This is a genomic window from Pyxidicoccus sp. M15 (genome assembly GCF_056858435.1).
Genome location: NZ_CM166495.1, coordinates 7334489 through 7449831, shown reverse-complemented (window position 1 = coordinate 7449831; position 115343 = coordinate 7334489). Strand labels below are relative to the sequence as shown.

Here is a 115343-nt window from a genome sequence, read left to right as displayed (position 1 = left end):
TCGCATTGTGCAAATCCACCGGGGAGGAATGCACGCAGTACAGGACGCATTGCGCATACAGGGGGTGCATGCGCAAGGAGAATTGACAATGAGCATCGACGTACGCCTCAACGAGCCATTCTCTCGCGAGCGTCTGGCGGGGTATTCACCCGAGATCCTGGAACGCAAACTGCTGCTGTTGGGGGCTGGGGCACTGGGTTCCGCGCTCGCGCACCAATTCACGATGTGGGGCTTCTCTCAAGCCACAATCGTGGACTTCGACACCTATGAGCGCTCCAACCTCACGCGCACACTCGACTTCCCTCATCGACGGATACGGCAGGGACACGCTTGTTATAAATCGCAGGAAGTCGCCAGGAACTGGCAGCGCCGCCTGCGGAACGCCGGCACTTCATCCGACCGCATCAAAGCCGTTGTTTCCTATGTGCAGGAATTGGCTCCGCGGGAATGGCGCAACGCCGACATCGTTGTTGCCGCGGTCGATCATCCTCGCGCCCGGCACGATGCCGCCATGCTCTCCAGACGCTATGGCAAGCCGCTCGTCATCGGCGGGTTCGACGCTCTCTCCAAGAGCGTCATGGTTCAAAGCTTTCCTGGCACCAGCGACAGTCCCTGCTACGCGTGCTGTCGCGGGAACACACCGGAGTATGCCGCCTCGGACATCTCCTGCACCGCGGAAGGCGCACGAGCGCGTGAAGCAAGAAAGATTCCGGCGACTCCGACTCTGGCTGCGCTGACGGCATCCTTGATGGTCCAGCAGGTTGTCGATTGGCTCTCCAACGACGGCGAGCCCATGGCTGCAACCACCGTACGAATCGACCATGCGGTGCCTTCGGGAATGCCGCTGGGCACTCGCAATGGCATTACTCGAGTACCCGATTGTCCGCATCATGCGACCAACGCCCCTCTCCCGGTTCAACTCGTGGGAACTCGCATTGATGTCGTATTGCAAGAGTTGGAGCGCCAATTTCCAGCCGTCGCCGTCCCGCTGAATGCCCGCTTTCCTGTCTACGTTCCGGATGGAGCGAGCTTGAAGCGCGTCGCGCTGCCTCCATGGAGATGCCCAAGCCAATTCACCCCAGCTCTCTTCCCGGAGGCCCCACCGGACATGAACCCCCTCGCTCTTGATGAAGTCAATCTGACGGTGGTCACCAAACACAATCTAGGTGGATTGCCTCCGGAATATTTTGGCCTGCAACCAGGCGCCATTTTCAATCTGATGCACGCAGAACGCACAACTGTTACGGCAATGTGGTCCCCCACGGAGGCTGGCACGTAGCCATCAGCAATGTCCCGACCATTTGAGGAACCGATGATCATCAATCAGCCAATAATCGTAAAGGTGCGGCATCCGGACAGTGGGGCATTTGTACGCGTGCCCATCAAGGCTCCCGAGCGGGCGACCGTGGCGAAGTTGCTGGAATTTCTTCAGCACTCGAAAGCCATTCCTCCCGAGGACCCTCAGCGACCCTATCTGGTTTCCAGCCAGGGCATGACACTGGCTCCCAACCTGTCCCTGCATGCCCAGAACATCCGGGATGGTTCCGAGATCGTCTTTCAACGTGAAGGGTACGCCGCGTAATCGGAGGTAGCCGTGCACAACGCGAAACAGGAAAGCCGCAGGACCCTGGACTTCTGGACCATGGAGGCTTCGTTTAGCAAGACACGGCACCCTTGTGTGGTTGCATGGCGTGCATTCGCATCGGTCGCATTGGCGGATTGCGGCTCGCCCACACGGAACCCAGCGGAGGCACGTGTGTACGAAGTGGAGTACAGAATCCCCTCTCCGAAGAGTGCCAACGCCTATCACGAACGGTGGGTCGCGAGAATCGATGCCTCGGCCCCTCGGTTCCCCTACGAATCACCGACAGCCCAATTCCTGGGGCGACCCGTTCCCTGGCTCCCGCATGTGGGGCCTTTCGGGCAGGTTTGTCTCGGCACGGTCTGGGAAGCGAACCGGGTCCTGGCTGAGTTGGTGGCGGACCTCCTCAAGATTCTCAACTTCGATGAGTCTCTTGAAAAGCTGCGAAAGGCCGATCGGCATTTCAACGCCGAATCGATTGGCTGGTGGGAGAAGACACACGGAGCGCGTCCCATCAACAGCATCGCCTATCCGGTGATCATCCCGAGCAAGGGCGAGGGCCACCCACCGGACGACATTGACGACCTCTTTGGGCCGATCAGCGGCACGTGAACGATTGGCCGCAGCCTCCGAGCGCACGATGAATGGCTCAAGTCATGATGCTGAAAGCAACCCGGATGATTCCAGCCTGTTCGGGCCAATAGTCCGGCAGAGGGGACGCTCCCGCGATGCGCTCTTGGGGAACTCCGCCTACCTCCATCGGGACCTGGGAAAGCGGAAGGTCTACATCCGGAAGGAAGCCCTTGACCAGATGATGGCGCTTGGCAGGGAATATGGCAGCGATTCCCAGACTTCCGTGGAGATCTCCTTCCTGTGTCTCGGGCGCAAGGCGCAGGACGACGAAGGGGAGTACACCATCATCGAGAAACTGCCCTTCATCGCCAAAGGAGAGCGAGCGACGGTCAAACTGCCAATCGAGGCCAAGGAGCGCGCACGAAGGGGAGCCGCAGCGCTGGATGTCGTTGGCTGGGCCCATACCCACCCTGGATTCGGGGTGTTCTTCTCGGATCCGGATCTCCGCACCTGCGCTGACTTTGGCGATGACGCAGTGAACCTGGTCTATGACCCCATTCGCAGCGAAATGGGGTTCGCGCTATCGACAAAGATGTTGATCTTCGAGCCGGTGTCACGAGTCAGCGGAGAACCCCAGACGCCCCCCTGTGACCCCGTCGATTTCTCATCGCCGGCCACGAGCCTTGTGGAAGGCGCCCTTGCGCAGATGCACGGCCCGCTCTCCGGGCAAAGAGGGTCCGGACCACAGCGCGGACTCGTTGAGGAAGAAGTCCCTCGGAAGGCATCCCTGCTCCCGCTTCTTGTGGCGATGGGGATTGTTGGCTGTATGGGCCTGGTCGGAGTGCTCCTCTGGGAGACCGAGGAACTACGTGGCGACCTTCGGGGGAACGCGGAGTCTCTGCGGGAAGTCAGCGCGCTCATGACCCATGTTGCATATGAAGTAAGTGCCCTCCAGGCTCGGACACCCTCAGCGCCACTCTGTACCGACCTCTGGCAACCCGGCCAACCGCCGGGCACCGACGAGCCCTACAAGGTGACCAGCCCCACCTCGAGCACGCAGTAAGTGACTTCTCCGGACACCACAGCGGCCTCCCACTCCCCACCTCAACAGCATACGGTGCCCAGATGAATTCCTGTGCTTACGTCACGGGGCTGCAATGAGTGCCGGCTCGAGTCGACATGAAAGCAGGGAGCGCACGCAGGCACGGACGAGCACTCACACCGGACGGGTCGCATCCTCGGTAGCAGCCCGTATCGAGCCTGTGACCCGGTTCGACGGTCGTCATCTTCAATCCATCGAACCGGAGCAAGAGTTGGAACTCCATGTCAGGCTTCTACTGACACAGGAGGTTCAATTCGACACGTTTTATCAACCAGGGTTAGGACGACTTCCCACCAGCGTGCACGCGACCTCCGGCGAGCCGCAGCTACGTCAAGAACTCCAAGACGAGCTGAGTCGCGTCAGACGGGAGGCCATACCGGCCATCCAGGCATGGGTGAGCCAGGCGCCTGGGGCCTATATGCGGCGGCTGCCAGAAAATGCCTGCCTGCTTCGTCCCTTGTCGACGTTCGGGTATGAATACCGCTGCACTTCTTGCAGCGGCCAGGGCCACGTCTCATGCGGCTCTTGCCGGGGCACTGGCCGCCATACCTGTTTCGGCTGCTTCGAGAAGAAACGAGTCGATTGCCATGTCTGCTACGGCACCACGAAGCTACAGTGTAGCCATTGTCGCGGTGTCGGTATCCATCAGGAGACTGTTCGGCACGATTACTGGGACTCGAACCGCTACGAGAACGTGGTCGAGTACAGGCTGGAATCCAGGGTCTGCACCACGTGCAGAGGGCAGCGCACGACTCAATGCTTTGAGTGCGGCATGGACGGCATGGTGGACTGCCCGAGGTGCTCAGGTCAGGGCACCCATCCATGTTTCGGCTGTGGCTCCAGCGGCAGGGTGGCATGCGGCGAATGTCAAGCGACGGGCCTGAAGCACGTCCAGGGCCGCCTGAACGTGTTCGTGCACGTGAGGGGGACGCTCGAAATCGATTCGGAAGACCTCGAGCTGCGCCGGCTGGTGTCACATGTCCTGCCGACGCAATTGCTGCCCAGCTATGGCGTCCTGGATGCCGTACGGCACCACGTCAGCCCGGACGGGCTGGTCAGCCGCCATGAACTGCGGCTGAAAGTCATTCGAGCGGCGCTGATGGTCAATGCGCGGCGGTTCGTCTTGTTCGGCTTTGGGGCTCAATCAGAGGTCTTCGACTTCCATGACCTCGCGGGGCACCTTCTCGAAGATGACCTGGCCCTGCTCGAGTCTCATGCCCGCGAAAAACCTCGCTGGAGGCTCCGGAGGCGAGAAACGGGACTTCGGGATGCGATCTCGCGTTTCTTGGAGTCGGAGCTCAATCTCCTGATTGCCGAGCAGGTCAGCCTTTCGAAGCTCGGTCAGGAGGATGCCGCCCCACTGGTTGAGCAGCACTTCAGGGGGCTGGTAGGAACCGACTATGTGAAGCGTGCCAGTCAAGCACTTCGCGTCGCCCTCTCACGCCTCTACGGCGCCGCGCTTGCATTCCCAGCCCTTCTCCACATCGGACTGACCAGCCTTGTCGCTTCAATTCTGCATGTGCTCCCCTGGCCCCATCCTGGCGTGGAATATGCCGCAGCACTGGGTTGCACCGTCGGCGCGGTGGGCTGGCTCGTCCTGGAGCGAATGACCTTGCGGCGAATCCGCCGTGACTTCGGCAAGCCAGGCGCGCAGCGAGTGCTTGCCCAACTCAGGAACGGCGGCCACATTCTTCGCTGGCGCCTTGGCATGGCTGCGGCACTCACCTTGAGTCTGGCAGCCACACTCGCCATCAGGTTCTGGCCCTCGTGAGACTGGGGCGATTGGAACGGGGGCCACCCGGTGTCTCCAGCGGAGACACCGGGCGACCGCCTCACGGGCTCAGTCACAGCCCTGCACGTTGGTTCCGGACGGCGTCTTCGTGCCGCGGGAGGGCGGCGTGCGCGTCGAGCCGTTGCCTCCGCCCACGCAAGCACAGGTGGAGCGACTGCTGCGGGTGGTGCGGCACCGGGGGCTGCGCCTGCTGGAGAAAAGAGGGGCCCTGCCCGCGCAAGGGCCCGAGGACGCGCTGCAGGCATACCAGGCGCAGGCGCACTCCCTGCAGCAGCGGCTGCGCTGAACGGAGGCGGATGTGCGGCTCCCTCCCCGAAAACAGCCTCGGTGCTTTCTTGGAGGGATTCGAGGCGAATCCCTTCAACGCGGCCACCTACTGGAACGTGCGCGCGAAGCAGGAACAGGCCCTCAACTGGTCCCTGGCCCGCTCGACGCACCATGGCCAGCGGGGGATTTTCGTCATCCCGTACGCGTGGCTCCGTGGCACGGGGCAGCCCGAGGCGACGGCTTCGACCTATTTCGACTTGTTCAAGTCTGGCTACAAGGACGCGTATGCCGCGGCCCGGTACCTGGAGGCCATGGCTGCATACGAGGAGCTGCAGCAGGCGGGCCTGGTCTCCGTCCAGCTGGGAAGCACGGATGTGGCCCAGATGCGTGCCAACGATGCCGCGCAGTTCGTGAGCAGCTCGGGCGGCGTGATGAGCTGGGTGGGGTGCAGTGCCTGGTCCGGCCTGTCCTCGCCCCTGTGCAACCCGCTGGCCGTGGATGACCTCTCGAAGCAGCATCCCCATGACGTGGGCTGGGTTCCGGCGACGGCGGTTGCCGCGCGTCTCTTCCCCTCGAATACCGCCGTGCAGCAGTCCTGGTCGTCGATGCGGGACGTGTCCCGGGTGGCGGCAGGCCATTTCCGGACGAACGTCACTCCCGTGGAGAGCGTGAGCCCGGACATCTGGGCGTCAAGCGCCGATTGGGCCGCGAAGACGACGAACCCCGCGGGATTTGCCTCGAAGGTCCCTTCCGTCGGCGGTGACTGGCACCTCTTCGCGGACGGCGTGGGCCGCTGGACACCCCGCCGCTCGGTTGAGCCGGCTGGGTGTCGCGGACTGGCGGAGCTGGGACTCCTGCCCATCCGAGACGCCGAGCCGGCTTGCCCACAGGTGGCGATGCTGTTGTTGCCGGAGTCGCTCAGGCTGTCGCGGAAGACGATGAGGGCCGACTGGGCCCGCGAGTGGAAGGGAACAAGCGCCATCAGGATGACGGCGAAGAGGTGGAGGCCGTTCTTCTTTACCGTGGTGATGGAGCTGGACAGGCCAGCATCGAGCTGAAGCGAGCAGGCGAGCCTGCTCCGGGGCTCAGGGCTCGAAGTACCCGGTGGTCGCCTGCGCGTCGAGGTAGGGCTCCAGCGCCTCGGCCATGTCATCCGGGAGCCGGTCCAGCATCTCCTCGCGGAAGGCGGAGAAGTCGCCGGTGTGGACCGCTTCCCCCAGCGACGTTTCCAGGGCGTACGGGTTCGACAGGAGCTCGTCGAACGTGTTGCCCGCTCCGGCGTAGGTCTGGATGAAGTCGACCGCCGCGTCACCCGTCACGCCGAAGGCGGCGAGCGTGTCGAACATGGAGTTGGGCTGGCTCTGCTCCTCGTAGCTTCCCAGTCCATCGGAGTAGGCGAACAGCGGCGGGCTCTCCTGGGTGAGCAGCTCCCGGATCTGCTGGGGCTCCAGGCCCAGCCCCTGCAGCCGCCTCCCGTAGCCGTTCGCCGTGTTCCGCACCAGCAGCTGCACCTGCGCGTCCGAGAGGCCGAGCGTCTCGTGGAGGATGTCGCGCACCTCGAACAGCGAGAAGTCCTCGAGGTCGGGGGCGAAGTCGCCGTTCAACAGGCCGCCCACCGCGCGGAGTGCCTCGCCGGCGACCGTGGCCACCACGTCCACCGCCGTGCCCGCGACCGGGACGAAGCCGGCGACGTCACCCGCCAGCGACACCACCGAGCCGGCGAGGTTGAACACGTCGCCCGCCGAGACGCCATCTCGCAGCGCCTGGACGTCCTGATACGCCTGGATGGCGTCAGCGGCCAGGCCGAGCACCGGGAGGAACTTCGCGCCGAACTTCGCCACGTCGGTGGCCGCGCCCGTCTTGCCCAGGGTGTTGAGGATTCCGGAGGTCAGCTCGATGCCCGAGGAGGTCGAGGTGAGGGTGTTCTTGATGGCGTCCAGGTACTCGCCGTCGGCGAGCTGGGAGGGCAAATCGTAGAGGCCGAGACCGAAGGCGGTGACCGCCAGCGACCTGCCCAGCGGGGAATTGTTCTCCCAGGAGTCCAGCACGTCCTGCACCTTGTCCTGCGTGAAGGTACCGGCGCGGATGTCCCGGATGTCCTGCAGCATTTGCTGGAAGTCGCCGGGGATGGTCGTGAGCGACTCGGCCGTCTTCAGCCCCTTGACGAGCGCGCTGAACGTCTCCATCGCCGCGTCGAAGCCGCCCTCGCCCGCCTCGGCGATGGCCTCCGCCTGCGCGTTGGGCAGCGCCGGCGCGAGGATTTCATCGGACAGCTTCTGCTCGAACTCGTCGCCGTACTCCTCGCGCAGCTCGTCGGCCAGTCCGGCCTCCTGGTTGACGCGCCCGGCGAACTGGATGGACTCATCCGCGTGGTTCGGCGTCCCGGCCAGGGCTTTGTAGCCGTCGAAGAGGGCCTTCTTCGCGTCGGTGTCTCCCTGCGCCGCGAGCGTCTCCAGCTCGGCGGTGCTGGCGGCGAGCGTCTCGGAGAGGGTGTCTCCCGCCGCGCGCGCCGCGTCGCGAATCTCCGCGTTCTCCTTCCGCGCCCAGAAGGCCTCCTTGAACTCCTCGATTTCATCCGGCGTGAGCGCGGGCCCCAGCTGGCCGAGCTCCTCGTTGAGCCGCGTCTCCACCTTGGTCAGCTCTTCCGCCTTCGCTTCGTAGTTCGTGCGGACCTTGTTGATGGCGGCCGTCGACGTGTTGAGCACCGCGTTGCCCGCTTCGAGGCGGCCGAAGTCGTTGATGAGCTTCTCCGCCACGGCGGAGGAGAGCGTGGCGCCCACGCCGTCCTCGGCCAGCTCGCCGAGCGCGTCATCGAACAGCCTCAGCTGCGCCGAGCCCGCGGGCACTGCCTCGGAGAGCTTCCCGGCGACGGAGGTGGCCACCGCGTTCCGCCCGGTCTTTCCGGCGAGGGCAACCGTGGCGTTGAGGTCGCGGAGCACATCCCGGTTCGTGCCCTGGTCGAGACTGTTGTCCTTCACGCCGTTGGCGAGGTCCGTGGAGATGCGGTCGACGGTGGGCCGCGCCGCGGCGAGCAGCTCGTCGACCTGCTCCGGGCTGACCATGAACTCGGCCTGGGCGCGGAGCTCGGCGGCGGCGGCCTTCGCCCCCCCGGACGTGTAGGCATCCTTGATGGCTCGTGATGCGTCACGAACGCTGTACGAGCCGCCACCGGCATCGGGCTTGGAGGCGACCTGCGTCGCCACGGTGGGCAGGGGAGTGGCCGTCGGCGCCACCGTCCTGGCCCCGGGAAGGAGGGGCGTCGTCCCCACCGTCCGGGGAGGGGGAGGCGGAGCCGTGAGCGCCACGGGAGCCCGGGTCGGCGCCTCGAACGAGCTGGTGCCGGTGTACCCTGTCGGCCTGTTCGCCGGCTGCGGCACGGGCGTCTCTCGCTTCGGGGGCGGGGGAGGGGGAAGAAGGGGGAGGATTCGGCCGCGAAGTCCGTCGATCATGGAAGAGCGCTCCTGTCCCCACTGGTACGACAGCCCCGCTCTGGCGGTTACATCGGGCCATCAAAAAGCTTCCGGGGGTTGAGGCGCCGGGAGCCTTCAGCCGGTACTACGAGGGAATCGCGTCTGGCCGCTTCATCAGCGCGGGAAGAGCACGATGACAATCACGCAAGAACTGTATGCGTTGGGGGATGACAGGACTGCGCGGTTCGCTCGAGGTTTCCTCGAACGCTTCCTGCCGGAGCGGGAGCGGCTACAAGCGGAGTTTCCCGTCCCGGAGAACGAGGATGCGCCCCGGGAAACCTTCCAGACCGAAGACGAGATCCTGGCGTATCTGGAGGCAACTCCCGGTGAGCCCTATGGCTTGTATTGGGGCGACAGGAATCCGGCGTCTTCTCGTCAGGCGATGCTGTTCTACACGCGAGATGGAAAGGTGATTTTCGGGCTCGCGGAGGCCGCGGTAGACGCGGCGGAGCGGCTGCGAGAGCTGTCGCGTTTCGTCGGGGCCCAGTACGCGCTCATGGGCTCCGAAGAGCGCCCGCCCGAAACCGCGCGCGAGTTCGTCGAGCTCTGCCGGCGAAGCAGGTGATGCGTTCCGGAGGTGGGCGGCACAGCCTGTCCTCCAGGCCTGGCACCAGCCTCTCTGCCTCAGCGCGAACCCGCGAGGAGGCGTCCGGCCGCGGCGAGCCGTGCTCCGTTTCCGGCCCTGGCATACGCTCGCGCCAGGTTTTCGATGCTCTACACCGCCCACACCCCCAAGGCGCCGCTCGCGGACTTCGTGGAGTACTTCTGGTCCCTCAGCGACGCGCCGGCCCACGCGCAGGAGCGCATCGTTCCCAGCGCCACGCTCGAGCTGGTCGTCAACCTCCACGAGGACGTGGTTCGCATCTACGACCCGGTCGACCCGACGCGTTGCCGCCGCTTCTCGGGCGCGGTCGTCTCCGGCGCCTACCGCAGCTACTTCGTCATCGACACGCGCGAGCATGCCTCCATGGTCGGCGTTCATTTCCGGCCCGGCGGCGCCCGCGCGGTCCTCGGCCTCCCGCCGGGAGAGCTCGCGGACACGCACCTCGACCTGGAGACGCTCTGGGGAGCTCGCGCCCGCCGGCTCCGCGAGCGGCTGTGCGCGGCGCGCACCCCGGTGGAGCGCTTTCGCATCCTCGAAGAGGTCCTGCTCGCCTCGCTTCGCGCCACGCCGGAACGCCAGCGAGTCATGCACTTCGCCCTCGAGCGCCTCGGACGCGGAGCAAGCAGCGTCGGCGACGTCGCCGAGGAGCTGGCCCTCAGCCGCCGCCGGTTCATCGAGCTCTTCACCGCCGACGTCGGCATCACGCCCAAGCTCTTCGGCCGCGTGCGGCGCTTCCAGCGCGCGCTGGCGATGGCGGAGCGGCCTCGGCTGCCTGACTGGGCCCAGCTCGCACTCGAGTGCGGCTACTTCGACCAGTCGCACATGATTCGCGACTTCGTGCACTTCTCAGGCTTCTCGCCAGCAGTGCTCCTTCGCCACCGGGGAGCGCGCGTGAAGGAGAACCACGTCGTGCCGCCGGACGGAGAAGGGTAAAATTCGTCCAATCGCGCTTCCTGCTCCGCCCCTAGCGTCCGGGCGACGAAAGGAAGCGATGCCATGGGAATGTCTCGAACGTCGTCTTGGAGTTGCGTCGCGCTGTTCGCGGTGGCTGCGCTCGGAGGGTGCGTGAGCGAGGCCGCACCGCCACTCGGCCCCAGCTCCGGGCGGCTCGGGGCCAGTGTGGCCCTGGTGGTGGGGCTGATGAGCGTGGTCATCGGTGGGCCGGCGCTCCGCTCCGCCGGTCGTATCGGCACCGGCAAGGGGCGGGGTGGGGGGATGGTGGCCCTGGTGGTGGGACTGCTCGGCATGGCGCTCGGCGGGCTGCACCTGGTCCGCTCCTCCGGCGCCATCGGCACCGGCAACGGGCGGGGCGGGGCCATCCTGGCCCTGGGGGTGGGGCTGATTGGCATGGTCCTCGGTGGGCTGGCCCTGGCCCGCTCCCGCCGCACCGGCTGACGTTCCCGCTCAGTGGAAGTCCGGCGAGGTGGCCACGCGCAGGCGGCTGGCCAGGTCCTCCGCGTCCATCCGCGCCGGTCCGGACAGCCCAGGCAGGGACGCGTCCACGGCGTCGCGCGCCTCGCGCAGCACGGCACAGGCTTCGTAGGTCTGAAGCTTCTATGGCGTTGTCCTCCCCATGGTGCTGGCCGTCGCGTGCGAGCTGCACGTGCCCGTCCACGCCGGGCCCCACGCCGGGGGCTGGGCATTCGACATGGACATGTCCTACCCGGACGCGGTGAAGCGCAAGCTGATGCGCGTGGCGGAGTTGGTGGAGGCGGGTGGTTTCTGCGCTCGGCCGGAGCTGTTCACCCAGAAGCTGGACGCGCTGAGCCGGGAAATTCCTCGGAAAGCTCTCCTGTGGAAAGTGGACGCTCACCACGGACGGCCTGGACTACCAGCCTGGTGGCCCGGGGTGTGCTGGGGCGAGCAGCCTTCAGGAGAAGCCGCGCCGCGCGTGTCCTCACGGGCGTCGGCATGGCGTGCGGCACGGGTCCACCGGGGCGCCGCTCCCACGCCGGACGCTGCAAGTGGGGGCGTGAACCATGCAGCAAGAGTACTTCGTCTTGCTTCGCGAGCGCTCGCAGCAGCACCCGCTGCTGGCATGGGGCCAGAGCTATCGCGCCTACCTGAAGGCACGGCCCGTCGAGGCATTGGAGCCGGTGAAGCTGAGGATGGGCGAGCCGGTGCCTCCTAGGCCCGTCATGGTGGACCGCCACAGCCTGCCATCGCCGGTAGTGTCCTCTCGGGTGAAGGAGGTGCTCGAAGCAGCGCAGCGTCAGGGCGTGCAGTTGGTCCCCGCCGACGTCCAGGCCGGCGAGTGCTCGACGAGGACGTGCTTCGCGAGATTCCCCTCCAAGAGCGGCTCGCCTTCCGGTTGGAGGAGGCCGTGGTGCACCTCTTCCACCGCGACGTGGTGGACCGGGTGTTGAGCATGACGCCTCCGCCGGAAGGACTTCGCTTCGTCCCCGTGCCGGACTGGAACGACTCGGCCGCATTCCGCTGAGCGGACTACTGCGCCAGAGCGGCGACAAGCTCCTGCACGAGGGCACACACCGCTGGCGTCTCGGCCCGCCTCCCACGCGCTTGTAGGCCTTCCACCGGGGCGTGGCCACCGCGTCTGCCGCGGTGCCCACTAACGGCCCGAAGCCAGCCGTTCTCCCGGTACGCGGCGAGCACCTCGAGCGTGCCCCGCCGCGGAGAGAAGGACACGGCGGGGAGCGCATGGACGAGGGGGCCCCGCGTAGTGGGAAGCAGGCCGAGGGCTTTCAGGGCACGGCGGACGAGGGATGCCATGCCCGGGAGAAGGGGCGGGCACAACCTCACGTTACTTGGTGCCGAGGCGCTGAAGGAGTTCGACGACGGTCGCGTGCGGCAGTGGTTCTGGTTGGTCAGTCGAGTATCCGCTGGGTTGCGGAGCGAATATTGTGCTCGCTGCTTGAGCGAGAATCACGTCTTTAACCTTGGGATCGGTCGCCGCGGCGGTGAAGACAGTGAATGTATTAAGCGCAACAGCCCGGTGGCGATTGATGATGAAGTTGTGGCGGCTCGTTCTGTAATTGCGCGCACAGAGCGACAGCGCATAAAAAGCAATGGAGAGGACGACAAGACGGGGAATGAACGCCGCTACGGTTTGTGGTAGTGATCCGGGATCTGGCAGGGGTGGCGGCACCCACGCAGAGTATGCTGCGACGCCACTAACGCCTAGCGCTGAGATCACTATTGCACCAAGCCACCAACGCGCGTCGATCATGTGGCTCTTTGCTTCTGTATCGAAATGTGCCGCCTGCTTTGTAACAATTGAGTCTATGTTGAATGTTTTCTGTGCTTCGTGCAGTTTCTCGGCATCTGACTTGATGGCAGAGATGGCCTCAAACAACATCCGAGCACGGTGCTCAAGTCCGCTCGCGTTTGTTCCTTGGTTTCGTGCGAATGCGACAATCGAGGCCGATTTCTCGAACAGCCTATCATAGCTACTGGGAATGGCATTCCATGTTTGCTCGCGCCTCGTCCGGTCAAAGTCGCCGGTTTTGTGATATCCTTCAGCGGCCTTGAGTATCTGCACGAGCCCATTTACGTCTTTGAACAAGTCTTTTAGGCGCGGTTCTGGTATGAGGTCGAAGTCACATTCGGAAATTGCTTTCAACAGCTCGAGTGATGCTTCGATGTACCCCCTAATGCCTTCGAAGGTGTAGTCGGTCGGCCGACCAATGCCGACGATGCTGTCCGCGGAGGTCTGTGCCATTGCACCAGCGGCTTCCCTGATCGCCGCTTCGTTGCCTGGTGTTTCAGAGCGCATGGTGGAACAATAGACAATGTTGCACGTCAGGGCGAGGGGCTAGGCATCCACCTCCTGCTCCTCGTCGTCCTCTGCCTCGGCTGATGCTTCCGCACGCTCGGTGGCGCCCTCGTTCTTCCGCTTCTTCACCACGTACTTGAAGATGGGCCACACCATGGCGTCCACGCGGTCGTCGCGCCCGTGGCCACCCTCCTGGCCAGTGAAGCTGGCGAACTGCTCCTCAAGCTTCTCGTGCTTGCCCACCATGTGGACGTAGCCGGCCTCCGCCCACATGGGCTGGCCACCGCGCTCGCGGGCCTCGTGGCGGCCGCGCTCGTCGCCCTCACGCGGAAGATCCAGGCCAAGGCCGGGGAGCCGAAGCTCGCGCAGGTGGCCACGCGTGCCAGCATGCTCGCTGAGGGCGTCGTCCGGGACATTGAGGTGACGCTGAAGCCGAAGCTCAAGGCCGCGTCCGCCGACGGTATCCTCACCGCCGCCGAGCTGAATCAGCTCAAGGACGAGGCCTTGGCGGAGCTGAAGCGCAGCCTGGGTCAGCGCGGCTTGGCCGAGCTGCAGACGATGGTCGGCGCAGGCTTGGCGCGGGCGGCGTTCCGGAGGGCCGCATGGCACAGGAACCCAACCCACGGTTCGACCGACCTCCAGGAGATGGCCGCCATCGTCGCACAGCACCGCGCCGCCCTTCCGGAGAAGGAGCCCCGGAGGCAAAGGAGTACGCGCAGGTCTCGGACGACCAGTTGCTCGACGTCTACGCCCGCATCGCCGCCACGCGGTTCCCGGCGCGCTTCCGGGCCCTGCTGTGGGCCACTGGCGGCGCGCGTGGCTGTGGCCTCGGATCCCGCAGCCGTCTCCGACTCGCCGCCTCAACCCTGACCCAGTCCGGTCTGTCCCCCGGCTGATTGCCCCTTCCGGTTGCTTCGATCCGGGAGCCGTGAGCGGACGGCCCGCATGCTCAGGAACGCAGTGCGTTGTATTATGGCCCGCCCATGCGCGACTCCCAATCCAAGCGGCTGCTCTTCACCCCGGATCTGATGCGTCTAGTGAACCCGAATCGGCCGCACTCTAGTCCCTTGCTCCATCGCCTCGCGCTGATCGACGGGCCCGAGGGCGAAGTCCTCCGTGAGCAGATTGAGCGCGCAGCGGCAGCGGTCCCCGAGGATAAACACCAGCGGGTCTTGGGACCGATACGTGGGAAGAAATCCTCCGACGGCCAAGTCGAGGATGCGCTCGGTACGATCTTGCTAGCCAAAACACTGGCTGACATGGGCTGGGAGGTGGAGCATGAACCGGACGAGGCCGGAGGAACACCTGACCTGCGAATCCGCAAGGGCGGTGCCATTTACCTCGTGGAAGTGCGCCGTGTAGCGGGCCCACTGCAAGACGTATTTAGCACAGGCATCTCGCTCCTTCGTGATGCGCTGAGGGAACTCAAGACGAGAAAGCCCATTAGCATTCGGCACACTCGGATCGATGGCCAATCATCACTTAAGCCTTTCGTGAAGCACCTTAAGGAGCTTCTAGCAGGCCCTAGTCCGGACGGACTCCAAGTGTTCGACCAGAACGGCGTGTGCGTACATTTCGATGTCCACAAGAAGCTAGACATTGAGGTCTCCGCAATCGCCGGCTGGACGGGGGAGCCCATGCTCGGGGCTGGCGACGACGATATTCGCGCGGCCATCCACGAGAAATTGGGAAGGTACAAGGTTCCCCTGATTGTTGCACTCGACCTGAGGAACCTGCCGTGGTCGTTTCACGCCGTTGAAGACGTCGTTTTGGGGCACAATGTTATTAAGGTTCCGATCCGAATGGATGGGGGCGATGTCGATAAGCCAGTGCGGGTAGCACGTGCTGCCGACAGCATCTTCGCAGAACCTGGTAGCAACGGCGAGCGTGCGCGGACGAGGCTTCAGGCTCTACTCCCTTTTCGGCTGCGCTCATTGGATTCGAGACTCTATTCTGTACAAGCTCGGGCCATTGCGAACCCGGCTCTGAATCCTTTCCCACAGCTTCGCGAGTTCGACCCCATTCCACGGTTAGTTGTCACCGAGGAGACTGCGAAGGGCAGAGTGATGAACTACATGCTAGGAGGCGCGAGGGTAACTGATACGGAGGAGTTGGCTAACTGGCACCACGTTCCGTAACGCGGTCAGCGGCAGGACCTCCTCGTACGGCTGCTCTGGAACAACCAAGGTGTCCCGTTTCGGGAGCAAGGTACGTAATTGGTACGTAGTCAGTCGGTCTCCAGTGAACACGGACGAACGCCCGTGTTTAGCAATCACGGGGATATAGCCGCCACCACCGAGGACCAAGAGGCCCTTCAAGGGTTGGGAAACCGCCGCTCTATCCAACTGAGCTGCGGAGGGGGCATGGTTCGGGAGCGCGGGCACGTACAACGTGGGCTCTTCGCCGTCGGGCGCGTCGAACACCTCAAGCCGGGGCGGTTGGGCATCCGGCTGCACCACGCGGAGGCGTCCGGCCTGCCAGCGCACCACGGATGTGGAGGCGGCCTGGCCCTGGGCTGCTCGTGGCACGGGGACCTCCGGGGCGGCGCCGCGAAAGAGCCTGCGCAGGAATGGTGGGGGATTCCCTTCCGGCCCGGGCGGGCGCCATGAAGTAGCGCCACAAGAACAGCCCCGCCGAGCCCATGCCCGGCGGGTGTGGTGGACGTCACAGGCCAGAGAGCCGCGCCAGAGAGCCTATCGCCACCACGACAGGCTCAGTCGTCGTGCGCCGCGTACGCGCAGACGCGCTGGCCGCCTACCAGCTCCCTCAAGCAGGTGCGGAGCCGGGGCTGGAGGAGGAGGGCCCCGCCTTTGCCGCGACGGTGGAGGCGCCGAGGAGGAAGTGCTGCGGGGCCTCGTGCCGGGGCCAACCTCGCATATGCCGTGTGCAAGCCCAGGTGCTCCAGAATTGCCCGCCCCCGGGGCCGAGCGCTCCATGACTCGCGCCCCGTGCGCATGGCCTTCGGGTAGCGCCTCCAGTCGCGAAATCGCGTCGAGCCGGAAGCACCGCAACTCCACGGCGGGGCGCGGGTTGACGGGGCATGCGCTACTCCCCACTCCTGCTCCCTGTCCTCCTCGCCTGCGTCGCCTGCGGCGCCGGAGAATCGAACCCGAAGCCCCCCAGCGACGTCGCGACCGACCTGCCCAAGCGGCAGGACGTCACGGGCACGTCGAACGATGGAGTCATCCACCCCGAAGCAATGGCGGCGGTGTGCACTCCGGGCGCCTCCGTCGCCTGCACCAGCCTGGCGGCCGTGTGGTCCGGCGGCTCCGCCACCTGTCGGGCCTCGGGCAATGGCTACAACGTCACCTCCTGTACTCGCGCCGGCAACCCCACCCGGCGGCTGATGGAGACCGTGCGCCCCGCGCTCCGCGACCCCCGCTGGGCAGAGGCGCGCTGCAACGTGGGCGACGAGTTCGTCTTCCAGGTCACCTTCCCCCCCGTGCCGCCCGATGGAAGCCCTCTCACGCAGTGGGTCCTCCGCCTGGAGGGCGGCGGCTTCTGCGCGTTCGACAGCACCAGCCCCTATGGAGGCTGCTCCAACCGGGACATCGACCTCGTCTCGTCGGTGAACCTGCCCGCCGACCGCGCCCTGCGTGAGAGCGCCCCCGCGCAGCCCGACGACTTCAGCGGTGCCATCGACGTGCTCGGACACTACTGCTCGAGCGACCTGTGGACGGGCACCGCCCTCGACACGCCCGACATCACCTACAAGGGCACGAAGCGGGACTGGCGCTACATGGGCGCCGCCAACGTGGAGGCGATGCTCGCGGTGCTCGTGGAGCGCTATGGCCTCGACGACAGCAAGCCGCTGCGCGTGCTCCTGCGCGGAGGCTCGGCGGGCGGCTTCGGCGCCTTCAACAATACCCACCGCGTCGTCCGGCGGCTCCCCAGGGCGGCGAAGCAGGGGCGGCTGCTCGTCTTCCCCGGCTCCGGCTACGTGCCGCTCAACTGGGATGAGCCCGACTACCCCGTGCTGGGCCTCGGCTCGGGCCTGGAGGCCTTCGGCCAGTTGACGACGATATGGAAGTCCTCGCTCACGCCGTCCTGCGTGGCGGCGCGGACTCCCGGAGACCCCGTGCACCCGCCGCACGAGTGCATCAGCGGCCCCGTGCTCTACGACATCCTCACCGCTCCGGAGTCCGAGGCAGGCTTCGACCTGCCCACCCTCGTCTGGCAGAACCGGCAGGACCAGCTCTACATGTCCAACTCCGGCCTGCCGTACCTGTCGGCGACCAACACCCCGGCCGAGCTCGCCGTGCGCGACAGGTGGGTACAGACCTTCAACCAGGCGATGGGCATCACCGGCAGGAACACGTCGTCGCGCATGACGTGGCTCTATGCGCCGAGCGACCCCCTCGTGCAGCGAGCCAACGGCTCGCTCGAGCCGAACGTGCACGGGGCGCAGCTCTACAGCACCGAGCCCCCGAGCGGCCAGGCCAACTCCCTCAACGCGGTGCTCTCGCGCTTCTGGAACACGATGCTCGGCTCGGGCCCCGGCCGCGGCCGCGCCGCCGGCGAGGTGCACACCTTCGACTGCAACTGGGTGCCCGACCGCGACGCCAGGGGCTGCGAATAGCCTGGCGGTGGTGCGCGCCGCGTGGCACGGCGCGCACGAATAGAAGGCCTGTTGAGGGGGAGGGCAGGGCCGCCCGAGTGATGCTCCCGTCCGCCGGCATCACGGGGATGGCCCCTGACAGCCACGTCCGCTGGAGCGCCGTGCGCACGTGCCAGGACTGGCACGTTCCGCCACCTGTCGTCATGCCTGGCAGACACCCGCGTCCTCCAATCCCATGATTTACGGCCGGGTTTCTCCATCCGCGCGCCCTGGCCCCTCGCTTGCTCATGTGTCTCCCCGATGCCCGCCACGAAACGCCAAGGCGCTCGCGGCATGAACCGGAGCTACACATGAAGAAGCGGCTGCTGGGATGTCTGATGTTGTTGGCGGTGACCGGCTGTGGTGAGGACACGCGCGCCCCGGAGGGCCCGGCGGAGGCGCTCGCCCGGAGCCAGGGCGCTCTCGTGGGAGACATCCGCTCCATCCGGGGCGACACGGTGTGCCCGCCCGATGAGTACCTGATGCCCGTCGCGGAGGCGCGCGCCCACCAGGAGGCCCTCTGCGCGCAGCTCGGCAGCTTCGACCTCATCCGGCTGGCGGGGGGAGGTACGCTGGCGGGGCCTGCCTACGGCTGCACCGTGCAGGACCTCGATCTCCGCACGCCGGGAGCCAGCCTCTGCATGCCGCGGCCCCTGCCGCCGTACTTCAAGTCACAGGGAGACAACGTGTGCCCGGCGAACGCCGCCCTCATGAGCCCGGAGACCGCGGTCGCCAGACGCACCGAGCTGTGTGCCTATCTGGGCAGGTGGGACATCGTCCGGCTGTCGGGAGGCGGCTCGATGGTGGGGTCCGGTGCGGGCTGCATCATCCGGACTCAGGACACGCAGCCCATGGGGTGGTCGCTCTGCGAGCCCACGGGCTTTCCCTTCTCCGTGGTGACCGCGGAGGGGCCGTGCGCGCCCGGGACGGCCGAGCTCACCCCTCAGGAGGCCAGGGCCCGGCAGAGCGAAATCTGCGCCACGCTCGGCAGGTGGGACATCCAGCGGCTCTCGGGGCGGGGAACGATGAAGGGACCGGGGGCAGGCTGCGTCATCAAGGACTGGGAGCCCAACCCCGTCGGAGCGACCCTGTGCAAGACGCTCCAGTGACGTAGCCTTCCGGGCGGGGCCAGCAGCTATGGCTCCGGCGGAAGCAGCGCGTAGGCGACGTCCACCAGGCGCCGCAGCTCCGCATCGCTCATCTTGAGGTGCGTGGCCGCGGCGGGCAGGTCCTCGGGCGGGAAGGCGCGCATGGCCCGGGGGGTGAACCAGTTGAAGAGCGTCACCACGCCTCGTGCCAGCGCGGAGCGGGTGAGGACCGCCGTCGGAGGAATGACGTAACCCTTCGGGAGCTTGTTGAGCACCTGCTGCCGCTGGGTGGCATCCGGGCCCGGGCCTTGCGACAGCACGAGCTGCGCCGTGAAGGTGGCGTGGTGGGCGGCCACGAGGTCGCAGTAGCGCGCCCACTCCTCGCGCGCGGGGTGCTGCGAGCTGTGGGACACCACCAACACGGTGCCCACCTTGGCCACGCCCAGCGTGCGGCCCTTGAACACGCCCTGCACGTCGGGCGCTCCGAGCGCCGCCGCCGCGTCCGCACGCCCAGGAGGTGAGCTCATGGCGGGAATGCTCACTTGGATGTGTCGAGCACCGCAATCCACCGCCGGTGCGCCCCTGGCCTGAGTTGGGGCGCCTGGGGCTGGCGTCATGCCCCTGACAACAGGGCCGTTGAATTTCCTGAGCTCCGTCCCGTATACGCGGCTGCCTCGCGGCAGTTGCCGAGAGGCCTTGGAGGTTCCGACACGTGATGGGGATGCGCTGGATGTGGAGCTGGACTCTTCCGTGGTTGGCCCTGGGTTTCTCCGCGGCTGCTTCCGCCCCTTCGGAGGCCCCGAAGGCTCCACCGGCCGCGAGCACGCACGCGGCCCACGGGGCTCAGGCGGCCCCGAGCACTCCGGAGGCACCGCGGCCCGTGGCGCTCGCCTACCAGCCGGCGAGCTGTGACCCGGAGAAGGAGCTGCGGTGCATGTGCGTGGGGAGCGTGGGCTCGGCGGAGGCGGCGCTGAAGGAAATCGGCCTGGACGCGCAGGTCATCCGGACGAGCGGCGTGCCCTGCATCCAGGGCGACTTCGACCGCGACGGCAATCCGGACTACGCATTCCCGGGCGCCGGCTACGCGGCGTGCAATGGCGCCGCTCCCGTGCGCATCGTCTTCACGATGAAGGGGCTCGTGCGGGAGGTCCAGCCGCTCCCTCGCGAGATGAGCTGCTTCCAGCTCTACCGCCCGCACAAGAAGCCGGGCCGTGACGGCGTGCCGGCCACGAAGCGGGACGCGCTGGTCGACTGGGGCGAGGGCAACGCCACCTGGTTCTACCGCTACGACGGCAAGCGCTGGCTGGCCACGAGCCATGCGTCCGAGTCGAACTGACTCCTAGTACTACTCGGTCATATGCGCGACGGCCCACGTGGAGGGTCGCGCGCGTTGATGGGGCGCAGGCACAAGGGGCACTGGCCGATGCGGCGCAGCAGCAGGCGTTGGAGCTGTCTGCGCACCTCGGGCAGTGTCCATCGCGTCTTCCTCCGGGGGGAAAAGCGCCCGGTGCAGCGCGAGGAAGCCATGGGCCACCATGCAGAGCGTGGTGTGATGATGGAAGCCTCGCCAGCTTCTGCCCTCGAAGTGGTCCAGGCCGACCTCGCCCTTCATCTCCTGGTAGTCACGCTCCACCCTCCAGCGCAGACGGGCCAGCCGCACCAGTTCCTTCAGCGGCGTCTGCTCCGGCAGAGAGCAGAGGTAGTACTTCGTCGGACGCGCCTCTCCACGTGGCCACTCTATCAGCAGCCATACCTCGTCACTGGGGGCGGCTCGTTCCACCTGACGCTCTGCGGTCCGCACGCGCAGTGCCGCGAAGCGAGAGGACTGCACGCCACGGCTGCCTTGGCGCCACTGCACGCGCCGGAAGGCGGAGCGAGGCAGCTGCGCAGCCACCTTGTCCAGACTCACCGGGCGCTGACCGTCCGCATCGAAGTAGCGCGTGCGAGGGCGGCCTCGCTGGTGCGGCACGCGTTGGGGGGCCTGCGGCTTGGAGTCTGGAGGCCAGACATGGGTGTTGCTCTGCACGCCGACCAGGAAGTGCAGGCCCTTGGCCCGGACTGAGTCACGGAACTGGCGGCAGCTGCCGTAGCCGGGGTCGGCCAGGACGACATGGCTGCGCACCCCCCAGCCCAAGGCCTCGTCCAGTTGCTCCAGCGCCAGCTCCCACTTGCGTTTGAAGTCGACCTCCGACGGGACGTCGGCCGCTCGCATCCGGCGCCTGTCCGTCGTCCACTCTTCGGGCAGGTACAGACGCATGCCGATGCAGCCACTGCCCTTCTCGCCTGCCAGATGCAGGCTGACTGCCACCTGGCAATTGTCCGTGCGGCCCAAGGTGCCGGAGTACTGGCGGGCCACGCCGACTGAATGCACGCCCTTCTTCGGGAAGCCCGTATCGTCGATGACCAGGGCTTCCAAGCCTGGCAGGTCACGCTCCAGCTTGCGCGCCAGGCGCCGCCGCATCTCGCCGTCGTCCCAGCTCGCACCGGACACGCATTGCTGCAACCGTTGGCGCATGGCCTCCGTCTGGCCCGGCTCCTCGACGAGCCGGGCCGCCATGGGCTCGATGCTCTTGCGCTCGCCGTCCAGCAGCAGCCCGGTGACGTAGCCTCCGAGGGCACGACGCCTCTCGGTGCGGCCCATTCCCACCGTCATGGACTCCAGGAACTCGCTCAGTTCCCGGTCGAGCTTGCTCAACTGTGCGGGCGTCATGCCCCATCAACACAGGGCGCCAGCGCACGATTCATCTGACCGGGTAGTACTAGAAGGGGCTCCAGGCGCAGCTCGCGGCCGCCCCAGGTGAAGGGGTATCGGTCTGCGTGGGGGAGGCGGCGGGAGTCGAACCCGCAGACAAGGCGATAGGAAACCCCAGGACGCGCTGTTACCCACTATCGCCTTGATCTCACGTCGGTTCGTTGTGCCTCCCCATCCCGTCTTCCCCCGTCTTGTCCCGTTCTCATCCCCGCTGGAGGGGCACGCTGGGGGCACATGCGGCCCCACAGGGTCAACCCGCTCACGGACGCGAGCGGCCCGAATTGTCAGTGGAATGTGGGACGTCGTGAACGGCGTCACCGCCTGGCCCGCCCACGACCTGTTCTGATTCCGAGCGTCCAGCTCGGGGAGCGCGCTTCAACCTCGAAGCGCGCGCCTCGAAGCGTGGCGGCGGGGCCGCCGTCAGAGCAGGTCCATGAGGTAGCCCGAGCTCACCATGAGCGACCAGCCGGAGAGGCCCGGCGCGCTCGTGCGCAGGTTGGCGATGTCCAGGGGAACGACGGACAGCTTCTCCTGGGGCTGGGAACGGAACTGCTCGGCGGCGGTCTTGAATGCAGCGAACGTGTCGCGGGCCGTCACTGCCTGCTCCACGCCCCAGTGCTTGCACACCGTGGTGCGCAGCTCCAGCGCCGCGGCGGAGTTGGCGATGCTGATGCTGCACTCGCCGTCTCCCGCCAGGCTGCGGGCGCTGAAGTTCGCGCTGCCCACGAAGGCCACCTCGTCGTCGAACAGGGCGAGCTTGCTGTGCACGTACACGGAGCGGAACTTCGTGTCGAAGTTGCCGACCAGCTGGAACTTCTCCGGGTTCTCCGTGAGCTGGGAGAACCAGCGAGCCGGGGAGACCAGGATGAGGTGGCTGCTGGCGCTGAGGCTGACGCTCTCCACGTCCCAGATGCTCACCCGGCGCTGCACGTGGTCGGCGGCGCGGGTGTAGACGAACTCCGCCGAGTCCACGCTTCGTCCCGCGGGTATCTCAACCGTCGGCGTGCCTTCCAGGTCCGCGGAGTTGATGGTGACGCCTCCGGCGAACCGCGCGGTCGTCCACTCACTCTTCGGGGCGCCAAGGACCAGTGCGGCAAACGCCAGCCGCATGGCGAAGCTCTGGGCCTCCTGGATGCCTCCGTCGTTACCCTTGGTCGGATGGGGTACCAGGATGACGATACGGAACGTGCTGGAGACGGCCGACCTCAGCCTGGCGGAGAGTGCCTTGATGATATCCACGTCATGGAACGTGTAGTTCTCGAAGTAGATGTAGTGCGAGGCCGCGCTGATGCGACTCAGCAGCTCATCGCGGTTCTGGTAGACGCCGGTGGGGAACTCGGTGTTGGTGACGAGGGTGCTGCACGCGGCGGGAGACGAGAGCAGACCGCTCATCGGGTTCTTGTAAGGTGACACCCGGCCGGGGCGATCCAACCTCGTGGCGGCGTCCACCTCCCAGCCGATGAGCTTGACGTAGGTGTCGTAGCTGCCGTCCTCGTGCTCGCCGGTATCGAGGTTCGTTGCGCGCCAGCGCCGGTCGAACTCGCGCTCCACGGGCCCCACCGCATCGCCTTCCAGGAACACCGCGGTGTCATGCCAGGTGTGGAAGTTGGTCTTGTCGTACATGGGGTGGTTGGCGTCGTCGTAGTAGTTCGACACCAGGTTGAAGCCTCCCACGAGGGCGCACTTCTTCCCGCCAACGGAGACGATGGCAATCTTCTGGTGATACGAGTTGAACGAGGCCTGGTCTTTCAGCGGCGGGGACAGCGCGTGTTTCCACCATTGGTAGGGGTTGTACTTCTGCAGTCTCGCCGTGACCCGCGTCAGCGCGTTGAGCTCGGCCTGCGTGCGGCCGTTGCTCGTGCTGTCACGCCCGTTGAGCACCATGTTGGCCAGTGACTTGACGGCGCCCACGGGGCCCTCGGCCGCCTGGATGACGAGGCTCTTGTCCCAGAGGAGCACGAAGGAGCGCGCCTTCGTGTTCCGGTTGACGAGCCCCAGGCAGTTCGCGAGCGTTGGCTCGCCCGTCAGCGTGGGAGGAGGGCCGTCGTAGCTGTTGCCGGCCACGGCGTACAGCATGTCCCGCAGCAGGGGGAAGTACTCCTCGCCATCCATGATGAACTTGAGTCGCCCCGAGCCGGTGCCACCGAAGGTCGGGCTGCCGACTCCCATGGAGTTCGACATGATGGGCGCGAGGGTGCTGACCGAGGCCTGATGCATCTGGGCCACGTTGACCACCATGCTGCCGACGAACACGGCGCCGCTGGCGACCAGGATGGCCGGGGACATGACGGCGGCACCCGCCGCCACGGCCACGGCGGCGCCCACGATGGCGACTCCGGAGATGGTAAGGCCTGCCCACGTGCCCACGTCCGTCCACGACCACGCGAAGGACTCCGCGCTCAGGGCCCGGAACCGCTCGAGGTCCACGGACGGGTCCCTGTCCCGGGGGACGGCGCGGGTCAGGAGCACGCGCTGGTGTGAGGCGGAGGGCTCGCTGTACAGGGCCTCCAGGGCCGTGCCAATCGTTGTGGACGTGTCGCGGGCCGGCACGGTCTGCACGGAGAGGAGCAGGGGCAGGTCGGTCGGGCACTCCACATGGAACTTCCAGGTCCCGGGCTGCGGGTTGCGGATGCAGAAGGCCACCACGGACCCATGGCCATCCGTCTTGATGAACGTGGTGTCGGTGTTGACGTCCTGGGTGAGGCGCGTGCCGTCGGGCTGCGTGACGTGAACGACCGCGTTGGGAGGGAAGACAATGGTTTCACGGGACTTGTCTGTCGCGAAGCCATAGATGGCGGGGCTGCCCGGCTGCACGCGCAGGTTCTGTGTCCGCTCGGCCTGATGCGCCACCTCCACGTACTGGGGCAGGGTGCCGGCGGGAGCGTTCGTGAGACGGACCGGGTTGTTCACCGGTGACGCGTCGGTGAGGTCCAGGTCGAACCTCCAGAAGCCCACCAGGTTCTGGGGAAGCCCGACCAGGGGGACCTCGTTGAAGCGGGTGTATTGGATCTGCTCGGTCGTCAGCGCCTGGTTCCACAGGGTGATGTCTTCCAGGGTGCCTGTGAATGGACGGAGCTGCTGCAGGCTGTAGCCGATGGTCAGCGGGTCGGAGCTGTTCACGTTCAGCGGCGAGGTCCTGTTGCCGGTGCTGGTGGTGGCCAGCTCCACGCCGTCGAAGAAGACCTTCATGGCGGCGCCCTGGCGTACGCATGCCACGCTGTGCCAGGAGCCGTTACACGCGGAGGTGGGCGCGGTCTCGACCCGGCGGTAGCCAAAACCATCGTCCTGGTTGAAGACGAGGGCACCGTTCTCCATGACGATGACCCAGTACCCGCCCGCGCCGCTGCCGCCGCCGCCGGGCTTCCGGGCGATGAGGGTGCCGCCCTGGGTGGTCTGGAAGAGGGCGGTGAGGGTGAAGTCACCCGTCCCGAAGTTGTATTCCGCCCGGGAGTCGGCAAGCAGGTACTGGCTGGCACTGAGCCGGACGCCCCAGTCCTGCTGGGCATGGTCGTGCATGTCCATGGACAGGTAGGAGTAGGCGTTCTCGGTCTCCGTCCACAGGCAGTGGAAGATGGGAACGAAGCGGACCGAGCCCTCGGCCTGCAGTGTGTTGCGGGTGGGGGAGCTGTCCGCGAAGCTCCTGTTCATCTCCCAGAGGCCCACCAGGCCCGGGTCGCTGTCCTGGACCTGGTTGCGCATGGTCCTGAGGATTTCGGAAGGGCTCAGCGCGCGGCTCCACAGGGTGATGTCTTCGATGGTGCCCGTGAACTGGTGGCTCTGCTGGAGGCTGTAGCCGATGACCAGCGGGTCGGAGCTGTTCACGTTCAGCGGCGAGGTCCTGTTGCCAGTGCTGGTGGTGGCCAGCTCCACGCCGTCGAAGAAGACTTTGATGGCGGCGCCCTGGCGCACGCACGCCACGCTGTGCCAGGAGCCGTCACACGCGGCGGTGGGCGCGGTCTCGACCCGGCGGTAGCCAAAACCATCGTCCTGGTTGAAGACGAGGGCGCCATTCTCCATGACGATGACCCAGTACCCGCCCGCGCCGCTGCCTCCCGCGGCAGGCTTCCGGGAGACGAGGGTGCCACCCTGGGTGGTCTGGAAGAGGGCGGTGAGGGTGAAGTCACCCGTCCCGAAGTTGTAGGCGGCGTGGGAGGGAGCCCAGGCACGACCAGCGCCAGTGATGCGGAGTCCGTAGTCGGCTTCCATCGCGAAATCCTGTTGAGAAAATGCTTGGGTGGGTGCGCAGGGCCGGGTGCCGCGTCTGGAGAAACCCTGTTCAGGAATGACTGATGGAAAGTTAATGACCCGGTGGTGAAGGCGTCAACGTTGGATGGAAATGCGTATGTTTGAGAATGCGTTGGGTCAATCCAAGACAGACAGGCTGCTCCGCCCGGGGAGTTGCGCCCAGACAGGCAGGAAGCCGGATGCGGGGCGTCGGGAACAGCCCGGGTGTCCGGCGCGGCGTGTGGCCGCGGGGTGCCGGGGGCTGAAACCCCACGGTGCACCTGCCGGATTGCCTTGGGCGTCGGCCCTGCTTGGATTCGCGAGAGGGTCAAGCTGGCGCGGTGGTTCCGCTGAAGCCGCGCACCGGGCCGGGGGGCAGGCCGGGCAGCCAGCCCCCGTTCCGCCGGGCTCGCTGGCGTCTTGCATCGGAGCGCGCTCTTGCTGAGCATCGGTCCGTGCCTTCAGCTCTCTTCACGTCGTCCTGCTGCGCGCACTCCTCCCGGGTGGGACGGCCTTGAGCGCGGGCACCGGTGCTCCGCAGGCTCGCGTCGAGGCCGACGTCTTCGCACGCACGCGCCTCCATCGGTGTCAGGGCCAACGGGCAGCTCAAGGTCGCCATCGCCGGCCTGGGGACGTCCCTCGCCCGGAGGCACGTCCGGCTCCGCGCTCAGGCTCACGCAGCGGACGCGTAGAGCTCGTCGAGGATTTCCGCCCGCGCCGGGTGCATGGCCCGGAACTCGGCCAACTCCTCATGCCCCGCATCCATGGCAATCATGTATCGCCGGTACGACTCGGCGAAGTCCTCGGTGTAGTTCCCGTCCTTCTCGAAGTCGGCCTTGGCGTAGTCGCTCACGTCGTTGCCGTCGGACTCCGCCGCCGTCTCCCACCCATCGGGAATGGGAGGCGTCTCACCGGACATGGACTCCTCGAACTTCGTGATGGAGTTGTCGGCGTTGTTCTCCGCCTGCCTGCCGAAGAGGTGGGCCAGCTCGTGGTGGAAGGTGCCTTCGTTCAGGTGCTTGCCGTCCTCGTAGAAGGTGATGGTCCCATCCCCCGCGCTCGCCGCCGCCGCTCCTCCCGTGGCCGTCGTAAAGCCCTTGTCCGGAGTCACCACGATCTTCTCGAGCGCGTCGCGCAGCCCGGGCGGGTTCTCGCTGAAGGAGTCGATGACCCGCGTGAGGAAGGGCTTCCGGTCGGTGGTCGTCCCATCCTGGAACTCCACGGTGAAGGACTCTTCACCGACGCGGACGGTGTACGTGTCCGGCCCGGAGGAGGACGTCTGCGTGATGGAGATCTGCTCCGTCTTCCCGTCGGAGTTGACGAAGTCGACCGGCTTTCCGTTGCCGGCAAGGGCCTCCGCCACCACGGCCTGCTGCTCCTCGGGCGGCTCCTCCTGCCGGAATTCCAAGGTGTTGGAGGGGTCCGCCTTCGCGAGCGGGTCCGCCTTCGTGCTCGGCTTCGCCGGGGCTGCCTCGAAGAGGCTGGCACCGCCAATCGTCCTCAGCGCCGCGTTTCGGGACGTGGTGAGGTCTCGCGTCGGCTCCGCCTCGGCACGTGCCGGGCTGGGGCTCTTCGACACCTGAGGCTGGGGCGCGGCGACGTTCGTCGAGAACTGCCGGATGCGGCTCTGGAGTATCGAAAGCATGGGGACTCTCCTTTCGCACCCGTACGCAGTTCGCCCGAAAATGGTTACATCATTCCACCCCGTCCCACGCCGTTCCCCGGTGTGCCGCCTCGAACCACGCTGGAGGGGCACACTGGGGGCACATGCGGCCGCCTGCCAGGGAACATGGCCCACGTTACGGGCAGGGCGCAGCCCCCAGAGACTCGTCACGGGACGCATTCACTGGACTCCATCCGGCGCCATGCCGAATCAGGCGACCCGTGAAAACCACTCCCCCGTGGAGAACTGGGCCTCCAGCACCGCGGCCAGGTGCGTGTCCTCCAGCAGCACGCCCACTTCGATGTTCCGTGTCTGTCCCCGGTTCGTGAAGTTCGCGGACGTCACGAAGACCCACCGTGCGTCCACCACGACGCATTTCGCATGCAGGCTGGCGAAGACACCCCTCCTGGGCGAGAAGCCGTGGCACTCCGGAAAGGGAGGACCGAAGGGCCAGTGCTCCCGCAGGAACGCCGAGGCCACCGGTGCGCTCGCATAGAGCCTGCAACTCACGCCTCGCTGGAGGGCTTCGTGCAGCGGCCCCAACACGTCCGCCGCGTGGTCGAACGTGAACCCGGCCACCAGCACCGTGCTCGTCGCCTTGTGGAACAGGTCCGCCAGCACCACCGCCGTGTCGCGAGCGCCGCTCCAGCGGGTCTCCGGCCCCGTCCAGACCAGCTCTGGCCGCCGGGCACCCGCGCGCCGCTCCACGAGCACCGTGTCCAGCAGCACCAGCGTTCCCTCCCGTCCCAGCGCGTTCAACGCCGCGACCTCCCCCGTCAGCCGCTCCAGCCCCTCTCCCTGGAGCGCCAGTCGGGACAACGGAAACCCGAGCCGCCGCGCGCCCACCACGGCCATCAGCCGCTCCAGGTCCAGCGTCGCCACGCCGCTCAGGTCCACGGCGTCTTCAGGAAGGCGACGTCCTCGTGGCCCAGCGTGGGCACGACGAGCGCGCGATCGAGGTACTGGTTGAAGCGCTCGCAGGAGCACTCGGGGAGGAAGAGGCACCCGTGGCACGCGGCGCCCTCCAGGTCGCGGTCGTCACGGCCCGTGGGTTCGTGATGCGCGCAGACGGGGTCGTTGGAGCAGAGGCGCGCGTCCTCCAGCGCCCGGGCAAGGTGCTGCCCCAGTCGCCGACCCTCCTCCACCAGGCCGCCCAGCGTGCCTTCCGCGCCCGTGGTGCCCGTCATCAACAGGATGCCCGCCATGGGGACGGCGTCGCTGTGCGGCGCGCAGTAGAGCCGCTCACGGATGGAGCTCGCGGGGTAGCCACACTCCAGCGCCACCTCCGTCATCAACAGGTGCGCCAGCGAATGGAGCAGATAGAGCCGAACGCCCGGGAAGGGGAGCTTCGAACCGGAGCCCTGCTTCCAGCGCTCATATCCAGCCCTGAGCACCTCCTCGCGCCGCAGCACGGGCTCGGACATCTCCCAGGCATGCACCTGCTGCTCGTCGAGCACCAGCAGCATGCCCTCGCCCTGCATCTCCGTGACGGGTACCCAGTCCCGGTGGAGCGACATCGGCGCGAGCGCCACGTCCAGGTCGTAGCGGCCCTGGAGGTCCTTCGACAGGGGCTCCAGCCGCGTGAAGCCGACCTGGGCCTGGACCTCCCGCAGCCGTCGCGCCAGCACCACGCGTTCGACCAGCGAGGGCAGCCCCTGGGGCCGAGCGATGCGTCGGGCCCAGAAGACCTCGGTGCGGTCCCGGGGCATCTCGCCAGGCTTCTCCTGTGGCTGCCCGAGGAACTGGAGCCACTCCGCGGTGCGGATCTCCGGGACAGCCTCGGGCGTGTGCTCGCGCTCCGCCGTGATGGCCGCCAGCACCTCCGCGTTGGAGGCGGAGCCGAGCGCCGCCTGCACCTGGGCAATGGTCCGGAAGGCGGGCAGGGTCTCCGCGGTGGCTGACTGGAGGATGCTCCACGCGGACTGCACCTTGCGCCGGAGCGACTCCGGTTCAGGGATGGTGATGGCGCTGGTGGTCTGCGCGAAGTAGCCGTTGCTGGCGGTGCGGACCAGCAGCCGCTGCTTCTCGTCGCAGCGCTCCCGCGCCTCCAATCCCAGCCAGGGCCGCTCCCCGTCGCAGTGGGCCTGCTGCTCCTTGTGTGTCATGTCAATGAGGCGCCTGCGCTTGCCGCACGTCGAGCACGCGACCTCGATGTCACTGAAGTCACCGCTCACGCCCTCCTCGAGCTTGAGCTGTGGGGCGTCGCAAGGCTTGCGCTCGTGCATCCACCAGGACCAGTCGATGTCCGACAGGTGCCCCCGCGGACAGGCCGCGACGAAGCGCACCGGCACGCAGCGCTCGGGCTTCGCGTCCACGCCCGCGCAGCGGTGACGGTACTCCTGGTTCACGCGCTCCAGGCTGTTGGCCCGCACCAGCGTGCGGCAGTGTGGGTTCTGGCAGACGAACCAGCGCGGAAACTCATACACCTGGATGCCGCAGGACTCTGTCGGCTCTCGCTCATCCCCAGCGGGGGGCTTGCGGAAGGGGGCCTCCTTGCTGAGCGGCCACTTGTTGCGGTGGTAGAGCGGTTCGACGATCTCCAGCAGCCGTGGCTCGTTGACCACCTCGCCCTGGCCCTTGAGACGCCAGAAGTCCAGGCCTCCCACGAGGACGGCGTCGTTCAGGAGGTCCAGCATGCTGCCCGGACCGAAGGTGGAGACCACCTGGCTCTGGCGCACGCGCCCATCCGGCGGCCGCGTCGAGCGGGCCCTGGTCCACTTCCTACGGTTCGTCATGCGCCACCTCCTCCGTCGCTGCCTTCGGGGCGCGGTAGCCGCCCAGCGGTTGACGTGAAATCCACAGGTGCACCGAGGACTCCACGTCGCGCATGGAGGTGGGCGCCTCGAACTTGAGCTCGTCCTGGGTGAGGTTGTCGGTGGGGTCCAGGAAGCCGCGCAGCAGGGGCTTGAGGCCCTTTCCCTCCGGGTCGTAGGGCGAGTACGCGCGCTGGGCTGCGTCCTTCTTCGCCTGCTCGATGATGTTGCGCCACGAGTCGAGCAGGCTCCGCGCGCGCTGCATCACGATGCCGCTGGCGCGCTCCGACTCCTCCTTGGGCAGACCGCGTCCAGCGCGCTTCGCCAGCGTTTCGAGCTTTTGTTCCAGCGCGTCCCGGTGCGCCTGCAGCGACTTCCACTCCAGGGGTGCGGTCATGGCGGTGTCCAGCAGTCGGCCCAGCGCCACCACCACGCCCGCGAGCCCCCGGTCGAGCGCCGGTGCGGAGAAGGGCGTCACCGAGGTGGCTTCGACGAAGCGATAGAACGACTCGTGGTACGTCGCGAAGCGCTCGTAGTGGCTTCGGTCGCGGGGCTTGGCCGCGTTGAGGCACGTCACCACGAGGCCGGGCTTGTTCATCTTGCGGCCCACGCGGCTGGATGCCTGGATGTACTCGCTGGTCGTCTTGGGCTGCCCCGCCACGACCATGAGCCCCAACCGGTCGATGTCCACGCCGACGGAGATCATGTTGCTGGCGAGCACGACGTCGATGCTCTGGGGCTGACCGTGCGTGAGCTCCAGGCGGCTCTTCGATGCCTTGATGTCAGCGGTCTTCTCCCGGCTGGTCAGCTCGATGGGCTCGCCGCGGATGGTCCTGCCCTGGTACCAGGGATGCTCGGCCTCTCTGTCGAAGTCCTCCGGACGACGGCGGGCGCGGTCCATCACCAGTCGGCGCACCTCGTCCTCGACCAGCCGGCGCATGCCGCCCAGTTCGCGCAGGCTGTTGAAGTAGCCGACGAGCGTCAGGTACGGGTCTGCGCTCACGGCGCCGTGAAGTTGTCCGCCGCGCGCGGCGGCGGCGAGCAGGCTGACATAGACGCGCAGCAGGATGGCCTTCATGGGCCGCCCGGGTGCCGCCACGCCCACGTATTGGCGCGCGCCCTTCTTGCCCACGGAGGCGAAGAACGTCTCGGAGGCATCCACGCCGGGCGGAGGGAAGAGCGCCACGTCCCGTCCATAGAGGCGACTCACCTGTTGCCGGGAGCGGCGGACGGTGGCGGTGGACGCCACCAGCTTCGCCCGGGGCGCGAGCGTCAGGACGGCGCCTTCGTAGAGGCCCACCATGGAGCCCAGCGGGCCGGAGATGAGGTGCAGCTCGTCCTGCACGATGAGCTCCGGGGGAAGCAGCCCCTTCGGGAGCGTCACGAGCGCCGCCTTCACGTCCGCGGCATCGTCGCACGGGCCGACGAAGCGCTTCCCGGTGCGGCCCAGGGCGCGGCCGAAGAGCAATCCCGTCTCTCCGCGCCACGGCAGCATGGCGAACTTGTCCACGGTGGCGACGAGGAAGCAGGGCAGCTCGCGGTAGATCTGCTCGTCGACGAAGAGGACGGGGATCCCTTCGGGGTTGCGGCCCAGGTTGAAGGCGCATGCGATGTTCGCGCAGCCGACGAGCACCTCCTCCGGCTTGGACTTGGAGGGCCGGAGGATGAAGCACTCCCGTTCGAAGGGCGTGGCGCACCAGGGGCAGGTGGCGAGAGGGAATGGCGATTGCGCGCGGGCGCTGTTGTCGTTCTTGTATTCGGTGATCTGCGTGGACGCCTGCTCCAGCGTGTTGGCGGTGGCGGAGCGGCCGACCCACAGTCCGATGGAGAAGCGCACGGCTCCCAGGCGTTTCGGCTCTTGCTGGCGGAGCACTTCGAGCGCGCAGATGAGTGTCGCGGCGCGACCGAGCTGGTCGAGTGTGAGCAGCCGCAGCGTGTAGCGCAGCAGCACGGCCACGCCCAGGCCGCCGTGGAGGTGGGCCTGACCTCGGAGGCGGCGCAGGAGGAGGGTGAAGGCAATGAGTCCCAGGTAGGCCTGCGTCTTTCCGCCGCCGGTGGGGAAGAAGATGAGCTCCACGAGCTCACGGTCCGCGTGGCCTTCGTGCTCGACGGAGGGGAGGTTGAGCAGGATGAAGGCGAGTTGGAAGAGACGCCATCTGGGCGCTTCTTCCTGCCGTACCTTGCGTTCCGCTTGGGCCATGACGCTGTTCATCCAGCGGAAGGCGTCGAAGGCGAGAGGTTCCCGAGCCAGGAGTTGGATGCCCTCCTCGATGCGATCGGCCGCGCGTCGAGCCCTGCGGATGAGCTCATCCCGTGTCTCCTCGCGGCGTTCGCTGCCCACGGCGACAGTGGCCTGGGTGGCCACCCATTCACGGTAGGCCCGCACCAGGGGGAGCAGTGCCGCTACGGCCTCTGATGGGGTCGTGAACGCGGCGAGCTGCTCCATTCCTACCGTGACTTCTTCAATCTGGCGCGCTTCGACGGGGAGCACCTCGACGCGGGGCAGCCAGTCCGTTTCCACGCGGGTGACGGGCACGGAGGTGGAGGGGACACGCACGGAGATGCCATGGCCCACGGCCCACCGCTGGCGGTCGCGGAACTGGAGGTCGTTGACGCGGTCGTCGTCATCCTCGCTCCTGGCGTCGCTGGAGTCCTGTCGGCTGACGAAGCCCTGAGCGCATTCCAGGGCGAGGTGGGTCTGGAAGGCATAGGCCTCGTCCCGGTCGACGGCGGTGCTGATGGGCGGGCGCGCGTTGACGAGGAAGATGGCGACCGCGAGTTCGCCTTCGCGCGTCTTCTCCACATGGCCTTCCAGGCGCAGGCCCCGGCTGTCCTGGAGGTACACGCCTTCGCGCAGCACCGAGTCGTTCAGGGATAGGGTGACGGTGCGTTGGTGGAAGGTGCGGCTCCACGGCTTGCGTCCCTCTGCGTCGAGGCGCTGGTAGTCGGCCCAGCAGACATGGGCGGTGAGCTGGGACGTGCCCGCGGGGACGAAGACGGACAGGCCCATGGAGGCGGGCAGGCGGCGCACCTTCTTGGCGCTCGGGTCGGGGCGGGAGGCTTCCTCGTTGTCCTCGTCATTGCCCGCGGCCAGGTCGTCTTCCTCGTCGTCGGGGTCGTCCTCGATGACGCCCTGGTCGAGCGGGACGAGGAATCCCGTCAGGTACCAACGGGACGGCGGATTGCGGAGCACTTCCGGGGCGTCCGAGACAGGAGCGCCTGGAGGCTTGTGGAAGGGACCGACGAGGTCCGCTTCGAGCGCATCGATGAGGTGGGAGCGGACCGCTCCCGTGTCAGGGACATCCATGGGAGAGCTCAGGCGGTCTGGGCGCGGGACTTCGAGGGACGGCGGACGGAGGGGTGGGCTTCCTCGTGGGCACGCTGGGCGTTCAGGTCGAACAGGCGGTCGAGAACTTCGTCCTCGAAGGTTTCGAGCTGTTTGGTGGTGGCGCCGCAGTACGGAGGGGCGTGGATGTCCTTCCTGCCGTAGGCGTCCAGGACGGCCTGGTCCACGGCCACGTGCAGGTCCCGCAGACGCTGCGTCGCTGTGTCGGTGACGGACTTGTCCTTGAGCCGGTTGTACGTCGTCGTCAGGCCGATGTTGTGGGCCTGCATGTACTGGCTGCGCTCAAGATGGAGTCGCTTGCCTAAGGCATTGAGCCCTGATGCATTGCCTAGAACAGGGAAAGGAAAGGTCTCGAAGCAGTCGCTGGGGGTGTAACGAAGTCGGTCTTCGAGGGATGACGACAGCAGTCGCGCCCAAACCTCGTGCACGCGTGACTGCAGCGCCGTCAACCAGTGGTCTTGTTCCACTGGAATGACAACGACGCCCTCACTGAAGATCGTAGAGGACTGCTGCCAGGAGAACATCAGGTGCTTCGAGACTCGAGATGTCGTGAGGCAACGGCTTAGCGGGCAAAGTGCTTCCTGGAGCTCAATGCGCTTCTCGCCAAACTGCCACCACCACTTGCGGTAGCTTTCCCTATTGTTCTTGTCGCGTTCAGGCTTTACCGAGTCTCGCACGATGCGGATGAGGTCAGGCCAACGTTCAGCTTCTTTTAAATCCATCTGCCCGAAATTGATGACATGCCTTTCGAGTTCTGGGCTCGGGTCGGAGTTGAGTTCCTCGCCACCCACATAGCGAAAGATGCGCTCCGCATTCTTGGATGAATCTGCGACAAGGGCTGAGCGTTGCTCGGGGTTTAGCACGAACCCCATTCCAAGGACGATGCATCCCTGGAAGCTCTTCCCCGTGTTGGCGGTAAGTGCCACGGGATCTGCTCGCTCGGGTTTTCCTCTCAGTCGAGAGTTGAGGTGTTTCACGGGCAGCCGATCGAGGCGAGGCTCCAACTTCAAGTCTGAGACGTGGCCCTTTGCCAGATGCACCACGGACACAGAGACGTTGGCGCCAGCCACCGGCCACTTCATGGAGCGCACGGCGTCGTAGAGGTGGCCGCCGTGGTCCACCAGGCACTTCAGTCCCGTGGCTCTCGTGTCCCCCTGCGCGATGGTATTGGTGGCGATGAATCCGAAGCTGCCGTGCTGCCCCAGCAGGTGGAACGCACGGCGGAAGAAGTGCGCGGAGAGATCCGCGTTGCCGTGCGCTCCCTCATGAACCGCCTGGAGCCAAGGGAGGTAGTTCTCTCCGCCCGTCTCGATGATGGCGTTCTTCCCCGCGAACGGCGGGTTCCCCACGAACCCATCGATCCATGCAGCCTTGTTGGGCTGCTCGTTGTCGAGCGGATCCGGCCGGCTCCCGTGGAAAACCTCCGGGAACTCCAGCGGCCAGTGGAACGTCCATGGCGGCGCGGAGAACGCCGCGATGTCCGCCGGCATGGGAGGCGGAACCCCATTCTTCGCCTTGGACAGCCACACCCCAATCCGGTCCAACCGGCGGACGCGCTCCTTCTCCCGCTCTTTGTCCGAGCCATGGGCGAAGAACGCCCCGACGCACGCGTTGGCGATCGTCTTGATGTCCTCCAACGCCGCGTCCGCGTCGCGGAGAAGACCCTCCTTCACCCGGCCGGGATCCAGGTCCAGTTGCAGCGGCTTGCGCTTCGGCCCTTCCAGGTCGAGCGCGAGCTGGAGGATCTCCTCGCGCTTCTCCAGCGAGCTCTTCAGCGCCTTCGAGATGAACGCCCAGGACAGTTCCGACTGCTTCTTGCTGGCCGGGTCCCAGTGGAACGCTCGAAGCTGATCCAGGTCGAGCCCGACCAGCGAATCCCCGCACTTGAGCGCATGGTCCAGGAATGTGAAGGGCTCCGTCTTCGCCAACGTCACGAGCCACAGCGACAGCTTCGCGAGCTTAACGGCCCATGGATTCTTGTCCACGCCGTACAGGCATCGCTGGGCCACCAGCCGGCGTGCCCGCATCAGCTCGTCCTCGTGCTTGTCATGCTTCAGCACGCCCTCACGTGTCCAGGCGGCGACAACCTGGTCCGCGAGAAAGCGGCAGGACTCCACCAGGAACGCACCCGACCCCATGGCCGGGTCGCAGATCTTCAGGTTGAGGAGTCTTTCTGAAGACGGCTGCGGCCCCATCGTCTTGAGCAAAGGCTCCAGAGCCCGGCGGACGATGGGCGCTGACAGACTTCGAGGCGTGTAGTGGCTGCTGGTCCGTCGCCGCTCGTCGCCAGGCTGGAGCACCAACTGGGATGCTCGCCGTGTCTCGGTCCCCTTCACGAGGTACGGCTCCAGCGCGGTAAGAACCATCTGCTGCGTGGAGGCCTGCTCCAGCGCCTTCGACAGGCCTTTCACTGCCTTCGCGTCGAGGCCCGCCTCTTCTTCCAGCCATGCCGCACGCCGCTTCGCGGGCTGGGCCAGCACCTCGTCCACGGAGACCCATACCTTCGAGGGCTTGAGGCAGATTCCAGCACCGGTCAGGCGCTTCACGTGGAAGCCCATCAGTCCCTCGTACACGGAGCCAATCTGCTCCACGTCGAGCGACTTGAAGCTCAGTCGCTGTCCCTTGAGGAAGATGAGCCGTTCCAGGACCTGGAGGACCGTCGCGTCATCAATGGGAGGCACCCGCGCATCCGTGCCCGCATCGGCGGAACTCGCGCTTCCCAGGAAAGGGAACGTGTCAGGGTCGAAGAGCTGTCCGCGCCGTGCCGGCATTCGCAGCTTGTCGTGCGAGGCTCCCAGGTAGATGCACCGGAAGAGCGCCAGCAACCGTGGCCACGCACCGAACCGCCGGTTCATCGAATCGGGGTATTGGCTGGAGTCCTCGACGAGTTGCGCGTGAAGTGCCTTCACCGACAGGTCATCGCGGTAGGGCTCCTGGTCCACGGGAAGCAGACCCTGGTCTTCCGCGTAGAGGATGAAGACGAGCCGCAAGAGCGTGGAGAGGAGTCCGCCGTAGACATGGTCCTCACCTCGTGAGAACGCTTCGTCCAGGGAACGAGAGCCATCTCGCTCAGCGGCCGTCTCGAAGCCCGTGAGGAGGATGCCGAGCGCTTCCAGTACCTGGTCGGCCAGTTCGTCGGTGACATCCGCCTGCCGGAGGCGCGACTGCTCCAAGAGCGCGGGAAGCTGATACTCGGGCAGCACGCCGAAGAAGCGGCGCGCGTGCAGGAGCATCACCATCGCGTCGAACAGTGGCCGCCCGCTGGCGGTGACGATGTCCTTGAACCGGAAGGTGATGTGCCCTGACGTCTCTCCGTGGGGCGCATAGAGCAGGCGCACGGAGTCCTCATTGAACAGCAGGCCGATGGGGACACGGGCCGCGCGCAGCAGGCGGTCGAACTTGGCGGTTGGCTCGTAGAACCATGCGCCCGTGGTGTCTTCCTTCTTGTCCAGGTCCAACCCGGCCGGCAGTTCCCAGGTCAGGAGCGCGAAGCCTTCCGCGGCGCGGCTGATGGGCGTGGAATCATCCGGCAACCCTTCCGGCTTCGCGGGAGGAGGCCCTCGTCGCAACAGCCCCCGCGTGGGCTTGATCGTCTGTTGCCCCTCCGCGATGTCGAGCTGGAGGTCCTCCGGAAACACCGTGGTGAAATCATCCTCGGTGTAGCCCAGCACCTCCCGGAGGAAGCGCGGGACATCCGTCACGCGAGGTGACTCCCGGCCCGCCAGCAGGACGAACCGCGACTGCGCGGACACCGGCAGGCGCTGCATGCACTGCGCGTCCTCGAGGACCGGGATGGAAACCACCAGTCCTTCGATGGGCTGTGCCATCCCCATCCATGTCTGGTGATAGCGACGCTCGACGTCTCCGCCAAAGTTCTGTCCGTTCATCAGCGCGCCCCCGGCCACAGGTAGACCATGCCCACGGGCACCAGGCGGGCGACCCGCACGGCGTAGGTGGCCTTCAAGAATTCGGGTTGTTCGACGAGCTCCCTTTCGAGCGCGGTCAATCGCTGCTCGAGATGGACCTTGTCCCTCCTCCACTGGTCCTGCTCCGCCCGGGCGTCGAGCTTGAGCTCGAGCTGCGCGCCCAATGCCTCCTGGATGGCCTCCCGCTGCGTCATGAGAATCTGAGTCAGCGCCTTGGCTTCGGACGCCCCCCGCGCCGCCAGCTTCTTGCGAGCATCCTGCTCCCGCACCGAGGCCTGTTCCTCGATGGCGGACCAGAGCTTCGAGAAATCGGACTCGACACTGGCCAACAGCCGTTTCTGGACGGCCTTCGGTGTCGCGGAGAGCGCGGGCGCTTCCGCCAGCGTGGTCTCCAGTTGGTCTATCGCCTTGCGGTCCGCCTCGTCCGCGAAGGGCTTCAGGTGCCCGCGGCCGCCGCCGTCCAGCCACCTTGCCGAAACAGAGACCACCTCGTCATGGAGCCGTGCGGCGCCCTCGCCAAAGAGCGACAACCGGCCGAAGACGACGACGCGCGCCACTGCGTCGCGCTGGGTCTGGACCACCGTGACACGGCTCAGGTCGTTCGCGGAGAACCCCTGCGCCAGGAACCGCTGGAGCACCCGCTGGACGAGCGGATGGGACAGGTGCAGGTGGACGAGCTTGCTGGAGACGCCCGGAGGTGCCTCGAAGACGACGGGAGACAGGGGGCGCTTGCGCCACTCCCATGCTGCCTCGTCGTGCTCTCGGCGCGGACGAATGGAATCCAGGGTCGTGCTCCACGAAGCGGGAAGGGTGGGGACCTTCCAGGCCTCCAGCGTCCGGCCCTCTTCCGTGAGGGACTCCCGCTCCAACCGGCCCGCGCCGGCCAGCTCGAACCCCACGTCCAGCGCATCGCGCAGCAGGGCGGGATTGAAATCCATCACCTTGCCGCTGCGCTCGCGGAGCTCTCCAATCGCATCCAGCTCCTTGCGCAGGGATTGGAGCGTGCGCTGGGACTCCAATTCCCGCTTCGTCACCTCCGTGCGGGAGGAGGTCGCGGCACGGGAGAGGCTCTCCAGCGTGCCCTTCGTGATGCCCGAGACGAGGGCATCGTGCATCTGGTCCATCAGCACGCAGCCCAGGCTGCCCAGCTCGCGCGTGATGGTCTCTACCTTGCGCGCGAGGGTGTCGAGCACCGCATCCTCGGCGCGCTGGCCGTAGACGAAGTAGCCGCAGCGCACGGCGGGCGCGGGTTGCAGGGCCCGGTCGATGCGACCGTTGCGCTGCTCCATGCGCGAGGGATTCCACGGAATGTCGAAGTGGAACAGGTCCGCGCAGTGTCCCTGCAGGTTGATGCCTTCGCGCGCGGCGTCAGTCGCGAGGAGGACCCGCACGGGGAACTCCTCCATCGAGCCGTTGAAGGCGGCCTGCACCTCCGCGCGCTTCACGTCATCGATGCCGCCCGTCAGCGTGAGGATGCGCTCATCGCCCCGTTGGGTCCCCTCGAAGGCGGCGGTGAGCTGCTCCTTGAGGTAGCGGAGCGTGTCGCCATACTCGGTAAAAACGATGACCCGGCGGGGCTTCCATGCGGCGCCTCGGGTGAGCGGGCATTGGTGCTCGCGAATCCAGTGGAGCAGGGCCCGCAGCTTCGCGTCCCGGGCAGCGCGGTGCCGGGCGCTCAGCTTGAGCATGTCATCCAGGAGCTTGCGCGCCTGGACGCTGGCGGACAGCTCCTGACTGTGCTCGCGGATGGTCTCCGCGAACGACAGCTCGAGTGTGTCGTCCGTCTCGCCGTGCTCCTCGGACTCAGGAGCCGTGTCGCCGGTGAGCGCTCCGCCGTCGGGAGCCATCGCCCCCGCGCCGAAGGCCGCCGCGTGGACGGAGAGGGTGCGGTGGAACGCCTCGATGCTGGAGAGGAGGCGCTTCTGGAGGTTGATGAAGACCAGGCGCCCCTGCTTCGTCCCGGGCGCCATGAGCTCCGTGTAGCGCGCGAGCTTCTGGGACAGCTCCAGTTCCGGAGCGGAGGCTTCGCCCAGATCGACACGCTGCTCGACGGTCTTTCCGTCCGGGGCGAGCCATTCGGCGTGCCAGCGTCCCGAGTCATGCGTCAGCCGCACGCCCACCACGTGCCGCTCGGGGTAGCGCTGTGAACTGCCCAGGGCGCGAAGGTCGCCCTTGAGCCGGCGCACCATGACGGGAGCCAGCTGTGATTCGCGGACGCGGGTGCCCCGCGTGAAGCGCTGTGGGTCCAACATCTCGAGCAGCGCGGAGAAGCTGTTGGAGTGGCCGTTGTGGGGTGTAGCGGAGAGGAAGAGCCGGTGCTCGAAGCGCTCCGCCAGTGAGCGGATGCTGCGAGTGGTCTCCGTGTCGATGGCGTACCGGCTGGCCGATGCGGGCGCGACGACGTGCGCCTCGTCGAGCACCAACAAGGACTTGTGGGGACCCTTCTCCTCCAGGAGGGTCTTCAGCGGCTCGAAGTATTCGCTGCGCCGCAGCGTCTGGTACGACACGATGAAGCGTGAGTGCGTGGCCCAGACTGGGACCTGGAAGCCGCGCTCCTGACGGCGGCGGGAGACGAACTCGCTGTTGAAGATTTCGAAGCGCAGACCGAAGCGCTTCTCCATCTCATCGCGCCACTGGAGCGTCACCGACGCCGGGCAGACGATGAGGACGCGGTCCACGCGCTGGCGGAGGATGAGCTCCTGCAACACCAGCCCCGCCTCGATGGTCTTTCCGAGACCTACGTCGTCGGCGATGAAGAGATTCACCCGAGGCAACTCGAGCGCCTTCTTGAGAGGCGTGAGCTGGTGATTCATCAAGTGGATGCCCGCGCGGAACGGCGCCTGGAAGAGCCGGGCGTCAGTGGCGGTGACGGAGCTCCACTTGAGCGCGTGCAGATACGCGGCGAAGTGACGGGGCTCGTCGAAACGCTCAGGCGATCCCAAGCCACCCTGTTCGGGTCGGATGACCTGAGCGGCGAGTTCACGCTCCCACAAGACAGACAGGGGGCGACCCTGCGCGTCATCATCGAGACACGTGAGACGAACGAGGGTGTGTTGCTCCCGGACATCCGAAGGAGCGATGACCTCGTTGACCAGATACTGACGGTGTCGGACCTGCGCGATATCACCCGCGCACGGCATGGGAGCGGTGGGCACGGGAGCAACGTGCCGCTACAGGCATGTAGCGGGCCATCACCCTTGAGAGGTATAGCGGATTGGGCCGGGCTGAGGCACCGGCGGGCCATGACCTGCGCCGCACCATGAGAGGCCCTCTGCGCCGAGGTGGCGAAGCTCCAAGTGCAGCGGCATGAGCGCGGCCAACTCGCCCGGCTGCCCCTGGCGGTGAGGTGAGCCGCGCCTCTCTCTCCTCCGTGAGGGGGCCGGGGGGAGGGGGAGCGCGTACCTCCTCCTCTCCTCATGGCAGAGGGGTGGGCGGTGGCCCCCCGCGTGGCCAATATCGTGGCGAAAGGGGCTTCTCCCCATGGCCACACTTGCTCCTGCTCCTCCAGCTTCGGGCGTCCTTGCGCACGGTCTGCCAGCCGGTGCGCGCGCACCCGAGCTGGACCTTCCATCCACCCCTGATGGGCGACGGGTCAAGCTCTCGGACCAGGAGGGCTCCCCCGCCGTCCTCGTCTTCTACCCGGGGGACTTCACCCCTGTCTGCACCAACGAGCTGGGGCTCTTCAACGAGCTGATGCCCGTGTTCGGCCAGTTCGGCGCGAAGGTGTTCGGCATCTCGTGCGACTCCCTCTGGAGCCACATCGCCTTCGCCAAGGAGCTCCACATCCAGATTCCGCTCCTCTCCGACTTCCATCCGAAGGGAGAGGTCTCGCGCCGCTACAACATCTACCGGGAGGACGTCGGCATCTGCGAGCGAGCGCTCTACGTCATCGACGGCAAGGGCGTCATCTACTGGAGCTACGTCTCGCCCATCGAGCTCAACCCTGGCGCGGACGGCGTCATCGACGCGCTCGAGCGGCTGACCGGCAAGCAGATGGAGTTCCCCACCTTCCAGCCACAGCAGCAGCCACCTCAGCCGGAGGCCCGGACATGAGCAGACTTCGCAGAGGCGTGGACGCCAATGACTGGGCGAAGGGGCCGGCCGATGCCCCCGTCACCCTCCTGGAGTACGGCGACTTCGAGTGTCCCTTCTGTGGGCGCGCCTCCTGGGAGCTGAAGCGGCTCGAGAGCGCTGTCGGAGACCGGGTCCGCTTCGTCTTCCGCCACTTCCCCCTCTCCCAGCTTCACCCGCACGCGCTGCTGGCCGCGGAGGCCGCGGAGGCCGCCGGCGCGCAGGGAAGGTTCTGGGAGATGTACGAGATGCTCTTCCAGAACCAGCAGAACCTGGAGGCTCCCGCGCTGCTGACGTACGCGGCCGACCTGGGGCTCGACATGGGCCGCTTCACTCGCGACCTCCAGGAGCACCGCTCCCTGCCGAAGGTCCAGCGCGACTTCCTCGAGGGCGTGCGCAGTGGCGTGAACGGCACCCCGACCTTCTTCATCAACGGGGAGCGCCACAACGGCGCCTACACGGCTGAAGCGCTGCTCGCCGCCATCGAGCAGCGGGTGGGGCCCGACATCGAGCCGATGACGGGGCTTCCCTGGGAAGGCGACCGCGTGCCGCGCATGGGCCGGCCCCAGTCGCGCATGTAGGGCGCAGGGGCTCTCCGTGACGGCATCGCGACGAGAGTCCTCGGGGGCGAGCGCGAGCGTGAAGCGCGCGGACCAGCGGTACATGGGCCGCGGCTCCCCGCCGCACGACGTCCAGTTCGTCGGCGCCCGGGGCAGCTACGTCCAGGGGGCGGACGGGCGCCGCTACGTGGACTTCATCACCGGCTGGTGCGTGGGCAACCTCGGCTGGGACGTGCGGGAAATCCGCGCGCGCCTGCGCCGCTTCGACGGCCCCGACTACGTCCACCCCTCCTACCTGTATGGGCCATGGACGGAGCTGGCGCAGCAGCTGGCGGACATCACCCCGGGCCGTCTGCAGAAGAGCTACCGGGCCACCGGTGGCACCGAGGCGGTGGAGATTGCCCTCCAACTGGCCATGGCCTCCACCGGCCGCTCGAAGTTCGTGTCCATCGAGGACAGCTACCACGGCAACTCCCTGGGCACGATGAGCGTGGGTGCCTCCGAGTACCGGGAGAACCTGCCCAACCTGCTGCGCGGCTGCCTCAAGGTGAAGCGCCCCCTGGACGCCAACGCGGTGGACCACGTACGGCTGGCACCCGCTCAGCGTGGAGGCGGCGCTCGCCAACCTCGCGTACCTGCGCGCGCACCAGGCGCACCTGCTGAAGAACGTGGCGGAGCGCAGCGAGGACTTCCGCTCCCGGCTCCACCAGATGGACTTCGGCTCCCCGTGGACATCCGCGTCACCGGCCTCGCCATCGGTCTGGAGTTCGAGGATGGGGCCTACGCCGGTGCGCTGGCCGGCCGCTGCCGGAGGGCGGGGCTCATCCTCGGCATCGACGACGACACTCTCACCCTCTTCCCCGCGCTCAACATCTCCAGGAGGACCGTGCACGAGGGCCTGGACATCCTCGAGCGCTGTCTCTGAGGGACGCACATGCACGGCTGGCTGGAACAGACAAGTGGCCTCCTGCTGCTCGCGCTGGTGCTGCTGGACGTGTTCCTCACCGTGCTCTACGCGCGGCTGGGCACGGGAATCCTGGCGCCGCGGATTTCACAGGGGGTCTGGCGGCTCTTCCTCTGGGCGTCCCGGCCCCTGGGCAGGCGGCGTCGCGTCGCCATGTCCTTCTGCGGGCCGGTCATCGTCGGGGTGCTGGTGGTGACGTGGGCCTTGGGGCTGACGCTCGGAACGGCGCTGGTCATCCACCCGGTGCTCGGCACGGCGGTCCGCGCCAACAGCGGACCGACTCCCACCGACTTCCTCACCGCCATGTACGTCGGCGGCAACAGCGTCTCCATCGTGGGGGGTGGCAACTTCTCCCCGCAGACGGGGGCCTTCAAGCTCTTCTTCCTGTTCAACTCGCTGCTGGGCTTGTCGGTGGTGTCGCTCACGCTGACGTACCTGATGCAAATCTACTCCGCGCTCCAGCGACGCAACGCGCTCGGGCTCCGCGTCTACCTCTTCTCCGCGCAGCGCGAGGACGCCGCGGAGCTCATCGCCCGGCTCGGCCCGCGGGGGCAGTTCCAAGGCGGCTACTCCAACCTGTCGGAGCTGGCCGGCGCGGTCGCCGAGATGAAGGAGACCCACCACTTCTACCCGGTGCTCTTCTACTTCCGCTTCCCCGTGACGTACTACTCGGTGTCCTCCATCAGCACGGTGAGCCTGGACGCCGTGTCGCTCATCCTCAGCGCGCTGGACGAGCGGGAGTATGGCTGGCTGCAGGAGTCGGGCGCGGTGGCGGAGCTGTGGGCGGCGTCCAGGCTCGCCATCACCTCCCTGGCTGCAACCTTCCTGTCGGAGGGAGCTGCCCATCCGGGGCCGCCGAGCGCGGAGGCGAAGGAGCGCTGGCGCCAGCGCTACGGCGTCGCGCTCCGCCGGCTGCAGCAGGCCGGCATCCAGACCGTCGCCGACGAGCAGGAGGGGGCCCGTCACTACGTCGCGCTGCGCGCAGAGTGGGACGGCGTGGTGGGACAGCTCGCGTCCGCCCTGGCCTACACGCGGGAGGAAATCGACCCGGCGGGCACGCACCCGGAGCGGACGGTGAAGGGGCCCCCGCCGACGACGGCGCTGGCGCGCGAGCCCTTCCCGGAGGGGCCCCAGGAGGGCCCCGGTCCCCTGCACTAGTCCGCAGACAGCCGACGTCAGGGCAGGCCCTGCGGTGCTTCGGTCACCCTTCCGCCGCGCGGCCGGCTCCCTCGGTGGGGCGGGTTGTCCTGACGTGCGTTCCTGCCAAGGCTTGTCGAGGACTGCTGCAACGCCATGCACAAGGGGGCACCATGAAGGCACTCGTCTACGAGGGACCGCGCAAGGTCAGTGTGAAGGAAGTGCCGGACGCGAAGATTGAGCGGCCCACCGATGCGGTGGTGCGCATTCGCAGTACCAACATCTGCGGCTCCGACCTGCACATGTACGAAGGCCGCACCGACATGGAGTCGGGCCGGGTGCTCGGGCACGAGAACCTCGGAGAGGTGGTCGAGGTCGGCTCGGCGGTGGACAAGCTGAAGGTGGGCGACTGGGTGGCCGTTCCCTTCAACGTCAGCTGTGGCCACTGCGAGAACTGCGAGCACGGCCTGACCGCCTTCTGCCTCACCGCCAACCCGGCGGGGACGGCCGGCGCCGCCTACGGCTTCGCCGACATGGGGCCCTACAACGGCGGGCAGGCCGAGTACCTGCGCGTGCCCTGGGCCGACTTCAACTGCCTGCGGCTGCCGGAGGACGCCGAGGAGAAGCAGCTCGACTACGTGATGCTCGCCGACATCTTCCCCACCGGCTACCACGTCACCGAGCTCGCCGGGCTCATGCCGGGCGAATCCGTCGTCATCTTCGGTGGAGGGCCCGTGGGACAGATGGCCGCGCTCTCCGCCACCATCAAGAGCGCGAGCAAGGTGATGGTCGTCGACCGCCATCCGGACCGGCTCGCTCTCTGCGAGAAGATTGGCGCCATCCCCATCGACTACTCGAAGGTGGACCCCGTCGAGCGGGTGAAGGAGCTCACCAACGGCAAGGGCGCCGACCGCGGCTGCGAGTGCGTGGGCTACCAGGCGCACGACCCGCAGGGGACGGAGCACCCCAACCTGACGATGAACAACCTGGTGAAGGCGGTGAAGTTCACCGGCGGCATCGGCGTGGTGGGCGTCTTCATCCCCAATGACCCCGGCGGCCCGGACACCTTGGCCAAGCAGGGTGAAATCGTCTTCGACTGGGGCATGCTCTGGTTCAAGGGGCAGCGGGTGGCGACCGGCCAGTGCAACGTGAAGGCCTACAACCGCCAGCTGCGAGAGCTCATCCACCTGGACAAGGTGAAGCCCTCGTGGATCGTCTCGCACACGCTCCCGCTCGACAAGGCGCCTGACGGCTACCTGCACTTCGACAAGCGCGACAGCGGCTGGACCAAGGTCGTCCTGCAGCCGGCTGCATGAGCCGGCGCGAAAGCGGAGAAAGGGAGGGGGCCGCTTGATGGGCCCCAGTGCCTCGTGAGCCGTCAGAGGGGCCTCACCTCCTGCCGTGTGCGCCAGGTGGGGCCGCAGGTGCGGGCGTGAGGCAGCGGCAGGCGCGCTGCGGAGCGCCGCACGCCCCGCGGTTCGAGCAGGCAGCGACTCGGGACCTCATGGTGAGGATGCGTTGCGGTCCCCAGCTTTACGTTCAACCGAGACTCGGGGCGCCACCGGTGTGACGGCCCTGAAGGGGGACTCTGCGCCATGGCCAACCTTTGTCAGCTCTGCCAGCAACGCCCCGCGACGACGCGGGTGATGCGGGTTGTGGGCAACCGGAGGACGACCGAGGAGCTGTGTGACGTATGCGCCAGCCAGCGCTCGCGCTTCGGGCGCGTAGGACTGGGCACGTCACTGTTCGACCAGTTCTTCAGCGGCTTCGATGACGAGGACTTCGGGGGCCTGCGCGGAACACCCGAGGCCATCCGGCAGCCGGTGGAGCGCTACGACATCACCGAGGCTTTCTCGGAGGACACCCGCCGGGTGCTCGCCTCGGCCTTCGAGGCAGCGCAGAAGGCGGGCGCACCCGCCATCGACACCGAGCATCTCCTGGTGGCCATCGCACGGGACCCGGGCGGCCAGGAGGTGCTCACCCGCCTGAAGATGGACCCGGCCCGGGTGGCCCAGCGCGCCGAGGCGGAGATGCGAAGGGGCAAGCGGCCCATGGAGCGGCCCGAGCTGTCGCCCCATGCCAAGCGCGCGTTGGAGCTCGCCTACGAGGAGGCCTACGCGCTCGGCCACTCCTACGTGGGCCCGGAGCACGTGCTGCTGGGTCTGCTGCAGGAGGGCGAGGGGACGGCGTCGGAAATCCTGCGGGAGCTGGGCGTCAAGCACCAGGACGCGCGCGAGGCCGTCAAGGAGGCGCTCGCCCCGGGGGCGGAGAAGAAGCGGTCGGACACGCCCACCCTGGACGAGTACTGCCGGGACCTGACGCAGCTGGCCTCCGAGGGCAAGCTGGACCCGGTGGTGGGGCGGGCGAGCGAAATCGAGACCACGCTGGAAATCCTCTCCCGCCGCACGAAGAACAACCCCTGCCTCATCGGCGAGCCGGGCGTGGGCAAGACGGCCATCGCCGAGGGCATCGCCCAGCGCATCACCTCCCAGTCCGTGCCCGACACGCTGCGCGACAAGCGCGTGCTGCAGCTGGACCTCTCCGCACTGCTGGCGGGCAGCAAGTACCGCGGTGAGTTCGAGGAGCGGCTCAAGAAGGTGATGGACGAGGTGAAGGACCACAGCGAGGAAATCATCCTCTTCATCGACGAGGTGCACACCCTCGTGGGAGCTGGCGCCGCCGAGGGCGCCATGGACGCCGGCAACATGCTCAAGCCGGCCCTGGCCCGCGGGGAGCTGCACGTCATCGGGGCCACGACCCTCAACGAGTACCGCAAGAACATCGAGAAGGATGCGGCGCTCGAGCGCCGCTTCCAGCCGGTGCTGGTCCCCGAGCCCACCCCGGAGCAGGCCATCGAAATCCTCGAGGGCCTCAAGGACCGCTACGAGTCGCACCACCGCGTGCGCATCAACGATGAGGCCATCGTGGCCGCGGTGGAGCTCTCCGACCGCTACATCCAGGGACGCTTCCTGCCGGACAAGGCCATCGACCTGGTGGACCAGGCCGCGGCGCGCGTGCGGCTGAGGCAGTCCGCACGCCCCGAGCGGCTGACCCACGCCGAGCACTCGGTGGCGAAGGTGCAGCGCTCGCTCGCCGAGGCGCGTGACCGCAAGGACACGAAGCGCGCCCAGGAGTGCGAGGCGAGGCTGAAGGAGGCGAAGAAGGAGGAGTCGGCCGCGCAGAAGGAGTGGAAGTCCGCCAGGCGCGAGGAGACACCGGAGGTGACGGACAGGGACATCGCCGAGGTGCTCTCGCGCATGACGGGCATCCCCGTCACCCAGATGACCGAGGATGAGCGCAAGAAGCTCATGTACCTGGAGCAGCGGCTGCACGAGCGCGTCATCGGCCAGGACGATGCCATCCGTGCGCTCTCGCAGGCCATCCGCCGGGCGAGGGCCGGGCTGAAGGACCCGAACAAGCCCATCGGCTCCTTCCTCTTCCTGGGACCCACGGGCGTCGGCAAGACGGAGCTGGCCAAGACCCTGGCCGAGCTGATGTTCGGGGACGAGAAGGCGCTCATCCGCTTCGACATGAGCGAGTACATGGAGAAGCACACCGTGAGCCGGCTGGTGGGCGCCCCTCCGGGCTACGTCGGCTACGAGGAGGGCGGTCAGCTGACCGAGGCCGTGCGGCGACGCCCCTACTCGGTGCTCCTGTTCGACGAGGTCGAGAAGGCCCACCCTGACGTGTTCCACATCCTGCTGCAGGTCCTCGACGACGGGCGGCTCACCGACGCCCAGGGCAAGGTGGTGAGCTTCAAGAACACGGTCATCATCGGCACGAGCAACCTCGGCTCCAAGAGCATCCAGGAGGCGACCGAGCGCAAGGAGCCGCAGGACCGCATCCGCGAGCGGGTGATGTCCGTGCTGAAGGGGCACTTCCCGCCGGAGTTCCTCAACCGCATCGACGAGGCGGTGATGTTCGAGCCTCTCAACCGCGCGCAGATCCGTGAGATCGTCAACCTGATGCTCGAGAGGACGCGGCGCCTGCTCCACGGGCAGGCCATCCAGATGGAGGTGACGCCCGCCGGCATCGACGCGCTGCTGGAGCGTGGGTGGGACCCCACCTACGGGGCCCGGCCAATGCGGCGCGAGATCCAGCGCTCCATCGAGGGCCCCATCTCCGAGTCCCTCATCAGCGGCAAGCTGCGCGAGAACAGCCGGGTGCGCGTCGACTTCCGCGATGGTGAGTTCAAGTTCGAGGAGGTGGAGACCGTGGAGGAGCGGGCGGAGCGGCCCGCCGCGGAGGAGCAGCCTCCAGCGGTCCATTGAGAAACCCGGCGTCGGACTGAGAGCGCCGGGTGACGTTCACTCGTACCGCAGCGACTCGATGGGAGCGAGGCTCGCCGCGCGCCGGGCGGGCCAGATTCCGAAGAACACACCCACCGTCGCGGAGAAGGCGATGGCCACGATGATGGCCTCGGGCGCGACCACCACCGTCCACCCAGCCACCTTCTGCAACACCGTGGCGCCGCCCACGCCCAGCAGCAGCCCGAGCGTGCCACCCGCGAGACACAGCACCAGCGACTCCACGAGGAACTGGAGCATGATGTCCATGCCCGTGGCGCCCAATGCCTTTCTCAGGCCAATCTCTCGCGTCCGCTCCGTCACCGACACCAGCATGATGTTCATGATGCCAATGCCTCCCACCAGCAGGGAGATGGCGGCGATGCCGGCCAATAGCAGGGAGAACGTCTCCGTCGTCTCCTGCATCGTCGTGAGCAGCGAGGCCTGGTCGCGGATGTTGAAGTCCGCCTGCGCCTCCGGCCGCAGCCGGTGCTCGCGCCGGAGCGTGGTGTCAATCTCTATCATCGCATCGTCCATGGACTTGTCGTCCGTCGCCTGCACGGCGATGGAGCGGATGCGGTCGCTGCCCATCACCCGGAACTGCGCGGTGGAAAGCGGGATGTAGAGGCTCTCATCCGGATTGGAGAAGCCCTGGGCTCCCTTCTCCGCCAGCACGCCGATGACCTCGAAGGGGATGCCGCGGATGCGGACGCTCTCGCCCACCAGGGACGAGGAGTCCTTCAGGCCCAGTTGCGCACCCGCCAGCGCGCCCAGCACCACCACGCGACGGCGGCCCCGGTCCTCCGCGTCCGTGAAGAGCCGTCCCGTCACCACGCGGCCCTGGTTGATGTCGAAGTAGTCCGGCCAGGTGCCCACCACGGAAAGGTTCGCGTTGGCCGCGCCGTACTCCACCTGGAAGCGCGACTCGATTTCGGGGGCCACGGCCTGGATGTGCTTCGGGTTCGCCCGCAGCGCCTCCGCGTCGTCGATGGTCATCGACGCCTGTCCTCGCCCCAGGCCCCCCGCGAAGGACTGGCCGGGACGCACCGTGAGGACGTTGGTGCCGAGCGTCTGCAGTCGCTGCGCCACCGAGCGCTGCGCGCCTTCGCCCAGCGCCACCATGGTGATGACCGCGGCGATGCCGATGACGATGCCCAGCATCGTCAAGAGCGACCGCAGCTTGTTGGCGAGGACCGCGTCGAACGCGACCCGGATGATTTCACCCATGACCTGGCCTCCTCCTGACTACCGCGCTCCACGCCCGCCAGCGCCACCCGCGCCGGGAACGATTCCGCCGGCCATCTGACGCATCCGCTCCGTGCTCCGCTGCTGCTGCGCCTTGAGCTGCGCGACGGAGATGAGCAGCACCTTCTCACCGGGCTCCAGCCCGCTGACCACCTCCGAGCTCTCCCAGTCGCTCATGCCCAGCACCACGCGCCGGGGCTCCGTTCCCTTCGCGCCCTGCACGAAGACGATGCCCGGCCGCGTGTCACCCGTGGCCTGGCTGCCAGCGCGCGCCCCCCGGCCGCCACGGCCTCCGCCCTGGCCCGCCGCCGGCACCACATTCGCGCCGCCGGCACCCGCCACGGCTCCGGCCGCGCCCACGTTGGCTCCCGCCGTGGCAGCGCCGCCAGCGGTGGCGGTGGTCGTCGCCCCGCCCGCAGTCCCAGAGCCTCCCGCATTCGCACCGCCCACCGCATCCCCATTGCCCGCGCCGTCGCCACGGCCGCGTGCGCCTCCACCCCTGGCGACGACTCCCCTGCCTTCCGCCGCGTTCCCATTGCCGGCGCTGTCACCGCTGCCCGGGCCGTTCGCGGAGGGCGCACCGCCTCCCGCGCCGGGAGCTCCACCCGCCGGACGCATCACCGCGCGCACGGCCTCCTCGGAGACCCCCACCGCCGTCGCCGCGGAGCGGGCATCGCGCATGCTCGCCACCGCCGCGTTGGGCACGGTGACCGCGTCACGTCGACGCGAAATCTCGATGGAGACCTCCGCGTTCATCCCCGGCCGCAGCAGCCCCTCCGGGTTGTCCATCCGGACAATCACCGGGAAGAGGGTGACGTTCTGCTCGACGAGCGCCTGCGGCTCCACCTTGACGACGTCGCCCATGAAGACGCGGCCCGGGTAGGCCTCCATCGTCACGCGGGCCTTCTGGCCGGCCTTGATCTGCCCCACGTCCGTCTCGTCCACCTTGGCACGCACCTGCATCACCGACAGGTCCGCCATCTTGAACAGCGTGGTGCCACCCGACACGTTCGACGTCGCCGAGGCGATGATGAGGCCGGGCTGAATCGTCCGCTCCAGCAGCGTGCCGGCAATCGGCGCGCGAATCGTGACGTCCCGGCTGCGCTCCTTCGCGAGCTGCAGGTTCGTCTCCGCCCGCACCTTCGTCGCCCGCGCCGTGGCGGACGCGTCCACCGCGGCCTCGTACTCCTGCTGGGTGACGTAGCCGGACTTGCGCAGCTCCTCCAGGCGCAGCCGCTGGGCCTCCGTGGTGTTCATGCGCACCCGCGCGGAGTCCACGTCCGCCTGCGCCTGGGCCAGCGCGTTCTGCACGTCGCGCGGGTCCACCTCGGCGAGCAGCGCGTCCTTCTCCACCTTGTCGCCGGTGTCGAAGTGGACGCGCAGCACCTCGCCCGAGGCCTTCGACTTCACCTCCACCACGCGCAGCGGCTCCACCAGGCCGGAGGCCTCGGCGACCACCTCCATGTCCTTGCGCTCCACCACCGCCACCGACGTGGACTGCTCCTGTACCTGCGGCTCCGCGGTGCGCGTCTTGATGACGTAGCCACCCGCGCCGAGCAGGAGCGCCGCGGCGCCCGTGATGACCCACTTCTTCGTCTTGCTCACGACGTCCTCCAAGGTCCATGTCGCCGCGCCCGAGGCACGGCGCTGCTCAGTCCCGCTTCCGCTCGTCCCGCTCGATGACGCCGTCCTTCAGGAACAGCACCCGCTGCGCGTGCGCCGCGATGTCCGACTCGTGCGTGACGAGCATCAACGTCTGGCCCTGCGAGTGAAGCTCGCCGAAGAGGGCCATGATTTCTTCTCCCGTGCGGCTGTCGAGCGCGCCCGTGGGCTCGTCCGCCAGCAGCAGCGCCGGGTGCGTCACCAGCGCGCGGGCAATGGCCACGCGCTGGCGCTGACCACCGGACAGCTCGTTGGGCCGGTGGTCCTTGCGCGCTCCCAGGCCCACCTTCTCCAGCATCGCCGCCGCGCGCTCGCGCCGGACCTTCTTGGGCACGCGCGCGTAGATGAGCGGCAGCGCCACGTTGTCCAGCGCGGAGGCGCGGGGCAGCAGGTTGAAGCTCTGGAAGACGAAGCCCAGCTCCCGGTTGCGGATGCGCGCCAGGTCGTTCTCGGACATGCCCGCCACCGGCTGCCCGTTGAGCCAGTACTGCCCGCCGCTGGGCACGTCCAGGCAGCCGATGAGGTTCATGAAGGTGGACTTGCCCGAGCCGGACGGGCCCATGACGGCCACGTACTCGTTGCGGCGGATGGTGAGGTCCACGCCGCGCAGCGCGCGCACCACCTCCGAGCCCATCTTGTAGTCCTTGCGCAGCCCCTCGACGCGGATGACCACGTCCGAGATGTCCCGCCCGCTGGTGGGGACGGGGCCCGTCGCCGGCTGCGCCTGCGTGCTCGCGGTGGGATTCACAGCCGCCTCCCGGCCAGCGCCTCCAGCTCGGCGCGGGCAATCTGGTAGTCGAAGCGCGCGGCCACCAGGTTGATCTGCGCCTGGACCAGGCTCTCCTGGGACGTCAGCAGCTCCAGGATGGTGGTGGCGCCCAGGCGGTAGCGCTCCTGCTGGACCTTGATGTCCTCCTCGGCCACCTCGACGGACTGCTTCGCGAAGTTGATGCGCTCCGACGTGAGGTTGAGCTGGCTCAGCGACTGCCCCACGCCCGAGCGCACCGCGCGCCGCGTGTCCGCGAGCTGCACCTGCGACACCGACTCCGCCGTCCGCGCGCGCACCACGCGCTCCTCGCGCAGGAAGCCGTCGAAGATGGGGTAGGAGAGGCCCAGCCGCACGGACCAGCTCGTCCGGCCGCCCACGAAGCCCAGGTCCTGGTTGAACCAGTCATAGCCGGCGGACAGCCGCACCGTGGGCAGGTACTCCGACTTCGCCGCGCCCACGCCGGCTTCCGACGAGCGCAGGTTGGCCTCCGCCGCGAGCACCGACGGCGCCCGCGCCACGATTTCATTCACCAGCGCGTCCTCGGTGAGCGACAGGGGCTTGGGCTCCATGGTGTCGAGCGGCTTCGCGTCCACCGCACCGTCCTCGCCGATGAGCCGCCCCAGCGCCAGCGACGCCGAGTTGCGCTGCGTCTGGGCGGTGAGCAGGGCCTCGCGCGCCGTGGTCAGCTCGAGCTGCGAGCGCAGCACGTCCGAGCGCGTCGCCGAGCCCACCGCCAGCCGACGCTCCGCGGCCTCCGCGTTTCCCTTCGCCCGCTCGATTCGCGAGCGCGCCACCTCTTCCAGGCCCTGCGCGCGGAGCACCTCATAGAAGGCGCGCTCCACGTCGAGCACCGCGGTGGATTGCTGCGCGGTGAGCTGCGCCTCGGCCGCGCTCGACTGCGCCTTCGCCTGACGGCGGTTGGCCCCGCGCTGGCCACCCGTGAAGACGTCCCACCCGGCCGACAGGCCCGCGCTGTACGTGTCGTTGGAGCCCGACGTCACCGCGCCCGTCTCCGGGTCCAACCGGTTGCTGCTCGCCAGCGAGCTGCTCGCGTTCGCCGACAGGCTCGGCAGGTATGCCCCGAAGGCGCTGCGCTCGGCCGCCTCGGACGTCGTCACCGTGCCGGCGGCCTGCGCCACCTGGGGGCTCGTCTTCAGCGCCCGGGCAATGGCCTCATCCAGGGTGACACTCACCGCCGGGCGCGGCAGGGGCATCTCCTCCGGGCGCCGCTGCTGTTGCTGCGGCTGCGCCGCGGCGGGCGGCTGCGCCAGACCCACGCCCGGCGCCGACACCAGCCCGAGCATGCCCAGGGCCAGGGCCGTCATCCGGTGGGGCCGCTTCTTCGACCACGCTGTCTGGGGCGTCTTCATCACAAGAGGGGACTGCATACGCCTTGCCAGCCTCCAACTCTTTGAAATGATAGGTGAATTCGCCATGGCCCCGGCGGAAACCGCGCCCTGACTGCGGATTTCGCATGCCCGCCCGGCAGCCCTCCACGCCAGGTGGCACCCGGGAGGCCCGCGTCCCTCGGGAGCCCGCGTGAAAAGCGCGTGGGCCCCCTGATTGCAGTGGAACAGGTGACGCAGAGGATCTGCGAGGCCCCCGTGCCCGCCCGTCCTCCCAGCCTGCGGCCTGAAGAGTCGCGCTCCGTTCCCCTGGGGAGGTGCCCATGACGTTGGAGACAGCCGAGCGAGGTGGTGCCCGCGGGACGGGGTGCCCGGCTGGAAGAGAGTGCGGATTCCGCACTCCGCATGCAGAGTTCGCAGTGTGGAAGGCAAGCCCCTGGACCTGGAGTCCCCGCAGCGGAGGCCGGCGATGAGCGCCACGTCGTGGTGGCGCCCGCGAGGCCCGCGGCTGCCGTGGGTGGCGGCGGTGCTGATGTGCGCCGTGCTGCTGGCCGCCGCGCTGTTCATCCGCCGCTCGGCGCTGGAGTCCTCTTCGCTGGTGAAGCGCGGCATGGCCAACGTGCTGATGCTCGCCGGGGTGGAGGCCTTCCGCGACTCGACGGGCGTGCCGACCCAGGACTCCATCGAGGCCTTCCTCGAGGCCCACCGGGACGGCGGGCTGCGCTACGTGGCCATCGTCCAGGACGGGAAGGTGCTGGCCTCGGCGGGAGAGGGCTCCGTCGGCGACCTCGTCCACCAGCAGGACGGGCCCCAGCTGCGGCTCGACGGGAGCCGCGCCCGGCTCGTCCACCGGCTGCGGCGGCCGCGCTCGCCGGCCAGCGCCGTCGAGGCGCCCGTGGTGACGCCTCCGCCGGAGCCACAGGACCCGCGCAAGATGCTGCGCATCGCCTACGAGTTCGAGCCGCTCACCGCGCAGGAGCTGGAGTCGCGCTCGCAGCGGCTGCTCATCGTGGCGATGGTGTCGTGCGGTGGGATTCTCGCGCTCGCCTTCGCCTTCTCGCGGGCGCTGACCCAGCGCGAGGCCCTGGCGGAGGAGCTGGAGCGCGGGAGGCGGCTCGCGGCGCTGGGCACCATGTCCGCCGTGCTGGCGCACGAGCTGCGCAACCCGCTGGCCTCGCTCAAGGGCCACGCGCAGCTGCTGGCCGAGCGGGTGGAGCGCGACGAGGCGCTGCGCCCCAGGGTGGACCGCGTGGTGAACGAGGCGGTGCGGCTGGAGCAGCTGCTCAATGATTTGCTCGGCTTCGTGCGCGGCGGCGAGCTGCGGCGCGTGGACGCGGACCCGAACGACGTGCTCCGCGCGGCGGTGGAGGCCACGGGCGAGGCGAGCGTGGAGGCCCGCTACCTGCCGGCGGGCACGCACTGGCCGCTCGATGCCGGGCGCCTGCAGCAGGCGCTGGAGAACGTGCTGCGCAACGCGGTGCAGGCGAGCCCGCCGGGGCAGCGCGTGGAGGCGCGGGTGGAGCAGGAGGGCAAGTCGCTCGTGTTCACCGTGAAGGACCACGGGCCGGGCATCCCCGCGGGGGAGGAGGAGCGCATCTTCGAGCCGTTCGTCACGGGGCGCCTGCGCGGCGTGGGGCTCGGCCTGTCCATCACCCGCCGCATCGTCGAGCTGCACGGCGGCACGGTGAGCGCGCGCAGTCACGCGAGCGGGGGCGCGGAGTTCCGCCTCACCGTTCCTTCCCGGGGGAGCTGAAGCGATGGCGCGAATCCTGGTGGCGGATGACGAAGAGGGCGTGCGCTCGTTCCTGGCCGACGCGCTGGAGTACGAGGGCCACGCGGTGACGACGGCCGCCGACGGCGACGAGGCGGCGCGGCTGTTGGCGAAGCAGGGCGTGGACCTGCTGCTGACGGACTTGAAGATGCCGGGCCTGGACGGGCTGTCGCTCCTGCGCAAGGTGCGCGAGGAGCAGCCAGACGTGGAGGTCATCGTCCTCACCGCCGTGGGCTCCGTGGAGAGCGCGGTGGCGGCGATGAAGGCCGGCGCCTTCGAGTACCTCACCAAGCCGGTGAGCAGCCCGGCCGAGCTGCGGCTGACGGTGGCGCGGGCGCTGGAGCGCCGCTCGCTGCTCAACTTCAAGGCCGAGGCCCGGCACTCCGCGGGCGAGGTGGTGCTCAGCTGGGGCGCGCCGTCCATGGGCCCGGTGGTGGAGGCCCTGCGCAAGGTGGCGCCCACGCAGGCCACGGTGCTGCTGGTGGGCGAGAGCGGCACCGGCAAGGAGGTGGCCGCGCGCGCCCTCCATCAGCAGAGCGAGCGCGCCGACGGGCCCTTCGTGGCCGTCAACTGCGCGGCCCTGACGGAGACGCTGCTGGAGAGCGAGCTGTTCGGCCACGAGAAGGGCGCCTTCACCGGCGCGGTGGCCCAGCGGCGCGGGCGCATCGAGCTGGCCCAGGGCGGCACCTTCTTCCTCGACGAGGTGGGAGAGCTGAAGGCGGAGCTGCAGGCGAAGCTGCTGCGCGTGCTTCAAGAAAGGCGCTTCGAGCGGGTGGGCGGCGCGCGGACGCTGGAGGCCGACGTGCGCTGGGTGGCCGCCACCAACCGCGACTTGCGGGCGATGATGGCGCGCGGCGAGTTCCGCGAGGACCTCTACCACCGCCTCGCCGTGTTCCCCATCCGCCTGCCCGCGCTGCGCGAGCGGCGTGAGGACCTGAAGCCCCTGTCGGAGCTGCTGCTCCGGCGCATCGGTGAGGAGCTGGGGCGCCCGGGGCTGCGGCTGTCCCCCGAGGCCGCCGCGCGCCTGGAGGACTTCTCGTGGCCGGGCAACGTGCGCGAGCTGCGCAATGCGCTGGAGCGCGCGGCCATCCTCGCGGACGGCCCGGTGGTGGAGTCACGTCACCTGTGGCTGGACCCCACGAGCGCACCGGCTTCATCCGGGGACGCTCCAGGCGCTCCGGCGGCGCCCGGCGACGGCGCGCGGGTGCCGGACACGACGCTGGAGGCACTGGAGCGGATGGCCATTGAACAGGCCATCGCGGCCGAGGGGGGCAACCGCAAGCGCGCCGCCCAGCGGCTGGGCATCGGCTTGCGGACGCTCTACGACAAGCTGCGGCGCTACGGCATGCAGTGAGCGCGAAGGCTCACGGAGGGCCGTAGCCCTGCACGCGCGAGTTCAGCTCCACCGCGGTGGCGTAGATCTGCGCCCAGGCCCGGAACTTGAAGCGGTCCCCGAAGCCCTTCTGGTCATTGGCGTAGTCGAACAAGTCCTTGCGGAACTGCGCGTCCGCGGCCTTGCGCGCCTCGGGGGCGAGCGGGGTGCCCTTCTTCGCGTAGTAGCGGAGGATGTCGTAGCCGTAGTCGTGCGTCTTGGCGGCCGGGTCGAACTCCTTGTCCGGGCCAATCTTCCCGGGGGCCGACGCGGCGCCATGCGGGTCCTGCATCCGCTGGCCGTGCTTCGTCTGGATGGCGTAGGGCTTGTAGCCCATGACCTTCTCGAAGTCGGCCGGGGGCGGGCGGGCGCCGGTGAGGTACTCGCTCATCAGCTTGCCGTGGTCCCCCGCCGGAGCGGCGCCCACCTTCGCGGTGCGCTGCGCCGCCGTGGGGGCGCCGGTGAACGTATCCTTCGGCTGGGGACGCACCGGAGCGGCGGTGTTGGGCCGGGCGGCGGCGGGCTCGGTGGAGACGGGGCGGCGGGCGGGGGCTGACGGGGGACGGACGAGCATGGGAACCCTGGGGGAGAAGTTTCCTATGCGCTCATTGTCGGAGATTGTAGGCCTCGAGTTGCGTGAAAATGACTGACGCACCGCGTGGTGCGAGGAGACCCTGGTGGCAGCGGACCTGTATCGCGACGGAATGGCCCGGCTGGAGGCCGGAAACGTGGGGGAGGGGCGCCGCCTGCTGGAGGAGGCGCTCGTGCTGTCACCCGGCTCCGTGGAGGTGATGCACGGCCTGGCGCGGGCCCTGGACATGGCGGGAGAGCGCGCCCGGGCGGAGGAGCTGCTGGAGCTGGCCCATGCCCGCGCTCCGGACGCCCCCGAGCCCGCGTGCGACCTGGCCATGTTCCTGCTGGAGAAGGGCGACGACGCCGGGGCGGCGCGCGTGCTGGCGCCGGTGCTGGCGGCCCATCCGGACCATCCGCGAGCGAACCTGCACCTGGCCATGGCCCTGGCGAAGACGGACCCGGGCCGGGCGCGGGGGCACGCGGAGCGGGCGCGCCGGGGGCCAGACGCGGAGATTCAGCAGCAGGCGTTGGCGCTGGAGCGCGTGCTCGAGGCCGCCACCCCGCGCTGAGAAACACGACGGGCGGCCTCCCGTGGGGGAAGCCGCCCGCCTTGCTTCAACGACTTCGCGGCGTGACTACGGCCGCGTGTAGTTGATGGTCAGGCTGTACGAGGCCGTGCCCGAGCCGGCGCCGCGCACCATGACGTGCGCGGCCGTCTGCCCGGCGGGCACCGTCAGCGAGCACGTCTCCGAAGCGCCGGACGTGTTGGGCCGGCAGTCGTAGAGCTGCTGGGTGGGGGCCGTGCCGAAGCGGACATACAGGTCCGGGTTGCGCGTGCCCGTCATCACCACGCTGAAGGTGGTGCCGGGAACGACGCTGTAGGGGCCGAAGCGGTCGTTCTCGTTCTTCGCCACCGTGCCGGACGCCGTCGTCGTCGTCGGCGTGCCGCCGGTGCCACCGCCGCCGTACGTGCCCGTGAGCGTCACGCCCGAGTAGGAGCTGTACCCGTTGACCATGACGTACCAGGTGCCGGCCTGCGGGTTGGTGAAGGTGCACGTCTCCGCGTTGCCACCGGTGTACGGACGGCAGTCGTAGGTGCCGCTGTTCGGCGCGCTGCCGAAGCGCACGTACAGGTCCGCGTCACCCGTGCCGCCGGAGGTCTCGAACTTCAGGCTCGTCTGACCGGCGGGCACCTCGAGCGTGTAGTACTTCTTGCTGCCCGAGCTGCCGGACAGGCCCGTCACCGGCACCGCGTTGGTCAGCGGCGTCGTCACCGGGGGCGGGGGCGGCACGCCCACGGCGAGCCACGCGTCCGTCACGGCCTGCACCGTGGCCGCGTCGTAGCCGAGCGCCTGCGCGGCCTGGATGGTGTACGTCTTCGCCTGCTCGAAGGTGGTGCTCGGCGTGAAGAGGTCCGTGTTGGCCTTGTAGAAGATGCGGCCGGCCTTCTCCGGGCCAATCGCCGTCACGTTGATGCTCGTCTTGCCGCGCGGGTGCGTGCCGCCCTTGGAGAGCAGCGAGAAGACGAGGTTGCTGATGCCGGAGCTGTAGTGCACGTCCACGCCGGACGAGTAGTCGCCGTAGAAGTCCAGCGAGACGTCGTCGGCGGCCGGGTCGTCCATGTAGCGCAGGGCGTCGCCGGAGATGCCGGGCGTCCAGATGTCCTCGCCCACCTTGAAGACGTCCGCGTCCGTGGCCCAGCCGCGCGTCCAGCTCTCGCACACGCCGGCGAAGATGTCGGACATGGACTCGTTGAGGCCGCCGGACTCACCCGAGTAGATGAGGTCCGACTCGGTGTCCGTCACGGCGTGGGTCAGCTCGTGGACGGTGACGTCCAGGTCCTTGCCCAGCTCGATGGAGTCCACGCCGTTGCCGTCGCCGTACACCATCTGAGTGCCGTCCCAGTAGGCGTTCACGTAGTTGGTGCCGTAGTGCACGGTGCTGATGAGCGCCGCGCCGGCGTTGTCGTACGAGTCGCGGCCGAACAGCGTCTGGTAGCAGTTGTACGTGGCGCCGAGCTGGTCGTAGTTCATGTCCACGTGCGCGTCGCCGATGGCGGCCTGGCCCTCGCTGCGCTTCAGCGTGCCCGGCGTGGTGGAGCCGTTGTTGGCGCTGTAGACGCGGCGGTTGATGGCCGAGTGGAGCTGCGGGTGCACGGCGAGCACGCCGCCGCGCTGCGCGTCCACGTAGACGAGGTCATCGGCGGGCATGCCGTTGCGCTCGCCCACGGTGCGCACCTGCCAGGCCAGCCGCGCCTCGCCGGAGCCGTCCGTGTGGATGAAGACGAGGGTGGCGGGGCCGCGCGCGGTGGCGCCGCTCGCGCCGGAGCCCAGCTCCGCGGCCTTCAGCGCGGCGGCGGAGGCCACCGTCGGCTCGGCGGAGACCTTGCCGCCGCCGTGGGCCGTGCCGTTGGCCGCGTAGATCTGACCCTTCGAGTCCGCGTGGAGCACGAGCTCGGCGCCCACCACGGGCAGGCCCTGGAGGAGCTGCCGGAAGCGCAGGTGCTTGTGGCCCTGGGCGTCCACGGTGGAGCGCCGGAAGACGAGGTCGTCGTTGCGCAGGCGGAAGGCCGCGGCGATGCCGACCAGCGCCTCGCGAGCCTCGCCGCCCGCGTCCAGGCGCGCCTTCTGCGCGGAGTCCGTGGCCAGCTGTCCCAGCTCGCCGCGGATGAAGTAGGGCACCTCGCCGTCACGTCCCAGCACCTCGGCGCCCGGGAGGCGGGCCAGCGCGGCCTGGATGTCGGCGTCCTTCGCGTCTCCTGCCGCCGGCTGCTCCGACTCCGGCTGTACCGAGCCACACGCCGCCAGCCCCGCGCCCAGCCACGCCGCCCAGAACGTCCTCGAGAATCGATTGCTCACGCGCACGACCTTTCCTGAAGAAGGACGGATTTCATGACACATGAGGAATTCTGAATTCAAGTGGATATTATGTGTTCATGGTATTTTGAGCATACTGCTTGACGATGCCCGTGTTGTCTCAGGGGGCCTGGGCGGACCAGCGGCGCACGCACTCGGCGACGTCGCGGGGGTGCTCGGCGATGGCGTCCGGCCCGGCCTGCCGCAGCAACTCCAGGGCGTCGGCGCCCCAGCGCACGGCGATGACCTTCACGCCGACCTCCTGGCACGCCGCGATGTCCCGGAGCTCGTCGCCCACGTAGACGAGCTGCTCCCGCTGGAGCCCGGTCCGCTTCATCATCGCCCGCAGCAGCCGGGCCTTGCCGAAGAGGTTGCTGCTGCAGTGGATGCCCTCCACGAGGTGCTCGGAGTCGTGGTGCCGCAGGAAGGCCCGGATGTTCTCCTCGCGGTTGCTGGACAGGATGAGGACGTGGAGCCCGCGGCGCTTGAGCTCCTGCAGCAGCTCGGGGATGCCCTCGTTGAATCGAATCGAGTGCATGGCGCTCCGCAGGCTGCGGCCCACCTGCACGACCAGCCAGGGCAGGCGGTACGGGGGCACCTTGAGCCGGCTGCACCGCTCCAGGATGGAGAGCTCCCGCAGCTCTCCGATGTTGTCGAGCGTCAGCTTGCCGTAGTGGTTCTTCTCCGCGAGCTCGTTGTACAGCCGGACGACGACCTCCATCGAGTCCGCCAGCGTTCCGTCAAAGTCGAAGACGACGTGGGTAATCACGGGGCCGCATCTTGCCGCAGGGCGTCGCCGGACGCCTCCCTCCGAGGCGGTTGAGGCGGAAAAGGCGCTCGTGCCAGCGTGCCCCCCATGGGGGATTCCGAGTCGACAGGAGCACCGACGCTCGCACCCGAGAAGGACGGCGCTCCGCCGTCCCGGGGGGCGCTTCCGGTGGAGGACTGGGATCGTTACGAGCTCGGCTCGCTGCTGGGCCGAGGCGGCATGGGCGAGGTCTACGCGGCGAGAGACCGGCGCCTGGGGCGGAGCGTCGCGCTCAAGTTCATCCGTGGCGCGGACCCCGACCGGGTGATGCGCCTGCTCCAGGAAGCCCGCGCCCAGGCGCGCATCCACCACCCGGGCATCTGCGAGGTGTACGAGGTCGGTGAAGTCGCCGGCCGGGCCTACATCGCCATGCAGCGCGTGGGCGGGGAGCGGTTGGACGTCGCGGCCCGCGGCATGTCCCTGCCGGAGAAGGTGCGGGTGATGCAGGCGGTGGCCGACGCGCTCCACGAGGCGCACCGGCTGGGCGTCATCCACCGCGACCTCAAGCCCTCCAACATCCTGGTGGAGCGTGGGCCGGACGGGCAGTGGCTGCCGGTGCTGGTGGACTTCGGCCTCGCGTACGAAGTGCAGCAGGGCCACGGCCTCACCGAGACGGGGGCGCTGATGGGGACGCCCGCGTACATGTCCCCGGAGCAGGCCCGTGGCGACGTGCGGAGCATCGACCGACGCTCGGACGTGTATGGGCTGGGCGTGACGCTCTACGAGCTGCTCACGGGCACGGCGCCGTTCGCGGATGCGACGGCCGTGGGCACGCTGGCGAAGGTGCTCCACGACGAGCCGCTGCCCCCACGCTCGCACGTGCCCCAGCTGCCGCGCGAGCTGGAGACCGTGACGCTCAAGTGTCTGAGCAAGGAGCCGGACCGGCGCTATCCGTCCGCGCGGGCACTCGCGGAGGACCTCGGCCGCCATCTCGACGGGGAGCCCATCCTCGGCCAGCGTCCGGAGCTGTCGTATCGGCTGCGGCGGTGGGCCCACCGGCACCGGCCGCTGTTCGTGCTCTCCGCGCTGTCGCTGGTGAGCCTGGTGCTCGTCGCGGGCCTCGGGGTGCGCTCGGCGTGGGAGGCGCGACATGCCCGGGAGCAGGCAGAAGGCCGCGCGCGGCTGGCCGAGCGGCTGGGGCAGCAGGTGAAGGAGTCGGAGTGGTTCCTGCGCGTGGCCTACATGCTGCCGCTGCACGACACGGGGCCGGAGCTGCGGCACGTGCGGGAGCGCATGGAGCGAATCGCCGCGCAGCCGAATGCGCTGGGCAGCGCGGGCGAGGCGCTGGTGCACCACGCCGTGGGACGGAGCGCCCTCGCGATGCTCGACTTCGAGCGGGCCCATGCGGAGCTGACGCGGGCGAAGGCGCTGGGGCTCGACTCACCGGAGCTGCATGCCGCGCTGGGGCGGGTGCTGGGAGAGCTGTACCGCCGCGCGCTGGAGGACGCGCGGCGCAGCGGTGGACTGGAGTGGCTGGCCGGACGGCAGCGCGAGCTGGAGCGGCGGTACCTGGAGCCCGCGCTCCAGGCGCTCGAGCGAAGCCGTGGGGCGGAGCTGGAGGCGCCCCGCCATCTCGAAGGGCTGATTGCCTTCTACCGCCGGGACTACGAGGCCGCGTCACAGGCGGCGTCACGGGCCATGGTGGAGACGCCGTGGATGTACGAGGCCCGGAAGCTCGCCGGGGACGTCGCCTCCGCGCGGGCGATGGAGCTGCTGGAGCGGGGCGAATACGAAGGTGCGCGGGCGGGGTTCCAGGAGGCGGGCCGGCTGTACGCGGAGGCCGAGGCGCTGGGGCCGAGCGATGCGCGCAACGCCGAGGCGCTCGCGGAGTCGTGGCAGCAATTGGCGGAGATTGACCGGCGGCAGGGGCGCTCTCGCAAGGAGTCGCTGGAGCGCGCGCTGGAGGCGTCCAGCCGGGCGCTTCGGGCCGCGCCGCTGCGTGCTTCGGGGCACACGCGCCGGGCCTTCATCCTGATGAACTGGTACCGGCTGATGCGGTTCCAGGCGGGAGGCTCGGACCCGAAGCCCATCCTCCAGGAGTGGATGGCCACGGCGACGCGCGCCGTGGCGCTGGAGCCCGGGGATGCCCCCGCCTACGACACGCTGGGCACCGCCCACGCCATGCGAGGACTCCAGGCGGCGCGAGACAGCGAGGACCCGAGACCCGCCTGGGACGAGGCCATCCGCTGCCTGAAGCAGGCCCTGGTGCTCCAGCCGCGCTACCCGTGGGCGCTGAATGACCTGGCGCTGGTCTACCGCTGGAAGGGGAACCATGCGCGGGAGCACGGGCGCTCGCCTCGTGAGTCGTACGAGGAGGCGGAGCGCGCCTTCCTACGCGCCGTCGAAATCGACCCGAAGTACCTCTTCGCGTTCTCCAACCAGGCAGACCTGTACAACGCCATGGCGGAGGTATCCGTCGCGCACGGGCGCTCTCCTGAAGCGGAGGTGACGAAGGCGCTCCAGGCGGCACGGCAGGCCCTGTCGCTGGACGGCCGCTACTACGCGGCGATGAACCAGGTGGCGCTCGCGGAGCTGACGCGGGCTCGCTACCTCCTCGAGAGCGGTGGCGACCCGCGCCCGGCGCTGGCGCGCGCGTTCCAGCAGCTCGACGCGTCCGTCGCCATCAACCCGGGCTTCGCGAGGACGTCTTTCTACCGCGCTGTCGGGCATCAGCTCGCCGCGCTCCATGCGCTGCGGGAGGAGGGGGAGCCGCGCGCCTCGTTCGAAGCGGGGCGCAAGGCCCTGGCGGAGGCGTACCGTCTGGAGCCGGGCTGCGTGGACTGCCGCGTCGTCAGCGCGCGGCTGGGGCTGGCGGAGGCCGGGTGGGCGAAGCGGCGGGGACAGGCTTCACGGGCCCTGATTCAGGGGGCACTCACGGACGCCCGGCGCGCCGTGGAGCTGTACCCCCATGGCGAGGCGCACCAGGAGCTGGCGCGGGTGTACCTGGCGCTGGCCGAAGCACACCAGCCCGACGCGGTGGAGCTGGGGCTGGCGCAGGTGGAGCAGGCGCTTCGCATGCAGCCAGACCTCGCGCAGGCTCACGCCCTCCGGGGGAGCCTGCTGTGGATGCGCGCGCGAGCGGAGCGGGACGTGCCCGCCCGGGAGACTGCGAGACAGGCCCGGGCTGCGCTGGCCCGGGCGATGGAGCTCAACCCGCTCCTCGTGCGGGAGTACGGAGCGCGCGTGACCGAGTTGGAGTCAGGGCTCTCCGGCGCGCGTTAACGCCTGCCATCGCAGAATCCCTCGAGCCTGAAGGCGCCCGGACCGGTGGCGAGCTTGCCGTAGGCGCTCCAATGCGCCTCGGTGCAGTAGGGCACCTGTGACACGAGCTCGGCGGGCAGGCAGATGTCGAGGCGCCGCCGGTCCCGTGGGTTGAGGCACACCGCGCCCTGCGGGCTCCAGATGGCCTCGAGCTTGTTGAGGGAGTCAGACTTGATTCCATACTGGTCCCGCATGACGATTTGCGTCCCATTCTTCGTGTAGCTCGTCGTGTCCCCCAGGCCGACGAAGTAGGCGGCGCGCTTTGCCTGCAGACAGGTGCGGAACAGGTACTCGCTCGCAGCGGGTTCCCTGGGCTTGGGGTTCCAGGGGGAGTAGCCCCAGAGGATGCACGTGTCGATGGCGCCCGAGACACAGCTCATCGTCGTTACGTCGGAGACGTCCTGGACCTCGGCGGTCACCCCGTCGACCTCCTTCCCGACGAGGAAGGATGCATTGACACTGCTGCCGCCCACTTTGCAGTGCTGCTTCCAGTCCCCATCGGAGTCCAGCTCCCTGTACGACACGGTGTAGCGATGGAGCTCCGTGGGCGGCTCGTCCACGTACTTCAGCTTCATCTCATAGCGATAGACCTGGAGGGGAAGCGGGTATGGCGCTGGCCGCGTGAAGCTGAAGCGAAGCCTGAACGCCTCCAGGTCGTGCCCCTGCGCTGTGAAGACCGTCGTGGGGTGAGGCTCCTCCGGTGAGGGAGGGTTCATATACTGGAGGGTGAGCGAGGTCCGCTCACCGCCGACCCTGATGAGGTTCACGGGCGACTCTCGCCCTGAGCCATCCACGATGACGGCGCTGACCGTCCCATACACCTGGAGGAACATCCTATCCCGGAGCCTGATGTAGACTGTGCGGTCGATATTGACGAAGGCTTCGGGACATATCCGGGGCCACCCGTGGGAGTTCTCCAGGCAGTAGTCATTCTGGTTGGCGATGTAGATGCCCCGGGCATTCCAGTCCCCCGGGTCGCAGCTCCCCGTGGTGCAGGCGAGCAAAGCCCCGAGCGGGTACACCTTGCAATTGCTATTGAGGGTCTCGCACGCGTCCGTGGGCAGGGCGGCGTCGTAGCTTCCAGTGGGTAGAGGCTGCGCTGAGGCAGACGGGGTGCCTCCCCACAGGGCCAGCAGCAGGGCCGTACAACGCAGCGACAACAGGACTGGCTTCATGGGTGTATCCCCCTCGTGTGCTTCGGTGATGCCATGGCTCATAGCCAACGCCGTGCCAGGAATTGCTTCGGCGCGGATTAGGGCTTCGCCTCGGAGTCGGAGCGAAAAGGCACACGCGTGACACGCCGGGTGGCACGCTGACGTGTGCCACGCGGTGCCGCCTGTACTCGTCGAGGTGCGTGCGGCTCAGCGCACGGCACGGGCTCGCCGCGGACAGGAGCGGCGAGCCCGGGTGAGCAGCCTGGAGCCCCTGCTCAGGGGTACCAGGTCTCGCTCCAGGCGCCGGTCACCCCGATGCGGCTGTAGGGCAGGAGGGACAGGGAGATGCTGCCGAAGGGGGCGTTGTTGCAGGCGTGGTTGGACGTGAGGCAGAGGTCCGACGCGGCCCAGCCGCCGCCCAGCTGGAAGTTGCCGGTGCCCAGGTGGAGGTACGGCTGGCCGTTGTACGTTCCCCTGCCCACCCATGCGTAGGGCAGGTTGACGCCGGACTTCAGGTCCAGCAGGCAGCGGACGCCATTCGTCGCCACGCCATTGATGTACACCTTCATCTCGTTGAGATTGGGATTGCCACACTTCGTCATCTCGAACGGGAGCAGCTCATACAGGAGGGTGTCGTAGGACTCCGCGCGATACCAGGTCTCATTGATGGGCCCCTGGAGGGTAATCTTGCTCGCCCCCCCAGGCTGGTCGATGGGCTCCAAGGCCTGGATGTTCAGGGTCTGGTTGACGAACGCCTGCCCGTGCTCGCCATTGCCGTAGATGTCCGCCAGGGAGCCCCAGAACCTGACGCCGCCGTTGAAGTTGTCGCCCGCGGCGTAGCCGACGTGACGATAGATGTAGCTGCCCCAGCGCCCCTCGCCGTACCAGGCGAAGGAGTGGTTGTTCACCACCTTCACGCAGCGGATGCCCGCGATAGTCGGCGAGTTTACGTCCTTGACGTAATACGTCCGGGTGTGAGGCCCGCAGCGGAAGTTCGTCAGCAGCGCCGCTTCGGTGCTGGCCGGAGCCTGCGGCTCCAGTGGCGCCGCGTCTTCCACTCCGCCGCAGCCGACGCCCACAGCCGTACACAGCGCCATCACGAGGATGGCCCGTGTGAATGCATTCCCACTCATGTCTTGCTTCCTTTCAAGGATGATGGATTGACGTGTCGGGCGAAGCGCGCCGCTCCGCCAGACACCCGTCCCTTGAGCAAGACGCGGACCAGGATTGGGGGTCCGGCACATCAATGACTTGCATCGCGAGGGCGGCATGCTGACACAGCCGAGGTGTCACGCGAGCGGTGCCAGGCTGTGCCACCTGCGAGGGGCAAGGCTCAGGACGACTGTCTACGGACGCGCTCCCACGCTTCGATAATCCGGCGCGTTTCCTCCTGCGCCAGCGCCTGCAGCTTGGGGCCGAGCTGCGCGACCTTGTCGGGGTGGTACTGGGCCACCAGCGCAAGGTAGGCGCGCCTGACTTCCGACAGCGGAGTGTTTGGAGCGACTCCGAGCACCTCCCACGGCGAGGGCGGTGGCGGCTCCCTGGGGGCGGCTGGCTTCCGCGGCTCTTCGTCCGCTTCCCGCTCGTCCTCCTCGTCCGCGTCGGACGCATCATCCGCGTCCTGCTCGTCCTCGGCGGCTGCGTCGCCATCGTCCGCGTCGGACGCATTGTCCGCGTCCTGCTCGTCCTCGGCGGCTGCGTCGCCGTCGTCCGCGTCCCGCGCATCCGCGTCAGGCGCGTCCTGCTCGTCCTCTTCCTTCTGCGCCTCCTCGTCGTCCGCGGGCAGGTCGAAGCCCACGCCACAGGTGGAACACAGCAGCTTCTCCTGCTGCCCCCCGGTCTCCAGCGGGACGACGCGGGTGTCGAAGCAGTCACCGCAGACGATGTTCCGGCAGCCTTCACACCGGGCGGCGGACCCGGCCTCCTCCAGTCCCTGGCCGCAACGAGGACAGTCGTCCGGCAGCGGCGCCTCCTCACCGCAGCGCACGCAGAACGCCCACGCCCGGTCGAGGCTGCTGTCGCACCCCGCGCACTCCAACTCACTGTCCGCGTGCTGCCACTGCTTCGCCTCGCCGCACCAGGGGCAGAAGGGCATGAGCCAGGCCAGCTTCCCCGCGCACTCGCTGGAGTCGCAGTCGAACTCGAGCCGGAAGCCCCTCGTGACTGTCTGGGGAACGTTGTCCTCCTCGAAGGACTCCCCGCAGGCCCAGCAGCAGTTGAAGTGGCGGTGGGACGGCGCTCCACAGGCGTCGCAGACGGGACTGCCGGGCTCGGCCTTCCAGGGGACCTCGTCACCGCAGCCGGGACAGAAGCCCATCCAGGGCTTCACGTCCGCGTGGGTGCAGGCCTCGCGCGCGGCGCGGGCCGCCCGCTGGCGCTGCCCGGGTGGGGCAGGGAAGGGCGGTGTGTCGCCCCGGTCCGTCACGACTTCCCACAGGCAGGAGCGGCACACCCGCCCCCGGACCTTCCGGCTCTCGTTGCCGGGGATGCCCACGCGCTTGCGGAAGGCGCCCGCTTCCAGCACCTGCGTGCTCACGCATGTCTGGCACACGGCGTCGCCGCAGACCTCGCACTTCCCCGCGAGGCGGCGCCCCCCGAGGCCCAGGAGGCCGGACGTCAGCGGCTCCAGGCAGCACGGACAGGCACGCATGCCTTCTCGAATGCCCCAATCCGCCGCCAAGGTCCAGAAACCACCAGGGCCAGAAGGCCGCGCTCTCAGCAGCGGCTTCCGGCCCCGGTGTACTCCTGTCCCTGATGGGCTTCGCGAGCTACGCCCGCAGCGACACCACCGTCACGCCGTCGCCGCCCTCGTGGGCCTCTCCGGGGCGGAACATGCGGATGTATGGAGACGCGGCGAGGTAGTCACGGATGGCCTGCTTCAGCGCGCCCGTGCCGTGGCCGTGGATGATGAGCGCGGCCTCCTCGCCGCTGCGCATGCCCCCGTCCAGGAACGTCTCCAGCTCCTTCAGCGCGTCGTCCGAGCGCATGCCGCGCACGTCACAGCGGAAGTTCGTCGCCTCCACCTGCGCGGGCGCCGCCGAGGCCGCGCGCTTCAGCGCCGCATCCTGCTTCTGCCGCTCGGGGAACTTCGCCTGCTGGGGCTTGCGCGTGCGCGAGCCGGAGAGCTCCGACGTGGGCACCCGCATCTTCAGCGCGCCGCCCGCGGACACCACCGCGTGCGAGTCCGTCAGCTCGATGATTTCCACGTCCCGGGCGAGCCCCGAGTGGTGCACCCACGCACCCACCTTGAGGTTCGCCGGCCCGGGCGCTTCCACCTGGAACAGCTCCGCCTTCGCCGCCAGCGCGCGCTTCTGCGCCTCCTCCGCCCGCTGCTGCAGCTGCAGCCGGGCCTCCGACAGCGCCTTCTCGTTCTGCTCGGCGCGCAGCTTCACCAGCAGCTCTCGCACCTCGGCGGCGGCGTGCTCGCTGGCGGCGTGCACGTCCTCGTTGAACTGCATCATCCGCGCGCGGCGCTCGCGCTCGAACTGCGTCTTCTGCTTCTCCAGGTCGGCCCGGAGGTCTTCCGCCTCCTTCGCGGCCACGCGCGCCCGCTCCAGCTCCTCGTGGAGCTTGCGGCGCTCCTCCTCGGCCGCGGCCAGCGCCTTGGACAGGGGGCCGCCGGCGTTCAGCGACAGCTCCCGCGCGCGCTCGCACACCCGCTGGGGCAGGCCCACCCGGGCCGCCATCTCAATCGCCGAGGACTGGCCCGCCGCGCCAATCTGCAGGCGGTACGTGGGCGACATCCGCTTCGAGTCGAAGCCCACGCGCGCGTTGAGGAAGCGCGGGTCCATGTGCGCCAGCGCCTTCAGCTCCTCCAGGTGCGTGGTGACGAGCACCACCACGCCCTTGGCCATCAGCTCCTCCAGCACGGCGATGGCGATGGCGGCGCCCTCGCGCGGGTCGGTGTCCGCGGCGATTTCGTCAATCATCACCACCGAGCCCTCGCTGGCCGCGGCGATGATGTCGCGCAACATCGTCACGTGCGCGCTGAACGAGGACAGGCCCTGGGACAGGTCCTGCGCGTCGCCCACGGTGGAGTGCACGGAGCGGTACAGCGGCATCCGCGAGCCTTCCGCCACGGGGATGGGCAGGCCCGCGCGGAGCATCAGCGCGCACAGGCCCACGCCCGTCAGCGTCACCGTCTTGCCACCCGCGTTGGGGCCGGAGACCACCAGGGCCCGGGCCTCGCCGGTGAGCGTCACGTCGTTGGCCACCACCTCCGTGCCCCGGAGCACCAGGCGCGGGTGGCGCAACAGGCGCAGCTCCAGCTCCGTCACGTCGGCGAAGGCGGGTGTGGTGGCGTCCAGGTCCGCGGAGAGGATGGCCACGGCCTCCACCTCGTCCAGCTCCGCCACCGCCGCCAGGCCTTCCAGGATGCGGGTCGACTCCCGGCCGAGCAGGTCACTCAGCTCCTGGAGCACCCGCCGCTCCTCCTCCGTCACCACCGACTGGGCGATGGCGAGGTCGTTGCCCAGGCCCACCATGGCCTGCGGCTCCATGAAGAGCGTCTGGCCCGTCTGGCTGGCGTTGTGGACGATGCCGTCCACCTCGGAGCGGTAGTTGGACACCACCGGCACCACGTAACGCCCGTTGCGGATGGTGTAGTAGTTCTCGCGCAGCTTGGGCAGGAAGCTCTCGTCGTGGAGCAGCTCGTCCAGGCGCGACTTGATTCGCCGGTGGAGCCCGCGGGCCCTGTCGCGGGCCTCGCGCAGCTCGGGGCTGGCGCGGTCGGAAATCTCTCCGTCCGGCTCGAAGCACTGGTCGATGCGGCGGGCCATGGACTCCAGCATCGGCAGCCGGCGCGCAATCTCCATCAGCCTGGGGACGCGCTCCTTGCGCTCATCCAGGGCTTCCCGGGTGCGCACGAAGGCGAACAGGAGCTGAGCCGCGTCGATGAGCTGGCGGGGCTCCAGCATGCCGCCCTTGGCCGCGTGGCCGATGGCGGTGCGCAGGTCCACCACGCCGCCCAGGGGCATGGAGAACTGTTCCTGGGAGAGGGCGCGGGCCTCGGCGACGAGCGCGAGCGCCTCCGCCACCTGCTCGGCAGAGTCGAGGAACGGGCGGGCGAGCACGCGTTCTCTTCCGGGCTCGGTCCGACAGCGCTGGGCCAGCGCGCGGAGCACTTCCGAGAAGCCGAGGTCTTCGAGCGTCCTTTGGGATATCTGCACGGTCATGGGTTTCATGCGCGGCCGCTCGGCCGTCAAGAGGATCTATTGAGGAGCCCGGCCTGGCTCTGTTATCAGCCGGCCATGAAGTGGGTCTTCATGGCGGCGTTGCTGACGGGCGCGACCGACGCGGCGCAGCCTTCCGACCTGACGGCCCCCCCGCCACGGGTGGCCACGCCAGCCCCTGCTTCACTCCCGGAGGCCCTGGCCCTCGAAGCGGCCGGGGACGACGCGGGCGCGCTCGCGGCGGTGGAGGCCCTGGTCCGGGCCCGGCCCTCGTGGGAGCTGCCCCGCCTGGAGGCGGCGCGGCTCCTGTTGAAGATGGGCGGCGCCCTGGAGCAGGCCGAGGCCCACCTGGACGCCGTTGCCGCGGTGGCTCCAAATAACCCCCGGGCCTGGTACTTGCGCGGCCTGTTGTGGGAGGAGCGGGGCGACCGCATGCAGGCCGTGCGGGCATACGAGCAGGCCGTGCGCTTCCGCGGCTCGTACGAGGAGGCCCGCTTCCGGCTCGGGGGCCTATGGGCGGCCCAGGGGGACTGGCTCAAGTCGGAGCTCCACTACCGGTACCTGGCCCGGGCGAAGCCGGAGTGGGTGCAGGTGCGCCTCCAGCTGGCGGAGGTGCTGGAGAAGCAGGAGCGCCCGCTGGACGCGGAGACCGAGCTGTTGGCCGCGAGGAGCTTCCAGCCGGACAGTCCCCTGGTGCTCCGGAAACTGGCCGACTTCTACGAGCGGACCGGACGGCCCCAGCTGGCGGAGAAGGTTCGCAAGTCAATGGAGCCGCAACAGAAGCGGCGCATGCGTGAGCTGAAGCCTTCGCGTCGCTGACAGCAGCCGGGCATGCGCAACGTCATGGCGATTGCGCCCCGGGCGTCGGCACGTACACTGCGCCGGCTTTGAAGACCGCCAACCTCGCCATCGTCTTCACCGACATCAAGGGCTTCACCGAGCGGACCAGCCGGCAGACGCTGGAGGAGAACCAGCGCCTGCTGCAGGTCCACAATGCCCTGCTGGCGCCCCTCTTCAAGGCGTTCGGTGGCCGCATCATCAAGTCCATCGGTGATGCCTTCCTCGTCACCTTCGAGTCCCCCACCCAGGCGGTCCTCAGCGGAATTGCCATCCAGGACCGGCTCTGGCACCACAACCGCAACGTCGTGGAGGCCGAGCAGCTCCACGTGCGGGTGGCCATCAACGTGGGCGAGGTGCGGCTGGAGTCCAACGACGTCTTCGGTGAGCCGGTCAACATCGCGGCCCGCGTGGAGGGGCTCGCGGAGGCCGGCGAGGTGTACTTCACCGAGGCCGTCTACCTGGCGATGAACAAGGCGGAGGTGCCTTCCAAGGAGGTAGGCGCCTTCGAGCTCAAGGGCATCCCCGGGAAGATTCGAGTCTTCCACGTGCCCCGCGCGCCGTACCGGGTGGAGGCGCCGTCGGCCTCCGCCATCGCGGAGGCGCCGGGCTCGGCGGTCATGCCGCCCTACGGCAACCTGGCGCTGTCGCGCGTGCCCGAGTCCTCGCTCGGGCCGGCGATGGACCTGGGGCAGCGCGCGTCGGTGCTGGGCCAGCGCGCGGCCGCGGGGGCGTCGGTGCTGGGGCAGCGCGCCGCGGCGGGCGCGACGGTGTTGGGACAGCAGGCGTCGGTGCTGGGGCAGCAGGCGCGCACCGTGGGCGGGTCGGTCTTCTCACGACTGGTGGCCGCGCTTCCCCCCGGGATGGGCGAGCGGGCGCGGGCGGTGGCGGGCGAGCGGCGCAAGGTGCTGGTGGGCCTGGGCCTGTTCGCGGTGGTGGCCGGCGTGGCGGTGGTGGCCTTTGGCGGTGGCGCGGCGAAGCGGGCCATCGACGCGGTGGAGGATGCACCCGAGCAGGAGCGGGGGGCGCTCGCGAAGGAGGCCCGGAGGCTCATCCGCGAGGAGAAGGACGCGGGCCGGCGCTACTACCTCGAGGGCCAGCTGGAAGAGGCGCTGGGCAACGTGGCGGGCTCGCTCGGCGAGTACGGCCGCGCGGTGAAGGCGGGCAACGGCGCCGCGGAGGACCGCATCATCGACCTGCTGGAGCACCCGCAGTGCGGCGTGCGCTCGGCGGCGGCCTACTCGGTGGCGCAGCTCAGGCTGGAGAGCGCCGTGGGTGAGCTGGAGGACCTGGCGGACGACGGCGGGCCGGACGACGGCAGCGGCGGCATCCTCGGCATGGGCAAGTGCGACTCGAAGAAGGCCGCGCAGAACGCCCTCAAGAGCTTCAACAAGAATTGAAGGCCCGGCCCACGAGGCCCGCCTCGAAGGAAGGGGACACCGTGACGAAGGTGAAGACGGGACTGGATGTCTGGGTGGAGCAGGGCTTCTCCGCGCTGAAGGGCAAGCGCGTGGGCGCCATCGTCAACCCCACCAGCGTGGACTCGCGCTTCCGCCACCTGGCGGACCTGCTGGCCGGCACGGACGGCGTGAAGCTGGCGGCGCTCTTCGGCCCCGAGCACGGCATCCGCGGCGAGGCGCAGTACATGGTCGCCGTGGGCGAGGCCCGCGACAGGCGCACCGGTGTCCCCGTGCACAGTCTCTACGGCTCCACCTTCGAGTCGCTGTCGCCCCGCCAGGAGTGGTTGCAGGGGCTGGACGCGCTCGTCTTCGACATCCAGGACGTGGGCAGCCGCTACTACACCTACGTCTACACCATGGCCCTGGCGATGAAGGCCGCCGCGAAGGCGCGCGTGCCCTTCTACGTGCTGGACAGGCCCAACCCGCTCAACGGCGTGGCCATGGAGGGCAACCTGGTGGGGGAGGGCTATCGCTCCTTCGTGGGGCTGTACGCGCTGCCCAACCGCCACGGCATGACGGCGGGCGAGCTGGCCCGGCTCTTCAACGTGCAGGAGGGCTTCGGCTGTGACTTGACGGTGGTGCCCTGCGAGGGCTGGCGCCGCGGGCAGTTCTGGTCCGACACGGGGCTGCCCTTCATCTCCCCGTCGCCGAACATGCCCACGCCGGACACCGCGCTGGTGTACCCGGGCATGTGCCTGGGTGAGGGCACCAACGTCTCCGAGGGCCGGGGCACCTGCCGCCCCTTCGAGCAGTTCGGCGCCCCATGGGTGGACACGGACTCGCTGCTGGCGCGGCTGGCGAAGGAGGACCTGCCGGGCGTGGCTTTCCGCGCGGTGGGCTTCACCCCCACGTTCGACAAGTACAAGGGCGAGTCCTGCAACGGCGCCTTCATCCACGTGACGGACCGGCAGGCCTTCCTGTCGCTGCGCACCGGCATCGCCATCTTCCAGGCGCTGCATGACATCGGCCCCGGGAAGTTCGGCTGGCGGGCGGACGCGTACGAGTTCGTCGAGGACGTGCCGGCCTTCGACTTGCTGTGCGGCACGGACCAGGTGCGCCGGGGAATCGAGGCCGGGTGGTCCCTGGACCGGCTGATGGAGGGGTTCTCCGCCCAGGCGGATGGGTTCGCGAAGCAAAGGGCGCCCTACCTGCTGTACGCTTGAGCGTGGGGTGTTCCACACGTGATTGGCGTCTTCTCCGACAGCCACGGCGACCTGGCGGCCTTCGACGCGGCGTACGAATTGCTGCGCTCGAAGGGCGCGCGACGCTTCATCTTCGCGGGAGCGCGCTACACGGACCTGGACGAGTGGGTGCTGTGGCGGCGGCAGAAGGCCCGCGGCGGACGCGAGTACTCGGACGCGGACTTCCTCTCGGACGTGTCCAACTGGCTGGGGAGCCAGGACGCGCTGCCTCGCACCCCGGCGCGGGGGGCGGCTCCGGCGGACGTGGCCTCGGAGGCTGACCGGCGGCTCGTGATGGAGCGCTTCCTGCGCGTTCCGGAGCGCGAGTCGCTCCAGTATCGGGACCCGTCCATCAACAACAAGGTGATGGACCTGGTGGGGGACACGCTCTGCTGCGTGGTCCACGACAAGAACGACCTGACGCGTGATGATTTGCAGAACGCGGCGGTGTTCATCCACGGGAAGGAGTCCGAGCCGAAGGTGGTGCAGATCGGCCCGCGCTACTTCATCACCCCGGGGCGGCTGGTGGGCGCGGCCGAGCAGACGTGCGCGCTGTTGGAGAAGGTGGACAAGGACCTGGGCTTCTCCGCGTTCCGGCTGGACGGGCACGTGGTGGTGGAGCCCCGGTTGCTGGTGCTGGAGAAGAAGTCCTCGAAGCTGACCCTCAAGTGACGTGAGGCCCTGACGTGCAGGTCGCGCTCCTCGGAGGTTCTTTCAACCCGCCCCACGTGGGACACCTGATGGCCGCGAGCTACGTGCACGCGACGCAGGGCGTGGACGAGGTGTGGTTGATGCCGTCCTGGCAGCACCCCTTCGGAAAGCAGATGGAGGCCTTCGAGCACCGCGTGGCCATGTGCGAGGCCCTGTGCGCGGAGACGTCCGGCTGGCTGAAGACGACGCTGATTGAACGCGAGCCGGGGCTCACCGGGCGCACGGTGGACACGCTGTCCCTGTTGGTGCGGCGCTATCCGGACATCGAATGGTCGTTCATCATCGGCAGCGACATCCTCAGGGACCTGCCCCACTGGAAGGACTTCGGGCGCATCCGGGAGATGGCGCGCGTGACGGTGCTCTACCGCGCGGGATACCCGGCGCCAGAGACGGTGGGGCCTCCGCTGGCGGAGGTGTCGTCCACGCTGGTGCGCGACATGCTGGCGCGGGGGCAGGAGCCCTCGGAGCTCGTGCCGGCGGGGGCGATTGCGTATGCGCGGGCGCGGGGGTTGTACGGGCTGGGACACCCGAAGTAATGCGTGCAATGTCTTCAGCCCGGCAAGGCTCCTCAAGACAATGCATGCGAAAACTCGCCCAAAGCCATTCTGACCCGACGCTGCGTTGACAAGAAGTCTTCATACACGTCGCCCGACTGGACAAGCGGAGCAATACGGGAAAAGGCTTGCTGGCACCCGGCCCGGGAAGTGGCCTTTCCATATTGATAGTAAAGCGCGAGCTTTTCCGGACTGTCGAAACCTTCTCTGATGCACGCCGAGACAGTGGCAAGTGATATCGGCATTCTGCCGCAATCTCCGCTAGTGTCGATGCGCCGTCGGTGTATCTGGGCAAGCAACCCAATTGAATAGCTAAGCTCGGGAATAGCTTTGAGAACAAACGCGCGCGCATTCTCACAATGCCCCAGCTTGGACAGAGGAGTGCCAAACATGATCTCAATTTCTCTTAGCGACTTGGCGGAGATCCAGGCATGAGTGAGTCTCTGAATCAGGAGCAGGGTCTCCTGTGGCTTGAGTTCGACATCCTTGAAGACGTCCATAAGCCTAGTGACGGCTATGATTGAGGTGGACTTTTCGGGATCGTTCAAGAGCAACTGAAAGAACCAGTCAATCCAATCAACGGTAGTCCCCCCGAGTTCGCGCTGCCCCCCATGCAATGCCTGGTCGAGCTTCCGAATTATGCGCACAGGAATGCCAACCTCACTGGCAAGCCTGTCAGCCCAGGAAAATGGTTCTTGGGAGATGGACAAGCTACGTCGCAGGCCAAGTGCCAAGTTGATTTGGCGCTCAAAACCAATTGAGGCATTCCTTTTGAATGCGCTAAACGCGGCAAAGGAGCGTCTAAGAAAATCCCTCGCAGGTGCATCGTCGTGCTGCTCCTCGACGGGCAGTCTGTTCAGGAAATAGACTGCCTCACTGTCTTCCGTTGCTCCAGACTGTATGAGGTCAAGCATGTGCTCGACAGGATCCATAATCTCAAGGCACTGATCGCTCTTTGAGAAAACAAGACTCCGCAGGTCTGTCCAGCGCTTGTTAATCTTGCTGTTCTTTGCATCAAAATCCACCACGGCACCAGGGATAACTAGCACGAGCCCTTGGGCTGAGTGGCCGGCTCGACCAGCTCGACCTGCCGCGTTGAGGAGTTCGTGAGCTTCAAGCCTTTGTTGTCGACCGATTTGCGGGTCAAAACGCTCATCACCAGCGATTATTACAACTTCCGCAGGTAGGTTCATTCCCTGGGCCAGGGTCGACGTCGCAGCAAGGAAAGTAAGTCCATCGCTCTTTGAAAACAGCGACTCATTCAGCAGTCGTTCCACAGGGAGGAGGAGGCTGTGGTGGCATGCAGCTGCATTTCCGAAAGAGCCAATCACATGACTCTCGTCTCCAAGCTCTTCGATCGCCAACCTCTTCAGTTCCTGTTCGCGATCTGTCAATTGCATTTCGGATGTTCGCCGGATCAAGGAGGCGGCAGTCTTTGCTATCGAGATGCAGTCTCTCTTGTACTGGGCAAACACCAGTGTTTTGATGCCTTGGCGTGCGAATCCCGCTCCAATTTCTGCTGCCACCATGTTCTTATTTGGAGTGAGTTGCCAGTTATCATTGGCGGTAAGGCTTGCTGGAGAATCGGCTAGCCGTATGAGCGAGTAGTCGTTTCGTTGACTTGTGTTCCATGTTTGCCGAAGGCCGAACAATCCAAAAGGCAATGCTGTAAGTCTCTTCTTGAAGGCAGTTGAAGGCGGCGACTTTGCTAGCTTCCTTCTTGCGCCGACCTTCTTGACTTTTTCCTTTCTTGGTGGGGCCAGTGCTTTTTCGGAAGTGAGCAGTTCTCTTAATTCACGAACCCGTTCTGACTCAAAAACTACGCAGCCTCGGGCTTGACGTGTCGGCTTCCAGTCGAGCGTCAGCGGTATCGCCTTCTTGCCGAAACTGACATTTAGCCATGATGAAATGTCGTCCGCATTGCTCATCATTGCGGACATCAAAATAAAATCAGCCTCCCGAGCAAGTTCAAGTAGCTTGAGGAGGCAGAGCATGGCGTCTGTACTTCGACGACTAGATGCTCCTTCGCTTGAATGGATGATGTGGCACTCGTCCATGACAATCAAGCCAATGAGGGGAAATGCCACAGGATAAATGCCTATGAGAGCCAGGCATCGTTCTGGCGTCATCACGGCTATGTCGGGAAGCTCGGTTGGCTCAATTTCTGAATAATTTGCATCAAGAGTAAATGAGTTCCTGATGGTCTTTCCCGGAAATGCTTGGCGGAGATTGCTCGTCACTTGAGTCACAAGGGCGTGGGTTGGCGCCAAGAACAGTGTCTTTCTTGGCTGACCTGATGCAATTTTGAGCTCCGCCAACGTCGACTTTCCTCCGCCAGTCGGGAAACTCACGACGGCAGAAACGCCAGGCGTCAAGTATCCGGTGTTGATTGCCTGCATGTGATTTGGCCAAAGATAGGGCCTTCTGCGTGCAAGCGCCTTTAGGTAATCACTCCAGCCCCCTTGGTCGACAGTCGGGGGAGAGGGCAGAGCAGCAACGGATAGGCCACGCAGTGTTTGTTCGGCAGCAATTAACAGTGTAGCGAGATGGTGAGGGCCGGAGTATGTTGTGTAGGTATTGTTCCATTGACGTTCGGGCCAGACATCGCTTAGATCGAGTGGCTCGACAGAATTTGCTTGGGCTCGGCGGAATCGCTCTATCGAAGTCTCGAGTGGTTGACTGGCGCCCCCGAGCAACCGCGCGGCGAGTTCCTGTATACCAGTCAAGAGTTCGAACCACAGTGCGTCTAAGGCTGTTTTGTCCCATGGCGAGGTTGAAGAAGGAGAAGGCGCGTCTGTGTGAAGTTCCGCGATCGTTGAAAGCTTGCCGGTGGCTAGATTTATTATCGCGGATATCAGATTCTCTTCGAGGCCCGTGGAATCTGTTCTGGGTATATGCTCTGCGAGTTCTGCGGCATCTGTGATGTAGCCCGCAATAATAAAGAGCAGAACAGCTGAAATGTCGGGGGAGATAGAGCTTTGGGTTAGTCGCGCACTCGGGCGGCTGGGATGTGGTCGAATTTGGTCGACCAAATAAAGCAAGTGGTGGGCCGTTGCACTTACGTATGCTGCTGCATTTCGATGACCACTGGGCGGCAGCAGTGTTGCGTAACTCTCGTACGTGTTCGCTAGTCTCCGAAATTGTTGATACTTCTCATCAATGTCGGAAGGTATCTCTGTGGACTCCTTGGTGATTCTTGCTCTAAATGAGATTATCGAAGCGTATGCATCCGTCAGTTCTTGCGGAAGTCGCTGAAGGTCTAGACCATCTAGAGATGGGGCGTTCTGGATTAGTTCGCTGGTTGCTGGATCGTACATGATTTATGGGATTTGCTTAAGTTCGTTAACTACCATCTTGGAGAAGTCGTCCATCCAGGCTCTTAGATCTTGCAATTCAAAAGTCTCAGCGCGCCTGCGTGCACAGGGATCTTTGACTACTGCTTCGTATCCGTCGAAGAGTCGCGCCCTTCCAGTTTTGGTCGCATGTGTGTTGGTGATCGTGATTCCTACTCGGTAGTGGCGCTGGTTCTTCCAGTTGATGTTCTGAATTATCTGATCGACTTCTGGTGGGCGACTGCGTTCCAGTATTGTCGTCACTTCACAGGTCAGTTCATGATCGCGATCCCCGTCCTCGCATGACTTAAGACTTGGCCACACTTCCTCGCGAATGGTTGTGCGACTGTTTTCGGTGGCTTTGTCTTCGCAAATGGTCACCCCCGCAAGAGTGTTCCCTGTCAGATGGACAATGAGTCCATCAAAGCCCTTGTTGGAATGCCTGGGATGAGGTGGGGCGCATGCGATGGGGTTGGAGCTGGCCTTATGGGCAGCAATCCAAGATATCATCTGGAATAGCCAGCCGTCGCGGTTCCAGTTGTGAGGGGGCTCATTCGACTCGTTGAGGTAGTCGATCAGCTTGCTCTTGGCGTTTGTTGTTGCATTGGGTGGTTGGCTTTTGAGCCCCCAGAGGATCTTTTCAACGTGTCGGTATTGTCCGAGCACTAGTCTTGCGGTTATCGCCGCGAGTTGCTGCTTGTTATTGACGTGCCATGTGTAGCCTACGCAAAGAGGATTGTCGTCGAATTGCGTAGTGGTAATTGGCATTCAAGCGCCCATCTAAGCTGAGACTGCGTTGTGGTTAGTGGTCCGGATATAGTGCCTGATGTTTCCACAATTCCGGTTCGATCGAAATAGGTGCCGATCGAATCTAGCCAGTCTACCTCAGTCCTCTTCGAACAGTGGTTTCGCGGTCTGTCGCGATCAACCAAAACCGGAGGGTGTTTTCGTACCCCTGCGGGCGACTGTGTCCCACATATCCAATTCCCAGTGATGGCGGGGGTCGTGTCGGACCCGAATGGGTGGATTTGTATTCACCGCGCTGTTCTCGATGACAATCGTTAGCGACTGAATCACCATTGCCAAAAAGGATGGCATCCTCTCGGTGCAACTCACGGGCATGCAGAGGGATGCGTTGAAGGCGACCAGCATCTGTCAGCCTTCTTCGTCCTACCGGCGCGTCCGCGAGTAACTGCAGGCCGGCGACTTCCGAGAATTCTGGTGGCATGGGATCTTGGCGTATGCCGGCTTGGGGGAGGCTGGCACCAAGAAGAGATTGGTGACGGGCTCAAGGGACTCCCCTGGGCCGCGTGGCCGGTGGCGCCAACACTAACGATTCAAGCTGGCGCGGGCAGTCCCCTGATTACGCCCACTGAAGCCTCGCGTCAGCGCCTCTGGGGGGACAGAGGCTATGACAACGACAAGCCCACGTCTGGCGGAGGAATTGGGCTTCACGCTGCACCTGCCTCGATGTGGGTAGGGTGCGCGTACGAAGACGAGCTACTCTCGCAAGAAAGCGCGCCGATGGGGCGATGAGGTGTCACGCGGTCACTCCCGGCTCGGTCGCTTCGATTGCTGGCGCGCCAAGAGAAGCGCGAGGAAACCTACTTGGGGATGCTGCACCCCTCGTTGAGCATCATCACCTGGTTCCACGTGCGCCTACCGAATCATGTCGTAGAGCGCTGCGCACTCGTCAAGCCGGGAGCCAGAGTTGACGACTTTTCGTTCGTAATAAATGCAAGGCTGACGTCCATCTTGGACCTCTCGTCCTCGGATCCTTCGTCATGTTGCTGCGCAACCGCTATCTCATAGCTTTAGACGTTTTTAGAGACCGACGCCGAACAGGTGCAGATCGCCCAGGCCTCGCTCGAAGCGCCAGGCGTACTGGTAGAAGAGGGTGACGGGCACGGCCTGCCCGAAGGTGAGGCGCAGTGACGCCGCGCCGCCCACCGCGCCGAGGTTGTTCCGGTTGTCCACCCGCGCGAGCGTGCCGAAGCCCTCCACTTCGAAGTCGCTCACGAAGAGGGACGGGAAAATCCAGAGCGTGGAGGCCCAGCCGTAGTCGATGGGCACCCGGTAACGGTACGTGGCGCTGCCGATGAGCGCGCTGCGGGCCCGCGTCGTCAGGTCCTCGTAGCCGCGCAGGTATTCGCTGAAGGCGATTCCGGGCTGCAGCTGGAGGGGCAGGCGCGACGTCTCCCTCGAGCTGCGGCTGCTGTACCAGGTCTCTCCCGCGGTGATGCCTCCCACCTCCAGCAGGTCGGAGGGTGAGCCGGGCAGGAAGCGGGCCACCGCGGTGAGCTGGAGGTTGTCGTTGCCCGTGAAGGGCAGGCCGCCCAGGAAACCGTCCACGCCCAGCCGCACGTCGCCCAGCGTGGATTCGCGGAAGAAGGCGCCTGGGTACACGCCTCCCGCCGCTGACAGCCCCAGCCCGCGCTGCGTACCGCCGTACGAGGTGGAGTCTCCCGCGAAGTACGAGATGGATACCTCGGGGCCGATGAGCTTCGTGGTGAGACCGGGGAAGCTCTCGGTCCGGTCGTACTCGCGTCGCAGGGCCAGCACGCCGAACGTCACCGGCGTGGACCAGAACGTGCGCGTGCCGAACAGCGTGCCTTGCAGGTCCGTGCGCGTGTTCTCACGGATGCGCGCGGCGGAGGCCAGGATGTACCAGGGCGCGAGCTGCGCGTTGCCGTACGAGAGGTTCACGCTCGGCCCGTCCTCCTCGGTGCTCGCGGACAGCAGCAGTGAGTACGCGTGGAAGCCGAGCCGGTCCTGTCCCGACAACGCCAGCCCTCCGCTGACGATGGTCTGGTCGGTGTCGTCCTCGTCCGTCGTCAACAGGATGTACGGGAGGCGGAACTCGGGGATGAAGAAGCCCTCCAGCGTCGAGTAGCGCTCGTCGGAGATGATGTTCAGGTCCACTCCCGGGTCGGGCGGGGAGACCACCGGCATGTCCAGGTCCGCGAGCGCGGTGGGCGCATCCGTGGCCACGGGCGCGTCAGCGGGACTGCCCGCCGCACCTTCCGTCGAGGGTTGCTGTGTCGCTGGGGCCGTGACCTGCGCGGGAGCTTCCGGCTCGGCCAGTGACGGAGGTGTACCGGGGGGAGTTGATCCTGGATTGCCCGCGACGCCTTCCGTTGTCGGTGGCTGCGTCGCGGTGCCCGTGGCCTGGGCGGGAGCGTCGGACGAGAGTGGGGCGCCCGCGAGCCGCGGAGGTGTCTCTGGCGACGCGGGCCGCGAGGCCGCACTCGGGAACTCGGCGAACTCCTGGGGTGGCTCGGCAGGGGATTGCGCTGCCGCTTCGGGGGAAGTGAGCTGCGACGTCGCGTCGGGACGCTGTGCGCCCTGTGCTGGAAGCGCATCCGCCGTCACGAGCGGAGGCGCCACGGCCTCCCCGGGTGCTTCCGGTGACTCGGCGGACGAAGGCCCGGCTTCGGCGGGCATCGGGACGCCGTCCTGTTTCGCTCCGGAGGCAGCGGACGCCGCCTCGCTCTCCGCACCCGGCACGGGCGCCACCGGCGCATGGTCCACGGTGAAGTTCGTTCCATCCCGGTTGAGGAACGCCACCGCGTTCGTCCCGAGGGGACTCGCGTCCATCACCAGGTGCGGTGCGTCCGTGATGCGCGTGAGCTGCCGCGTGGCCACCGTCATCACGTGCGCCTGGAGCCGGCCCTCGTGCTCGCGCAGGAACACGATGCGCTCCGCGTCCAGCCAGTGCGGCGAGTAGTTGAAGCGCCCGTCATGCGTCAGCCAGCGCAGGCTGCCGTCCGCCTCGCGCAGCACCAGGTCCCATCCGCCATTCCCCGCGAAGGGGAACACCATCCGCGTCCCATCAGGGGATACCGTCGGCGGCCCGATGGACTCGCTCGCGGTGAACTTCGTCAGCGGCTCCCGCCGTCCCGACTCCAGGTCCAGCCTCACGAGATTCGCCGTGTCACCGTCGCTGACGCTCACGAAGACGTAGCCCGTGCCATCCGGCGTGACGTCTCCGCCCATGCCATCCACGCCGTCCCACGTGCGCACCACCTCACCCGTGCGCGCGTCCATCCGCCACAGCCGCGCCGTGTAGCCGCTCTCCGTGTTCAGGTCCGCCATCACCAGGTACAGCCACGCGCCATCCCGGCTGAAGGCCATGCCGCTCACGAGCGACGAGCTGCCCAGCACCCAGCGACGCCCCGGCAACAGCTCCGTCAGCGGCCGCTGGAAGCGCACGCTTCCGTCCGCCTCGCGCACCGTGAGCCGCGTGTATTCCTCCCGGCCCACGCTCACCAGCGCCGTGGCGCCGCTCTCTGCATGCGACGCCAGCCGCGAGAAGTAGCCCGCGTCCTTCAGCCACACCTGCTGCGACGCCGGCCGCGCGCGCGCTTGCAGCCCCTGGCGCAGCGACTGCGTGTACTCATCGAACAGCGAGCCGATGTCCTTCCCGTACACGCGCTTGAAGCGCAGCGTCACCGCGAGCGGAGGCAGCAGCGACTCGCCCTGCTCATCCACCAACTGCCACAGCTTCTTCTCGCCGTACTTCGCGGCCAGGTACTCCACGAAGTGCATGCCGGTGAGGTAGTTGCCACCGAACGGGTCCAACGCCCGGTGCTCGGGCGAGAGGTAGCCCGGGTCCAGGTCGCCCCCTTGCGCCTGCGCGGCGGACTCGAACCAGCCGCGCCACACCGGGCTGTGCGGGCGCCCCGTGTCCTTGCCGAAGCGGCCCTCGTAGTACGTGGCCAGCCCCTCCAGGAACCACGACTCGGTGAACGAGTTGGCCTGGAACAGGCCGCCGGTGACGGTGTTGAGGAACCCCCAGACGCCGTCCGTCTGCTGGAGCTGCACGTAGTGCACGGCCTCGTGGCAGGCCACGTCGCCGATGTCCACCTCCCCCAGGTTGAAGAGGTGGAACAGCTCCAGCGTCACGCGCACGGGCACCACCATCTGCTGCGGCGTGCTCGCGTAGTCCGGCACCACGTACGCGTTGTTGAAGTCCGAGCTCGTCAGGTAGACGAGCACCCGCTCCCGCTCCGTCCGGCTCCAGACCTGGCCGCGCAGCCGCTGCACGCAGCCTTCCAGCCTCGCCGCCATCCGCAGCGCCGGGCCCTTCTGCGACGCGGGGTAGTAGAGCTCCAGCGAGGACGTGGTGAGCTTGCGCATCTCCTCCCGGGCGAAGGACGCCTGGATGTTCTGCGGGAAACGAGGTGTGACGAAGGCACACCCCGCGGTTGTCAGCAGGAGGAAGGAGGCCAGGGCATGCCAGCAAGGCAGCCGGCGGGGGCGGGGCATGCGGGGCATCCTAGCGGGCACAAATCGTAGCCACGACCGCGTTTTTCACGGTATTGGGGGGCCCGTCGCCTCCCTTTTCGATTCTGGATTCCTCCATGTCCGATCCCGCCGCTCCCCAGGGGCATCCCGTTCCCCAGCATGTCCACCAGGCCCAGCTCCAGGTCGCCGCCGCGCTCGAGAAGTCCGAGGGCAAGCCCGTCGATCTGCTCGCGGCGCCCTGGGCGGACGTGGAGAAGGCCGTCATCAAGCTGCTCGGCGGCCCCTTCCAGGTGAATCAGCCGGAGCACCAGACGCTGGCGCTCGGCCTCGCCGGCGCCTTCGCGCTGCGCCTCATCCAGGAGCACCAGTCGTTCTGGTTCCCCAACCGGGACTCGCCCGAGGGCGCCACGCTGGGCTTCCCCGACGCCATCATCATGCTGTCGCCGTTCGGCGCGGTGATGGACTCGCTCGGCCAGGGCAAGCTGGCCCGGCTGGACGACCTGGCCTCGGACATCCGCCGCTCGCTGGGGCAGGCGCGTCTGAGCGTCAACCCCGCCCAGGCCCTGGGCGGCCAGACCCAGAAGCTGTCGCCGGTGGACTACCAGCGCCTGTTCGACCCGGGCTTCCTCCAGTTCGTCGTCCTGGACCCGAACAAGACCAAGACGGCGCTGGACACCAAGCCCGACGCGCTGAGCCGCGACGTGCGCAACGCGCTGGGCCGCACCCAGCCGCCGCTGCCTCCCGAGGCCCGCCAGCAGTTCGACGGGCAGATCGTCCAGTCCCTGGCGCGCCTGGATGCGACGAAGCCGCTGCTGGACCAGGCCGACCGCGCCCCGCGCCTCGCGGAGCTGATGGCGCACCTGTTCGGCACCATCGGCGGCACGGGCTCGGCGCCCGAGGACTTCTGGCACGAAGTGGTGCTGCCGCTGCTGTTCATCGGCAACCCGGCGAGCTTCCCTCCGCTGGATGACGAGGAGCTGGAGGCGTTCCGCCAGGGCGTGGACGTGCTGCCCCTCTTCGTGGACATGGTGCCGTACGCGCACAAGGCCCCGGACGAGGGCCTGCTGGGCGCCTTCGAGATGAGCGACATCGGCCTGGTGCACCCCGGCTTCGCCAAGGTGGGCGCGCTGCGGCTCATCCGCATCAACTCCGCGCGCATCAAGCCGCTGCTGGAGCAGTTCGACCCGGCGAAGACGGCGGACACCCTCAAGCGCTTCACCGAGTACGTGGCGAAGGCGGCCGGCAAGCCCGCCACCACGTCGGCCCAGGGCGACGAGATGCTGAAGGCCGCCCTCACGCTGCTGGCCGACCTGAAGCGCTCGGTGACGCAGGTGCAGGGCGACCTGTGCCTGCGCCGTCTCACCGAGGCAGAGGCCGCTTCCGAGCAGGCGCTGGCCGTGGTGCGCAAGGCGCTCCAGGGCTCGCTCATCATCACGGCTTGAGCAGGGGCTCCAGCGCGGCGCGCGACTCGGGGCGGAGCCGGTCTCCGGCCAGCTCCAGCGCGCGCCGCGACAGCAGTCGGTAGAGCGGGGCGACTTCTTCCGGAAGCGCCTCGAGGTGGGCCGACACCACGCCCGCGTCCCCCCGGACGATGGGGCCGGTGAGCCCGCCGGAGAGCCCCCGGGCCTCCACCCCCCGCAGCGCCGAGCGCATCAGCGGCAGCAGCGCCGCCAGCGCCGCGTCGGGGGCAATGCCCGCCGCGCCCAGCGCCGCCACCGCCGCGTCCGCCAGCGCCACCAGCCCGCCCGCGCTCATCACCGCGCCCGCGTGGTAGGCGGCGCGGTGCGACTCCGGCACGTCGAGCACCTGGAGCCCGACGTCCCCCGCCATGCGGCGCAGCACCTCCCGCAGTGCGCGCGAGCGGGTGCTCACCGCCACCGCGTGGCCGGCCAGCGAGTCCCGGGGCGAGGACACCGCGCACAGCGGATGGAAGGAGCCGCGCGTGCGTCCCTTCGCGGTGCCCAGCGCGTCCAGGGACAGCGCGCCTGCGGTGTGGACGAGCGCGGCGGAGCGGGGGAGGGTGGAGGAGAGCTCCTCCGCGACCGCGGGCACGGCGGCATCGGGGACACAGAGCAGGACGACGCGGGCGCGCTTCAGGTCCGCGGGGGTGGCGGACTTCAGGCCCAGGGCCTCGGCGCGCTCACGCCCTTCGGTGCCGCGCGAGTGCAGCCGCACGGGCCAGCGCTTCGCCGTGAGTGCCAGCGCCAGGGCGCCCCCGAGCCGGCCCGCGCCGACGATGACCAGGGGCGGGCGTGAGGCACGGGGGCTGCGCTTGCGAGCGGGGGTGACGGGCATCGCGACCTCGGGGTCCTTCGGTGCGGGTGCCATGTCACCACGCACGGGACTCCGAGGCACGCGCGACGCGCGCTTCAGTGCGAGTCGCGCTGGAACTGCAGCTGGCCGGACTGCACCGCGACGCGGACGCGGTCCCCGGAGCCGAACTCGCCGGAGAGGATGCGCTCCGCCAGCGGGGCCTCCACCAGCCGCTGCACCATCTGCCGCATGGGCCGCGCGCCGAGCTGCGGGTCGAAGCCACCGGACTTCAGCAGGTGGCCCACCACGTCCTCGCCCGCGACGTACTCGATGCCCCGCTCCGTGGCGAGCCGCTTGCTGCTCTCCTCCAAGAGCAGCGTGGCGATGCGCGCCACCTCCGTCTCCTCCAGCGGACGGAAGGGGAGCCGCTCGTCGATGCGGTTCCACAGCTCGGGGGGCAGCGCCTTGCGCGCCGCGGAGGCCGCCAGCTCCATGGCGTCCGCCGGCCCGCTCGCATCCGCGCCGAAGCCCACCGGCCGGCCCGTGCGGGAGAACGCCTCCGCGCCCAGGTTGGTGGTCATCACGATGACCGTGTTCGAGAAGTCGATGTGGCGGCCCTTGCCGTCCGTCAGCCGGCCCTCCTCCAGGACCTGGAGCAGGAGCAGCTGCACCTCGCGGTGCGCCTTCTCGATTTCGTCCAGCACCACCACCGAGGACGGCCGGCGGCGCACCGGCTCCGTGAGCTGGCCACCCTCGCCGAAGCCCACGTAGCCCGCGGGCGCGCCGATGAGCCGCGAGACGCCGTGCTGCTCGGACATCTCGCTCATGTCCAGCCGCACCAGCGCGTCGCGGTTGCCGAAGAGCACCTCCGCCAGCGCCCGCGCCATCTCCGTCTTGCCCACGCCCGTGGGGCCCAGGAAGAGGAAGCTGCCCATGGGGCGCCGCGACGCGAAGCCGGCGTAGTTGCGGCGGATGACCCGCGCAATCCGCGCCACCGCCTCCGTGTGGCCGATGACGCGCTCGGACAGGTCCTGCTCCAGCCGCAGCAGACGCGCCGAGTCATTCATGAGCAGCCGCTCCTCGGGCACCCCCGCGAGCTTCGCCACCACGCGCGCCACGTCCGCCGCCTCCACCACGTCCCGGCCCTCGCGGTGGCACCGGCTGCCCGCCAGGTCCACCACGGAGATGGCCTTGTCCGGCATGAACCGGTCCGTCACGTAGCGGCTGGCCAGCGACGCCGCGGCCTCCAGCGCCTCCGGCAGGTAGCGCAGCGCGTGGTGCTCCTCGTAGCGGCCGATGATGCCCTGGAGGATTTCCACCGTCTCCGGCACCGACGGCTCGTTCACCACCACCGCGGTGAAGCGCCGCTCCAGCGCCGGGTCCGCGCTGATGAACTTGCGGTACTCGTCGTGCGTCGTCGCGCCGATGCAGGGGAATTCGCCCCGCGCCATGGCCGTCTTCAGCTCGTTGGCCGCGTCCTGCGGGCCCTCGCCCGTGGAGCCCGCGCCCACCAGCGTGTGGATTTCGTCGATGAAGACCACCACGCGCCCCTCCGCGCGGCGGACCTCCTCCTTCAGCGCGTTGAGCTTCTCGGAGAACGAGCCCCGCAGCTGCGTGCCCGCCACCAGCGAGGCCATGTCCAGCTCGACGAGCACCTTCTCCGCCAGCGAGCCGCGCAGCTCCAGCAGCCGCTGCGCCACGCCCTCCACCACCGCCGTCTTGCCCACCCCGGGCTCGCCCAGCAGGCACGGGTTGTTGGTGCGGCGCTTGCCCAGGATGTCGATGACCTCCTCGACCTCCCGCGCCCGGCCCACCACCGGGTCCAACCGCCCCTCGCGGGCCGCCTGGCTCAGGTTGCGGCCCAGCGAGGTGAGCAGCGGGAAGGCCTTCGCGTCCAGCGTCACGGACGCGTGACGGACCCCGGGCACCGGCGGCGCCACCGGGCGCGACAGCGGCGAGGACGGGAGCGCGGGCGGAGGCGGAGCGGCGCGCGCCACCACCGGCGGGGCGGGAGGAAGGACGGGCTCGGCGGCCAGCGCCTCCGGCTCGTCCACGTCGATGAGGTCCCTGGGAGACAGGGCCGGCGTGGAGCGCGACGGGCGCGCCGACGGGGGCGGGGCGTCGATGAGGTCCCTGGGGGACAGGGCCGGCGTGGAGCGCGAGGGGCGCATCGACGGGGGCGGGGGCGTGGGCGGCCCGCCGGGGAGGGCGCGGGGCAGCGTCACCGCCACGGCCGGCAGGGGGGAGGGCGGGGCGCCCAGCGGCCGGGCCACCGGAGGCCGGGTGGCCACCGTGTGGGTGCGGCCCAGGTTCAGCTTGCGCGGCATCCTACCGCTCACGAAGTACGACACGGCCGTGGTGCGCAGCGTCGCCAGGTCCAGCCCGGCCATCTGCAAGAGCTCGTTGGCGGCGCAGCGCACCCGCGTCACCGCGATGAGCAGGTGGAGGCAGTCCGCCTCCGCCGAGCCACAGCTGACGGCAATCTCCCGGGTCTTCTCCCGCAGCTCGCGCACCACCCCGTCCGTCTCGGCCGGGGCCGCCGTGAGCAGCTGCAACAGGGCGTCCTCGTCCACGCCCCGCTCCTTGAGCAGCAGCTGGGCGCGGTTCTCCACCGTGAAGAGGGCCAGCAGCACGTGCGCGGAGGTGAGCCGCTGCACCACGCTCTGTGCGATGTCGTTCGCCTCGTGGAGTACCTGCGCGAGATCCGTGCTATCGACCATTCGAGCTCCGGCAAGCGGGCAGGCAGGCGGAATACACCCTCTCCAGGCGTCCAGCAAAATTTCCGCTACAGGTCGCTACATGTCCGCTGAAACACTGGGGTAGAAAGCGTCTCCAAGCGGAATTCGGTTGGCTGCCTGCTCGTTCTCCGCGTCTATTCCGGCTGGCCGGGCAATTGCCTGAGGGCGAGTGCCGTACATCGCTCCGAGACACTCAACCATATGACCTCTCTCGTCCAACCGGTACGCGTCTTCGTCGACCCCTTCGAGGGGACGCGCACCGCCGTCGAGGCCCGCCGCTGGGTGTGGCCTCTCCTGATCCTCGCACTGTGCGTGTCCGCCTCCGGGACGCTCTATTCCCTCCGCTGGGACGCCGCGCCCGACGTCATCCGTGAGCTGCAGACGGCGGGCACGCTGGCCGGCATGTCCGAGGCCGACCTCACCGACAACATCCAGACCGCCACCCGCAAGGCGCTGGTGGGAGGCATCGCCAAGGGCGTCTTCGTGATGCCGCTGATGGCGCTGCTGCTGGCGTGCGTGCTGTGGGTGGTGGGGTGGCTGTTCGACCGGCCGGCGCCCTTCGAGCGGCTGATGTCCGCGGCGGCGCTGGCGATGCTGCCCATCGCCCTCTACCACGTCATCTTCACCGTGTGCCTCGCGGCGCAGCACTCCGTCACGGCCGCGCGCGCCGCGGAGCTCGTGCCGTCCAACCTGGGCGTCATGCTCCAGGGGCTGAGCCCGAAGATGATGCGGGTGGCCAGCGTGGTGGACTTCTTCAACCTGTGGAGCGCGGGCCTGCTGGGCCTGGGCTTCTCCGCCGCCACCGGCATGAGCCGGGGCCGCGCGCTCCTGCTCGCGCTGGCGCTCTACGTCATGTTCGCGGGCGTGACGATGGTCGGCCTCCCGGCGATGGGAGGTGGCAAGTGAACGCCCTCCTCGTCGCCGCCGTCCTCTCCGCCGCGCAGGCGGACGCCCCCCAGGCGCCCCCGAGCGCCGCCACCCAGGACCCGCTGTCCCCGGCCTCCACCGCCACCGTTCCGTCGAGCCCCGCGGTGCCGACGGACGCCACCAGCACCATCTCCCTGGACCAGGTGCGGCAGCTGGGCCGCAACAACGCCAACGCCATCCAGGCCCTCCTGGACGTGGAGGTCGCCGAGCAGGACGTGCGCGTGACGCGCTCCGCGCTGCTGCCGCAGCTCAACCTGGGGGCCTCCGCGGGCAAGACGTGGGCGGGCCGCCAGCGCAGGACGGTCACCACCACCGACCCGAACGACCCCAACCAGTCCATCACCCGCGAGTTCGAGAACCCCTCCTACGACATCGCCAACTACGACCTGGGCCTGTCGCTGACGCAGGTCATCTACGACCGGGCGCGCTTCAAGCAGCTGGAGCAGAGCGGCGTGCTCCGGGACGTGGAGAAGAGCCAGGCGCAGGAGGAGGCGGACACCTCCGAGCTGGAGGCCATCCGCCGCTTCTTCGTGCTCTTCCGCACCCAGGCCACCCTCCAGGTGCTGGAGGCCACCGTCAAGCGCAGCGAGGAGCAGCTCGAGCGCGCCCGGGCCCTCTTCCAGGCGGGCCGCGTGGGGAAGAACGAGGAGATCCAGGCGCTCGTCAACCTGGGCAATGACCGCATCTCCTTCACGGAGACGCTGGCGCAGCTGGTGAACGACCAGACGCAGCTGGCCATCTGGCTGGCCCGCCCCGGCACCGAGCCCCTGCAGGCGGCGGACCCGGGCGTGCTCCAGACGGAGCCGGCGCCGGCCCCCGCCATGGACACCGCGCTCGCCCAGGCCCGCGAGCGCCGGCCGCTGATTGCAGCGCTCCAGGGGCAGGTGCGCTCCGCGGAGCTGCAGCGCGCCATCGCCCGCGCTGACTACATCCCCCGCCTGTCGGCGCGAGGTGACTACTCGCGCGGAGGCCCCAGCGCGGAGGCCGTCTTCACGGAGCCGCGCCTGCAGAACACCTTCACCGCCGGGGTGCAGCTCACCTGGGACCTCTTCAACGGCTTCGCCACCGATGCCCAGTCCGCGCGCGCCGAGGCGAACATCCGCCGGGCGAAGGTGGTGATGGAGCAGACGGTGCGCGAAATCGAGGCGCAGGTGCGCAGCGCGCACCGCTCCCTGGAGGCCCAGCTGGAGGCCGCTCGCCTGGCCGCCGACAACCGCGAGGCCGCCGTCCTGGGGGTGAGGCTGGCGGAGGAGCGCTTCCGCGCCGGCGCGGGCTCCACCCTGGAGGTCCGCGACGCGCAGCTCAGCCTGACGCGCGCCGAGCTCAACTTGCTGGAAAACAGGATTGATGTCGAAATCGCCCGCTTCACATTGCTGCGGGCCATGGGCGCCCTGAGCCCGGGAGAGTCGAAATGAAGTGGTGGAAGGGTGCCATTGCTGGCGTGTTGTTCCTGGGTGCGGCGGCCATCACCGTCGGCGGCCTCAAGGAGCGGCCGCCCCCGTCATTGGAGGTCCAGGTCGCGAAGGCGCGAAAGGGCACCATCACCCGGACCATCACCGGTGCGGGCAAGGTGCAGGCGGCCACCACCGTGAAGATCTCCTCCAGCCTCTCCGGAGACCTGGTGGAGCTGCTCGTGAAGGACGGCGAGCCGGTGAAGAAGGGCCAGGTGCTGGGCCGCATCGACAAGCGCATCTACGAGGCCGCGATGAAGCAGGCGATGGCGTCGCAGAACGCCTCGCGCGCGGACACGCAGGTGGCCGAGGTGGAGGCGGTGCGCACCGCGCAGGAGCTGGCGCGCGTGACGGACCTGTCGAAGAAGGGGCTGGCGTCGACGGCGGAGCTGGAGCAGGCGCGCGCGGCGAAGAACACGGCGGACGCGCGGGTGGCGTCGGCGAAGCAGATGCTGGCGCGCAACGTGGCCTTCGTGGACCAGGCGCAGACGGACCTGTCCCGGACGACGCTCCTGTCGCCCATCGACGGCAACGTCATCGAGCTGTCTCGCGAGGTCGGTGAGCGCGTGCGTGGCTCGGAGCTGGCCGAGGACGTGGTGATGACCATCGCCGCGCTCAGCGCCATGGAGGTGAAGTTCGAGGTGGGCGAGCACGAGGTGGTGCACCTCAAGCCCGGCCAGCCCGCCGAGGTGACGCTGGACGCGCTGGAGGGGCAGACCTTCAGCGGCTCCGTGGTGGAGATTGCCCAGAAGGCGCTCATCAAGAACGCGGGCACCGAGGCCGAGGTGACGAGCTTCCCCGTCACGGTGGCGCTGGACACCCGGCCTCCGGGCGTGCTGCCCGGCATGAGCGCCGAGGTGCGCATCTCCGCGGAGACGCGCAAGGACGTGGTGCTGGTGCCCATCCAGGCGGTGACGGTGCGCTCGGCGCGCACGCTGCCGGACTTCAAGGAGCCCATCGAGGGCGCGGCGCTGACGGCCAAGCGCACCGAGTCGCTGGCCAAGGTGGTGTTCGTGGTGGACGCCGAGAACAAGGCGCGGGTGCAGTCGGTGACGACGGGCATCGCCTCCGACACGGAGCTGGAGATCCTCACCGGCATCAAGGACGGGGACCGCGTGGTGGAGGGCCCCTACCGCACGCTGTCCAAGGAACTGAACGACGGCGACGTGGTGCGCGAGCCCGAGCCGGGTCCGGGCCCGGGCGGCATGAAGGGTGGGCGGAAGTCGTGAGCGACGGAAGCGGCGCGGGGCCCCTCATCCAGGTGGAGAACATCACCCGCGTCTTCCACGTGGGCGGCGAGGAGGTGCGCGCGCTGCGCGGCGTCTCCTTCGGCATCAAGCGTGGCGAGTGGGTGGCCATCATCGGCCAGTCGGGCTCCGGCAAGAGCACGATGATGAACGTGCTGGGCTGTCTCGACACGCCCACCAGCGGTCGCTACATGCTCAACGGCAAGGACGTGTCGCGCATGAGCGACGACGAGCTGGCCGTCATCCGCAACGTGGAGATCGGCTTCATCTTCCAGACGTTCCAGCTGCTGCCGCGCGAGACGGCGCTGGCCAACGTGGAGCTGCCGCTGGTGTACCGCGGGCTGCCGGCGCGCGAGCGGCGGGAGCGGGCGAAGGCGGCGCTCGACAAGGTGCAGCTCACGCACCGCATGCACCACCGGCCCAACGAGCTGTCCGGCGGTCAGCGGCAGCGCGTGGCCATTGCGCGCGCGCTGGTGTCCGAGCCGTCCATGCTGCTGGCGGACGAGCCCACGGGCAACCTGGACTCGGCGACGGGCGAGGAAATCGTCCGGCTGTTCGAGCAGCTCCACCAGGCGGGCCACACGCTGGTGCTCGTCACGCACGAGCCCAAGCTGGCGGCGCGCTGCCCCCGGGCCATCCGCCTGAGCGACGGTGAGATTGTCGCGGACGGCGTGGGCCGCGACGTGGCCATGGGCACGGCCGCGGCGGTGATGGCTGCGGGGGGCGCATGAGCCTGCCGCCGGGCTTCCGAGTGGACGTGCTGGAGGGCGCGCGCATCGCCGTCTTCTCGCTCAAGGCCAACCGCCTGCGCACGGTGCTGACCACGCTGGGCATCGGCATCGGCGTGGCCACGCTGCTGGCCATCGTCGGCATCATCCAGGGGCTCAACACGTCCTTCCACCGGCAGCTGGCCGGCTTCGGCGCCAACACGCTCTACGTCTCCAAGTTCCCATGGATGATGAAGGGCGACTGGTGGCTGTACCGGAACCGGCAGAACTTCACGTTGGACCAGGTGGAGCGACTGCGGGCGCTGGCGCCGTTCCTGTCGGCCCTCTCGCCCTACGTGCAGCGCGTGTCGGACGTGGCGCACGGCGGCGAGCAGATGTCCACGGTGCGCATCACCGGCGTGAAGCAGGAGTACCTCAACATCGCCGGCTATGAAGTCACGGGCGGGCGCTTCATCACCGACGCGGACGACGAGGTGACGCGGTCGGTGGCGGTGATTGGCGCGGACGTGGCGGATGCGCTCTTTCCCGGCATCAGTCCCGTGGGGCGCTCCATCCGCATCGACAACCGCTCGTTCCAGGTGGTGGGCACGCTCAGCCGCAAGGGGAAGATTGTCAGCGAGAGCCTGGACCTCGTCGTCTTCATCCCCTTCAAGACGTTCTATTCGAGCTTCGGCAAGGGCCGCAGCTTCGAGATAGCCATGGCCGTGGAGGACGCGGGGCAGGTGAAGCGGGCGGAGGACCAGCTCATCGGCATCCTCCGGCGCATCCGCTCCACGCCGCCGGACGCGGACGACGACTTCAGCATCAACAAGCCCGAGGCCATGGCGCAGACGTACGAGCAGCTCACCGGAGCGCTGTACGGCGTGGCCGTGGGCGTGGGCCTCATCACGCTGCTGGTGGGTGGCATCGGCATCATGAACATCATGCTGGTGTCCGTGCGCGAGCGGACGCGCGAGATTGGCGTGCGGCGGGCGCTGGGCGCGCGCAAGCGCACCATCGTCTTCCAGTTCCTCATGGAAGCGTCGAGCGTGTCCGCGGTGGGAGGCCTGCTGGGAACCACGGTGGGGCTGGGCACGGCGAAGGTCGTCTCCCTCATCACCCCGCTGGCGGCGGACGTGCAGGCGGGCACGGTGATTGGCGGGGTGGGCTTCGCCGCGCTGGTGGGCCTGCTGTTCGGCATCTGGCCCGCGGCGCGCGCGGCCAACCTGGACCCGGTCGAAGCCCTCCGGTACGAGTGACGCGATGCGAGCCTTCCTGGACAACCTGCGGCTGGCCCTGGGCACGTTCCTGGGCAACCCGCTGCGCTCGCTGCTGACGCTGCTGGGCATCGTCATCGGCGTGGCGACGGTCATCACCATGATGGGGCTGATTGAAGGGCTCCGCATGAAGGTGAACAAGGACCTGGGCCGCATGGGGGCCCACACCTTCCAGGTGACGAAGTGGCCCGCGGGCGGCTTCGGCCGCATCAACTGGGCGAAGTACTCCCGGCGGCCGGCCATCACCATGGAGGACGTGCGCGCCATCGAAGAGTCCTGCCCGTCGGTGGGCGTGGTGGCGCCCGCGGACGACGACAACGGCCAGAAGGTGTCCACGGCCACCCAGGAGACGCGGCCGTCGGTGCGCGTCTTCGGCACGCAGACGAACTACTCGGTGACGAGCGGCCTGACGCTGCAGTCCGGGCGCTTCTTCAACGAGGTGGAGGCGCTGGACGGGCGCCCCGTGGTGGTGCTGGGCACGGACGTGTCGGACGTGCTCTTCCCCGGCATGGACCCGGTGGGCCACGAGGTGCGCATCAAGGGGCGGCCCTTCCGCGTCATCGGCGTGCTGCAGCGGCGCGGCAGCATGCTGGGCATGATCAGCCTGGACAACCAGGCGATGATGCCGCTGCTCGCCTTCCAGCAACTCTACGGGAAGAACCGCTCGCTGGACGTGGACGTGCAGGCGAAGGAGCCCGGCCTGTTCCAGAAGGCGCAGGACGAGGTGTCGACGCTGCTGCGCCGCCGCCGGGGCGTGTCCGCGGACGAGCCCAACGACTTCGAGATGCACACCAACGAGTCGATGACGGCGTCCTTCAACCAGCTGTCCATCGTCATCAGCATCGCCGGCATCGGCGTGTGCCTGCTGTCGCTGGTGGTGGGCGGCATCGGCATCCTGAACATCATGCTGGTGTCGGTGATGGAGCGGACGCGGGAGATTGGCGTGCGCAAGGCGCTGGGCGCGAAGAGGCGGCGCATCCTCGGGCAGTTCGCCACGGAGGCGGTGCTGCTGGCGCTCATGGGCGGCGCGATGGGCCTGGGGCTGGGCTTCTTCCTGGTGTTCCTGGGCAACTGGATGCTGCGCTTCCCCATGGTCGTTCCGCCGTGGGTCGTGGGGCTGGCCCTGTTCATGAGCTGCGGGGTGGGGCTGTTGTTCGGCATCTACCCGGCCGCCCGCGCCGCGAAGCTGGACCCCGTCGAGGCGATGCGCGCGGACTGAAGGCCCCGCGTGGATTGCCGCCGACGGCGGCCCGGCGTCACTCCTCGCGCAGCACCGTGAGGCCCGTGTCCGTGAGGACGTACAGCATCGCGGGCTTCACGGTGGGGTCGTAGACGAGCTGCAGCACCTGGTCTCCGTTCACCGTGTCCACCCGGGTGGGCGTCTCGCCGTCCCCGGTGATGCGCCACAGGCCCGCGTCATGGGTGCCCACGTAGACGCTCCCGTCGTCCGTGGCCGCGAGCGCCGTCACGTTGTCGGAGGGGAGGGCGGTGAGGCGGGTGTAGCTCGCGCTGGAGCGGTCCTTCTGGTCCATGCGCCACAGGCCGAAGTCGCGGCTCCCCACCCAGGTGACGCCCGCCTTCGTGCGGGTGATGGCGCGCCAGGAGTCGAACGTCTCCAGGGTGTTGAGCTGCGCGTTGTGGCCCTTGTAGCGCCAGGGCACCGGGCCGTCCCAGGTGCGCTCCTTGTCGAAGTCCTCCAGCACGCCGTTCGGCTCGAGGATGCCCACCATCCAGTCGTTGGCGACGAGCACCTCGCCCGCAGGGCCGATGCCCAGGCCCCAGTTGAAGCCGGCCTGGAGCGAGTCACCGTCCGCGTACCAGGCGGCGTGGCGGTGGCTGTTGTAGGTGAGGCCCCGCACCAGCGTCACGCCGTGGTTGGTGCCGATGTAGAGGTCCCCCTTGTCGCGCCCGCGCAGCACCCGCTGGCAGGTGAGGACGGAGCGGTCCTCGTCGTAGTGGAAGTCGTTGGTGTTGCGGATGCCGAGCTGCTGGCTGCCGCCGGACACGCCCGCGCTGCGCCACAGGTGCTCCTCCAGCGCCACCGTGCCGTCGGACTGCAGGCGCACCGCGTCCAGGTCCCCCTTCTGGTACTCCGCGAAGCGTGCTTCGGAGTAGTGCGGCTCGCCGGGCGCGGGGACGTAGGCGTGGGGCCTGTCCGGCACCTCCGGCTGCAATTCGTAGGTGTGGTAGCCCACGTAGGCGCGGCCCGCCTCGCCGCCGCAGATGACGGTGGAGCCGAGCGCCTTCTTGTCCCGCCCGAAGCCTCCCGCGGCCTGGCCCACGCCGCGCGTCCACGTGGGCGCCGTGTCGCCGGGACGCAGCACGCCAATCTCCGCGCCGCGCAGCAGCCAGATGTTGTGCCCCTCGTCGACGCCGATGCTCTTCACCCCGGCGCCGATGCGGAACTCCGCCGAGTAGTTCTTCACTGCGTCCGTGGGCCAGGGGCCCGGGCCGCTCGGTGCGTCCGCGTCGCTCCCGTCCTTCGACTCACCGCAGGCGCCCAGCAGCACCGCCGCACCCACCACCGCCCATCCCCAACCGCCGCGCATCCATCCTCCCGGCTGTCTGCCTCTGGCGGAAACCCAGCAAGGCGCATGCCCGGGCGGGATGGGAATTCCACTTCCCACCGTGGCGACTTCAGGGGAACGGCGGCGGAGGGCAGGGCTGTGAAGGCGTGCGGACGGCCACGGCCCCGTCGTCGTCGGCGCTCGACGCGCACGCGGGCCCGAGCGCCTTCAGCAGCTCCCCGTCGCTGTCGGACGCTACCGGGGCATGCCCGTGGCCGCCTCCGGCGCGTCCTCGTCCGAAGGCAGCCGCCACCGCACGCCCACGAGCCCGCAGTCGCGGATCAGCGCGTCCACCAGGGCGCCGTAGTTCTCCTCCACCCACTGGCGGAAGTAGACGTCGGGCACGGCGAGGATCAGCCGGCCGTCCTGTACGTCCACCGGATGGGCCTTCTGCAGCCACAGGAGGGCGTAGCGCTTGCCCTGCTCGTGGAGCCGCGTGAGGCACCGCTGCCACGCGCGCCCGGCCTGGGAGGACACGTCCACGCTCGGGGGCGCGGACACCTCGGTGGGCTCGGCGGCGTCAGCGTGCTCGTGCGGGACGTAGCGCACCCAGACCTTGGGCGAGCAGAAGGCGACGGACGTCCCCACCGGCTGCCGGGAGCGGCCCCAGTCGGACTGGAGGTAGCCGCGGCAGGCCGTCAGCAGACGTCCCTCGTCACCACCCACCTTTGCCAGGGCGTGGCGGTACCAGTCCGACCAGCCGGGAGGCATGTCCTCGCGGGGCACGCCGCGGAAGGCGCGGGTGCGCTCGTCCTGGAAGGTCTCGAAGAAGGCCTCCGCCTGGGCCTGGGGGGCGCGGGGCGGGGCGGCCTGCTCGGGCGGGAGGGAGACGGGGACCAGGTGGGTGCCGGGCAGGGCGAGCTGCACGGGGTCGATGTCCTCGGACAGGACTTCGTCCGGCGGAGGCGGCGGTGGGACGGGGGCGAGATGTCCCAGGGATGAGCCACCTTCCATCGCTGCTGCTGCAGAAGAAGAACTCTTCTTCTCTGTCTCCTTCTCCCTCTTCCTTCTAGCGGCGGATGTCCCGGGCGCGTCCGCGGGACGTCCGCCGGACGCGGCGGCCTTGTTGGCGCGCTCCCTGCGCTTTCGCTCGGCCTCCTTCTTCCTCTTTTCGAGGACTTGCACGTAGCGGTCGCAGAGGGTGAGCCGGACGCTGTCGTCCTCGCGCACAAGGATTCCGGTGCGCAGCAGCGCGTCCCAGAAGGCGCCGGGGGAGCCCGTCCAGCGGACGGCACCCTCGACCGCTTCACACCAGATGGACTCGTCCGCGGACGCGTCCCGCGGACGTCCGGCGGACGCGGGAAAAGGCTCGAAGCGTCCGGAGGGGAGGGCCTGCACGGCCCAGATCTGGAGCTCCACGATGGCGCCGAGGAATGCCCGCCGCTCCATGCCCAGCGAGCGCGCGGCGCCCACCACGGCGAGGCTCATGGGGAAGCCGACGTCCACCTGCACCCAGTCCAACCCGCCCACGGTCATGCCTCCCACGGTCCCGCGCTCGAAGCGTCGGGCCCCTGCGTGCGTCCGGTGCTCGTCGGTGTCCCCAACCGGTTTCCAGGTGCGCGGGACACCGTGGCGCACACCTTCCAGGCCTGTCCCACCCTGTCGCACCCGGGGTACAGAAGGGCCCCGGGCGCGTGAGCAGATCGCGGCCCACCACTACGACAGAGACACGTCGCTGATCCAGGCCCGCGCGATCTGCGTCTTCCCGGCGGAGGTGTCTACCCCTCGAGTGGGGTGAACCACTTGTATTCACTGGGCGTGTATCCCAGGAAGGCCGTGATCCGCTCCCGAAGCGAAGCCACTACAGCGTGCAACAGGTTTCACCCCGCGCCTGATGCACGCTGGCGGACGTCCCGCGAATCTCACCCGGCGTGGTGATCAAGCGAAGGGATCTCATGGATCCAGCGCACGAAATTTTCTGATCGCGATCAGCGCCTGGATCAGGCTCCGAAGCGCACCCTGGGTGTGGATGTGTGCGTGTCAGTGTGTCGATGGATGTCCAGGTGGGCGGATCACGCAAGAGGCCCGGATACCGCCGACGACGGGCGTGCGGCCTGCTGGAAGGTGTCGGGAGGGTGGGTTCCGCGCGAAGCCGCCCTGCACGACTTCTGCACAATCATTCCTCATGAAGCGCACGAGCGGGTCATCCGGGTTGCACACCGGGCGCCCATCCTGCGCTCATGAACGCACCGCCTCTTCCTCCCCGCCCGCCGCGCGCGCCTGACGGAGCCGTCCGCAAGGCCCTGCGCTGGCTCGTCGCGCACCACGTCTTCGGCAGCCTCTTCATCGTCGTGTTCGCCACGGCCGTCATCGCCGGGCAGGTGGCGAACCGGACGAACTTCGCGAACTCCGAGCTGGCCGCCGGAGTGGAGGACCGCTGGGGCGCACCCGTCACCCAGCCCGCGCCGTCGCTGCGCTACGTGCACAGCGGCACCATCTTCACCGAGCTGAAGCCGCTCGCCTTCGACCGGCAGCACGTCCAGGTGAAGGCGCAGATGAACTACCGCAAGCGCGGCCTGCGCTACTTCTCCGGCTTCGACTTCACGCTCGACGCCGACTACGCGGTGGTCAACCGCGAGGGCCGCGACATCGACGTGGCGTTCATCTTCCCCATCGAGATGGACAAGTCCCAGGTGCTCCTCTCGGAGCTCCAGTTCCTCGTCGACGGCAAGGAGTCCAGCCTGGACCTGGGCGAGTCCGGCAACCGGCTGGTGTGGACGGGCCGCATCGCCAAGGACGCCACGTCGCGCTTCTCCATCCGCTACCGCGCCCGGGGTCTCAACTCCTTCGTGTACAAGCTGGACCCGGCGCTGCCCGCCCGCGACGTCCGCGTCCACTTCGCCGTGCAGGGCGGGGAGAACTACGACTACCCGGCCGGTGTGCTCGCCGCGTCGTCCGTCCAGACGGCGAGCGACGCCGTGACGCTGGACTGGGCCTTCCAGTCGCTCGAGTCCGGCGTGAGCCTGGGCGTCATCCTCCCGTCGGAGAAGACCTTCGACGCCATGGTCTCCCTGATGGCGGGCCGCGCGTGGGTGCCGTTCCTCGCGCTGCTGGCCCTGCTCGCCGCGCTCAGCCTGCGCCACCGCCGGCCCATGGCGCTCCACGAGACGTACCTGCTGGCCGCCGTCTACGGCTTCTTCTTCGTGCTGCTCTCGTATCTGGCCGCCTTCATGAACTTCTACGTCGCCTACGCCATCTCCGCTCTGGGCCTGGGCGCGGCGGTGGTCGCCTGGGCCCGGTGGCTCTTCCCCAAGGAGCGCCTCGCCGTGCTCGTCGGCCTGTGGGGCGCGACGCTCATCGTGCCCACCGGCGCCGTCATCCTGGAGGGCTACACCGGCCTCATCTACACGCTGGAAATCCTCGCGGCCCTGCTCGGCCTGATGGTCCTCTCCACCCGCCCCAGCGTGCGCGCCTTCCTCTCCGATTTGTCGCAGCCCGGTGAGCCGCCGCGTGGCGCCGCCGCCGTCGCCGCCGCTGTTTCCGCCACCCCCGTCACCCCGGAAGCGAGCTAGCCGCCATGTGGACCCTTCCTCTCGTCGTCGGACTGCTGCTGGGCACGGCCGATACCTCGACTCCCGCTGGCACCGCCACCGTGCCGCTGGAGCAGCTCATTCCCCTCTACGCGCAGCGCGAGTCCGCACCGCCCGCGCCGCCTCCCACGGAGGCCCTGGTGAAGAGCCAGCTCAAGGGCCGCCTCTCCGCGGACACCCTCCACGTGGAGGGCCAGTTCGACGTGGAGGTGCTCGCGGACAAGCGCTGGACGCAGGTGCGCCTGCTCCAGCTCGACGCGGACACGTACCCCAGCGAACTGCCCACGCTGGAGGACGCCACGGTGGGCGTGGTGGACGGCTACCTCTGCCTCCTCACCCGCAAGGCCGGCCGCTACGCCTTCGAGGTGGGCCTGGACGTGCGCTCGCCGGGCACAGGCCCCCTGCGCCGCGCGCAGCTGCGCTTCGGGCCCGGCGTGGCGCCGGTGCCGCTGACGCTCGAGGCGGACACCGCCGTCTTCACGCTGCTGGAGTCGCTGTCCGCCTCGGACGGCGAGGCCCACTCCGTCTACCCCGTGCAGGGGGCCCTGCGCGTCGGCTGGCGCGCGGCCGTGGCGCAGGTGGAGCAGAGCCCGAAGCAGCAGGTCCGCCCGCCGCTGGAGCCCCGCATCACCTCGGCCACCGCGTCCTGGGTGTCCACGCTGGAGGGCCGCGCCACGCTGCGCGTGAGCTACGCGCTGAGCCTGGACCGCGAGCAGCCGCTGGAGCTGGAGCTGCCCGAGGGCCACCGGCTGGAGCGCATCACCCTCAACTCCATCCCCGTGCCCGTGGAGACACAGGACGGCACGCTGAAGCTGAAGGCCGCGCCCGCGCGGCTCGGTGAGACGGGGGGCACGCTGGAGGTGGTGCTGGCGCGAGAGCTGGGCGTCTTCCACCTCTCCGGCCGGCTGAAGCTGGCGCTGCCGCGCGTGTCGTGGCAGGTGGCCGAGCTGAGCGCCCGCGCGCACTTCCCCGCGGTGTTCAACTACCGCCGCGAGGGTGGCAGCCTGGAGCAGGTGGAGCCCTCCTCTGCGTCCAACCCGGCCGACGCGGGCCTGCCCGGCAAGGAGCTGCAGTTCCGCCAGTACCTCGTGGCCGCCTCCGCGCCCACGCTGGAGCTGGGCTACTCGGTGGATATCTCCAACAGCTACTTCCGCTGAAGCACCGGCGCGGGCGCCGCCACCACCGCGAAGGCGGCGCCCGGGCCCGGAGGCTGCGCGGGCAGCAGCTCCAGCCCCGCGCCGAAGGCCCGCAGCATGGACTGGGCGATGGTGAGCCCCAGCCCCGTGCCGCCCCGCTCGCGCGCGGTGGTGAAGAAGGCGTCGAAGATGCGCGCGCGGTTGGCCTCGGAGATGCCGCGTCCGTTGTCCCGCACCACCACGCGCACCGGCCCGGCGCCGTCCGCCTCCACCGCCAGGTCCACGCGCACGCTCTCCCCGCCGTGCTGACGCGCGTTGGTGATGAGCTGCCAGAGCACGTCGTCCAGCACCTCGGCCGGCAGCGGGAGCTGGAGATTCACGGGCACCGGCGCCACGTGCACGTCCGCCACGCCCTCCGCGCGGGCCCGGACGGCGAGCGACTCCAGCAGCGGGGCCAGCTCCACCCGCGAGGGCGTGGCCGTCATCGAGTCCGCGCGTGCCAGCTCCAGCAGCCGCTGCACCAGCCGCGTGAGGCGCCGCGCGTCCGCGTCGACGTTGCCGAGGAACCGCGCCCGCTGCTCCGGGGACATGGCGTCCGCGCTGTCCCGCAGCAGCTCCACCGCGCCCTGGATGGAGGCCAGCGGCGTCTTGAACTCGTGCGACACGTTGGCGGCGAAGGAGCGGATGTACTGGTTCCTGTCCCGCAGCGCGGTGGCCATGCCCGCGAGCGCCTCGGACAGCTCGGACAGCTCGGCGACCACGGGGCGCGCCACCGGCTCGAAGCCGGACGGGTCGCTCACGGCGATGGCGCGCGTCTGCTTCACCAGCGCCCGCACCGGACGGCCCACCAGCGCGCCCGCGGCCAGCGACATCAGGGCCACCGCGCCCACCAGCACCAGGCCCGTGGCCGTGAGGTTCCACCGGTCCGCGTAGACGGCCTTGGCGAACGTCATCGGCGTGCGCGCCAGCACCACCGCGCCCCAGACGCGGTCTCCCATCAGCACGGGCAGGGCCACCGAGACGCGGATGCCCGTGTCCCGGCTGAGCGAGGCCAGCGGCGTGTCCTCGGGCTCGGCATGGCGGCGGCGCAGCACGCTGGCCGGCTCTCCGCGCAGGGCGCGCTGGACCTCCGGGCGGTCCGCCAGGGAGGCGCCGAGCACCTCCGGGCTGCTGCTGCCCACCACGACGCCCTCCGTGTCCACCACGCGGATGCCGGCCAGCGTCGTGGCCCGCACCTGTTCGAGCAGCGGGTTGAGCCGCGCGCCGGCCCCCTGGGCCAGGGGCTCCGCGGGCACGCGTGACGGCGCGGGTCTTTCATCCGGCGGGAGCGGCACGTCCGACGCCTTCAGCGAGGGGAGGATGGGCTTCAGCCGCTTGTCATCGGGGAGGGGGAAGGGCCAGGGGGAGATGCGCACCCGCCCGTAGGTCTCCGAGCTGACGCCTTCGTCGAGCTGGTCGCGGAAGACCTGCGCCACCACCGCGCCCTGGGCGATGAGCTCCGACTCCGTCTGCCGGATGAGCTGGTCGTCATAGACGCGCACGAAGGACAGGCCCGCGAGCGTGAGCATGAAGCCGGCCACGCCCACCGCGGCGAAGACCATCCACAGGCGCGGGCGCGCGCGCCGGCTAGGGGAGGGCGAGCCGATAGCCGAGGCCATGCACCGTCTCGATGACTTCTCCGCCCGCCGCGGAGAACTTCTGCCGCACCCGTCGCACGTGGCTGTCGATGGTGCGGTCGCTCACCACCACATCGTCATAGACGCGCGTCATCAGCTCGTCGCGGGTGAACACCTTGCCGGGCACGCGCAGCAGCGTGGCGAGCAGCTGGAACTCGGTGACGGTGAGCACCACCTCCTGCTCGCCCCACCACGCGCGCCAGCGCTCCGCGTCCATGCGCAGCGGGCCGCGCTCCTGCATCCGCGACGTGGGCGGCCCCGGCTCCGGCGGGGCTGACGGAGAGGGGCGCGCGCGCCGCAGCACCGCCTTCACGCGCGCCACCAGCTCGCGCGGGCTGAAGGGCTTGGTGAGGTAGTCGTCGCCGCCCAGCTCCAGCCCGAGGATGCGGTCCACCTCGTCGTCGCGCGAGGAGAGGAAGACGATGGGCAGCTCGTGCTTGCGCCGCACCTCGCGGCACACGGCGAGCCCGTCCAGTTCCGGCATCATGATGTCCAGGACGATGAGCGCGGGTACGGAGCGCTGCACCTGGGCGAGGGCGGCGCGGCCGTCCGAGGCCTCCTCCACGTGGAAGCCTCCCTGCTCCAGCGCGAAGCGGACGATTTCCCGCAGGTGCGGATCATCATCGACGACCAGGACGTTGGGACGTTCAGCCACGGGCGGGGAGTCTACACCCGGTACGACAGGCCGCGGATCCAGTCGAGGCGCCGACACCGCGCCTTCAGGTGAATCAACGCGAAGCCACTCCACAGGTGAATCCACATGGGCGGGGTACCTCTCGAGGTACCCCGCCGCTTGTTACCACCGCCGCGAACGCCGGCGGGGACGAGGAATCGCCACCGCGGCGGCGATCAGCAGAATGACTGGAATGAAAACGAGCATCGTCTGAGCCATCACCGTCGCCCTCCTTTCAGGAAGTCGCGCACTATTGCGCCCCCCTCTGACGTGTTGTCCGGGGCTTTCCTGAAAACACCGTCAAACAGGAACGTGACAGCCGGAGCGGATGCGGGCCGTTCCCCTGTGTGCGGTGGGCCTGTCAGCTCTACGACGGGGGCACGTCCCCATTGCATTTGGGGCGCGCCCTCCCGGTGTTCGAGCCGTGACGTCTACAGCAGCTCGCGGGTGATGACCTCGGAGCGCTCCTTGTCGTTCCAGGTCACCTTCCGCGTCTCGCGGCCATTGAAGTACATGGCCTCCTTGTCGCTGATGAGCTTGCGGATGGTGACGCGCGACAGGAACTGGTTGTCGTCCAGCCCGTGGGTCAGCTCGTAGCGGGGGACGGACGTGGCGACCTCGCCCAGGCGGACGCGAATCTCGCCCACCGTGTCCACGTAGTCCGCCAGGCACTCCAGCTGGTTCAGCGCGCCGCGCAGCACCTTGTCGGTGCGCTTGCTGATGACGCGATCCCAGAAGAGGTAGCCGGCGCCCAGCGTGGCCGCGCTGGTGAAGAAGATGAGGAAGTTCAGCGCCGGGTCCAGGTAGCGGTTGTGCGTGAGGCCCTGGTCCGCGGCGGCCTCGGCGAGGATGTCCTTCATGGACTCCACCGCCGTGCGGTGCGCCATCTGCGTCCACTCGCGCGCGTCCTTCTCCGCGCCGAGCAGCAGCCAGCAGAAGCCCAGGTGCAGGGCGATGAGCGACGTGCGCGCCTTGTCGCGCTCCATGCCCAGCGCGTCCGTGAAGCTGTTGCGCGCGGCCTTGAGCAGCTCGAGCCGGTCGTCACGGGTGCGGTGGGGCTTGAGCGCAGCTTCCAGGTGGATGCGGCCCGCGTGGAAGGGGCCTTCCTGGAGCTGCTTCACGTCGCGGTGGAGCTGGCGCAGCAGCGTGAGCTGCTCCTCCTGTGTCCCGAGCAGCGTCTCCAGCAGCGTCGCCGCGGCCGCGTCACCGAGGCCGGCACCCGCCTGCTTCGGAACCGCCATGACGAGCTCGTCCCACCTGGCCATGCGTGGACTCCCATGTGCTGTGGCGACCATGGATGTTGAAGCCCCCCTGCCCATCCGAGTCTGCCACAACGCGCGCGAGGTCCAGCATGAACGGCCCGCGACTCGCGCACGTCAGCCGCGCGGCGCCGCGCCGAGTGCCGCGAGGAAGCGCAGCGCTTTCAGACTCGGCATAAAAAAATACCCGCCTCCTCTGGTGGTCACGAACCGCTGGAGGTCCGCGACGCATTGGCGCACCGGTTTCTCGGGGATCAGGAGTCTTCCGCCGCCATCTCCGGACAGGGGGTCCTCCGAGCCCTCCACCCCTCCGAGCTGGTCAAAGTGGACCCAGCTGCGCTGGATGAACTCGAACTGACGGCCCAGGCTCGTGTTGAGCGCGAGGAAGAGGAGCCCCTTTCCGCCGGCGTCTTCGTAGTTGAAGCCGCGACGCAGCAGTCGGTGACGCCGCGTCACCTGCATCGAGGCCTCGCGCGAGGGGGGCAGGGCGTCGCGCGGGTTGCACCGCCGCGCGTGCGCCGTCAGCGGACAGCCGAAGCCGTGCGGGTCGTCACGCGCGTACAGGAAGCCGTTGTCCACGTCCTTCGCGCTGCCTCGCGACACGGACGGCGGCTTCGCCTTGTCGCGGAAGAGGAACGGGAGGAAGCGGTGCAGCGGGCAGCGCTTCGAGGACGTCAGCGGAGCCCCGTTGCGCCAGCGGCCCACCAGCTTCGCCGCAAGCCACTCGCGGCGGTGCTCCTGTGTCCCCTTTGGCGCGAGCGCGGCATTCCTGTCGAGGAAGCGCTCGAACCCGGCCACGTCCTGTTCCAGCTTGCGCACCACGAGGTAGCTGCCGTTGTGGCCCAGGTCCTTCGAGTCCGCGTGGCCCGGGCTGCCCGGCAGCACGTCGGTGACGTCGAGCCGCCGCGGCACGCAGGGCGACAGCGGGTACTCCTCGTACTCGTTGGCGTGGCCGAGGATGAACTCGCCGCGCCTCAGCGGGCGGTCATAGTCACGAGGGTGTCCGGCGGGGTCCTTGAAGCCCTCGATGCGCGGCTGTGACAGCCCGTCCAGGAAGCCGAAGTGGTCGCGGAAGTAGCCGGGAGGGTCCTCGGCCCGCTGCTCGCGATGGCATCGCTGCACGTGGACCTTTCGCAGGCCCTGCGCGAGCGCTCGCATCTCGTGGTCATGGAGCAGCCGGTCCATCCGCTCGTCATCCGCCGCGTAGAGCAGCAGCAGCACGTGGAGGTCGTCCTCGTGGCGCGTGCCTCCCAGCTCCCATCGGTCCGGGTCATTGGCCTCCACGTCGCGCAGGTGCTCGCGCGCGCGGCGTGCCATGCCCTCGCGCAGCTCGAAGGGAAGGGTGGCCAGCACCTCCTCCGGCAGCCCGAGCGCCGCGAGCCCCCGGGGGGACAGCGCGAGGTTGACGCGCGAGTAGCGCTTGCCCTGCTCGCGCTGCCTGCGCTGGTGCTCCCGCGGGTCCGAGGAGGTGATGGCGTCGCGGACCAGCTCGCCGAGCCACTGGCGGCAGCGCTCCGCGTCGTCGATGTGCAGGAAGAGCAGCGCCAGTTCGCGCATCTCCCGGTAGCCGTGCAGCAGCAGGCCCTGCACGTCGCTCAGGTCCAGCTCCGCGGAAGGCTCAGGCGACGGCGTGCTGCTCCGGGACGAGGTGCGGCCGGAGTCCAGGTGGGGTGAGTACACGGGGCTTCCTCCAGGGCTGATGCCACCGCTCACGGAGGGCGGCGGAGAGCGCGGACAGCGAGTGAGCCAGCAGGGCCGGGAAGCGCGGCAGCGCGTGGCCGGGATTGCATGCGCCCCGGGACAGGAACGCGGCGAAGGTCCGGCGCGCGGCCCAGTCCCGCAGCGGCCGGTCGATGCGCTCTCGTGCGAGCAATTCCCTCAGCCGGAGCGCGTTGTGCACCAGCATGACGGAGTGCCGCTGGCGGGGGCCTCCGTCCAGGGCGGCGCTGTACCAGACGCGCGTAGGCACTTCGTGCCCGCGCAGCCAGGACTTGAAGGGCTCCACGGGCAGCCGCAGCGCCTGGCCTCCCCACCACTTCCGCTGGGGGAACAGTCCCCGCGTCTTGTCGGGGAACCCGTCCGTCCGGCTCCAGATGAGCTCCAGGAAGTCGCGCACGTCCGCGTGGTCCACGAACGCGTCGATGTAGGCCTCCCAGCTGTCGTCATAGTTGCTGAGGAAGATGAGGTGGTGCGGCCCACCGTCCCCGTCCGAGTGCAGCAGCCAGCGCGCGCAGTGGATGGTCTGGATGTGATTCATCCCCACGACGTAGCGGCTCAGGCGCTTGTCCACGCTGGGCAGCGCGGCCTCGGTCAGCTTCACCGCCAGCGGGCCTCCGGTGATGCGCGCCACGTGCACCATCGGGTTCTGCACCATGGCGTCGCTGGGAGAGGGAGGACTCCGTGCCGCCGTCAGCTCCGGTGCGCAGGGGCTGGAGTCCCCGGGCAGCCGCTTCGCGCCGGACAGCGACAGCCGCGTTCTCAGCCACAGCACCCGGGGCAGGGAGCGCACGTAGCGCTGGAAGGGATACGCCAGCGTCGCGAGGGCTGCGGCGCGGCGCGCGTCGGTGAGCCGCTCTCCCCAGCCGGCGTCGAACACGGTGGACGACACGGACAGCGCCACGTCCCGCAGCTCCCGGTGCAGGTGCGGCAGCTCCCCCCGTCCGCCGCGCCAGGGCGTCTCCGCGAGCAGGCGGGCCCGTGCGTCCAGGTGCCGGTTCACCTCGCGCAGCACGTCCACCGCCTCCCGCAGCTCCTCCGGCCCCTCGAAGCGATAGGCGAAGTCCACGTGACGCGTCGTCGCATCCAGCCGGTGCCGCAGCAGGTACGCCTCCACCGCGTCCGGCTCCGCGAGCCCTTCCTCCGGATAGTCCTGGCAGGCGCGGTAGAGGTCGTCGAACACGGTGGCGGCGCGAGCTCCCTGCGCGCGCAGGTCACACAGCCAGGAGACGAGCCCGTGGACGAGGCTCCAGTCCAGCTGGCGCGGGTCTCCGTCGTCTGTCGGCAGGGTGAAGTCGGCGGCGAAGAGGAGCCGGAAATCCCTCGCGGCCTGCACCGGCCCGGGCGCCGTCAGGTCGATGATGGCCCAGCGCGCGAAGTGCAGGCCGGGCACGCCGGAGAAGAGCGCCGTGCGCAGCCGCTCGGCCTCCGCGAGCGAGCGCTCGAGGGCCGTGAGCGCGTCCGGACGGATGCGCGTGATGACGGTGGCTGTGCCATGGCGCATGGACGTCCCCCCTGGATTCGGACTCTCTTGGAGCGAATCTCCGCGCCCCTGATGTGACGCCGGCCAGGGCCGGGGAGAACGGCGCGGCACCAGGGCCGCGCCCGCTCGACCCGCCCCGGAGAACGAGGGCAGGCAGGTGTGGCGATGCCTGCACCGGCCCCGAGGGTGATGCGAGCCCCCGTGCGTGGGCGGACGGCCAGGGCGGCCACCAGGCGTTTCCTTGTTGTGCCCGGACACCGTTCCTAACGTGAACCAGGGTGGCCGCCAGGCGCGAGCCGTGACCGGGGGAATTCGGCGATGCCAGATTGGGCCGGCGACGAGAACAGACGCGAGCGCACCGTGACGGGGCTGGACCCCGACCTGGAGGCGCTCGACCGCGAGGACTTCGAGGACTCCTTCCTGCGCAGCGTGGCGCGGGCGTCGGTGCCCCCACGCCTGCCCGTGCCCGGCATGCGGCTGGGAGACCGGGACGGAGGACGCTACGAGGTGCTGGAGGAGCTGGGCGGCGGCGCCATGGGGCAGGTCTTCCGCGCCCGGGACGTGGTGCTGCAGCGGTCCGTGGCGCTGAAGTTCCTCGTCCCCCACGAGTCGCTCGCCGATGCGCCGATGCTCACCCTCCTGCGGCAGGAGGGACGGGCGATTGCCCAGCTGGACCATGAGCACATCGTCCGCATCTTCAACGTGGACGTCTGGAGCAGCGAGCCGGGAGAGCCCCCGGTCCCCTTCCTCGTCATGGAGTGCCTGGAGGGCGAGTCCCTGTCCGCGCTCCTGCGCCGGGGGCGGCCCGGGCCGCGCAAGGCGATGGAGATCCTGGACGCCGTGGCCGCCGGCCTGGCGCACGCGCACGAGCACCACATCGTCCACCGCGACCTCAAGCCCAGCAACGTCTTCATCACCCGCAAGGGCGTGGTGAAGATTCTCGACTTCGGCCTCGCGTGGCTCGCCGCCGCCAGCGCGCCGCAGGACGTATCCCTGTCCACCGCGGGCACGCCCCCGTACATGTCACCCGAGCAGTGGCGCGGCGGGCCGCAGGACGCGCGCACGGACCTGTGGTCCGCGGGCATCCTGCTCTTCGAGATGCTCACCGGTGAGCCTCCGTACTCGGGCAGCCCGGAGGAGATTCGCACGCGCGTCATCTCACCGGACCCCGCGCCCTCGGTGCGCGAGCGCGTCCCGGCGCTGCCGGAGGCGGTGGACCGGCTGCTGGCGGCGCTGCTGGCGAAGTCGCCCGCGGAGCGGCTCGGCTCGGCGGTGCAGCTGCGCGAGCGGCTGCGGCAGGTGGAGGAGGGGCTCGCGCCCCGGCATCGCATGTCGCGGAGCGCGGCGCCGCAGCGGCGGCAGGTGACGCTGGTGGCCTGCCGGCTCGCGGACGTCGCGGGGCTGACGGCGCGGTTGGACCCGGAGGACGTGAGCGAGCTGGAGGCCACCTTCCACCGGAGCTGCTCGGAGGTCATCCAGGAGCACGGCGGCTCCGTCGTCCTGTGCGTGGGGGAGGAGGTGCTGGGCTGCTTCGGCCATCCGGTGGCGCGGGAGGATGACTCGGAGCGCGCGGTGAACGCGGGGCTGCGGGTGGCATCCGCCCTGGCGCCCGCGCTCCAGGAGTCGTTGCTGCTGCCTCCGGGCCGCGAGCTGGCCCTGCAGGTGGGAATCCACACGGACATGGTGGTGATGGACGGCACGTCCATCCAGGGCGAGGCGCCGCGCATGGCCACCTGGCTGGCGCGTCAGGCGAAGCCGGGCACGGTGTACGTCAGTGACGCCACGCTTGCGCTCGTCCGGGGTGCCTTCGTCACCCAGCCCCAGGAGCCGCTGCGCTTCACCGGCCTGTCCGGCGTGCGTGACGTGCCGCTGCACCAGGCGCTGCGCCCGCGCCGCGCCGCGAGCCGGTTCGACCGCAAGCTGGTGGCGCGCCCGCTCACCCCGCTGGTGGGGCGGCGCGCGGAGCTGCAGTGCCTGCTGGGCTGGTGGGAGGAGGTCCGGGGCGGGCACGGAGTGTGTGGCCTCATCTCCGGTGAGGCGGGCATGGGCAAGTCGCGCCTGCTGCGCGAGGTGCGCGAGCGCGTGCCGCCCTTCACCGCGTTGCGGCTGCGGTGCCAGTGCTGGCCCCAGTCGAGCACCAGTGCCTTCGCGCCCATCATCGACCTGCTGCGCCACCTGCTCCAGCTGGACACGCAGGGCACGCCGACGCAGCACAAGGCCCGGCTGGAGGCGGGGCTGGGCGCGCTCGGGCTGGGGCACCAGCGCACGTGGGTGCTGTCCGGCCTGGTGGGCCTGACGGGAGCGGAGGGCGCGCCGCACCTGCGCTACACGCCGGACCGGCTGAAGCAGGAGACGCTGGAGTCGCTGACGGCCCTGCTGCTGCGGCTGGCGGAGGAGCGGCCGGTGCTCGCGGAGGTGGAGGACCTGCACTGGGCGGACCCGTCCACGCTCGAGCTGCTGGGCGTCCTCCTGGAGCGGCTGCCGCGCTCGCGCACGTGCCTGCTGCTCACCGCGCGCCCCGACTTCCGCCCGCCGTGGCCCGCGAGCCGGAGCATCCACCGGCTCTCGCTGGAGCGACTGCCAGCCGCCATCGCCGGCGAGCTGGTGCGCAAGGTGGCGGGACGCCAGGGGCTTCCCTCGGAGACGGTGGCGCGCCTGGTGGCGCGCACGGACGGCGTCCCCCTCTTCGCGGAGGAGCTGACGCGCACCGTGGTGGAGCGTCCCGACGCCGGGTCGGAGGCGCCGCGCGCGCTGGCCTCGTCCGTGCCGCAGTCCCTGCGCGAGCTGCTCCTCACGCGGTTGGACCGGCTGCCCGCGTCGCAGAAGGAGCTGGCGCAGCTGTGCGCCGTGGTGGGGCGCGGCTTCTCGCAAGCGCTGCTGGCCTCGCTCTCCGGCAGGAGTGACACGGCGCTGCGCCAGGACCTGTCCGGGCTCGTCGCGGAGGGACTGCTCCAGACCGAGGAGGGAGCCGAGCCGCGGTTCAGCTTCCGGCACGCGCTCATCCAGGACGCGGCCTCGGACTCGCTGCCCCGGCACCAGCGGCGGCAGTACCACCGGCGCGTCGCCCGGGTGATGGCGGAGCAGTTCCCCGAGGTGTCCGACGCGCAGCCGGAGCTGTTGGCCTGCCACTACACGGAGTCGGGGCAGGTGGAGGCGGCGCTGCGCTGGTGGGTGCGCGCGGGCGAGCTGGCCAGCCGTCGCTCGGCCAACGTGGAGGCCCTCAGTCACTTCTGGCGGGCCGTGGAGCTGCTGCGCACGCTGCCCCCGACGCGAGAGCGCGCCGGCCAGGAGCTGAAGCTGCTCATCGCGCTGGAGCTGCCGCTGGTGCAGGTGCAGGGCTACCACTCGGCCGAGGGCGAGGAGGTGTACACGCGGGTGCGGTCCCTGATGCGCGAGCTGGAGGAGGACCTGCCCCGGTTGGACCCTCCCTACTGGGTGACGTACGCCTATGCCTTCGCGCGGGCGCGGTGGGACGAGGCGCACGAGGTGGCGGAGCGGCTGGTGCGAATGGGCCGCCGCCATGGCCAGAAGGAGCTGCTGGCGCTGGGCTACCGGATGATGGCCACCGACTTCTTCACCTGGGGCCAGGTGCGCGAGGCGCTGGAGCACGTGGAGCTGGCGCTCGCGTTCTCCGACTTCGGGTTGGAGCAGCACCAGGCGCTGGCGGTGAAGCACTGGGTCAACCCGCGCGTGGCGGCCCTGGCCTACGGGGCGGTGGTGCAGGCGGTCGTGGATGCGCCGGAGCGCTCGCGCGAGTACGGACGACAGGCGCTGCGGCTGTCCATGGACATCGGCCACCACAACACGACGGCGTTCGCGCTGCTGTACGTGTCGCTGGCGTGCCAGCTGCGCCGCGAGCCGCGCGAGGCGCTGGAGCTGTGCGACCGCAACATCGCGCTGTCGCGCGAGCACCACTTCCGCCTGTGGCTGGGGTGGGCCTCGCTCATCCGGGGATGGGCGCAGTCGATGATGGGCAATGCGCGCGAGGGCCTGGCGCTGATGGAGTCCGCCCTGGCGCAGTGGCGGCGTTCCGGCTTCGAGGCGGGCCTGCCGCATGACCTGGGCATGCTGGCGGAAATCCACCTGCTGCTGGGGCAGGCGGACGCGGCGCTGGAGGCGGTACACGAGGCGCTGGAGCGGGCCGAGTCGACGCGCGAGGTCTCCTACGAGGCGGTGCTGCGGGGCCTGGAGGCGGAGGCGCTGCGGGCCCTGGGGCGGGAAGTGGAAGCGCGTGAGGCGTTCGCCCGGGCGATGAAGGTGGCGGAGGACCAGGGCGCGCTGGGCTACGGCAGGTTGGTGCGGGAGCGGCGGGTCGGCCGTCCGCAGGTGGAGATGCCGCTGTCACCAGGCGCGCAGTCGGAGGGGCCGTCCTCCCTCGCGTGAGGGGAGCTGGCGAGAGCCCGGCGCGTCACGGAGTGCGCGGGGGCACTCCTTCCGTTCGGTAATGGCGCAGGAGCGTGACGAGATGACATCTCCAATGATGGATGGGGGCGCGGGTGCCGATGCGGTCGCTGCTCGCGAGCAGGTGGAGGCGCAGCTCCACGCGCACTGCCTGCGGGGGGAGTATGGCCAGGCGGTGGAGCTGGCGATGCGTGCCTATGGGCCGGAGATACGCCGGCTGATGGCGTCCGTGCTCCACCACCCGGAGCTGGCGAAGGATTCCTTCAGCCTCTTCAGCGAGAATCTCCTGAAGGGGTTGCCGGGCTTTCGGTGGGAGAGCTCGTTTCGGACGTGGGCATATCGGCTGGCGCGCAATGCCTGCTACCACCAGCTGCACGCGCCGGCGGCACGCGAGCAGCCCGTGAGCGAGCCGGCGGCGAACGAGGCACAGCGTCAGCGCACGGACACGCAGCCCTGGCGGCGCACCGCGGTGAAGGAGCGCTTCCGCGCGCTGCGGGAGCAGCTGGAACCGCACGAGCGGATGCTGCTCATGCTGCGCGTGGACCAGCGCCTGCCCTGGACGGAGATTGCCCGGGTGATGGCGGAGCCGGATGAGCCCGTCACTCGCGATGCCCTGAATCGCCGCGCCACCGCGCTGCGCCAGCAGTTCCAGCGCGTGAAGACGCGGCTGCGCTCGCTCGCGGTCGAGCAGGGCGTCGTCCCGGCCGACCAGCTGGACGCGTAGACGGCGACCCGGTGCGGCCCGGTGCGGGCGCGAGGTCCATGCGGAAGCGTGTCACCGGCCGGAGGCGGCTACTCGGTGCGGCCGGAGGGCGGGCGCGAGCTACATGCGGAAGCGAGTCACCGGCCGGAGGCGGCTACTCGGTACGGCCGGGGGCGGGCGCGAGGTACATGCGGAAGCGTGTCACCGGCCGGTAGCCCATGCGGCGGTAGACGGGCAGGCCGGCGTCGGTGGCGTGCAGCACGGTGCGCTCAATGTTCCAGTCGCTCCGGGCCGCGGCGAGCGCGTGCCGCATGACGGCCTCGGCGCCGCCCTGGCGCCGGTATTGAGGCAGCGTGGCGACCATGGCGACGTAGGCCACGCCGTCCACGCGCAGCACGGATGCGCTGGTGGCGGCCACGCCGTCCCGACAGCCCACGAAGCCCTGGTGGTCCGGCCCGTAGAGGGACTCCACGGCGAACGCCTCGCGGCCCACGTCGCGCGGCACGTCGTAGCAGGAGGAGTTGATGTCCGAGAGCGCCTCGCGTGTCCGCGCATCCCGCACCGGGCGGAGGTCGAACGGGGAGGGTGGATGAGCGGGCTCGACCAGGCGCTCGGCCACCATGCCGGTGACGGGCATCCCGGGCTTGAGCCCGTACCAGGCGAGGATGGACTCCGCGCGCTCGCGCACCTGGGGCGCCATCCAGTCGTCGCCCAGCACGAAGGCCCAGCCGTGACGGCCCTGGGCGAAGTAGCGCGCCGCGGAGGCCACGGCGGCCGAGAGCGCCTGTTCCGACTCCACGGGCGCACGCAGGAAGGCCGCGTTCATCAGCGCCCAGGACACGTGGCCCGCGGCGATGAACACCTCGGGCCGCTCCACCACCTCGCCCGCCGGGCTCCCCAGCGCGAGCAGCCTCCAGGAACCCCGGTACTGCGCATGGGACTCGTCAATCTCTGCTCGCGTGACGGTGGACATGTGTGGCTCCTGGGCGGGGGGCAGGAGCCCGGAATCTACTACCTGGCCGCCACGCCCCGAAGCAGGGGCCGGGCCTTTTCCAGCAGTGAGAGGAATTCCTCACGCTCGGCGTTGCCGGTGGGCGTGGCCGCACGGGCGATTTCGCGCACGGACTCGAAGCTCCAGCGGTCCGCGTGCGGGCTCTTGCGCAGCAACTCCGCCGCGCCCATCACCGCCGTGGCGAAGCGCAGGTCGGCGCTGGCGTCCTTGAAGGTGCCGGCCAGCGCCGCGACGGAGAAGCGGTACGCGCGCTCCGAGGCGGACTCGCCGCGCGGCCGCTTCGCACGCACGCGCACGGTGGCGAGGCCCTCGCCCGCGCCCGGCTTCAGCTCCACTTCGTAGAGGGCGGTGACGGTGTGCCCGGAGCCAATCTCGCCCGCGTCCACCCGGTCATTGCGGAAGTCGCGGTCCGCGATGTCCCGGTTCTCGTAGCCGACCAGGCGGTAGCGCGACACCTGCGCGGGGTCGAACTCCACCTGCAGCTTCACGTCCTGGGCGATGACTTCCAGCGTCCCGCCGAGCTGCTCCTGGAAGATGCGCCGCGCGGCGAGCAGCGAGTCCACGTAGTAGTGGTTGCCATTCCCCTGGTCCGCGAGCTGCTCCATCATCGTGTCCTGGTAGTTGCCCATGCCGAAGCCGACGGTGGTGACGGTGACGCCTTCCTTCACGTGGCCGCGGATGCGCTTGAGGATTTCCGCGTGGCTCGTCGTGCCCACGTTGGCGTCGCCGTCGGAGAGGATGACGATGCGCGAGAGCGAGCCGCCATCCAGCGTCTTCATCGCCTCCTG

The 115343-nt window shown here is 68.7% G+C and carries 80 protein-coding genes (1 of these 80 cut by a window edge); 42 read left to right on the top strand and 38 right to left on the bottom strand.

Features of this window, described 5'->3' with window-relative positions; genetic code table 11:
• The first annotated feature begins 88 nt into the window (after positions 1-88).
• The 7 genes from ACX9TP_RS27550 to ACX9TP_RS27520 all read left to right on the top strand — a co-directional run bounded on the left by ACX9TP_RS27550 (position 89) and on the right by ACX9TP_RS27520 (position 6374).
• Positions 89-1279 carry a ThiF family adenylyltransferase gene (locus ACX9TP_RS27550; RefSeq protein WP_482973601.1) on the top strand — a complete coding sequence of 397 codons (1191 nt, stop codon included), beginning with the start codon at positions 89-91 and terminating at the stop codon, positions 1277-1279.
• A 33-nt stretch (positions 1280-1312) separates the two neighbouring features.
• A complete protein-coding gene (locus ACX9TP_RS27545) occupies positions 1313-1582 on the top strand; it encodes a ubiquitin family protein (RefSeq protein ID WP_482973600.1) in 270 nt (89 codons plus the stop codon).
• 174 nt (positions 1583-1756) lie between these two features.
• A complete protein-coding gene (locus tag ACX9TP_RS27540; protein ID WP_482973599.1) occupies positions 1757-2194 on the top strand; it encodes a hypothetical protein in 438 nt (145 codons plus the stop codon).
• 4 nt (positions 2195-2198) lie between these two features.
• Entirely contained in the window at positions 2199-3218 is a 1020-nt protein-coding gene (locus ACX9TP_RS27535) for an MPN domain-containing protein (RefSeq protein WP_482973598.1), read from the top strand.
• Between the two features lie 811 nt (positions 3219-4029).
• Positions 4030-5028 carry a hypothetical protein gene (locus ACX9TP_RS27530; protein WP_482973597.1) on the top strand — a complete coding sequence of 333 codons (999 nt, stop codon included), beginning with the start codon at positions 4030-4032 and terminating at the stop codon, positions 5026-5028.
• Positions 5029-5155: 127 nt separating this feature from the next.
• Entirely contained in the window at positions 5156-5335 is a 180-nt protein-coding gene (locus tag ACX9TP_RS27525) for a hypothetical protein (protein ID WP_482973596.1), read from the top strand.
• Positions 5336-5384: 49 nt separating this feature from the next.
• Positions 5385-6374, top strand: a complete 990-nt coding sequence (locus ACX9TP_RS27520; RefSeq protein ID WP_482973595.1) for a hypothetical protein — start codon at positions 5385-5387, stop codon at positions 6372-6374.
• Positions 6375-6401: 27 nt separating this feature from the next.
• On the opposite strand, the gene ACX9TP_RS27515 is transcribed toward ACX9TP_RS27520, so the two are convergent.
• The gene (locus tag ACX9TP_RS27515) at positions 6402-8693 is read right to left on the bottom strand and encodes a hypothetical protein (RefSeq protein WP_482973594.1); all 2292 of its coding nucleotides are present in this window, start codon (positions 8691-8693) and stop codon (positions 6402-6404) included.
• A gap of 226 nt (positions 8694-8919) precedes the next feature.
• Between ACX9TP_RS27515 and ACX9TP_RS27510 the strand changes: the two genes are divergently transcribed.
• The 3 genes from ACX9TP_RS27510 to ACX9TP_RS27500 all read left to right on the top strand — a co-directional run bounded on the left by ACX9TP_RS27510 (position 8920) and on the right by ACX9TP_RS27500 (position 10785).
• On the top strand, positions 8920-9351 hold the full coding sequence (locus tag ACX9TP_RS27510) for a hypothetical protein (protein ID WP_482973593.1): 432 nt from the start codon (positions 8920-8922) through the stop codon (positions 9349-9351).
• 144 nt (positions 9352-9495) lie between these two features.
• Positions 9496-10323 (top strand): DUF6597 domain-containing transcriptional factor, encoded by an 828-nt coding sequence (locus ACX9TP_RS27505; protein ID WP_482973592.1) that lies wholly within the window; start codon positions 9496-9498, stop codon positions 10321-10323.
• A 132-nt stretch (positions 10324-10455) separates the two neighbouring features.
• Positions 10456-10785 carry a DUF6223 family protein gene (locus ACX9TP_RS27500; RefSeq protein WP_482973591.1) on the top strand — a complete coding sequence of 110 codons (330 nt, stop codon included), beginning with the start codon at positions 10456-10458 and terminating at the stop codon, positions 10783-10785.
• 9 nt (positions 10786-10794) lie between these two features.
• Here the strand turns inward: ACX9TP_RS27500 and ACX9TP_RS27495 are convergent, their stop codons facing one another.
• Complete coding sequence (locus tag ACX9TP_RS27495) at positions 10795-10917, bottom strand: hypothetical protein (RefSeq protein ID WP_482973590.1); 123 nt, start codon at positions 10915-10917, stop codon at positions 10795-10797.
• Between the two features lie 727 nt (positions 10918-11644).
• Here ACX9TP_RS27495 and ACX9TP_RS27490 point away from each other — a divergent pair.
• Entirely contained in the window at positions 11645-11830 is a 186-nt protein-coding gene (locus ACX9TP_RS27490) for a hypothetical protein (RefSeq protein WP_482973589.1), read from the top strand.
• A gap of 321 nt (positions 11831-12151) precedes the next feature.
• On the opposite strand, the gene ACX9TP_RS27485 is transcribed toward ACX9TP_RS27490, so the two are convergent.
• Both ACX9TP_RS27485 and ACX9TP_RS27480 read right to left on the bottom strand, forming a co-directional pair.
• Positions 12152-13123 carry a hypothetical protein gene (locus tag ACX9TP_RS27485; RefSeq protein ID WP_482973588.1) on the bottom strand — a complete coding sequence of 324 codons (972 nt, stop codon included), beginning with the start codon at positions 13121-13123 and terminating at the stop codon, positions 12152-12154.
• Positions 13124-13162: 39 nt separating this feature from the next.
• Positions 13163-13396 (bottom strand): hypothetical protein, encoded by a 234-nt coding sequence (locus ACX9TP_RS27480; protein ID WP_482973587.1) that lies wholly within the window; start codon positions 13394-13396, stop codon positions 13163-13165.
• 27 nt (positions 13397-13423) lie between these two features.
• Here ACX9TP_RS27480 and ACX9TP_RS27475 point away from each other — a divergent pair, with 27 nt between their 5' ends.
• The 4 genes from ACX9TP_RS27475 (at position 13424) to ACX9TP_RS27460 (ending at position 18829) form a co-directional block, all read left to right on the top strand.
• Positions 13424-13993 carry a hypothetical protein gene (locus ACX9TP_RS27475; protein ID WP_482973586.1) on the top strand — a complete coding sequence of 190 codons (570 nt, stop codon included), beginning with the start codon at positions 13424-13426 and terminating at the stop codon, positions 13991-13993.
• A 197-nt stretch (positions 13994-14190) separates the two neighbouring features.
• Positions 14191-15261 (top strand): hypothetical protein, encoded by a 1071-nt coding sequence (locus tag ACX9TP_RS27470; protein WP_482973585.1) that lies wholly within the window; start codon positions 14191-14193, stop codon positions 15259-15261.
• A gap of 902 nt (positions 15262-16163) precedes the next feature.
• Complete coding sequence (locus ACX9TP_RS27465) at positions 16164-17702, top strand: pectin acetylesterase-family hydrolase (protein WP_482973584.1); 1539 nt, start codon at positions 16164-16166, stop codon at positions 17700-17702.
• Between the two features lie 329 nt (positions 17703-18031).
• On the top strand, positions 18032-18829 hold the full coding sequence (locus tag ACX9TP_RS27460; protein WP_482973583.1) for a hypothetical protein: 798 nt from the start codon (positions 18032-18034) through the stop codon (positions 18827-18829).
• Between the two features lie 26 nt (positions 18830-18855).
• Here the strand turns inward: ACX9TP_RS27460 and ACX9TP_RS27455 are convergent, their stop codons facing one another.
• A complete protein-coding gene (locus tag ACX9TP_RS27455) occupies positions 18856-19335 on the bottom strand; it encodes a SpoIIAA family protein (RefSeq protein WP_482973582.1) in 480 nt (159 codons plus the stop codon).
• Between the two features lie 353 nt (positions 19336-19688).
• Here ACX9TP_RS27455 and ACX9TP_RS27450 point away from each other — a divergent pair, with 353 nt between their 5' ends.
• Entirely contained in the window at positions 19689-20144 is a 456-nt protein-coding gene (locus ACX9TP_RS27450; RefSeq protein ID WP_482973581.1) for a hypothetical protein, read from the top strand.
• A 9-nt stretch (positions 20145-20153) separates the two neighbouring features.
• On the opposite strand, the gene ACX9TP_RS27445 is transcribed toward ACX9TP_RS27450, so the two are convergent.
• The 8 genes from ACX9TP_RS27445 to drmD all read right to left on the bottom strand — a co-directional run bounded on the left by ACX9TP_RS27445 (position 20154) and on the right by drmD (position 40627).
• On the bottom strand, positions 20154-21518 hold the full coding sequence (locus tag ACX9TP_RS27445) for an IS701 family transposase (RefSeq protein ID WP_482973580.1): 1365 nt from the start codon (positions 21516-21518) through the stop codon (positions 20154-20156).
• A 462-nt stretch (positions 21519-21980) separates the two neighbouring features.
• Positions 21981-25766, bottom strand: a complete 3786-nt coding sequence (locus ACX9TP_RS27440) for a LamG-like jellyroll fold domain-containing protein (protein WP_482973579.1) — start codon at positions 25764-25766, stop codon at positions 21981-21983.
• Between the two features lie 691 nt (positions 25767-26457).
• Entirely contained in the window at positions 26458-27429 is a 972-nt protein-coding gene (locus ACX9TP_RS27435) for a hypothetical protein (RefSeq protein WP_482973578.1), read from the bottom strand.
• 228 nt (positions 27430-27657) lie between these two features.
• Positions 27658-28344: a DISARM system phospholipase D-like protein DrmC gene (drmC, locus tag ACX9TP_RS27430; RefSeq protein WP_482973577.1), complete on the bottom strand. Its 687-nt coding sequence runs from the start codon at positions 28342-28344 to the stop codon at positions 27658-27660.
• Positions 28335-30182 (bottom strand): DrmB family protein, encoded by a 1848-nt coding sequence (gene drmB, locus ACX9TP_RS27425; protein ID WP_482973576.1) that lies wholly within the window; start codon positions 30180-30182, stop codon positions 28335-28337. Before drmB ends, drmC begins: the two co-directional genes overlap by 10 nt.
• A complete protein-coding gene (gene drmA / locus ACX9TP_RS27420) occupies positions 30169-33507 on the bottom strand; it encodes a DISARM system helicase DrmA (protein ID WP_482973575.1) in 3339 nt (1112 codons plus the stop codon). Before drmA ends, drmB begins: the two co-directional genes overlap by 14 nt.
• 8 nt (positions 33508-33515) lie before the next feature.
• Positions 33516-37433, bottom strand: coding sequence for a DNA methyltransferase (locus tag ACX9TP_RS27415; protein WP_482973574.1), 3918 nt, complete (start codon positions 37431-37433; stop codon positions 33516-33518).
• Positions 37433-40627, bottom strand: a complete 3195-nt coding sequence (drmD, locus tag ACX9TP_RS27410) for a DISARM system SNF2-like helicase DrmD (RefSeq protein WP_482973573.1) — start codon at positions 40625-40627, stop codon at positions 37433-37435. Before drmD ends, ACX9TP_RS27415 begins: the two co-directional genes overlap by 1 nt.
• Before the next feature lie 325 nt (positions 40628-40952).
• On the opposite strand from drmD, the gene ACX9TP_RS27405 reads away from it, so the two are divergent.
• The 6 genes from ACX9TP_RS27405 (at position 40953) to ACX9TP_RS27380 (ending at position 48475) form a co-directional block, all read left to right on the top strand.
• A complete protein-coding gene (locus ACX9TP_RS27405; protein WP_482973572.1) occupies positions 40953-41525 on the top strand; it encodes a redoxin domain-containing protein in 573 nt (190 codons plus the stop codon).
• Positions 41522-42124, top strand: coding sequence for a DsbA family protein (locus ACX9TP_RS27400; RefSeq protein ID WP_482973571.1), 603 nt, complete (start codon positions 41522-41524; stop codon positions 42122-42124). The genes ACX9TP_RS27405 and ACX9TP_RS27400 overlap by 4 nt, the downstream gene beginning before the upstream one ends.
• Before the next feature lie 16 nt (positions 42125-42140).
• A complete protein-coding gene (locus ACX9TP_RS27395; RefSeq protein ID WP_482973570.1) occupies positions 42141-43028 on the top strand; it encodes an aminotransferase class III-fold pyridoxal phosphate-dependent enzyme in 888 nt (295 codons plus the stop codon).
• A gap of 9 nt (positions 43029-43037) precedes the next feature.
• Complete coding sequence (locus tag ACX9TP_RS27390) at positions 43038-44225, top strand: potassium channel family protein (RefSeq protein WP_482973569.1); 1188 nt, start codon at positions 43038-43040, stop codon at positions 44223-44225.
• A 152-nt stretch (positions 44226-44377) separates the two neighbouring features.
• Complete coding sequence (locus ACX9TP_RS27385; RefSeq protein WP_482973568.1) at positions 44378-45520, top strand: glutathione-independent formaldehyde dehydrogenase; 1143 nt, start codon at positions 44378-44380, stop codon at positions 45518-45520.
• 279 nt (positions 45521-45799) lie between these two features.
• The gene (locus tag ACX9TP_RS27380) at positions 45800-48475 is read left to right on the top strand and encodes an ATP-dependent Clp protease ATP-binding subunit (protein ID WP_482973567.1); all 2676 of its coding nucleotides are present in this window, start codon (positions 45800-45802) and stop codon (positions 48473-48475) included.
• Between the two features lie 36 nt (positions 48476-48511).
• Here the strand turns inward: ACX9TP_RS27380 and ACX9TP_RS27375 are convergent, their stop codons facing one another.
• From ACX9TP_RS27375 to ACX9TP_RS27360, 4 genes are all read right to left on the bottom strand, one after another.
• Positions 48512-49717 carry an ABC transporter permease gene (locus ACX9TP_RS27375; RefSeq protein ID WP_482973566.1) on the bottom strand — a complete coding sequence of 402 codons (1206 nt, stop codon included), beginning with the start codon at positions 49715-49717 and terminating at the stop codon, positions 48512-48514.
• 18 nt (positions 49718-49735) lie between these two features.
• Positions 49736-51340, bottom strand: a complete 1605-nt coding sequence (locus ACX9TP_RS27370) for an efflux RND transporter periplasmic adaptor subunit (protein ID WP_482973565.1) — start codon at positions 51338-51340, stop codon at positions 49736-49738.
• Between the two features lie 46 nt (positions 51341-51386).
• Positions 51387-52070, bottom strand: coding sequence for an ABC transporter ATP-binding protein (locus tag ACX9TP_RS27365; protein WP_420718383.1), 684 nt, complete (start codon positions 52068-52070; stop codon positions 51387-51389).
• Positions 52071-52141: 71 nt separating this feature from the next.
• Positions 52142-53554: a TolC family protein gene (locus tag ACX9TP_RS27360; protein ID WP_482973564.1), complete on the bottom strand. Its 1413-nt coding sequence runs from the start codon at positions 53552-53554 to the stop codon at positions 52142-52144.
• Positions 53555-53933: 379 nt separating this feature from the next.
• On the opposite strand from ACX9TP_RS27360, the gene ACX9TP_RS27355 reads away from it, so the two are divergent.
• Positions 53934-55265 (top strand): sensor histidine kinase, encoded by a 1332-nt coding sequence (locus tag ACX9TP_RS27355; RefSeq protein WP_482973563.1) that lies wholly within the window; start codon positions 53934-53936, stop codon positions 55263-55265.
• 4 nt (positions 55266-55269) lie between these two features.
• Positions 55270-56637 carry a sigma-54-dependent transcriptional regulator gene (locus ACX9TP_RS27350; protein ID WP_482973562.1) on the top strand — a complete coding sequence of 456 codons (1368 nt, stop codon included), beginning with the start codon at positions 55270-55272 and terminating at the stop codon, positions 56635-56637.
• Between the two features lie 10 nt (positions 56638-56647).
• On the opposite strand, the gene ACX9TP_RS27345 is transcribed toward ACX9TP_RS27350, so the two are convergent.
• The gene (locus ACX9TP_RS27345) at positions 56648-57229 is read right to left on the bottom strand and encodes a hypothetical protein (RefSeq protein ID WP_482973561.1); all 582 of its coding nucleotides are present in this window, start codon (positions 57227-57229) and stop codon (positions 56648-56650) included.
• Positions 57230-57332: 103 nt separating this feature from the next.
• Between ACX9TP_RS27345 and ACX9TP_RS27340 the strand changes: the two genes are divergently transcribed.
• Positions 57333-57797, top strand: a complete 465-nt coding sequence (locus tag ACX9TP_RS27340; RefSeq protein ID WP_482973560.1) for a tetratricopeptide repeat protein — start codon at positions 57333-57335, stop codon at positions 57795-57797.
• A gap of 66 nt (positions 57798-57863) precedes the next feature.
• Here ACX9TP_RS27340 and ACX9TP_RS27335 read toward each other — a convergent pair whose 3' ends face one another.
• Both ACX9TP_RS27335 and ACX9TP_RS27330 read right to left on the bottom strand, forming a co-directional pair.
• Positions 57864-60086, bottom strand: coding sequence for a M4 family metallopeptidase (locus ACX9TP_RS27335; RefSeq protein WP_482973559.1), 2223 nt, complete (start codon positions 60084-60086; stop codon positions 57864-57866).
• Positions 60087-60204: 118 nt separating this feature from the next.
• The gene (locus ACX9TP_RS27330) at positions 60205-60852 is read right to left on the bottom strand and encodes an HAD hydrolase-like protein (protein ID WP_482973558.1); all 648 of its coding nucleotides are present in this window, start codon (positions 60850-60852) and stop codon (positions 60205-60207) included.
• 87 nt (positions 60853-60939) lie between these two features.
• Here ACX9TP_RS27330 and ACX9TP_RS27325 point away from each other — a divergent pair, with 87 nt between their 5' ends.
• Positions 60940-64113, top strand: a complete 3174-nt coding sequence (locus ACX9TP_RS27325) for a protein kinase domain-containing protein (RefSeq protein WP_482973557.1) — start codon at positions 60940-60942, stop codon at positions 64111-64113.
• Here the strand turns inward: ACX9TP_RS27325 and ACX9TP_RS27320 are convergent.
• From ACX9TP_RS27320 to ACX9TP_RS27305, 4 genes are all read right to left on the bottom strand, one after another.
• The gene (locus tag ACX9TP_RS27320; protein ID WP_482973556.1) at positions 64110-65327 is read right to left on the bottom strand and encodes an ADYC domain-containing protein; all 1218 of its coding nucleotides are present in this window, start codon (positions 65325-65327) and stop codon (positions 64110-64112) included. The genes ACX9TP_RS27325 and ACX9TP_RS27320 overlap by 4 nt on opposite strands.
• Positions 65328-65581: 254 nt before the next feature.
• A complete protein-coding gene (locus ACX9TP_RS27315; RefSeq protein ID WP_482973555.1) occupies positions 65582-66439 on the bottom strand; it encodes a hypothetical protein in 858 nt (285 codons plus the stop codon).
• Between the two features lie 200 nt (positions 66440-66639).
• Entirely contained in the window at positions 66640-67956 is a 1317-nt protein-coding gene (locus tag ACX9TP_RS27310; RefSeq protein ID WP_482973554.1) for a J domain-containing protein, read from the bottom strand.
• A gap of 118 nt (positions 67957-68074) precedes the next feature.
• Positions 68075-70480, bottom strand: coding sequence for an endonuclease MutS2 (locus tag ACX9TP_RS27305; protein WP_482982231.1), 2406 nt, complete (start codon positions 70478-70480; stop codon positions 68075-68077).
• A gap of 75 nt (positions 70481-70555) precedes the next feature.
• On the opposite strand from ACX9TP_RS27305, the gene ACX9TP_RS27300 reads away from it, so the two are divergent.
• The 5 genes from ACX9TP_RS27300 to ACX9TP_RS27280 all read left to right on the top strand — a co-directional run bounded on the left by ACX9TP_RS27300 (position 70556) and on the right by ACX9TP_RS27280 (position 75202).
• Positions 70556-71296: a tetratricopeptide repeat protein gene (locus ACX9TP_RS27300; protein ID WP_482973553.1), complete on the top strand. Its 741-nt coding sequence runs from the start codon at positions 70556-70558 to the stop codon at positions 71294-71296.
• A gap of 68 nt (positions 71297-71364) precedes the next feature.
• Positions 71365-72714 (top strand): adenylate/guanylate cyclase domain-containing protein, encoded by a 1350-nt coding sequence (locus ACX9TP_RS27295; protein WP_482973552.1) that lies wholly within the window; start codon positions 71365-71367, stop codon positions 72712-72714.
• 41 nt (positions 72715-72755) lie between these two features.
• A complete protein-coding gene (locus ACX9TP_RS27290; RefSeq protein WP_482973551.1) occupies positions 72756-73937 on the top strand; it encodes an exo-beta-N-acetylmuramidase NamZ family protein in 1182 nt (393 codons plus the stop codon).
• 18 nt (positions 73938-73955) lie between these two features.
• Positions 73956-74627 carry a hypothetical protein gene (locus ACX9TP_RS27285; RefSeq protein ID WP_482973550.1) on the top strand — a complete coding sequence of 224 codons (672 nt, stop codon included), beginning with the start codon at positions 73956-73958 and terminating at the stop codon, positions 74625-74627.
• Positions 74628-74695: 68 nt separating this feature from the next.
• Positions 74696-75202 carry a nicotinate-nicotinamide nucleotide adenylyltransferase gene (locus ACX9TP_RS27280; RefSeq protein ID WP_482982230.1) on the top strand — a complete coding sequence of 169 codons (507 nt, stop codon included), beginning with the start codon at positions 74696-74698 and terminating at the stop codon, positions 75200-75202.
• A 32-nt stretch (positions 75203-75234) separates the two neighbouring features.
• Here the strand turns inward: ACX9TP_RS27280 and ACX9TP_RS27275 are convergent, their stop codons facing one another.
• The 3 genes from ACX9TP_RS27275 to ACX9TP_RS27265 all read right to left on the bottom strand — a co-directional run bounded on the left by ACX9TP_RS27275 (position 75235) and on the right by ACX9TP_RS27265 (position 83820).
• Positions 75235-78537 carry a DEAD/DEAH box helicase gene (locus ACX9TP_RS27275; protein WP_482973549.1) on the bottom strand — a complete coding sequence of 1101 codons (3303 nt, stop codon included), beginning with the start codon at positions 78535-78537 and terminating at the stop codon, positions 75235-75237.
• 3 nt (positions 78538-78540) lie between these two features.
• Positions 78541-79320 carry a hypothetical protein gene (locus ACX9TP_RS27270; RefSeq protein WP_482973548.1) on the bottom strand — a complete coding sequence of 260 codons (780 nt, stop codon included), beginning with the start codon at positions 79318-79320 and terminating at the stop codon, positions 78541-78543.
• A gap of 1056 nt (positions 79321-80376) precedes the next feature.
• Entirely contained in the window at positions 80377-83820 is a 3444-nt protein-coding gene (locus ACX9TP_RS27265; RefSeq protein ID WP_482973547.1) for a hypothetical protein, read from the bottom strand.
• A 95-nt stretch (positions 83821-83915) separates the two neighbouring features.
• Here ACX9TP_RS27265 and ACX9TP_RS27260 point away from each other — a divergent pair, with 95 nt between their 5' ends.
• Complete coding sequence (locus tag ACX9TP_RS27260; protein ID WP_482973546.1) at positions 83916-85241, top strand: hypothetical protein; 1326 nt, start codon at positions 83916-83918, stop codon at positions 85239-85241.
• On the opposite strand, the gene ACX9TP_RS27255 is transcribed toward ACX9TP_RS27260, so the two are convergent.
• Both ACX9TP_RS27255 and ACX9TP_RS27250 read right to left on the bottom strand, forming a co-directional pair.
• Positions 85231-86127, bottom strand: a complete 897-nt coding sequence (locus tag ACX9TP_RS27255; protein ID WP_482973545.1) for a DUF2520 domain-containing protein — start codon at positions 86125-86127, stop codon at positions 85231-85233. The genes ACX9TP_RS27260 and ACX9TP_RS27255 overlap by 11 nt on opposite strands.
• Positions 86128-86168: 41 nt before the next feature.
• Entirely contained in the window at positions 86169-88772 is a 2604-nt protein-coding gene (locus ACX9TP_RS27250) for an AAA family ATPase (protein ID WP_482973544.1), read from the bottom strand.
• A gap of 219 nt (positions 88773-88991) precedes the next feature.
• Between ACX9TP_RS27250 and ACX9TP_RS27245 the strand changes: the two genes are divergently transcribed.
• The 6 genes from ACX9TP_RS27245 to ACX9TP_RS27220 are packed head-to-tail and all read left to right on the top strand — an operon-like array spanning position 88992 to position 95618.
• Positions 88992-89696 (top strand): YIP1 family protein, encoded by a 705-nt coding sequence (locus ACX9TP_RS27245; RefSeq protein ID WP_482973543.1) that lies wholly within the window; start codon positions 88992-88994, stop codon positions 89694-89696.
• Positions 89693-91132 carry a TolC family protein gene (locus ACX9TP_RS27240; RefSeq protein WP_482973542.1) on the top strand — a complete coding sequence of 480 codons (1440 nt, stop codon included), beginning with the start codon at positions 89693-89695 and terminating at the stop codon, positions 91130-91132. The genes ACX9TP_RS27245 and ACX9TP_RS27240 overlap by 4 nt, the downstream gene beginning before the upstream one ends.
• Positions 91129-92397 (top strand): efflux RND transporter periplasmic adaptor subunit, encoded by a 1269-nt coding sequence (locus tag ACX9TP_RS27235; RefSeq protein ID WP_482973541.1) that lies wholly within the window; start codon positions 91129-91131, stop codon positions 92395-92397. The genes ACX9TP_RS27240 and ACX9TP_RS27235 overlap by 4 nt, the downstream gene beginning before the upstream one ends.
• Positions 92394-93146, top strand: a complete 753-nt coding sequence (locus ACX9TP_RS27230) for an ABC transporter ATP-binding protein (RefSeq protein ID WP_482973540.1) — start codon at positions 92394-92396, stop codon at positions 93144-93146. The genes ACX9TP_RS27235 and ACX9TP_RS27230 overlap by 4 nt, the downstream gene beginning before the upstream one ends.
• On the top strand, positions 93143-94381 hold the full coding sequence (locus ACX9TP_RS27225) for an ABC transporter permease (protein WP_482973539.1): 1239 nt from the start codon (positions 93143-93145) through the stop codon (positions 94379-94381). Before ACX9TP_RS27230 ends, ACX9TP_RS27225 begins: the two co-directional genes overlap by 4 nt.
• A gap of 4 nt (positions 94382-94385) precedes the next feature.
• Positions 94386-95618, top strand: coding sequence for an ABC transporter permease (locus ACX9TP_RS27220; RefSeq protein ID WP_482973538.1), 1233 nt, complete (start codon positions 94386-94388; stop codon positions 95616-95618).
• A 37-nt stretch (positions 95619-95655) separates the two neighbouring features.
• Here ACX9TP_RS27220 and ACX9TP_RS27215 read toward each other — a convergent pair whose 3' ends face one another.
• Both ACX9TP_RS27215 and ACX9TP_RS27210 read right to left on the bottom strand, forming a co-directional pair.
• The gene (locus tag ACX9TP_RS27215) at positions 95656-96948 is read right to left on the bottom strand and encodes a hypothetical protein (RefSeq protein ID WP_482973537.1); all 1293 of its coding nucleotides are present in this window, start codon (positions 96946-96948) and stop codon (positions 95656-95658) included.
• Between the two features lie 213 nt (positions 96949-97161).
• Positions 97162-98442, bottom strand: coding sequence for a DnaA N-terminal domain-containing protein (locus tag ACX9TP_RS27210; RefSeq protein ID WP_482982229.1), 1281 nt, complete (start codon positions 98440-98442; stop codon positions 97162-97164).
• Between the two features lie 704 nt (positions 98443-99146).
• Between ACX9TP_RS27210 and ACX9TP_RS27205 the strand changes: the two genes are divergently transcribed.
• Together ACX9TP_RS27205 and ACX9TP_RS27200 are read left to right on the top strand one after the other, a co-directional pair.
• Entirely contained in the window at positions 99147-100478 is a 1332-nt protein-coding gene (locus ACX9TP_RS27205; RefSeq protein WP_482973536.1) for a hypothetical protein, read from the top strand.
• A 5-nt stretch (positions 100479-100483) separates the two neighbouring features.
• Positions 100484-101653: a hypothetical protein gene (locus ACX9TP_RS27200; protein WP_482973535.1), complete on the top strand. Its 1170-nt coding sequence runs from the start codon at positions 100484-100486 to the stop codon at positions 101651-101653.
• Here the strand turns inward: ACX9TP_RS27200 and ACX9TP_RS27195 are convergent.
• From ACX9TP_RS27195 to ACX9TP_RS27175, 5 genes are all read right to left on the bottom strand, one after another.
• Entirely contained in the window at positions 101641-103290 is a 1650-nt protein-coding gene (locus tag ACX9TP_RS27195) for a sensor histidine kinase (RefSeq protein ID WP_482973534.1), read from the bottom strand. The two genes, ACX9TP_RS27200 and ACX9TP_RS27195, sit on opposite strands and share 13 nt — an antisense overlap.
• Positions 103259-103963 carry a response regulator transcription factor gene (locus ACX9TP_RS27190; protein ID WP_482973533.1) on the bottom strand — a complete coding sequence of 235 codons (705 nt, stop codon included), beginning with the start codon at positions 103961-103963 and terminating at the stop codon, positions 103259-103261. The genes ACX9TP_RS27195 and ACX9TP_RS27190 overlap by 32 nt, the downstream gene beginning before the upstream one ends.
• Positions 103964-104412: 449 nt before the next feature.
• Positions 104413-105246, bottom strand: a complete 834-nt coding sequence (locus ACX9TP_RS27185; protein ID WP_482973532.1) for a hypothetical protein — start codon at positions 105244-105246, stop codon at positions 104413-104415.
• A gap of 111 nt (positions 105247-105357) precedes the next feature.
• A complete protein-coding gene (locus ACX9TP_RS27180) occupies positions 105358-106830 on the bottom strand; it encodes a Dyp-type peroxidase (RefSeq protein WP_482973531.1) in 1473 nt (490 codons plus the stop codon).
• 28 nt (positions 106831-106858) lie between these two features.
• Positions 106859-108460 carry a hypothetical protein gene (locus ACX9TP_RS27175; RefSeq protein ID WP_482973530.1) on the bottom strand — a complete coding sequence of 534 codons (1602 nt, stop codon included), beginning with the start codon at positions 108458-108460 and terminating at the stop codon, positions 106859-106861.
• Between the two features lie 297 nt (positions 108461-108757).
• On the opposite strand from ACX9TP_RS27175, the gene ACX9TP_RS27170 reads away from it, so the two are divergent.
• Both ACX9TP_RS27170 and ACX9TP_RS27165 read left to right on the top strand, forming a co-directional pair.
• Positions 108758-112822 (top strand): protein kinase domain-containing protein, encoded by a 4065-nt coding sequence (locus tag ACX9TP_RS27170; RefSeq protein WP_482973529.1) that lies wholly within the window; start codon positions 108758-108760, stop codon positions 112820-112822.
• Positions 112823-112904: 82 nt separating this feature from the next.
• On the top strand, positions 112905-113564 hold the full coding sequence (locus ACX9TP_RS27165; RefSeq protein ID WP_482973528.1) for an RNA polymerase sigma factor: 660 nt from the start codon (positions 112905-112907) through the stop codon (positions 113562-113564).
• Between the two features lie 133 nt (positions 113565-113697).
• Here ACX9TP_RS27165 and ACX9TP_RS27160 read toward each other — a convergent pair whose 3' ends face one another.
• Both ACX9TP_RS27160 and ACX9TP_RS27155 read right to left on the bottom strand, forming a co-directional pair.
• Complete coding sequence (locus tag ACX9TP_RS27160; protein WP_482973527.1) at positions 113698-114516, bottom strand: GNAT family N-acetyltransferase; 819 nt, start codon at positions 114514-114516, stop codon at positions 113698-113700.
• 38 nt (positions 114517-114554) lie between these two features.
• On the bottom strand, positions 114555-115343 hold the 3' portion of the coding sequence (locus tag ACX9TP_RS27155) for a vWA domain-containing protein (protein WP_482973526.1). The gene runs 672 nt beyond the window's last position; only the last 789 of its 1461 coding nucleotides appear in the window; its start codon lies beyond the right edge, outside the window — the gene reads right to left on this strand; the stop codon is at positions 114555-114557.

Bases quoted from the DNA above. Each gene is read 5' to 3' on its own strand.
- ACX9TP_RS27550 (WP_482973601.1), top strand. From the start codon at position 89: ATGAGCATCGACGTACGCCTCAACGAGCCATTCTCTCGCGAGCGTCTG.
- ACX9TP_RS27545 (WP_482973600.1), top strand. From the start codon at position 1,313: ATGATCATCAATCAGCCAATAATCGTAAAGGTGCGGCATCCGGACAGT.
- ACX9TP_RS27530 (WP_482973597.1), top strand. From the start codon at position 4,030: ATGGACGGCATGGTGGACTGCCCGAGGTGCTCAGGTCAGGGCACCCAT.
- ACX9TP_RS27510 (WP_482973593.1), top strand. From the start codon at position 8,920: ATGACAATCACGCAAGAACTGTATGCGTTGGGGGATGACAGGACTGCG.
- ACX9TP_RS27505 (WP_482973592.1), top strand. From the start codon at position 9,496: ATGCTCTACACCGCCCACACCCCCAAGGCGCCGCTCGCGGACTTCGTG.
- ACX9TP_RS27485 (WP_482973588.1), bottom strand. From the start codon at position 13,123: ATGCGCTCTGAAACACCAGGCAACGAAGCGGCGATCAGGGAAGCCGCT.
- ACX9TP_RS27480 (WP_482973587.1), bottom strand. From the start codon at position 13,396: ATGTGGGCGGAGGCCGGCTACGTCCACATGGTGGGCAAGCACGAGAAG.
- ACX9TP_RS27465 (WP_482973584.1), top strand. From the start codon at position 16,164: ATGCGCTACTCCCCACTCCTGCTCCCTGTCCTCCTCGCCTGCGTCGCC.
- ACX9TP_RS27460 (WP_482973583.1), top strand. From the start codon at position 18,032: ATGAAGAAGCGGCTGCTGGGATGTCTGATGTTGTTGGCGGTGACCGGC.
- ACX9TP_RS27455 (WP_482973582.1), bottom strand. From the start codon at position 19,335: ATGAGCTCACCTCCTGGGCGTGCGGACGCGGCGGCGGCGCTCGGAGCG.
- ACX9TP_RS27445 (WP_482973580.1), bottom strand. From the start codon at position 21,518: ATGACGCCCGCACAGTTGAGCAAGCTCGACCGGGAACTGAGCGAGTTC.
- ACX9TP_RS27440 (WP_482973579.1), bottom strand. From the start codon at position 25,766: ATGGAAGCCGACTACGGACTCCGCATCACTGGCGCTGGTCGTGCCTGG.
- ACX9TP_RS27435 (WP_482973578.1), bottom strand. From the start codon at position 27,429: ATGCTTTCGATACTCCAGAGCCGCATCCGGCAGTTCTCGACGAACGTC.
- drmB (WP_482973576.1), bottom strand. From the start codon at position 30,182: ATGACGAACCGTAGGAAGTGGACCAGGGCCCGCTCGACGCGGCCGCCG.
- drmA (WP_482973575.1), bottom strand. From the start codon at position 33,507: ATGGATGTCCCTGACACGGGAGCGGTCCGCTCCCACCTCATCGATGCG.
- ACX9TP_RS27415 (WP_482973574.1), bottom strand. From the start codon at position 37,433: ATGAACGGACAGAACTTTGGCGGAGACGTCGAGCGTCGCTATCACCAG.
- ACX9TP_RS27405 (WP_482973572.1), top strand. From the start codon at position 40,953: ATGGCCACACTTGCTCCTGCTCCTCCAGCTTCGGGCGTCCTTGCGCAC.
- ACX9TP_RS27400 (WP_482973571.1), top strand. From the start codon at position 41,522: ATGAGCAGACTTCGCAGAGGCGTGGACGCCAATGACTGGGCGAAGGGG.
- ACX9TP_RS27390 (WP_482973569.1), top strand. From the start codon at position 43,038: ATGCACGGCTGGCTGGAACAGACAAGTGGCCTCCTGCTGCTCGCGCTG.
- ACX9TP_RS27385 (WP_482973568.1), top strand. From the start codon at position 44,378: ATGAAGGCACTCGTCTACGAGGGACCGCGCAAGGTCAGTGTGAAGGAA.
- ACX9TP_RS27380 (WP_482973567.1), top strand. From the start codon at position 45,800: ATGGCCAACCTTTGTCAGCTCTGCCAGCAACGCCCCGCGACGACGCGG.
- ACX9TP_RS27375 (WP_482973566.1), bottom strand. From the start codon at position 49,717: ATGGGTGAAATCATCCGGGTCGCGTTCGACGCGGTCCTCGCCAACAAG.
- ACX9TP_RS27360 (WP_482973564.1), bottom strand. From the start codon at position 53,554: ATGCAGTCCCCTCTTGTGATGAAGACGCCCCAGACAGCGTGGTCGAAG.
- ACX9TP_RS27350 (WP_482973562.1), top strand. From the start codon at position 55,270: ATGGCGCGAATCCTGGTGGCGGATGACGAAGAGGGCGTGCGCTCGTTC.
- ACX9TP_RS27345 (WP_482973561.1), bottom strand. From the start codon at position 57,229: ATGCTCGTCCGTCCCCCGTCAGCCCCCGCCCGCCGCCCCGTCTCCACC.
- ACX9TP_RS27325 (WP_482973557.1), top strand. From the start codon at position 60,940: ATGGGGGATTCCGAGTCGACAGGAGCACCGACGCTCGCACCCGAGAAG.
- ACX9TP_RS27320 (WP_482973556.1), bottom strand. From the start codon at position 65,327: ATGAAGCCAGTCCTGTTGTCGCTGCGTTGTACGGCCCTGCTGCTGGCC.
- ACX9TP_RS27315 (WP_482973555.1), bottom strand. From the start codon at position 66,439: ATGAGTGGGAATGCATTCACACGGGCCATCCTCGTGATGGCGCTGTGT.
- ACX9TP_RS27310 (WP_482973554.1), bottom strand. From the start codon at position 67,956: ATGCGTGCCTGTCCGTGCTGCCTGGAGCCGCTGACGTCCGGCCTCCTG.
- ACX9TP_RS27305 (WP_482982231.1), bottom strand. From the start codon at position 70,480: ATGACCGTGCAGATATCCCAAAGGACGCTCGAAGACCTCGGCTTCTCG.
- ACX9TP_RS27300 (WP_482973553.1), top strand. From the start codon at position 70,556: ATGAAGTGGGTCTTCATGGCGGCGTTGCTGACGGGCGCGACCGACGCG.
- ACX9TP_RS27280 (WP_482982230.1), top strand. From the start codon at position 74,696: ATGGCCGCGAGCTACGTGCACGCGACGCAGGGCGTGGACGAGGTGTGG.
- ACX9TP_RS27275 (WP_482973549.1), bottom strand. From the start codon at position 78,537: ATGTACGATCCAGCAACCAGCGAACTAATCCAGAACGCCCCATCTCTA.
- ACX9TP_RS27270 (WP_482973548.1), bottom strand. From the start codon at position 79,320: ATGCCAATTACCACTACGCAATTCGACGACAATCCTCTTTGCGTAGGC.
- ACX9TP_RS27265 (WP_482973547.1), bottom strand. From the start codon at position 83,820: ATGCCCCGCCCCCGCCGGCTGCCTTGCTGGCATGCCCTGGCCTCCTTC.
- ACX9TP_RS27260 (WP_482973546.1), top strand. From the start codon at position 83,916: ATGTCCGATCCCGCCGCTCCCCAGGGGCATCCCGTTCCCCAGCATGTC.
- ACX9TP_RS27255 (WP_482973545.1), bottom strand. From the start codon at position 86,127: ATGGCACCCGCACCGAAGGACCCCGAGGTCGCGATGCCCGTCACCCCC.
- ACX9TP_RS27250 (WP_482973544.1), bottom strand. From the start codon at position 88,772: ATGGTCGATAGCACGGATCTCGCGCAGGTACTCCACGAGGCGAACGAC.
- ACX9TP_RS27245 (WP_482973543.1), top strand. From the start codon at position 88,992: ATGACCTCTCTCGTCCAACCGGTACGCGTCTTCGTCGACCCCTTCGAG.
- ACX9TP_RS27235 (WP_482973541.1), top strand. From the start codon at position 91,129: ATGAAGTGGTGGAAGGGTGCCATTGCTGGCGTGTTGTTCCTGGGTGCG.
- ACX9TP_RS27225 (WP_482973539.1), top strand. From the start codon at position 93,143: ATGAGCCTGCCGCCGGGCTTCCGAGTGGACGTGCTGGAGGGCGCGCGC.
- ACX9TP_RS27220 (WP_482973538.1), top strand. From the start codon at position 94,386: ATGCGAGCCTTCCTGGACAACCTGCGGCTGGCCCTGGGCACGTTCCTG.
- ACX9TP_RS27215 (WP_482973537.1), bottom strand. From the start codon at position 96,948: ATGCGCGGCGGTTGGGGATGGGCGGTGGTGGGTGCGGCGGTGCTGCTG.
- ACX9TP_RS27210 (WP_482982229.1), bottom strand. From the start codon at position 98,442: ATGACCGTGGGCGGGTTGGACTGGGTGCAGGTGGACGTCGGCTTCCCC.
- ACX9TP_RS27205 (WP_482973536.1), top strand. From the start codon at position 99,147: ATGAACGCACCGCCTCTTCCTCCCCGCCCGCCGCGCGCGCCTGACGGA.
- ACX9TP_RS27200 (WP_482973535.1), top strand. From the start codon at position 100,484: ATGTGGACCCTTCCTCTCGTCGTCGGACTGCTGCTGGGCACGGCCGAT.
- ACX9TP_RS27195 (WP_482973534.1), bottom strand. From the start codon at position 103,290: ATGGCCTCGGCTATCGGCTCGCCCTCCCCTAGCCGGCGCGCGCGCCCG.
- ACX9TP_RS27185 (WP_482973532.1), bottom strand. From the start codon at position 105,246: ATGGCCAGGTGGGACGAGCTCGTCATGGCGGTTCCGAAGCAGGCGGGT.
- ACX9TP_RS27175 (WP_482973530.1), bottom strand. From the start codon at position 108,460: ATGCGCCATGGCACAGCCACCGTCATCACGCGCATCCGTCCGGACGCG.
- ACX9TP_RS27170 (WP_482973529.1), top strand. From the start codon at position 108,758: ATGCCAGATTGGGCCGGCGACGAGAACAGACGCGAGCGCACCGTGACG.
- ACX9TP_RS27165 (WP_482973528.1), top strand. From the start codon at position 112,905: ATGACATCTCCAATGATGGATGGGGGCGCGGGTGCCGATGCGGTCGCT.
- ACX9TP_RS27160 (WP_482973527.1), bottom strand. From the start codon at position 114,516: ATGTCCACCGTCACGCGAGCAGAGATTGACGAGTCCCATGCGCAGTAC.